115 protein-coding genes and 6 tRNA genes (1 of these 121 only partly in view) are annotated in these 114,550 nt (G+C 61.2%); 19 read left to right on the top strand and 102 right to left on the bottom strand.

The features are described from left to right. Positions 1-1,532, top strand: partial view of a molybdopterin-dependent oxidoreductase gene (locus Q4T40_13480; GenBank protein ID MDT8902260.1) — the 3' portion only. 469 nt of this gene lie to the left of the window's left edge; 1,532 of the gene's 2,001 nt are visible here — the last part of the coding sequence; the start codon falls outside the window, past its left edge; its stop codon occupies positions 1,530-1,532. A 40-nt stretch (positions 1,533-1,572) separates the two neighbouring features. On the opposite strand, the gene mrdA is transcribed toward Q4T40_13480, so the two are convergent. From mrdA to Q4T40_13525, 9 genes are all read right to left on the bottom strand, one after another. After that, a complete protein-coding gene (gene mrdA, locus Q4T40_13485) occupies positions 1,573-3,405 on the bottom strand; it encodes a penicillin-binding protein 2 (GenBank protein MDT8902261.1) in 1,833 nt (610 codons plus the stop codon). Positions 3,406-3,437: 32 nt separating this feature from the next. Continuing rightward, complete coding sequence (gene mreD / locus Q4T40_13490; protein MDT8902262.1) at positions 3,438-3,932, bottom strand: rod shape-determining protein MreD; 495 nt, start codon at positions 3,930-3,932, stop codon at positions 3,438-3,440. Further along, positions 3,929-4,816, bottom strand: a complete 888-nt coding sequence (gene mreC / locus Q4T40_13495; GenBank protein MDT8902263.1) for a rod shape-determining protein MreC — start codon at positions 4,814-4,816, stop codon at positions 3,929-3,931. Before mreC ends, mreD begins: the two co-directional genes overlap by 4 nt. Positions 4,817-4,857: 41 nt before the next feature. After that, a complete protein-coding gene (locus tag Q4T40_13500; protein MDT8902264.1) occupies positions 4,858-5,889 on the bottom strand; it encodes a rod shape-determining protein in 1,032 nt (343 codons plus the stop codon). Positions 5,890-5,930: 41 nt separating this feature from the next. After that, positions 5,931-6,632: a DNA repair protein RadC gene (gene radC, locus Q4T40_13505; protein MDT8902265.1), complete on the bottom strand. Its 702-nt coding sequence runs from the start codon at positions 6,630-6,632 to the stop codon at positions 5,931-5,933. Then, positions 6,629-7,201, bottom strand: a complete 573-nt coding sequence (locus Q4T40_13510; GenBank protein MDT8902266.1) for a Maf family protein — start codon at positions 7,199-7,201, stop codon at positions 6,629-6,631. Before Q4T40_13510 ends, radC begins: the two co-directional genes overlap by 4 nt. 29 nt (positions 7,202-7,230) lie before the next feature. Further along, positions 7,231-7,503 (bottom strand): DUF4321 domain-containing protein, encoded by a 273-nt coding sequence (locus Q4T40_13515; GenBank protein MDT8902267.1) that lies wholly within the window; start codon positions 7,501-7,503, stop codon positions 7,231-7,233. 91 nt (positions 7,504-7,594) lie between these two features. Further along, positions 7,595-8,104 carry a Gx transporter family protein gene (locus Q4T40_13520; GenBank protein ID MDT8902268.1) on the bottom strand — a complete coding sequence of 170 codons (510 nt, stop codon included), beginning with the start codon at positions 8,102-8,104 and terminating at the stop codon, positions 7,595-7,597. A 14-nt stretch (positions 8,105-8,118) separates the two neighbouring features. Continuing rightward, entirely contained in the window at positions 8,119-8,499 is a 381-nt protein-coding gene (locus tag Q4T40_13525; protein ID MDT8902269.1) for a NusG domain II-containing protein, read from the bottom strand. A 188-nt stretch (positions 8,500-8,687) separates the two neighbouring features. On the opposite strand from Q4T40_13525, the gene Q4T40_13530 reads away from it, so the two are divergent. The 3 genes from Q4T40_13530 (at position 8,688) to Q4T40_13540 (ending at position 11,255) form a co-directional block, all read left to right on the top strand. Next, positions 8,688-9,443 (top strand): SGNH/GDSL hydrolase family protein, encoded by a 756-nt coding sequence (locus Q4T40_13530; protein MDT8902270.1) that lies wholly within the window; start codon positions 8,688-8,690, stop codon positions 9,441-9,443. 136 nt (positions 9,444-9,579) lie between these two features. Beyond that, positions 9,580-10,506: an ABC transporter ATP-binding protein gene (locus tag Q4T40_13535; protein ID MDT8902271.1), complete on the top strand. Its 927-nt coding sequence runs from the start codon at positions 9,580-9,582 to the stop codon at positions 10,504-10,506. Then, on the top strand, positions 10,506-11,255 hold the full coding sequence (locus tag Q4T40_13540; GenBank protein MDT8902272.1) for an ABC transporter permease: 750 nt from the start codon (positions 10,506-10,508) through the stop codon (positions 11,253-11,255). Before Q4T40_13535 ends, Q4T40_13540 begins: the two co-directional genes overlap by 1 nt. A gap of 151 nt (positions 11,256-11,406) precedes the next feature. Here the strand turns inward: Q4T40_13540 and Q4T40_13545 are convergent, their stop codons facing one another. The 10 genes from Q4T40_13545 to Q4T40_13590 form a co-directional block, all read right to left on the bottom strand. Continuing rightward, positions 11,407-11,745, bottom strand: a complete 339-nt coding sequence (locus Q4T40_13545; protein ID MDT8902273.1) for a hypothetical protein — start codon at positions 11,743-11,745, stop codon at positions 11,407-11,409. A gap of 146 nt (positions 11,746-11,891) precedes the next feature. Further along, positions 11,892-12,785, bottom strand: coding sequence for a Fe-S cluster domain-containing protein (locus Q4T40_13550; GenBank protein MDT8902274.1), 894 nt, complete (start codon positions 12,783-12,785; stop codon positions 11,892-11,894). A gap of 25 nt (positions 12,786-12,810) precedes the next feature. Then, positions 12,811-13,392, bottom strand: a complete 582-nt coding sequence (locus tag Q4T40_13555; GenBank protein MDT8902275.1) for an Rnf-Nqr domain containing protein — start codon at positions 13,390-13,392, stop codon at positions 12,811-12,813. After that, positions 13,392-14,048, bottom strand: coding sequence for an electron transport complex subunit E (locus Q4T40_13560; GenBank protein ID MDT8902276.1), 657 nt, complete (start codon positions 14,046-14,048; stop codon positions 13,392-13,394). Before Q4T40_13560 ends, Q4T40_13555 begins: the two co-directional genes overlap by 1 nt. A gap of 10 nt (positions 14,049-14,058) precedes the next feature. Then, positions 14,059-14,625 carry an RnfABCDGE type electron transport complex subunit G gene (locus Q4T40_13565; protein MDT8902277.1) on the bottom strand — a complete coding sequence of 189 codons (567 nt, stop codon included), beginning with the start codon at positions 14,623-14,625 and terminating at the stop codon, positions 14,059-14,061. A 5-nt stretch (positions 14,626-14,630) separates the two neighbouring features. Further along, positions 14,631-15,626, bottom strand: a complete 996-nt coding sequence (locus Q4T40_13570) for an RnfABCDGE type electron transport complex subunit D (GenBank protein ID MDT8902278.1) — start codon at positions 15,624-15,626, stop codon at positions 14,631-14,633. 12 nt (positions 15,627-15,638) lie between these two features. Next, entirely contained in the window at positions 15,639-16,958 is a 1,320-nt protein-coding gene (rsxC, locus tag Q4T40_13575) for an electron transport complex subunit RsxC (protein MDT8902279.1), read from the bottom strand. 27 nt (positions 16,959-16,985) lie between these two features. Then, positions 16,986-17,402: a SoxR reducing system RseC family protein gene (locus Q4T40_13580; protein MDT8902280.1), complete on the bottom strand. Its 417-nt coding sequence runs from the start codon at positions 17,400-17,402 to the stop codon at positions 16,986-16,988. A gap of 295 nt (positions 17,403-17,697) precedes the next feature. Next, on the bottom strand, positions 17,698-17,961 hold the full coding sequence (locus Q4T40_13585) for a hypothetical protein (GenBank protein ID MDT8902281.1): 264 nt from the start codon (positions 17,959-17,961) through the stop codon (positions 17,698-17,700). Positions 17,962-17,964: 3 nt separating this feature from the next. After that, a complete protein-coding gene (locus Q4T40_13590; protein MDT8902282.1) occupies positions 17,965-18,462 on the bottom strand; it encodes a hypothetical protein in 498 nt (165 codons plus the stop codon). 165 nt (positions 18,463-18,627) lie between these two features. Between Q4T40_13590 and Q4T40_13595 the strand changes: the two genes are divergently transcribed. The 3 genes from Q4T40_13595 to Q4T40_13605 all read left to right on the top strand — a co-directional run bounded on the left by Q4T40_13595 (position 18,628) and on the right by Q4T40_13605 (position 20,592). Then, positions 18,628-19,089, top strand: coding sequence for a hotdog domain-containing protein (locus Q4T40_13595; GenBank protein ID MDT8902283.1), 462 nt, complete (start codon positions 18,628-18,630; stop codon positions 19,087-19,089). Between the two features lie 117 nt (positions 19,090-19,206). Then, the gene (locus Q4T40_13600) at positions 19,207-20,169 is read left to right on the top strand and encodes a YybS family protein (protein ID MDT8902284.1); all 963 of its coding nucleotides are present in this window, start codon (positions 19,207-19,209) and stop codon (positions 20,167-20,169) included. Between the two features lie 222 nt (positions 20,170-20,391). Then, the gene (locus Q4T40_13605) at positions 20,392-20,592 is read left to right on the top strand and encodes a hypothetical protein (GenBank protein MDT8902285.1); all 201 of its coding nucleotides are present in this window, start codon (positions 20,392-20,394) and stop codon (positions 20,590-20,592) included. A 61-nt stretch (positions 20,593-20,653) separates the two neighbouring features. Here Q4T40_13605 and Q4T40_13610 read toward each other — a convergent pair whose 3' ends face one another. From Q4T40_13610 to Q4T40_13660, 11 genes are all read right to left on the bottom strand, one after another. Then, the gene (locus tag Q4T40_13610) at positions 20,654-21,937 is read right to left on the bottom strand and encodes an SLC13 family permease (protein MDT8902286.1); all 1,284 of its coding nucleotides are present in this window, start codon (positions 21,935-21,937) and stop codon (positions 20,654-20,656) included. Between the two features lie 198 nt (positions 21,938-22,135). Further along, positions 22,136-23,266 carry a sodium ion-translocating decarboxylase subunit beta gene (locus Q4T40_13615; GenBank protein ID MDT8902287.1) on the bottom strand — a complete coding sequence of 377 codons (1,131 nt, stop codon included), beginning with the start codon at positions 23,264-23,266 and terminating at the stop codon, positions 22,136-22,138. Positions 23,267-23,293: 27 nt separating this feature from the next. Further along, entirely contained in the window at positions 23,294-23,686 is a 393-nt protein-coding gene (locus tag Q4T40_13620) for a biotin/lipoyl-containing protein (protein ID MDT8902288.1), read from the bottom strand. Between the two features lie 28 nt (positions 23,687-23,714). Beyond that, complete coding sequence (locus Q4T40_13625; protein ID MDT8902289.1) at positions 23,715-24,068, bottom strand: OadG family protein; 354 nt, start codon at positions 24,066-24,068, stop codon at positions 23,715-23,717. 52 nt (positions 24,069-24,120) lie between these two features. Beyond that, the gene (locus tag Q4T40_13630; protein ID MDT8902290.1) at positions 24,121-25,650 is read right to left on the bottom strand and encodes a carboxyl transferase domain-containing protein; all 1,530 of its coding nucleotides are present in this window, start codon (positions 25,648-25,650) and stop codon (positions 24,121-24,123) included. A 45-nt stretch (positions 25,651-25,695) separates the two neighbouring features. Then, a complete protein-coding gene (mce, locus tag Q4T40_13635) occupies positions 25,696-26,103 on the bottom strand; it encodes a methylmalonyl-CoA epimerase (protein MDT8902291.1) in 408 nt (135 codons plus the stop codon). Positions 26,104-26,196: 93 nt separating this feature from the next. Next, positions 26,197-27,135 carry a methylmalonyl Co-A mutase-associated GTPase MeaB gene (gene meaB / locus Q4T40_13640; GenBank protein MDT8902292.1) on the bottom strand — a complete coding sequence of 313 codons (939 nt, stop codon included), beginning with the start codon at positions 27,133-27,135 and terminating at the stop codon, positions 26,197-26,199. Positions 27,136-27,218: 83 nt separating this feature from the next. Continuing rightward, positions 27,219-27,611, bottom strand: a complete 393-nt coding sequence (locus Q4T40_13645) for a cobalamin B12-binding domain-containing protein (protein ID MDT8902293.1) — start codon at positions 27,609-27,611, stop codon at positions 27,219-27,221. A 25-nt stretch (positions 27,612-27,636) separates the two neighbouring features. Beyond that, positions 27,637-29,283 carry a methylmalonyl-CoA mutase family protein gene (locus tag Q4T40_13650; protein ID MDT8902294.1) on the bottom strand — a complete coding sequence of 549 codons (1,647 nt, stop codon included), beginning with the start codon at positions 29,281-29,283 and terminating at the stop codon, positions 27,637-27,639. Positions 29,284-29,308: 25 nt separating this feature from the next. Beyond that, positions 29,309-30,817 carry an acetyl-CoA hydrolase/transferase family protein gene (locus Q4T40_13655; GenBank protein MDT8902295.1) on the bottom strand — a complete coding sequence of 503 codons (1,509 nt, stop codon included), beginning with the start codon at positions 30,815-30,817 and terminating at the stop codon, positions 29,309-29,311. 491 nt (positions 30,818-31,308) lie between these two features. Beyond that, positions 31,309-31,938 (bottom strand): redox-sensing transcriptional repressor Rex, encoded by a 630-nt coding sequence (locus Q4T40_13660; protein MDT8902296.1) that lies wholly within the window; start codon positions 31,936-31,938, stop codon positions 31,309-31,311. 285 nt (positions 31,939-32,223) lie between these two features. Between Q4T40_13660 and Q4T40_13665 the strand changes: the two genes are divergently transcribed. Beyond that, positions 32,224-33,066: a methyl-accepting chemotaxis protein gene (locus Q4T40_13665; protein MDT8902297.1), complete on the top strand. Its 843-nt coding sequence runs from the start codon at positions 32,224-32,226 to the stop codon at positions 33,064-33,066. Between the two features lie 92 nt (positions 33,067-33,158). Here Q4T40_13665 and Q4T40_13670 read toward each other — a convergent pair whose 3' ends face one another. The 16 genes from Q4T40_13670 to Q4T40_13745 all read right to left on the bottom strand — a co-directional run bounded on the left by Q4T40_13670 (position 33,159) and on the right by Q4T40_13745 (position 50,117). Further along, on the bottom strand, positions 33,159-34,739 hold the full coding sequence (locus tag Q4T40_13670; protein ID MDT8902298.1) for a DHA2 family efflux MFS transporter permease subunit: 1,581 nt from the start codon (positions 34,737-34,739) through the stop codon (positions 33,159-33,161). Between the two features lie 48 nt (positions 34,740-34,787). Continuing rightward, positions 34,788-35,807 carry an HlyD family secretion protein gene (locus Q4T40_13675; GenBank protein MDT8902299.1) on the bottom strand — a complete coding sequence of 340 codons (1,020 nt, stop codon included), beginning with the start codon at positions 35,805-35,807 and terminating at the stop codon, positions 34,788-34,790. Between the two features lie 74 nt (positions 35,808-35,881). Continuing rightward, positions 35,882-36,241 (bottom strand): PadR family transcriptional regulator, encoded by a 360-nt coding sequence (locus tag Q4T40_13680; protein ID MDT8902300.1) that lies wholly within the window; start codon positions 36,239-36,241, stop codon positions 35,882-35,884. Between the two features lie 129 nt (positions 36,242-36,370). After that, on the bottom strand, positions 36,371-38,095 hold the full coding sequence (locus tag Q4T40_13685) for an NADH-dependent [FeFe] hydrogenase, group A6 (protein ID MDT8902301.1): 1,725 nt from the start codon (positions 38,093-38,095) through the stop codon (positions 36,371-36,373). A 21-nt stretch (positions 38,096-38,116) separates the two neighbouring features. Next, positions 38,117-39,907 carry an NADH-quinone oxidoreductase subunit NuoF gene (gene nuoF / locus Q4T40_13690; GenBank protein ID MDT8902302.1) on the bottom strand — a complete coding sequence of 597 codons (1,791 nt, stop codon included), beginning with the start codon at positions 39,905-39,907 and terminating at the stop codon, positions 38,117-38,119. 23 nt (positions 39,908-39,930) lie between these two features. After that, complete coding sequence (locus tag Q4T40_13695) at positions 39,931-40,296, bottom strand: (2Fe-2S) ferredoxin domain-containing protein (GenBank protein ID MDT8902303.1); 366 nt, start codon at positions 40,294-40,296, stop codon at positions 39,931-39,933. Further along, positions 40,283-40,846, bottom strand: coding sequence for an ATP-binding protein (locus Q4T40_13700; protein MDT8902304.1), 564 nt, complete (start codon positions 40,844-40,846; stop codon positions 40,283-40,285). Before Q4T40_13700 ends, Q4T40_13695 begins: the two co-directional genes overlap by 14 nt. Before the next feature lie 7 nt (positions 40,847-40,853). Then, positions 40,854-41,357 (bottom strand): NADH-quinone oxidoreductase subunit NuoE, encoded by a 504-nt coding sequence (nuoE, locus tag Q4T40_13705; GenBank protein ID MDT8902305.1) that lies wholly within the window; start codon positions 41,355-41,357, stop codon positions 40,854-40,856. A gap of 57 nt (positions 41,358-41,414) precedes the next feature. Next, on the bottom strand, positions 41,415-42,155 hold the full coding sequence (locus tag Q4T40_13710) for a PHP domain-containing protein (GenBank protein ID MDT8902306.1): 741 nt from the start codon (positions 42,153-42,155) through the stop codon (positions 41,415-41,417). Beyond that, positions 42,155-42,496: a DRTGG domain-containing protein gene (locus Q4T40_13715; GenBank protein MDT8902307.1), complete on the bottom strand. Its 342-nt coding sequence runs from the start codon at positions 42,494-42,496 to the stop codon at positions 42,155-42,157. Before Q4T40_13715 ends, Q4T40_13710 begins: the two co-directional genes overlap by 1 nt. Positions 42,497-42,509: 13 nt before the next feature. Next, the gene (locus Q4T40_13720; GenBank protein ID MDT8902308.1) at positions 42,510-43,835 is read right to left on the bottom strand and encodes a [Fe-Fe] hydrogenase large subunit C-terminal domain-containing protein; all 1,326 of its coding nucleotides are present in this window, start codon (positions 43,833-43,835) and stop codon (positions 42,510-42,512) included. Between the two features lie 16 nt (positions 43,836-43,851). Continuing rightward, positions 43,852-44,283 (bottom strand): anti-sigma regulatory factor, encoded by a 432-nt coding sequence (locus tag Q4T40_13725; protein ID MDT8902309.1) that lies wholly within the window; start codon positions 44,281-44,283, stop codon positions 43,852-43,854. Further along, positions 44,273-44,641 (bottom strand): DRTGG domain-containing protein, encoded by a 369-nt coding sequence (locus tag Q4T40_13730; protein ID MDT8902310.1) that lies wholly within the window; start codon positions 44,639-44,641, stop codon positions 44,273-44,275. The genes Q4T40_13725 and Q4T40_13730 overlap by 11 nt, the downstream gene beginning before the upstream one ends. 186 nt (positions 44,642-44,827) lie before the next feature. Beyond that, complete coding sequence (locus Q4T40_13735) at positions 44,828-46,075, bottom strand: O-antigen ligase family protein (GenBank protein MDT8902311.1); 1,248 nt, start codon at positions 46,073-46,075, stop codon at positions 44,828-44,830. A gap of 59 nt (positions 46,076-46,134) precedes the next feature. Next, the gene (locus tag Q4T40_13740; GenBank protein ID MDT8902312.1) at positions 46,135-47,418 is read right to left on the bottom strand and encodes a folylpolyglutamate synthase/dihydrofolate synthase family protein; all 1,284 of its coding nucleotides are present in this window, start codon (positions 47,416-47,418) and stop codon (positions 46,135-46,137) included. A gap of 56 nt (positions 47,419-47,474) precedes the next feature. Continuing rightward, complete coding sequence (locus Q4T40_13745; protein ID MDT8902313.1) at positions 47,475-50,117, bottom strand: valine--tRNA ligase; 2,643 nt, start codon at positions 50,115-50,117, stop codon at positions 47,475-47,477. Positions 50,118-50,778: 661 nt separating this feature from the next. Here Q4T40_13745 and fdhF point away from each other — a divergent pair. From fdhF to Q4T40_13760, 3 genes are all read left to right on the top strand, one after another. Further along, positions 50,779-53,457, top strand: a complete 2,679-nt coding sequence (gene fdhF / locus Q4T40_13750; protein MDT8902314.1) for a formate dehydrogenase subunit alpha — start codon at positions 50,779-50,781, stop codon at positions 53,455-53,457. 60 nt (positions 53,458-53,517) lie between these two features. Continuing rightward, a complete protein-coding gene (locus Q4T40_13755) occupies positions 53,518-53,982 on the top strand; it encodes a GNAT family N-acetyltransferase (protein MDT8902315.1) in 465 nt (154 codons plus the stop codon). Positions 53,983-54,101: 119 nt separating this feature from the next. Beyond that, positions 54,102-54,605 (top strand): C40 family peptidase, encoded by a 504-nt coding sequence (locus tag Q4T40_13760; GenBank protein ID MDT8902316.1) that lies wholly within the window; start codon positions 54,102-54,104, stop codon positions 54,603-54,605. Between the two features lie 65 nt (positions 54,606-54,670). Here Q4T40_13760 and Q4T40_13765 read toward each other — a convergent pair whose 3' ends face one another. The 22 genes from Q4T40_13765 to Q4T40_13870 form a co-directional block, all read right to left on the bottom strand. Further along, positions 54,671-55,519, bottom strand: coding sequence for a UbiA-like polyprenyltransferase (locus Q4T40_13765; protein MDT8902317.1), 849 nt, complete (start codon positions 55,517-55,519; stop codon positions 54,671-54,673). Continuing rightward, the gene (locus tag Q4T40_13770) at positions 55,512-56,972 is read right to left on the bottom strand and encodes a menaquinone biosynthesis decarboxylase (protein ID MDT8902318.1); all 1,461 of its coding nucleotides are present in this window, start codon (positions 56,970-56,972) and stop codon (positions 55,512-55,514) included. The genes Q4T40_13765 and Q4T40_13770 overlap by 8 nt, the downstream gene beginning before the upstream one ends. Positions 56,973-57,121: 149 nt before the next feature. Continuing rightward, a complete protein-coding gene (gene tatC / locus Q4T40_13775; GenBank protein MDT8902319.1) occupies positions 57,122-57,862 on the bottom strand; it encodes a twin-arginine translocase subunit TatC in 741 nt (246 codons plus the stop codon). Between the two features lie 9 nt (positions 57,863-57,871). Further along, the gene (locus Q4T40_13780; GenBank protein ID MDT8902320.1) at positions 57,872-58,111 is read right to left on the bottom strand and encodes a twin-arginine translocase TatA/TatE family subunit; all 240 of its coding nucleotides are present in this window, start codon (positions 58,109-58,111) and stop codon (positions 57,872-57,874) included. 145 nt (positions 58,112-58,256) lie between these two features. Then, the gene (locus Q4T40_13785; GenBank protein MDT8902321.1) at positions 58,257-59,636 is read right to left on the bottom strand and encodes an FAD-linked oxidase C-terminal domain-containing protein; all 1,380 of its coding nucleotides are present in this window, start codon (positions 59,634-59,636) and stop codon (positions 58,257-58,259) included. A gap of 93 nt (positions 59,637-59,729) precedes the next feature. Then, a complete protein-coding gene (locus tag Q4T40_13790) occupies positions 59,730-61,385 on the bottom strand; it encodes a lactate permease LctP family transporter (GenBank protein ID MDT8902322.1) in 1,656 nt (551 codons plus the stop codon). A gap of 353 nt (positions 61,386-61,738) precedes the next feature. Next, positions 61,739-62,521 (bottom strand): FadR/GntR family transcriptional regulator, encoded by a 783-nt coding sequence (locus Q4T40_13795; GenBank protein MDT8902323.1) that lies wholly within the window; start codon positions 62,519-62,521, stop codon positions 61,739-61,741. A 14-nt stretch (positions 62,522-62,535) separates the two neighbouring features. After that, positions 62,536-63,504 carry a polyprenyl synthetase family protein gene (locus tag Q4T40_13800; GenBank protein MDT8902324.1) on the bottom strand — a complete coding sequence of 323 codons (969 nt, stop codon included), beginning with the start codon at positions 63,502-63,504 and terminating at the stop codon, positions 62,536-62,538. A gap of 75 nt (positions 63,505-63,579) precedes the next feature. Next, positions 63,580-63,828: a 4Fe-4S binding protein gene (locus tag Q4T40_13805; GenBank protein ID MDT8902325.1), complete on the bottom strand. Its 249-nt coding sequence runs from the start codon at positions 63,826-63,828 to the stop codon at positions 63,580-63,582. Positions 63,829-63,841: 13 nt separating this feature from the next. Then, positions 63,842-64,561 (bottom strand): 2-oxoacid:acceptor oxidoreductase family protein, encoded by a 720-nt coding sequence (locus Q4T40_13810; GenBank protein MDT8902326.1) that lies wholly within the window; start codon positions 64,559-64,561, stop codon positions 63,842-63,844. Between the two features lies 1 nt (position 64,562). Beyond that, positions 64,563-65,336: a thiamine pyrophosphate-dependent enzyme gene (locus tag Q4T40_13815; GenBank protein ID MDT8902327.1), complete on the bottom strand. Its 774-nt coding sequence runs from the start codon at positions 65,334-65,336 to the stop codon at positions 64,563-64,565. An 18-nt stretch (positions 65,337-65,354) separates the two neighbouring features. Then, positions 65,355-66,428, bottom strand: a complete 1,074-nt coding sequence (locus tag Q4T40_13820; protein ID MDT8902328.1) for a transketolase C-terminal domain-containing protein — start codon at positions 66,426-66,428, stop codon at positions 65,355-65,357. Positions 66,429-66,872: 444 nt separating this feature from the next. Further along, positions 66,873-67,772 (bottom strand): phosphate butyryltransferase, encoded by a 900-nt coding sequence (locus Q4T40_13825; GenBank protein MDT8902329.1) that lies wholly within the window; start codon positions 67,770-67,772, stop codon positions 66,873-66,875. Next, positions 67,769-68,248, bottom strand: coding sequence for an AsnC family transcriptional regulator (locus Q4T40_13830; protein ID MDT8902330.1), 480 nt, complete (start codon positions 68,246-68,248; stop codon positions 67,769-67,771). The genes Q4T40_13825 and Q4T40_13830 overlap by 4 nt, the downstream gene beginning before the upstream one ends. Positions 68,249-68,254: 6 nt before the next feature. After that, complete coding sequence (locus Q4T40_13835; protein ID MDT8902331.1) at positions 68,255-68,707, bottom strand: AsnC family transcriptional regulator; 453 nt, start codon at positions 68,705-68,707, stop codon at positions 68,255-68,257. Positions 68,708-68,760: 53 nt separating this feature from the next. Next, the gene (gene yihA / locus Q4T40_13840) at positions 68,761-69,393 is read right to left on the bottom strand and encodes a ribosome biogenesis GTP-binding protein YihA/YsxC (protein ID MDT8902332.1); all 633 of its coding nucleotides are present in this window, start codon (positions 69,391-69,393) and stop codon (positions 68,761-68,763) included. Further along, positions 69,390-71,705 (bottom strand): endopeptidase La, encoded by a 2,316-nt coding sequence (gene lon, locus Q4T40_13845; GenBank protein ID MDT8902333.1) that lies wholly within the window; start codon positions 71,703-71,705, stop codon positions 69,390-69,392. The genes yihA and lon overlap by 4 nt, the downstream gene beginning before the upstream one ends. 170 nt (positions 71,706-71,875) lie before the next feature. Continuing rightward, entirely contained in the window at positions 71,876-73,561 is a 1,686-nt protein-coding gene (gene lonB, locus Q4T40_13850) for an ATP-dependent protease LonB (protein MDT8902334.1), read from the bottom strand. A 275-nt stretch (positions 73,562-73,836) separates the two neighbouring features. After that, complete coding sequence (gene clpX / locus Q4T40_13855) at positions 73,837-75,099, bottom strand: ATP-dependent protease ATP-binding subunit ClpX (protein ID MDT8902335.1); 1,263 nt, start codon at positions 75,097-75,099, stop codon at positions 73,837-73,839. Positions 75,100-75,111: 12 nt separating this feature from the next. Beyond that, positions 75,112-75,711: an ATP-dependent Clp endopeptidase proteolytic subunit ClpP gene (clpP, locus tag Q4T40_13860; GenBank protein ID MDT8902336.1), complete on the bottom strand. Its 600-nt coding sequence runs from the start codon at positions 75,709-75,711 to the stop codon at positions 75,112-75,114. 92 nt (positions 75,712-75,803) lie between these two features. Beyond that, positions 75,804-77,111: a trigger factor gene (gene tig / locus Q4T40_13865; protein ID MDT8902337.1), complete on the bottom strand. Its 1,308-nt coding sequence runs from the start codon at positions 77,109-77,111 to the stop codon at positions 75,804-75,806. A 292-nt stretch (positions 77,112-77,403) separates the two neighbouring features. Then, positions 77,404-77,478: transfer RNA gene (locus tag Q4T40_13870), tRNA-Gly, on the bottom strand. A gap of 210 nt (positions 77,479-77,688) precedes the next feature. On the opposite strand from Q4T40_13870, the gene Q4T40_13875 reads away from it, so the two are divergent. The 3 genes from Q4T40_13875 to Q4T40_13885 all read left to right on the top strand — a co-directional run bounded on the left by Q4T40_13875 (position 77,689) and on the right by Q4T40_13885 (position 80,592). Continuing rightward, positions 77,689-78,924, top strand: a complete 1,236-nt coding sequence (locus Q4T40_13875) for a radical SAM protein (GenBank protein MDT8902338.1) — start codon at positions 77,689-77,691, stop codon at positions 78,922-78,924. A 6-nt stretch (positions 78,925-78,930) separates the two neighbouring features. Continuing rightward, on the top strand, positions 78,931-79,374 hold the full coding sequence (locus Q4T40_13880; GenBank protein MDT8902339.1) for a hypothetical protein: 444 nt from the start codon (positions 78,931-78,933) through the stop codon (positions 79,372-79,374). Positions 79,375-79,734: 360 nt separating this feature from the next. Next, the gene (locus tag Q4T40_13885; protein ID MDT8902340.1) at positions 79,735-80,592 is read left to right on the top strand and encodes a class I SAM-dependent methyltransferase; all 858 of its coding nucleotides are present in this window, start codon (positions 79,735-79,737) and stop codon (positions 80,590-80,592) included. A 78-nt stretch (positions 80,593-80,670) separates the two neighbouring features. Here the strand turns inward: Q4T40_13885 and Q4T40_13890 are convergent, their stop codons facing one another. From Q4T40_13890 to Q4T40_13945, 12 genes are all read right to left on the bottom strand, one after another. Continuing rightward, positions 80,671-81,351: a hypothetical protein gene (locus Q4T40_13890; GenBank protein MDT8902341.1), complete on the bottom strand. Its 681-nt coding sequence runs from the start codon at positions 81,349-81,351 to the stop codon at positions 80,671-80,673. Further along, the gene (locus Q4T40_13895; GenBank protein MDT8902342.1) at positions 81,348-81,875 is read right to left on the bottom strand and encodes a 2-oxoacid:acceptor oxidoreductase family protein; all 528 of its coding nucleotides are present in this window, start codon (positions 81,873-81,875) and stop codon (positions 81,348-81,350) included. The genes Q4T40_13890 and Q4T40_13895 overlap by 4 nt, the downstream gene beginning before the upstream one ends. Next, positions 81,875-82,627, bottom strand: a complete 753-nt coding sequence (locus Q4T40_13900) for a thiamine pyrophosphate-dependent enzyme (GenBank protein MDT8902343.1) — start codon at positions 82,625-82,627, stop codon at positions 81,875-81,877. The genes Q4T40_13895 and Q4T40_13900 overlap by 1 nt, the downstream gene beginning before the upstream one ends. A 4-nt stretch (positions 82,628-82,631) precedes the next feature. Further along, positions 82,632-83,693, bottom strand: a complete 1,062-nt coding sequence (gene vorB, locus Q4T40_13905) for a 3-methyl-2-oxobutanoate dehydrogenase subunit VorB (protein ID MDT8902344.1) — start codon at positions 83,691-83,693, stop codon at positions 82,632-82,634. A 27-nt stretch (positions 83,694-83,720) separates the two neighbouring features. Beyond that, positions 83,721-83,927 carry a 4Fe-4S binding protein gene (locus tag Q4T40_13910; protein ID MDT8902345.1) on the bottom strand — a complete coding sequence of 69 codons (207 nt, stop codon included), beginning with the start codon at positions 83,925-83,927 and terminating at the stop codon, positions 83,721-83,723. Positions 83,928-83,931: 4 nt separating this feature from the next. Continuing rightward, a complete protein-coding gene (locus tag Q4T40_13915; GenBank protein ID MDT8902346.1) occupies positions 83,932-84,843 on the bottom strand; it encodes a bifunctional enoyl-CoA hydratase/phosphate acetyltransferase in 912 nt (303 codons plus the stop codon). 175 nt (positions 84,844-85,018) lie between these two features. Next, on the bottom strand, positions 85,019-86,083 hold the full coding sequence (gene buk / locus Q4T40_13920) for a butyrate kinase (GenBank protein ID MDT8902347.1): 1,065 nt from the start codon (positions 86,081-86,083) through the stop codon (positions 85,019-85,021). Between the two features lie 161 nt (positions 86,084-86,244). Then, positions 86,245-87,666, bottom strand: a complete 1,422-nt coding sequence (locus tag Q4T40_13925) for a sodium:solute symporter family protein (GenBank protein MDT8902348.1) — start codon at positions 87,664-87,666, stop codon at positions 86,245-86,247. A 112-nt stretch (positions 87,667-87,778) separates the two neighbouring features. Beyond that, positions 87,779-89,038 carry a nickel-dependent lactate racemase gene (gene larA, locus Q4T40_13930; GenBank protein MDT8902349.1) on the bottom strand — a complete coding sequence of 420 codons (1,260 nt, stop codon included), beginning with the start codon at positions 89,036-89,038 and terminating at the stop codon, positions 87,779-87,781. A gap of 66 nt (positions 89,039-89,104) precedes the next feature. Then, positions 89,105-90,370, bottom strand: a complete 1,266-nt coding sequence (locus tag Q4T40_13935) for a (Fe-S)-binding protein (GenBank protein MDT8902350.1) — start codon at positions 90,368-90,370, stop codon at positions 89,105-89,107. A gap of 12 nt (positions 90,371-90,382) precedes the next feature. After that, positions 90,383-91,759, bottom strand: coding sequence for an FAD-linked oxidase C-terminal domain-containing protein (locus tag Q4T40_13940; protein ID MDT8902351.1), 1,377 nt, complete (start codon positions 91,757-91,759; stop codon positions 90,383-90,385). Positions 91,760-91,965: 206 nt separating this feature from the next. Further along, positions 91,966-92,739 (bottom strand): IclR family transcriptional regulator, encoded by a 774-nt coding sequence (locus Q4T40_13945; GenBank protein MDT8902352.1) that lies wholly within the window; start codon positions 92,737-92,739, stop codon positions 91,966-91,968. A gap of 196 nt (positions 92,740-92,935) precedes the next feature. Here Q4T40_13945 and Q4T40_13950 point away from each other — a divergent pair, with 196 nt between their 5' ends. Beyond that, positions 92,936-93,397: a DUF1259 domain-containing protein gene (locus Q4T40_13950; GenBank protein MDT8902353.1), complete on the top strand. Its 462-nt coding sequence runs from the start codon at positions 92,936-92,938 to the stop codon at positions 93,395-93,397. A gap of 79 nt (positions 93,398-93,476) precedes the next feature. On the opposite strand, the gene Q4T40_13955 is transcribed toward Q4T40_13950, so the two are convergent. The 7 genes from Q4T40_13955 to Q4T40_13985 all read right to left on the bottom strand — a co-directional run bounded on the left by Q4T40_13955 (position 93,477) and on the right by Q4T40_13985 (position 98,707). Further along, entirely contained in the window at positions 93,477-95,087 is a 1,611-nt protein-coding gene (locus Q4T40_13955) for a gamma-glutamyltransferase family protein (GenBank protein MDT8902354.1), read from the bottom strand. A gap of 252 nt (positions 95,088-95,339) precedes the next feature. Further along, positions 95,340-96,743 carry an AbgT family transporter gene (locus tag Q4T40_13960; protein ID MDT8902355.1) on the bottom strand — a complete coding sequence of 468 codons (1,404 nt, stop codon included), beginning with the start codon at positions 96,741-96,743 and terminating at the stop codon, positions 95,340-95,342. Between the two features lie 25 nt (positions 96,744-96,768). Further along, the gene (locus tag Q4T40_13965) at positions 96,769-97,935 is read right to left on the bottom strand and encodes a M20 family metallopeptidase (protein MDT8902356.1); all 1,167 of its coding nucleotides are present in this window, start codon (positions 97,933-97,935) and stop codon (positions 96,769-96,771) included. A gap of 421 nt (positions 97,936-98,356) precedes the next feature. Continuing rightward, positions 98,357-98,441 (bottom strand) — tRNA-Leu (locus tag Q4T40_13970). Between the two features lie 18 nt (positions 98,442-98,459). Next, positions 98,460-98,535, bottom strand: a tRNA-Lys gene (locus tag Q4T40_13975). A 6-nt stretch (positions 98,536-98,541) separates the two neighbouring features. After that, positions 98,542-98,617: transfer RNA gene (locus Q4T40_13980), tRNA-Gln, on the bottom strand. Between the two features lie 14 nt (positions 98,618-98,631). After that, positions 98,632-98,707 (bottom strand) — tRNA-His (locus Q4T40_13985). A gap of 214 nt (positions 98,708-98,921) precedes the next feature. On the opposite strand from Q4T40_13985, the gene Q4T40_13990 reads away from it, so the two are divergent. After that, positions 98,922-99,791 (top strand): hypothetical protein, encoded by an 870-nt coding sequence (locus tag Q4T40_13990; GenBank protein MDT8902357.1) that lies wholly within the window; start codon positions 98,922-98,924, stop codon positions 99,789-99,791. A 111-nt stretch (positions 99,792-99,902) separates the two neighbouring features. After that, positions 99,903-100,532, top strand: a complete 630-nt coding sequence (ytaF, locus tag Q4T40_13995) for a sporulation membrane protein YtaF (GenBank protein MDT8902358.1) — start codon at positions 99,903-99,905, stop codon at positions 100,530-100,532. Positions 100,533-100,601: 69 nt separating this feature from the next. On the opposite strand, the gene Q4T40_14000 is transcribed toward ytaF, so the two are convergent. From Q4T40_14000 to Q4T40_14035, 8 genes are all read right to left on the bottom strand, one after another. After that, complete coding sequence (locus tag Q4T40_14000) at positions 100,602-100,796, bottom strand: hypothetical protein (protein ID MDT8902359.1); 195 nt, start codon at positions 100,794-100,796, stop codon at positions 100,602-100,604. A gap of 101 nt (positions 100,797-100,897) precedes the next feature. Continuing rightward, complete coding sequence (locus Q4T40_14005) at positions 100,898-101,026, bottom strand: hypothetical protein (GenBank protein MDT8902360.1); 129 nt, start codon at positions 101,024-101,026, stop codon at positions 100,898-100,900. A 35-nt stretch (positions 101,027-101,061) separates the two neighbouring features. Beyond that, the gene (locus Q4T40_14010; GenBank protein MDT8902361.1) at positions 101,062-101,259 is read right to left on the bottom strand and encodes a uracil-DNA glycosylase; all 198 of its coding nucleotides are present in this window, start codon (positions 101,257-101,259) and stop codon (positions 101,062-101,064) included. A gap of 173 nt (positions 101,260-101,432) precedes the next feature. Beyond that, entirely contained in the window at positions 101,433-102,188 is a 756-nt protein-coding gene (locus tag Q4T40_14015; protein ID MDT8902362.1) for a flavin reductase, read from the bottom strand. Between the two features lie 427 nt (positions 102,189-102,615). Then, positions 102,616-102,846: a hypothetical protein gene (locus Q4T40_14020; GenBank protein MDT8902363.1), complete on the bottom strand. Its 231-nt coding sequence runs from the start codon at positions 102,844-102,846 to the stop codon at positions 102,616-102,618. A 9-nt stretch (positions 102,847-102,855) separates the two neighbouring features. After that, the gene (locus Q4T40_14025) at positions 102,856-104,094 is read right to left on the bottom strand and encodes a DNA polymerase IV (protein MDT8902364.1); all 1,239 of its coding nucleotides are present in this window, start codon (positions 104,092-104,094) and stop codon (positions 102,856-102,858) included. A gap of 185 nt (positions 104,095-104,279) precedes the next feature. Next, positions 104,280-104,495 carry a DUF1657 domain-containing protein gene (locus tag Q4T40_14030; protein ID MDT8902365.1) on the bottom strand — a complete coding sequence of 72 codons (216 nt, stop codon included), beginning with the start codon at positions 104,493-104,495 and terminating at the stop codon, positions 104,280-104,282. Positions 104,496-104,620: 125 nt separating this feature from the next. Continuing rightward, positions 104,621-105,337 carry a DUF421 domain-containing protein gene (locus Q4T40_14035; protein MDT8902366.1) on the bottom strand — a complete coding sequence of 239 codons (717 nt, stop codon included), beginning with the start codon at positions 105,335-105,337 and terminating at the stop codon, positions 104,621-104,623. A 115-nt stretch (positions 105,338-105,452) separates the two neighbouring features. Between Q4T40_14035 and Q4T40_14040 the strand changes: the two genes are divergently transcribed. Continuing rightward, positions 105,453-105,644 (top strand): DUF1657 domain-containing protein, encoded by a 192-nt coding sequence (locus tag Q4T40_14040; GenBank protein MDT8902367.1) that lies wholly within the window; start codon positions 105,453-105,455, stop codon positions 105,642-105,644. Positions 105,645-105,679: 35 nt separating this feature from the next. Here Q4T40_14040 and Q4T40_14045 read toward each other — a convergent pair whose 3' ends face one another. The 7 genes from Q4T40_14045 to Q4T40_14075 all read right to left on the bottom strand — a co-directional run bounded on the left by Q4T40_14045 (position 105,680) and on the right by Q4T40_14075 (position 112,992). Beyond that, complete coding sequence (locus Q4T40_14045; protein ID MDT8902368.1) at positions 105,680-107,140, bottom strand: BCCT family transporter; 1,461 nt, start codon at positions 107,138-107,140, stop codon at positions 105,680-105,682. A 122-nt stretch (positions 107,141-107,262) separates the two neighbouring features. After that, positions 107,263-108,333, bottom strand: coding sequence for a mechanosensitive ion channel family protein (locus Q4T40_14050; protein MDT8902369.1), 1,071 nt, complete (start codon positions 108,331-108,333; stop codon positions 107,263-107,265). A gap of 136 nt (positions 108,334-108,469) precedes the next feature. Further along, complete coding sequence (locus Q4T40_14055; protein MDT8902370.1) at positions 108,470-109,168, bottom strand: PIG-L deacetylase family protein; 699 nt, start codon at positions 109,166-109,168, stop codon at positions 108,470-108,472. A 36-nt stretch (positions 109,169-109,204) separates the two neighbouring features. Then, positions 109,205-110,632, bottom strand: coding sequence for a glucosyl-3-phosphoglycerate synthase (locus Q4T40_14060; GenBank protein ID MDT8902371.1), 1,428 nt, complete (start codon positions 110,630-110,632; stop codon positions 109,205-109,207). A 183-nt stretch (positions 110,633-110,815) separates the two neighbouring features. Then, entirely contained in the window at positions 110,816-111,598 is a 783-nt protein-coding gene (locus Q4T40_14065; GenBank protein ID MDT8902372.1) for a polysaccharide deacetylase family protein, read from the bottom strand. Positions 111,599-112,157: 559 nt separating this feature from the next. Then, positions 112,158-112,781: a TrkA C-terminal domain-containing protein gene (locus Q4T40_14070; GenBank protein MDT8902373.1), complete on the bottom strand. Its 624-nt coding sequence runs from the start codon at positions 112,779-112,781 to the stop codon at positions 112,158-112,160. Positions 112,782-112,915: 134 nt separating this feature from the next. Beyond that, a tRNA-Arg gene (locus tag Q4T40_14075) sits at positions 112,916-112,992 on the bottom strand. 230 nt (positions 112,993-113,222) lie between these two features. On the opposite strand from Q4T40_14075, the gene rarD reads away from it, so the two are divergent. Then, the gene (gene rarD / locus Q4T40_14080) at positions 113,223-114,158 is read left to right on the top strand and encodes an EamA family transporter RarD (protein MDT8902374.1); all 936 of its coding nucleotides are present in this window, start codon (positions 113,223-113,225) and stop codon (positions 114,156-114,158) included. Positions 114,159-114,550 lie beyond the last annotated feature (392 nt).

Consider the following 114,550-nt stretch of genomic DNA (forward strand, 5'->3'; position numbering starts at 1 on the left):
TGCACCCTGACGAGGCGAAGGACAGCGATCTCATCATCCTCTGGAGCCTCAACGCCGTCGCCACCAACATCCATTTTCTCCGCAACGTGCGCGAAGCTCAAAAGCGCGGCGCCCGCGTCTGGCTGATCGACACCTACGAAACGCCCACCGCCCGCTTCGCCGACCGCGTCTTCCTCACCCGGCCGGGCGCCGACGCCGCCCTCGCCTTGGGGATAATGCATGTCATGGTCCGCGACGGTTTGGTCGATAAAGCGTTCATCGAAAAATACGTTCACGGCTATGACGAGTTCGCCGGCCGCATCCTCCCCTCCTACCCGCCCGCGGCCGTAAGCGCCCTCACCGGGCTGCCGGCGGAGGTCATCGAAGAGCTGGCCCGCGGCTACGCGGCCGCCAAAGCGCCACTCATCCGCCTCGGCAGCGGCCTGTGCCGCTACGGCAACGGGTCGATGACGGTAAGGGCCGTGGCCTGCCTGCCCGCCCTTGCGGGCGCATGGGCGAAGCGGGGCGGCGGCCTGCTCGCCAGCATTGCCACCGGCGGCGCCTTCGACACGACGGCTGTGACCAGGGAAGACTTCATCACCGCCCCCACCCGCATCGTCAACATGAATAAACTGGGCGACGCACTGACAGAGCTCGCCCCGCCGGTCATGAGCCTGTACGTATACCATTCCAACCCCGCCGCCATCACCCCCGACCAGAACAAAGTGCTGGCCGGCCTGGCCCGCGAGGACCTGTTCACCGTCGTCCACGAACGGTTCATGACCGATACCGCCCGCTACGCCGACATCATCCTGCCGGCCACCACCTCCCTGGAACACAGCGACATCTACCGCGCCTACGGACATTACTGCGTCCAGCGGGCATACCCGGTGATCGCGCCGGTCGGCGAAGCGAAGGCAAACTGGGACGTCTTCCGGCTGCTGGCTTCTGCCATGGGCTTTAACGACGAAGTATTCGCCCGCAGCGCCGACGACCTCATCGACGAACTGCTGGCCCAGCCTACACCGTGGCTGGCGCAGACCGACCTCGCGGCGCTCAGGGACGGCCAGGCGGTCGAGCTGCCGCTGCCGCCGGACGCCAAGCTGACCTTCGGAACGGCCTCGGGCAAGATCGAACTCCTCAACCCGGCCGACCCCGAGCCGCTGCCGCGCTACCTCCCGCCCCACGGCGACGACGCCCCCCTGTGGCTGATGACCGCCCCCACGCCGATAATGCTCAATTCCTCGTTCTGCGAACGTGCCGACCTCCTGGACGGCCAGAGCATGACCCTCAAGCTCAGCCCGGCCGACGCCGCCGCGCGGGGCCTGTCCGACGGCCAGCGTGTCGTGGCCTTCAACAACCGCGGCGAGGTCGCCTTCATCCTCGCCGTGACGCCCGGTGTCCCGACCGGAGTGGCGGTGGCCGAAGGCGTGTGGTGGATCAAGGACGCCCCCGGCGACCGCACCGTCAACGCCCTTACCTCCCAGCGCCTGACCGACCGGGCGGCGGGCAGCACCTTCTATGACACGAAGGTCGATGTAAGAGCGGGGTAATAACAAGAAAAGGACGCCAAATGGCGTCCTTTTCTTGTTATTACAATGCGGTTTTCGGCTTATATATCCGCCCGCTCTCGTCCGGCTTCTGGTTCAGGTTGAACGCCGCCTCGAAGATTTTCCTGGCGATCGGCGCCGCGGCGTCCGAGCCGAAGCCGCCCTGCTCGACGATGACGGCCACGACGACGCGCGGGTCCTCGAACGGCGCGTAGGCCACGAACCAGCCGTGGTCGTCCCCGTGGGAGTTTTCGGCCGTACCCGTCTTGCTGGCCATCGATATGGGGAAGTCGGTAAAAACATAGCCGGCGGTGCCGCCTTCACGGCTTACGTCGTGCAAAGCGTCGCGGATCAATTTCAGGGTGCTGTCGGAAAGCTGGATTCTACCTGTCTCCTCCGGGTCGAACTGCTTGACGACCTTGCCGCCGGGGGCGGCGATCTTGCTTACGAGATAGGGGCGGTAGCGGTGGCCGCCGTTGGCTATCTCGCTCATCACCACAGCCATCTGCAGCGGCGTCGCGAGCTGAAAACCCTGGCCGATGGCGGCGTCGAACGTTTCCGATAAGTACCAGTCCTCGCCGTAGACCTTCTCTTTATAACGGCGGTTGGCGACCAGGCCGTCGGACTCGCCCGGCAGGTTGATGCCGGTGAAGGCGCCGAGGCCGAACATGCGGGCGTATTTCTCAAGATTGTCGATGCCCAGGCGGTTGCCCATCTCATAGAAATATACGTTGTCCGACTTGGTCAACGCTTCCTTGAAGTCTATCCAGCCCAGAGCCTCGCCCATAGCGTTGCCCTTGGGGATGATCCAGTGGGTGCCGGAATCGAAGATCTTTTCCTCGGGCGTCACCTTGCCGAGTTCCAGGGCGGCCGCGCCGGTGACAATCTTGAAGGTCGAACCGGGGGAGTATTCGCCGGAAATGGCCCTGTTGTCCATCGGATGGAAGGGGTTTTCGTTGATTTTTTTCCATTCCTTGGACGAGATGCCGCCGTTGAAGAGGTTGGGGTTGAAGGCCGGCCGGCTGACCATCGCCAGTATCTCGCCCGTCCTGGGATTCATGACGACCGCCGCCGCAGCCTTGGCGTTCGGGTTGCCCAGCTTGGTCTGCAAATAAATAAGATGTTCGTCGATCGCCTTTTCGGCCGCCTTCTGGATACGGTAGTCGATGGTCGTCACCAGGTTGTTGCCGGGAATAGCCTCTTTCTTACCCAGCACCTGAACGGCCCGGCCGTTGACGTCGACCTCAACCTGGCCGCCGCCGGCGGTACCGCGGATCTCTTTGTCGTAAACCTTCTCCAAGCCGAACTTGCCGATAATGTCGCCCGTCTTATAGCCGTCTGGCTTGAGCTTTTTAAGTTCGGCCTCGCTTATCTCGCTCACGTAGCCGAAAATATGCGCGCCCAACTCGTTGTTGATATAATTGCGGACCGGCTGGATCTCGATAACAACGCCGGGCATCTCCCGGCGGCGCTCCTCGATGCGGGTAACGATGTCGGGTCCGATGTCTGATTTGATGCGGATGGGATCGAAGGAATCCTTATGCTTATCGACCTTGGCCTTGATCTCGGCCGGATCCATGCCGAGGATGCCGGCCAGCTTGTTGACGACATCGTCAGGAATAGGGCCGGACAACGGCACGAGGGTCACGGTGAATCCCGGGCGGTTAGAAACAAGCGGCACCCCGTTCCGGTCGTAAAACGTGCCGCGGGGAGCCATTATCGGGATAAGCTTTATTCGGTTGCCGTCGGCCAGCCGACCGTAATAGCTGCCTTGCACCACCTGCAGATAGCCCAGCCGGGTAACCAGCGCGACGAAGACGAGGATGACAATCAGCCCGAGAACATCGAGCCGGTGGGCAAAGCGTTTGGCCAGCAAAGCAGAACCCTCTCCCTCTGGAAAAATCTTTTCTAGCCGTTCGGGTCGGGAAGCTCACTCTTGGCCACCCGGTAAATGATCTGGTGCACCGGGATGGCCAGCACGGCGTTGTAGCCAAGCACAAACAGGGTGTTGTCCACGGCGGTGGGCACGTCCACCTTGAACCCGAGGGAAACCAGCAAAACGATCATGACGGTGTTATTGATAACGGTGGCGATCAAAACGGCCATCAGCGGTAAAAGAATCTTTTCCTTGAAAACCTTGCGCTCCATGTGGCCGGCTATGTAGCCGACAGCCGTCTTCGACAGGATGCTGGCGCCGAAAATGTTGCCTGACGCCAGGTCCTGGAGGAGACCGGCGAAAAACCCCATCCCCACCCCTTGATCGCGGCCGAGCAGCAGCCCGGCGGATACGACGACGAGCAGCAGCAAATCGGGGCGCACGCCGCCCGCGGTGATCAGCGGCAGCAGGGTGGCCTGGATAACAAGCGTGACTACTATGATTAGTCCCCAGACGAGCGGCCTCATTGGCCCGCCCCCTTCGGCGCCGGTCGGACCGGAACGGAGCCGGGCGCTGCCGTGACCGGCTCGCGGGAGCGGACGATTACCGCTACCTCCTCTAGTCTATCAAAATCGGCCGCCGGCTTCAAGACAGCATATTTTAGCAGCCCGCCCTCCTCATTGACGACATCGGTGACCTCGCCGACGAGAATGCCCTTGGGGTAGATGCCGCCGAACCCGGAGGTGATAACCTTGTCGCCCTTGATAATGTCGGCGTCGCGGGCGAGGTTGATCATCTTCGGCGCGAGCGGCTTGGCGGGGTTGCCCTCGACAATCGCCGCCACCCGCGATTCGGGCCGCTGTACGAGGGCGCCCACAGCGCTGCGGGGATCGAGGATGAGCTGCACCTTGGCGGAGTTGTTGTAGGCCTGTACTACGCTGCCCACCAGCCCCTGGGGGGTGACGACCGCCATATCCTTGGCCACGCCCTGGGCGGTGCCGCGATTGATGATGATGACATTGGTCCAGGCCGCCGGGTCGCGGGCGACGACGGCGGCGACGACGGTATCGAACTGGGGCGCGGCCTTGCGGTAATCGAGCAGCACCTTGAGGCGGGCGTTCTCGGCCGCGATCTCGGTATTGGCGACGAGTTCCTGGCGAAGATTCTCGACCTCTTCCCGAAGCGCCCGGTTATCGCGATAGACGCTGAAAAGATCGCCGGCGGACGCGCCGGCGTGGCGAACGGAATAGCCGACCTTGGAAACGACGTACTCCACCGGCGCCAGGACAACGGTGACGATGCGTTCGCTCCAGTAAAAGTTATATTTGCCGCGGGCCGCGGAAAGCGCAAGCAAAAAGACGGTTAGCACAGCAACCGCAAGAATGACCGCCTTCTTGTTCAAAAAACGCACTAGCTTCCTCTCCTAATCAAAAGCAAATCAATGCGTGGCCATCAGCCGAACTTCTTCGGCATCATCAGCACGCGTTTCAAAAGATCGATACTCTCCAGCGCCTTGCCGGTCCCGACGCCCACGCAGGTCAGCGGGTCCTCGGCGATGTTGACGGGCATGCCCGTTTCCTTGCTGAGCAGCCGGTCGAGGCCGCGGAGCAGCGAGCCGCCGCCGGTCATGATGATGCCGCGGTCCATGATGTCGGCCGCAAGCTCGGGCGGTGTCTTTTCCAGCGTCACCTTCACCGCCTCGAGGATGCCGTAGACCGGCTCGCTCAGGGCGCGCTGCACCTCGTGGGCCCTGATGGTCAGGGTCTTCGGCAGCCCGGTGACGAGGTCACGGCCGCGGATCTCGTACGACTCGTCCTCGGCGGGGGGCACGGCCGAGCCGATTTTTATCTTCACCTCTTCGGCGGTCCGCTCGCCGATCATGAGGTTGTAAGTACGCTTGATATACTGGACGATCGCCTCGTCCATCTCATCGCCGCCGATACGGATGGAGCGGCTGGCCACAATTCCGCCGAGGGAAATTACGGCCACCTCGGTGGTACCGCCGCCGATATCCACGACCATGTTGCCGGTCGGCTCGTGGACGGGCAGGCCGGCCCCAATGGCCGCCGCCATCGGCTCCTCGATGAGATAGGCCTCGCGGGCCCCGGCCTGGATGGTGGCGTCGATGACGGCCCGCTTCTCCACCTCGGTGACGCCTGACGGCACGCCGACGATGACCCGCGGCCGGATCATCGACTGGGAGGACATCGCCTTGCGGATAAAATATTTGAGCATCGCCTGGGTGACGTCGAAGTCGGCGATGACGCCGTCTTTGAGCGGCCTGATGGCCACGATGTTGCCGGGCGTCCGCCCGATCATCTGCTTGGCCTCTTCCCCGACGGCCAGAACCTCGCCGGTATCGCGCTGGATCGCCACGACCGACGGCTCGTTGAGCACGATGCCCTTGCCTTTCACATGCACAAGGGTGTTGGCGGTGCCGAGGTCAATCCCCATGTCGCGGGATAGTGATCCGAATATATTCATCTGAATGATAACCCCTTTCGTTGGCGATGAAAACAAAGCTGTTATAGTATTCCCTTTTCTTTTAGGCTTACATACTTGCCATCACCGATAATCAAATGGTCAAGAACGGAAATGTCAAGCAGGCGGCCGGCTTCGGTCATTTTACGGGTCAGGGCGATGTCGTCCGCGCTGGGGGTGGGATCGCCGCTGGGGTGGTTATGGACGAGGATTACGGAGGCGGCGTTATGATTGATCGCCGCGCGGAAAAGCTCCCGCGGGTCGACCACCGAGGCGCTGAGCGTGCCGACCGCCAGGGTCGGAGACGCCAGAACGTGGTTTTTTGTCGATAGCAGAAGGGCGATGAACAGTTCCTTTTTCTCGTACCGCAGCCTGGGCAGCATCAGTTCGGCGGCATCCTGGGGCGACCGGACCACCGGCCGCTCGCCGGCGGCCAAAGCCGCCATCCGCTTGCCCAGCTCGACCGCCGCGACCACCGTCACCGCCTTGGCCGGCCCGATACCTTTAAGACGGCTCATCTCCTGGGGAGAAAGGCCGCCCAGACCGCTCAGGCCGCCGTGCTTCGCCAGCAGTTGCTCGGCCAGGCGGAGCACCGACTCCTTCGTCGTCCCGGTGCGAAGCAGAATCGCCAGCAGCCCGGCATTCGACAGCGCCGCCGGCCCCTTGGCCAGGAGCAGCTCGCGGGGCCGCTCGGCCGCCGGCAGCTCCTTGACCGTCAACGGTCTGGCGGTCTCCTTGACGTTCATAACAACCCAACTCCCACCGCGCGGCTGAGCAGCTTGTCGAGCATCACCAGCGGCAGCCCCACCACGTTGGCGTAGCAGCCGGTGATGCCTTCGACGAGCAGCGCGCCCGCGCCCTGGATGGCATAGGCCCCGGCCTTGCCGAGCGGTTCGCCGCCGGACAGATAGCGCTCGATCGTCTCAGGGCCGTAATCGCGAAAGCGAACGGCGGTGACGGCAAAATCGGTCCAGGCCTTATCGCCCTTCACCACCGCCACGCCGGTTATAACCTGATGCTCCCTGCCGGCCAGCTCATCCAGCATGCGGCGGGCATCGGCAATGTCGCGGGGCTTGCCGTACACCCGGCCGTCAAGAACGACGATCGTATCGGCGCCGACTACGGTCTCGCCCGGCCCCGCCTTGGCCGCCACGTCGCGGGCTTTGGCGAGGGCATGAGCGACAGCCAGTTCGACCGGGGGCAGTCCCCGGTCGTTGTCCTCTTCGACTCCGCTGGTGATAACGGTGAACGCGCAGCCTACCTGCCGCAGGAGTTCTTCCCGCCGCGGCGAGGCGGATGCGAGGATAATCGCCATTAAATCCTCCTTGTAGACGATAAAGACTGTTAGCTAAACCGCCGGACCAGGAAATACGCCCCAACCATCCCCAACAGGCTGATGAGGTTGGGATGGAAGGACAGGCCGACGACGAATTTGACGACATACAGATTGACCGTCGCAGGGGCCAGGTCGAAAACAGGATAGGTCTTCACCAGGAACGGGGTAACGCCGCCGAGAGGAAAACCGGCGATAATCTCGCCGATAATGCCGCCGATAATCGCGCCAAGAGCGAGAAAAAGAGCAACCAACCCAAGGCTTTTCCCGGGTACGTTTCTCATGATACGACCTCCCGCGATCACAAAGCATTCTGGTATCCTGTGTATCTTCTACAGGGAATGCGCTAAATCCTTGCAGACGTAAAGAAGTTTTCTAGCCGCCGGCGCGGGACAGCTTCGCCAGAAAATAGGCGGCGGTGAAGCCTGTGGCCAGGCCGGTCGGCAGCGCGAACAGCAGGAGGTAGGGCAGGTACCAGAAGACGGCGGCGCTCGCCACCAGCAGAGCAGCGGCGGTTATCTGGGCGATGTTGTGGACGGCGGCGCCCAGGACACTCACGCCGACCAGCGACAACGAAGGCCGCCAGCGCGAATGAGCGTAGGCCATCGCCAGGGTGCTGGCCGCCGCGCCGCTGATGCCAAGAGCAAAGGACGGCCCGAGAAAAGCGCCGCCCAGCAGCGAGCCGAGGACGACCCGCGCCGCGGCCACGACAAGCGCTTCCCGCCAGCCGTAAAGGTCGATGACGGCCAGCGAAACGATATTCGCGAGGCCGAGCTTAACTCCGGGAACAGGCACCGGCAGTGGCAGCCACGCCTCGACGGCGTGCAGCACCCCGGCGATCGCGACGAAAAGCCCAAGCGTTACGAGGCGACGCGTATCAGTCATAATCGGCCGCCCCCTCACTTCGTGATATCGTCGACATCGGGCGGCTCAGTCGAGACAATCTTGACAACCACCCGATTCGGCAGGCAGACGATCTGCTGCGGGGCTACACTCACCCAGCCGGTGCGCACGCAGAGCTGATCGGGGCAGTCGGCCGCGGCGATCTTCACCCGGCCGTTGTCGGCCACGACGAGATTATAACGTTCCGCGCCGCCCAGCCTTAGCTCCTCGTGATACCCTGCCCGCAGCCTGATCGACCGGACCAGTTTCCCTTCCCGGTAAACCCGGGCTTCCTGCGCGCCGGTCGTCGAAAGCAATGCCAGGTTGAGGCCGATACCGCCCGCGGCGGCGGCCAGCAGTATGCCGATAAGCCATTTGTCAGCCCTGGTCAGCCTCATCTTCCCCACCCTGTCCCGTCTTTCTTCCCATATTGTATAGTAAATGACCCCGGCCTGCAAATGGTAACGTCCGTTGCGGCACACCGCTAATTTGCTTTGCATATAATCGGGACGGGAGGAATGCCGCCTGCGGCGGCGAAATACGACTTAATCCGCGCTTTTGCTCCCCACCGTAAGGAGGCTGACCGATGAAGAGAATTGTCCTTTCCGCTTTGCTGCTCGCCATCGCGGCGGTGGCCCTTAACCTCTGGATGCCGCTGGGCGTCGTGGCTAAACAGGGCGCGACGGCGATCAACGCCTGGGCCGACAGCCTTGTCCGCCAGCCCGACGACCCTCCATACATGAGCATCCACTACCGCATCCGCGAACTGTACTTCACTGTCGACCCCTCGCCCGCCCGTCCGGTCGTCTTCCTCGGCGACAGCATCACCTACGGCGGCGACTGGGGCAAACTCTTCCCTGACTCGCCGGTGGAAAATCGCGGCATCGGCGGCGACTCCACCCGCGGACTGCTCAGGCGCCTCGACCAGGTCATCGACCTTAAGCCGTCGCAGATCTTTCTGATGATCGGCACCAACGACCTTTGCTATAACCGCAAAATACCCGATATCATCGCCAACTACCGCACTATTCTCGGCCGCTTCCGCCGCGAGCTGCCCAACACCCGGATTTACGTCCAAAGCGTGCTGCCCTTCAACGACAAACTGTTTCCGGCCCGCGCCTTGCGCAACAACGTCAACATCGCCGCCCTCAACGTCGAAATCCGTAAGCTGGCCGCCGAGCAGAAAATGCCCTACATCGATCTCACCCCGGCCTTCACCGGCCCCGACGGCCGCCTGCCGGCTAAATACACCGACGACGGCCTCCACCTCTCCGAAGCCGGCTACTACGTTTGGCGAGACCAGATAAAACACCTTGTCGCCACGCCGGCGAAAAAGATATAAAGCCGCAGCCCGCACCCCGCGTGCGGGCTTTTTTTCGTTTCCCCCGCACAGCCAGATTTTGCATTTCCCCGCCGGCGGTGGTATAATGCTCTCGAACCTGGCCGGCAGCCTGCCGGCCCGACTCGGAGGGCTCCTTATGGCCAACGTCGTCACCGCCGAAAACCTCGGCAAAACCTACGGCGAACTCAGGGCGCTCAAAGGCGTCTCTTTCGCCATCCGCGAAGGCGAATGCTGCGGCTTCCTCGGCCACAACGGCGCCGGCAAATCGACCACCATGAGGATGATCTACGGCCTGTCCACCGTCGACGAAGGCCGACTCACCGTCTTCGGCCGCCCAGTCCGCCTAACGCCGCCCGACATCAAAAGCCTTATCGGCGTAGTCCCCCAGGAGGACAATCTCGACCCCGACCTGAGCGTCGTCGAAAATCTCATGGTCTACGGCGGCCTGTTCGGCCTGCGTCGCCGCGAGGCCGCGGATAGAGCCCGCGAACTGCTGGCCTTCATGGGCCTTGAAGATAAGACGAACGCCCGGGTGGAGGAGCTGTCCGGCGGCCTCAAAAGGCGCCTGGTCATCGCCCGCGCCCTTATAAACCGCCCCCGCCTGGTGGTCCTCGACGAGCCGACCACCGGCCTTGACCCCCAGGCCCGCCATCTGGTCTGGCAAAAGCTCCGTACCCTCAAAACCGAAGGCGTGACCCTCATCCTCACCACCCACTACATGGAGGAGGCAACCCAACTGTGCGACCGTCTCCTCGTCATGCACGAAGGAACCATCCTCGCCGAAGGCAGCCCGCGCCAGCTCATCGAGCGCCACACCCTGCCCTGGGCAATCGAAGTGCTCGTGCCCCTGGAGCAGGTGCCGGCGGGGCTGGCCGATAAAGTAGCCGCCGCCGGCGGGGAAGTTCTCCAGGTCGTCGACGGCCTCTTCCTCTACGCCGCCGACGGCGAAGAACTGTGGGGCCGCCTCGGCGGTTGGGGCCTGCCGCCCCACGCCTGTTTGCTGCGCCCGGCGAACCTCGAGGACGTGTTCCTCAAACTCACCGGCAAAGGAGAAGACGACTGATGGGTGCGCTTAGAGTCCTGAACCGCCACCTGCGGGTCTTCAGCCGCACCTGGCAGCACAGCGCGATGTTCAACGTCATCGAACCGCTTCTTTACCTTGCGGCGTTCGGCTTCGGCATGGGCTCCCTCGTACAGGACATCGGCGGCATGAGCTACCTCGAGTTCCTCGCTCCCGGCATGGTGACCCTGTCGGCCATGTACGCCGCCACCTTCGAATGCTCCTACGGCACCTTCGTCCGCCTCCACTACCAGAAAACCTTCCTGGCGATGCTCGCCGGCCCGGTCACCGCCCGCGACGTGATTCTCGGCGAAATGCTGTACGGCACCCTGAAAAGCGCCGTATTCGGCACCGTAATCCTCGCCGTCGTCGCCACCCTCGGCCTCATCCGCTCTCCGCAGGCCCTGGCTATTCCTCTCGTTCTCGCCGTCCAGGGCATGGTCTTCGCCGCCCTCGCCATGTGGTACACCGCCTTCATCAGCAACATCGACTATCTCAACTACTACATCACCCTGGCCATCTTGCCATTCTTCCTCTTCGGCGGCCTGTTCTTTCCGGTCGGCTCCCTGCCCGCCTGGGTACAAACTGTCAACTACATAAACCCCCTTTACCACAGCGTCGAGGCCTGCCGGGCCCTCGCCCTCGGCCAGGCCGCCGCCGGCCTGTGGGTCCACGTCGGCCTCCTCGCCCTCATCGGCGCCCTCGTTCTACCGGCGCCGCTCAGGCTGATGGAAAAACGCCTGATCCACTAGCCTGGGAGCTTTGCCGGCGAATAACTTACGGCTACCCCGCCCAGGCAACCGAGGTCACATACGGGGCAAGCAAAAGGAGAAGACGGCCGGTCTTCTCCTTTGTTCGTGTTCGCGCGGCTTAAAAGCCTGACATAAGCCTGACATACCTCTGTCAATCGGCCGGTCTGCAGGTCCGCGGGCTGCAGCTGCGCGGGCTGCACTCGCGCGGGTTGCATACCCGCGGGTTGCAGCCGTATGGACGGCAATTCGATCCCCCGGGAGTGCACCCGGTGGCTTGCTCAGGGTAGTAGTAGGCGGCGTTGTATTTGCTGTTGGGGTTGGGACAACAGGTGGCATAGTTGGTGCTCGGCTCACAGTAACGCGGGTAACAGTTCGGGTTGGGGCAGCATGAAGGATAACACGCGCCGACGAAAATCTGCCGCTCGTCGCCGAAGCCGCAGTCGCACCAGTCGTCGATCTCCGGCGGATAGAACCGTTTGCGATATCTCACGGCGAAACCTCCTTTTGATTATAGTCCTCATCAGTAACATAATATGTAAAATCGTCGTGAATGGTTCTGCCGGCAGCGTGGATTCACAAAATCGCCACATAAAAAGGAGGAGACTCTCGTCTCCTCCTTTTTATGTGCCCGCCGCCCTAACCGGCAGCGGTATTCGTCTTAATGCACGACGGGCAGGCGCGCTCGACCGCGGCCTGATCCTCGGCGCCCGGCACGATGCCCAACACCGCCGGCCGGATGGCCTTGGTCGGGCATTTTGCGAGGCATTTGGCGTCGGTACAGTTGTTGGCCACACACACGGAGGGATCGACCACTGCCAGGTTATTCTCCACCTTTACAGCCTGGTAAGGACACTCGCGCACACACAGCGTGCAGGCGATACAGGCCGAACTGCAGGCCTTGCGGGCCACTTGGCCCTTGTCGCGCGAGTTACAGTTGACCCGCACACGGGCGGTGAGCGGCATCATGGCGATCACCTTTTTGGGGCACACCGTCTCGCATTTACCGCAGCCGGTGCATTTCTCGGGGTCGATAACCGGCAGCCCGGCCTCGCTCATCGAAATGGCGTCGAACGGGCAATTGCTGGCGCAAGTGCCGAGACCCAGGCAGCCGTACTTGCAGGTCTTATCGCCGCCGAACATCAGATTGGCGGCCACGCAGTCGCTGACCCCCGCGTATTTGAAGCCGCGGGTCGCCTTTTCGTTCGAACCGGCGCACCTAACCTGAGCGATGCGCGGTTCGACCGCCTCCGCCGCCTTGCCGGTCAGCTCGGCGACCATTTTGGCGACAGGGTCTTTCCCCGGTATACAGAGGTTAGGCGCCACTTCCGGTCTCGTAACCACCGCCTCGGCGTAAGCCATGCAGCCGGCAAAGCCGCAGGCGCCGCACTGACCCTTGGGCAGGACGTCCTCGACCACGTGGATCAGCGGGTTGACCTCCAGCGCCAGTTTCTTGTTAGCGTAAGCCAGGATGAGCCCGAACACCGCTCCCAGACCGGTCAGTATCACAACAATAATTATCGCGTGTTCCATTTTTATTCCGTCCTTTCCCGCTCGCCTACAGCGGAATCATGCCCGAGAAGCCCAGGAAGGAAAGGGCGAGCATCCCGGCCAGTATGAAAGCGATGCCCAGTCCCTGGAGCGACTTGGGGACATCGGCGATCTGGAGCTTTTCCCGCAGGCTGGCCATCAGGATAATCGCGACCGCGAACCCCACGCCCGAGCCGAAGGCATTGACGACACTCTTCATGAAGTCGAAACCTTCGGTAGCGTTGATGAGCGGTACCCCCAGGACGACGCAGTTAGTGGCGATCAGTACGAGGTAGATGCCCCACATATCGTACAGGGTCGGCGAGAAACGCTTGATGACGATCTCCAGAAACTGCACGAAGCCGGCGATGAGGATGACGAAAACGACGATTTTCAGAAAAACGAGGTTATTGGGTACAAGCACGTAATTATAGACCACCCAGGCCAGCGCCGAGGAGACGGTCAGGATGGAGGAAACCGCCATGCCCATGCCGACTGAGGCGCTCAGGCTCTTGGAGACCCCGAAGAAGATACACAGCCCCAGGAAGCGGGTCAGCACGAAGTTGTTGACGATGACCGCTCCCATGAACAGCGTGAAATATTCCGCCATCAGGCTTCACTCCTTTGCACGGCGAGCTCTACCGTTGCCGCTTGGCGTTTGCGCACGGCCTGTTTTTCCTGGTATTCGCCGATAACGTTGAACATGCCGATCATCAGGCCGATGACGAGGAAGGCGCCAGGCGCCAGGATCATTATCATCGGGCCGTTATAGCTGGCGGGCAGCACCGGGTAGCCAAGAAAGGTGCCCGGGCCCAGTATCTCGCGGACAGCGCCTATGGCGACCATCGCCACGGCGAACCCGGCGCCCATCCCTAGACCGTCGAAGAAGGCCGGCACGACATTGTTCTTCGCGGCGAACACTTCCGCCCGCGCAAGAATAATGGCAAAAACCACAACCAGTTCGAGATACAGGCCGAGCTCCTTGTTGACCGCCGGGAAATAAGCTTCGAGGATCAACTGGGTCAGGGTGACGATCGTGGCGATAATGGTGATGAATACCGGCACGCGCACTTTGGGGTTAACGAAATTTCGCACCAGGGAAACGACCACATTGTTTGTGGTAATAACGAACATTACCACAAATCCCATGCCGAGAGCGTTGAAAACGTTGGAGGTGACCGCCAGGGCCGGGCAAAGGCTCAGCGCGAGGCGGAAGATGGGGTTCATCTCAAAGATGCCTTTTTTGAATATCTCCCAATAATTCATTCCGCTCACCTCACTTCTTCTGGCCGGCCGCGTAAGCGGCGACCGCTTCAGCCGCTGCCCGGATGCCGCCGGTGACGGCCCGGGAAGTAATGGTCGCGCCGGTCAGGGCCTGAATGTTCTTGTCGGTGGGAACCTTGACCACTTCCATGTCCTTGGCGGTTTTGCCGGTGAACTGGTTTCGGAACTTCGGCTCGGTCATCTTGTCGCCGAGGCCGGGGGTCTCGGCGTGTTTGAGCACCTTAAAGCCGAGGGTCTTGCCGTCGGGCTCCACCGCGGCCAGCATCTGGATGACGCCGCCGTATCCTTTGCCCTGAGCGGGCACCACATAAGCGACCACCTTGCCGCCCTTCATGCCGGCGTACCAGCCTGTCTTGCCGTCCACAGGCTTGAAGCTTTCGGCGTCCCTCACCAGCTCCTTCATGGCGTCGTTTTTCGCCTTGTCGCGCTGGGCTTCGGCGGCCGGTTCCGTTATGATGAAGGTCCCGGCGATGATAACGCCCGAGATGAAGCAGGTGATGGCCAGGTTCAAGGCGATACTGACAATGCTGTTGTTTTTGTCGTCATGTCCGTGCGCCATGCTGTCTACCTCCTTGCGCCGAATTTGGCGGGTTTTAGCCAGCGGTCGATGAGCGGCGTCACGGAGTTCATCAGCAGGATGGCGTAGCAGACGCCTTCGGGATAGCCGCCCAGCAGCCGGATGAGCACGGTAAGGCAGCCGGCGCCCACGGCGAACGCGACCTGCCCGTTGCTCGTTATGGGAATAGTGACCATGTCGGTGGCCATGTAAAAAGCGCCGAGAATCAGGCCGCCCGACATCATGTTGAGGACGGGGTCGCCGCTGAACAGGCCGGCATGGCCGCCGAAGGCCCAGGTAAGGACGCCGACGGTGCCGATCATGAACACGGGGACGCGCCAGTTGATATAACCGCGGTAGATAAGGTAAGCGCCGCCGATAATGAGCAATAAGGCCGAGGTTTCACCCATGCTGCCGCTGCGGGTGCCGATGAAAAGCGACTTGTACATCTCCATCTTGTCGCCGAACACCGCCACCAGCTTTTCATAGCCCTGGAGCTTGAGGATGCCGAGCGGGGTCGCCGAGGTCACGCCGTCCACCTTGCTGGCCATCTCCGGCCAGGTGGTCATGGCCACCGGCCAGGACGCGAGCAGGACGGCCCTGCCGACCAGCGCCGGGTTGAAGATGTTGTAGCCGAGGCCGCCCATCGTATGCTTGGCCACGGCGATCGCCACGACCGAGCCGAACAGCGGCATATACCAGGGAACGGTCGACGGGATGTTCATCGCCAGCAGCAGGCCGGTCAGGAAGGCGCTGCCGTCGTTGACGGTCACCGGTTTGTTCTGCCACTTCTGAATGAGATACTCTGTGACCACCGCGGCCGCGATACAGATGAGCATCGTGACGAGAGCCTTGACGCCGAACCGGTAGACGGAGAAGAGGGCGGCCGGAGCCAGCGTGGCGTTGACCGTCCACATGATCTTGCTGATCGATTCGTCGCAGCGGATATGCGGCGACGCGGAAACGGTCAGTTGGCCGATTTCCATTTTAGCTTCAGCGCTCATACCGCATACCTCCTATTTCTTCGCGGCTGCCGCCGCGTTCTGGGCTTTAAGGTATTTGACGTAATGGACGATGTTGCGCTTGGCCGGGCAGACATAAACGCACGAGCCGCACTCCACGCAATCGAGCAGGTCGTACTCTTCCTTGGCCATCTGGAAATTGCCGCGCTGACCGAGGATGCTGAGCATGCTGGGCACCAGCCCCATCGGGCAGGCGTCCACGCACCGGCCGCACCGGATGCACGACCGTTCCTCGCCGGCGTTCACATCGGCGGCGGACAAAGCCAAAATGCCCGACGTGCCTTTGATCACCGGGACGTCGAGGCGGCACTGGGCCATACCCATCATCGGTCCGCCCATGATCAGCTTCGCCGGCGGCGCGGCGAAGCCGCCGCACAGCTCGACCGCCTGCGCGAAGGTCGTCCCGACGCGCAGCAGCAGATTCTTAGGCTCGGCGATCGCGCCGCCGGTCACGGTCGCCACCCGCTCGACGAGCGGCAGGCCGCTGACAACCGCGTCGGCCACAGCCACCATCGTGCCCACGTTCTGGACGACCGCCCCCACGTCCATCGGCAGGCCGCCGGACGGGACCTCGCGGTCCAGAATCACCTTGATCAGCGTTTTCTCCGCTCCCTGGGGATACTTCGTCTTGAGCGGCACCACCGTGATGCCCGTCCCTTTGGTGGCGGCCACCATCGCGGCGATCGCGTCGGGTTTGTTCTCTTCGATGCCGATGAACCCTTTGGCCACTCCCAGCAGCTTCATGACGATGCGCATGCCGGTAACGACCTTCTCGGTCGCTTCCAGCATCACCCGGTGGTCGGCGGTGAGATACGGTTCACATTCGGCGCCGTTGAGGATGAAAGCGTCGATCGGTTTCTCGGGCGGGGGCGCCAGTTTGACATGGGTAGGGAACGTCGCGCCGCCCATGCCGACAATGCCTGCCTGGCGGACGATATCCTTGAGGGCGTCGGCTTCGAGCGCCCGCCAGTCGCGGCTCAGCGGCAACCCCTCCACCCATTCGTCCGCCCCGTCGCTCTCGATGACCACCGACGGACAGAACCCGAAGACCGGGTGCGGATAATCGGCTATCTCCACCACCTTGCCGGAGAGGGAAGCGTGCACCGGGCTGGATACGAACGCCTGGGCCTCCGCGATAACCTGGCCCTTCTTCACCAGATCCCCCACCTTGACGACTGGCGTGCAGGGAGCCCCAATATGCTGCCTGGTGGGAATTACGACCTTTTCGGGCAGCGGCGCCACTTCGATGGCCTTGGCCGCCGTCAACCGCTTGCGGTCGTCGGGATGGACGCCACCCCGAAAGCTTTTTGCCATACTATCACCCCTTCGTTGCCGGCATCGCTACGACAAGATCTGGATAATCACCGGCTGCATGTTTTTGTTTGCGCTGGCACTCTTATCGAAAAATCTTATATAACCCACCGATGCGACAAAGGCCGCCGCGGCGCCGCCAATCTGAAACCACAGCGGCTCCTGCGCCAGCCTGTCGGCGGCATAACCGCCGGCCATCGCCCCCAGGGCCATGGCGATCAGCGGCAGGATATACACGATGAAGGCCGACTTGAGGAAGCCGACTTCCTGCACCTCGATCATAACCAGTTGCCCAGGCTTCGCCCCGAGCGGATTGCGGACGTCGAGAACAAGAGCGTCATTGCCGGGGCAAGCGCCGCAATTCTCACAGTCGTTGTGACGGCTGGTTCTCACCCTGGCCATCTCGCCGTCGGAGCTGATGACGATACCTTCCTGCTTCATACTCATGGTTGTCACCCAATTCCCTTCCGGTCTAATGGTCATACCGGGTAGCATCGCTATTGTTCTCTATTAATTACTCTTCCGGGCTAATATATTCTCCATATTCCGGGAAAGACCCGCCATATCCATGATGCCTTCCGCCTCTTTTCTTTGCCCGGCTATAATGTCATCATCTTTTTAAATAATAGCAAATTATCGCTCTCCTTGCCACCCATTTGTGGCGAAAAGAGAAATTCCCGGCCTGAATAGCCGGGAATACGCTGCGGCGGTGCGGCTTGCCGCGGCCGAATGCCTTATTTTCCTAAATCACGAATATTATTATATAACCGACGACAATTATCAGGGCGTACATGGCGACCATGACAGCAACTCCCTGCCAGGTGCGCGGGTGCCCGAAGTGCCATTTATCCCCCAGGAAGCCCCGCCGGTTGAAAATCCCTTTCTGCTCGCGCTTCTTAAACCATCTCGCCTTGTTTTCTTCGCCGATAGCGCAGGCGAACGCATATATTATCACCAGACCGGCGAAAAATGCGGCGATTACCATCTCGGCTTGCGGTTCGTGCATCTCTTATCTCCCGTCTTCAGCAAGATTGATATTTTTCCCCGGCATAAGCTCCTGCAGGCTGCGGAAGAACTCTTCGCTGCCCTTGAAGAGCACCCCCTGGAGCTTGCCGTCGCGTCTGAAAAGCAATATGCGGACAGGGTTAGGATCCAGCGCGGAGTACCGGTAAATAAACTTGTTAATTCCCCGCCCCTTGAGCGCTTTCTTATTGTACTTGACGGCGAAGCCTTCGACTTCGCTGGCGTTTACGGCAAACCTTCGTTCCAGCCCAAGACCTTCCGTGACAACGGCAACCTCGTCCGCGCTTGCAATATAAGTATAGCGGAATGCGTATCGCCAAACAAATAGTCCGAGGAAGCCCAGGATATAAATGATCGCCCCCGGACCTGCCCCAGTGGAAAGGTACATCTTTATTTCGTACGCCATCCAGGCCAGCAGGGCGGCCAGGGCCGCGGCCCCGATAACCGCTTGCTCCCTGCCCCATGACGATTTCTCGCGAACCATTTCAGAGCGTTCCTCCTGTCGAGTGGTATTATTCTTGCGACGCCCCCGCATAACCGGTCAAGTTGCCCGCCGCCTGGAAGGTGAGTCAACCGGACATAGCGAATAATGTCCCTATATAGATATAAAATATACCAGGCTACTATTTTTGTTGTGGGGGGAATTTCAGTGTCTAAAACAGTAAATTACTCAGATCACCGTTTTTCCAAGGTCATGGTCTCGTCGCGGACAAAGCCGGCCGGACGCGTCCGGGCCGGGGAAATAATGCAGATGCTCTACAACGCGGCCCATAAAGTCGCCCAGAAGCATGCCGGCGCGGACGTAACCGCGATCAGGGTCGAAGAAATACTTTTCCTGCAGCCGCTTCATTACGGCTCACTGGTTACCGGCCATGCCTATTTGACCTTCGTCGGCGAAACTTCCATGGAAGTAAAGGTTGACCTGTATCTCGACAACGGGATAGACTCCACGCCGTTACTGACCTGTTACTTCGTCATGGTCGCGCTGGACGAGCATCAGCATCCGAAAAAGGTGCCGTCGCTGGAAGTAAACACCGAACAGGAGAAAGAACTGTTCGCAGAAGGAAAACGGCGCTATCTGCAACGTAAGAGCGAACTGCAGCCCAAGTAACCGGTTCGCATTTTAAGATGCCTTTACCGTCCGGCATGCGTTCTTCGGAACGCATGCCGGACGCCATCTGGCGGACATCCGCACAATCGGCAAATAAAGACAGACTAGGGTGAAAATATGAGCGCCACCGTCAGCGTCAAACCTCTCGTCGAAAGCGGGCTCCTTACCGCGATCACCGTCGTATTAGGGTCAATCAGCTTCTATATGCCCGTCGCCGGACTTGTACTGGTGTTTATCCTGCCTCTGCCGATAGCCCTTTTGGGCGTGCGCCACGGGATAAGGTGGAGCATTTTGTCGACACTGGCCACCGCCCTCTTCTCCGCCGTTTTGCTGAATCCCCTTCATGCGATAATCATGATCGTCAGCTTCGGTATAAGCGGCATAACAATGGGACACTGCCTGCGCTCCGGCTATTCCCCGCTGAAAACACTCCTCCTCGGCGCGGTCGCCGCGATGCTTTCGATCGCCGCCGGCTTTCTCATCGGCCTCCATTTAATGGGCGTTAATATTATCGACATGCAGGCGTCCGCGGTCAGGAAAGGCATGGAGTGGGCTCTCGCCCATTCCCGGCCCGGCGGCCCGGTGTCGGCGCAGTACGCGGACAAAATCGACGCCATCACCAGGCTTTATCTCATCGTCTATCCGGCCGGATTCGCCGTCAGCGCCCTGATCTTCTCCTACATCAATCTCGCCGTGGCCAGAGTGGTACTGGCCCGGCTGGAGCACCCCATCGCCTCGTTTCCGCCGCTGAGGCGGTGGACGATGCCGGGATGGCTGGTGATCGCTTACGGCGCGGCCTTGCTCGCTTCCTACTACGGTCAGGCCAAGAACATCGCCCTGGTTTACAACCTCGGCCTCAACCTGCAACTGGCCACCAATTCCCTGCTCCTTATCCAGGGCCTGGCCGGCTTCGCCCATCTCGCCCGGAAGTACTCACTTCCACGTTGGGCGTCGATAGTCCTTGTCACGTTGCTGTTCAGCCATGAACTGCTCACCCAGCTGCTGCTGCTCGCCGGTCTCTTCGACCTGGCCTTTGATCTGCGGAAACTCAGGCCCCCGCGCACCGGCTCCGCCGGCTGAATACAACCTGGCGGAAAATCGGCGGGAGTGAGGGAGCGTTAACTGCAATTCTTTGGGAAACATTATCGCAGCGGTATTGACTAATGTTTCCACCAAGCACTATAATATAAATAAATACAGTATATTTTTTTAATCTTTAACGTTTCCATGGGAAACACGATCGGAGTGTTGTTTCTGCGGAAGCGCGCGCGACAGACAAAACCGGAAAGGAGGACAGCGACAATGGCCGTTTACAGATTCAATCTCGAAAACACCGCCCCCGGGCATCGTCCCCTCATCGCCCGTCTGAACAAGATTTTCTCGCCCATCCCGATAACCGTCACCGACAACGAGATGATAATCGGCATCTGCGAGGAAGCCGAGGAGCAGCAGGTGTGGCGGAAATTGTACGACAAGCTGGGCCACGGCGCTCATTGCGTGTGAATAACCGTACGGACGACAAGAAACCGCCGGAGGAATCCTGCCGGCGGTTTCTCGCATGCTGTTATTTCGGGAAGAACGGCCACACCAGGGGAATAACGATCAGCGACACAATGAAACAAACTACCATGAGACCGGTGCCGGCTTTGACATAGTCCATGAACTTGTAGCCGCCGGGGCCGAGTACGATGGTGTTAGGCGGCGTGCCGACCGGCGTCGCGAAGGCGCAGGAGGCGGCGACCGCGATGGCCATCAACACGGCGTGCGGGCTGGCGCCGAGGCCCTTGGCGATCGAAATGCCAATCGGTGCCAGCAGCGCGGTGCAGGCGGTGTTGGACATGAACTGGGTCAGACCCGCGGAAAGAATGAAGAGCACGGCGGTAATGAGCAGGGGGCTCGGAGCGCCGCCCATGGCGCCCACCACGGCGTCGGCGATCATCTTGCCGGCGCCGCTCTTGTCGATGGCGGAGGCGATCGGCATCATGCCGGCGAACAGGAAGATGGTCACCCAGTCGATGCCCTGATAGGCTTGCTTTTCTTTGAGGCAGCCCGTCAGCACGGCCAGGATGGCGCCGATGATGGCGGCGACTTCCAGCGGCAGCCACTTGAGACCGAGAGCCATGGCGACGACCACGCCCAGAAGGATCAGGCCGGCGATCCACATCTTCTTCGGATCTGCCGAGCTGGCGGTGGCTTCCTTGGCGGCCTCGGCATCAACGGCGGCGTCAGCGGACAGTTCAGCCTTGGGCAGCAGGTATTTGCCGATAAACATCATGTAGATGATGCCAACGACGGTGAGGGGAATGCCGATCCAGGCGAACTCGAAAAAGCCGAACGGCTGGAAGCCGGCGTTCTTGAGGGCGCCGGCGACGATGATGTTCGGCGGCGTGCCGACGAGGGTGATGATGCCGCCGAGACCGGCGCCGAACGCCAGCGGCATAAGTTGGCGCGAGGCAGGAATCTTGGCGACCTGGCAGATGCCGAGCACGACGGGCAGCAGGGCCGCGGTGGTGCCGGTGTTGGAGGTCACCGACGACAGCACCGCGGCGATCAGCATGGTGCCGAACAGCAGCCCGTTCTCGCTGGTGCCGGTGAAGCGGACGACGGTCGTGCCGATTTTTTGCGCAAGACCGGTGTGGAACATAGCGGCGCCGATGACGAACATGCCGGCGAACAGTACAACCGTGGAGTTGGACAGGCCGGAAAATACGGTTTTGACCGGGATAATCCCCAGGAGACCCATGGCAATGGCCCCGGACATAGCCGTCACGGCCAGCGGGATCGCCTCGGTGACGAATAACAGCGCGACGACCCCAAGGACAATAAGCGCTTTCACTGCAGGTGTCATTCTGTTTTTACCTCCCCACATTTCTCTCTCTAATAGCCGATGATGCCAAAGCAACCGGAAACGACGCCTCGCCTCACCTCCTTAACGCATAGCCGTCAGGGGGAACTTGGGACGACAACTGTTGCGCAATTCCAAAAATTGACGGCCGGATACGCAGGCGACTACGCCTGCGTATCGACCCGGAAACCCGGAGGGATGTTACTTCAGCATCGCCAGCATGGTGCCGGCGGCGACCGCGGTGCCGATAACGCCGGCCACGTTTGGCCCCATGGCGTGCATCAGCAGGAAATTGGCAGGGTTGGCCTTCTGGCCGACCACCTGGGTAACGCGGGCCGCCATCGGTACGGCCGACACGCCGGCGGAGCCGATCAGCGGGTTGACTTTGCCGCCGGAAACGATGTAGAACACTTTGCCCAGCAGAACGCCGGCCGCCGTGCCGCCGGCGAAGGCCAACAGGCCGAGGCAAATGATCAGGATGGTCTTGTAGTTTCGGAAGTTCTCCGCCGACATGGTCAGACCGGTGCCGGTGGCCAGGAAGATGGTGACGATGTTGATGAGAGCGTTCTGCGCCGTGTCCGACAGCCGGTCGGTGACTCCCGACTCGCGGAAGAGGTTGCCGAGCATCAGCATGCCCATCAACGCGGCGATCGGCGGCAGCAACAGGCTGATGACAGCAGTAGCGACGACCGGGAAGGCCAGCTTTTCGAACTTCGAGACCGGGCGCAGCTGATCCATGACGACCGCGCGCTCTTTCTTAGTCGTCAGCAGCTTCATGATCGGCGGCTGGATGAGCGGCACGAGCGACATGTAGGAGTACGCTGCGACCGCGATGGCTCCCAGCAGATGCGGGGCCAGCTTGACGGACAGGTAAATGGCGGTCGGGCCGTCCGCGCCGCCGATGATGCCGATGGCGGCCGCTTCCTGAACGTTGAAGCCCAGCGCCATAGCGCCGCCGAGCGCCACGAACACGCCGAACTGGGCGGCGGCGCCAAGCAGCAGCGTCGACGGGTTGGCCAGCATCGGGCCGAAGTCGGTCATCGCCCCGACCCCCAGGAAGATCAGGGGCGGAAAGATTTCGTACTGGATGCCGTAGCTGATGAGCTGCATGACGCCATGCTCCTCAAGGAACCCCGTTTTCGGCAGGTTGGCGAGGATGCAGCCGAAGGCGATCGGCGACAGCAGCAGCGGCTCGAACCCCTTGGCGAACGCCAGGTAGAGCAGGACGAGACCCACGATCATCATGATGGCGTTGCCGCCGGTGAAGCCCGTGAAGCCGCTGTCCGCCCAGACGGCATGCAGCGCGACCGCGAACGCGTTAAAAAGTTCCATATCTAAGTCCTCCTAAAAAGTAGCGCTTCAGCCGAGAACGATCAGCACATCACCGGTGGCTACCGTTTGGCCGGGGGCCACGCGTACATCGGTGACCTTCGCGTCGGCGGGAGCCATGATTTCGTTCTGCATTTTCATGGCTTCGAGAATGAGGAGAACGTCGCCGCTTTTGACGGAATCGCCGGCTTTGACATTGACGGACATGATTTTGCCAGGCATGGGGGCGTTGACGGTCTTCGCGCCGGCGGCAACGGGAGCGGCCGCCTTCGGAGCCGGGGCCGCGGCAGGAGCGGCGGCGGGAGCAGCGGCGGGAGCGGCCTTGGGGGCCGCGGCGGGGGCGGCGGCAGCGGCGGCGCCGCCGACTTTCTCAACATCTACTTCGTACGTTTGGCCGTTTACGGTTATAAGGAATTTTTCCATTGTTACATCCTCCTTAATCTACCCTGTCTTAATACATCCTATTGCGGCTCTGAACGGTTTCGAGGCGTGCGGCCTGGGCCCAGCCCTTGCCGATCACCGGGCGTACGGCCATGATCCGCGCGGCGCCGTAGCCGGTCGCGGCGATCGCGGCGGCAAGCACGGCGATAAGCTGGCCCTGGTCGGCCTCCGCCGGGGCGGCGGGAGCCGCCGCGACCGGAGCCGCAGTCGGAGCCGGCTCGGTTTTAGCTATACTTTTTTTTTGGGTCGGGTCAATCACCTTTATCAGGCGGATAATCAGGCTCAAACCATACAATACGGCAAACACTACCGTCATGTTGATAACCATGATCAGTATCGGGTTTGTCGTTACCGGTTGTCCCATCTAGTTCACCTCTTTTTCTCCTGGTTGTTGTCACGCACTCCGCGCCAGCGGCCTACAGCGGAATATTGCCGTGCTTCTTGGCGGGACGGGTTTCGCGCTTGGAGGCGAGCATGTTGAGAGCGGTGATGATGCGCGGCCTGGTTTCGGCAGGCTCGATGACGATATCGACGAAACCGCGCTCGGCCGCTTTGTACGGGGTGGCGAATTCCTCGACGTACTTATCGGTCTTTTCCTTGGCGGCGGGGTCGCCCTTGAAGATGATGTTGGCCGCGCCGGCCGGGCCCATGACGGCGATCTCCGCGCTCGGCCAGGCGAGCACCTGGTCAGCGCCGAGGTCCTGGGAGCACATCGCCAGATAGGAGCCGCCGTACGCCTTGCGGGTGATGACGGTGACCTTGGGCACGGTGGCTTCCGAGTAAGCGTACAGCATCTTGGCGCCGTGGCGGATGATGCCGCCGTACTCCTGGCTGGTGCCGGGCAGGAAGCCGGGAACGTCGACGAGGTTGACGAGCGGGATGTTGAAAGCGTCGCAGAAACGGATGAAACGGGCGGACTTGTCGGACGCGTTGACGTCGAGGCAGCCGGCCATAACCGACGGCTGGTTGGCGATGATGCCGACCGTCTGGCCGTCGAAACGGGCGAAGCAGGTGATAATATTCTGGGCGTAGTGCTCATGCACCTCATAGAACTCGCCGTTGTCAACGATCTTGGCGATGACGTCCTTCATGTTGTACGGCATGTTGGGGTTATCGGGCAGCATGGTGTTGAGGCTGGCGTCCATGCGGTTGGGGTCGTCGCCCGTCTCCTGCACCGGGGCGTCCTCGAGATTGTTCGACGGCAGGAAGCTTAGCAGATAGCGAACCTGCTCCATGCAGTTATCGTCGTTCTCGGCCGCGAAGTGAGCCACGCCGGACACGGTGTTGTGGGTCATAGCGCCGCCGAGGGCCTCGGCGGTCACTTCTTCGGCGGTAACCGATTTGATGACCTGCGGGCCGGTGATGAACATCTGGCTGGTGTTTTTCACCATGAAGATAAAGTCGGTCAGGGCCGGGGAATACACGGCGCCGCCGGCGCACGGTCCCATGATGACCGAAATCTGGGGAATGACGCCCGAGGCGAGAGTGTTGCGATAGAAGATTTTACCGTAGCCGGACAGCGCGTCAACCGCTTCCTGGATGCGGGCGCCGCCGGAATCGTTGAGGCCGACGAGGGGCGCACCCATCTTGACAGCCAGATCCTGCACCTTGCAGATTTTGGCGGCGTGCATTTCGCCCAAGGAACCGCCGACGACGGTGAAATCCTGCGCGAACACGTACACCAGACGGCCATCCACCGTGCCGTAGCCGGTTACGACGCCTTCGCCGGGAGCCTCTTCCTTCTCCATGCCGAAGTTGGTGCAGCGGTGATGGACAAACTGGTCGAGCTCCACGAAAGTACCGGGGTCGAGGAGCTTTTCGACCCGCTCGCGGGCGGTCAGCTTGCCGCTGGCATGCTGTTTTTCGATCCGTTTGGCGCCGCCGCCCTGCTTGACTTTCTCCTGGCGGGCCTTAAGATCCTGGATCTTTTCTTGGATAGTGGCCATGATACACCTCCAGACAAAATGGTTACAGTTCGGGAAGACGACCCGCTATTTCCGCTCGGAAAGCTCGAGCAGGATGCCGCCGGTGGCCTTCGGGTGAACGAAGGCGATGCTGGCGCCGCCGGCGCCGTAACGCGGCTGCTCGTCGATAAGGCGTACGCCTTTGCCCTTGAGGTCGGCAAGAGCGTTCTCGATGTTGTCTACCCTGAGAGCGACGTGCTGGATGCCCTCGCCGTTCTTCTCGATGAACTTGGCGATCGGGCCGTCCGGGGAAGTGGACTCGAGGAGTTCCACCTCGCTGTCGCCGCAGGGGATAAAGCAAACTTTAACCTTCTGCTGCTCGACGACCTCTTCGCCGAGAGCGGTCATACCAAGGGTTTCGGTGTAGAATTTCTTGGCTTCCGCCAGGTCTTTCACCGCGATGCCGATATGGTCGACCTTTAGTACCTTGAACATAAAGCTACCTCCTTGTGTTATGATTTGATTATATTACCTGATAACAATTTTAACCCAACTTATCTTCCCTGGCAAATAGATCCACACAGGCAATTACTTCAGAAAAGCGTTTAACAGTTCGGAAACGACGCTGTAGGGATCCCTGTCCCGTTTTTCTATCTTCGCGACCAGTTGGTCAAGCTGGCCGGACTCGGTAACTCTGCCGAGAACCCGGCGGTGAATGTATTCCTCCAGCAAGGCGATAAGCTCGCTCCGCGTTCTTGCCGTCCGACGCCGGGCGAGTTCGCCCGATGTGCCAAGATAGTCGATATGGCTGTCGATGGTAGCGATAAGTTCCTCGATCCCTGTTCCCTGGCTGGCCACCGTCTGCTTGATGGGCGGCCGCCAGTCGGTCTTGACCTGATCCAGGTCAAGCATCATGTCAAGCTCGGCCTTCAGGCGCTCGGCCCCCTCGCGGTCGGCCTTATTAATGGCGAACACGTCCCCGATCTCGAGAATGCCCGCCTTGATGGCCTGAATATCGTCTCCCAGACCGGGGACGAGCACGACCACGGTAGTATCGGCGGCTTTGATGATGTCGACCTCGGACTGGCCGACGCCGACCGTCTCGATAAAAATGATATCCTTGCCGAAGGCGTCCAGGATCTTGACCGCATCGGCCGTCTTGCGCGACAGTCCTCCCAAACTCCCCCGCGTTCCCATGCTGCGGATGAACACGCCCTCGTCGAGGGTAAGCTCGTTCATCCGGATGCGGTCGCCGAGGATGGCGCCCCCCGAAAAAGGGCTGGTGGGGTCGACGGCCACAATGCCGATCGTCTTGCCCTGGCGGCGATAAACCTTGGCCAGCTTATCGGTCAAGGTGCTCTTGCCCGCGCCGGGCGGCCCGGTGATGCCGATTACGTGGGCCCGGCCGGTATGCGGGTATAGCTTCTGCATAATCGCCGTCGCTTCGTCGTATTCGTTTTCGACCGCGGTGATGGCCCGCGACAGGGCCAGCCGCGAGCCGGCCAAAAGCTCTGCCACAATATCCACGACTGATGCACCACCTCAAGCCTGCAGCAAGCCGGCCGGGCGGGAGGGCGCTCCTCCCGCCTGACCGACGCTAGTCGCAGGCTCTATTTAACGTTGGACTTGATGAATTCGATGATGCTGGCGGTCGGGGTGCCGGGGGTGAATACGGCGGACACGCCGGCCTCTTTCAGACCGGGGATGTCGGCGTCGGGGATGACGCCGCCGCCGATAATGAGAACATCCTTCATCCCCTTGTCGCGGACCATGTTTACGACTTTGGGGAAGAGCGTGTTGTGCGCGCCCGACAGAAGGCTCATCGCCACGACGTTTACGTCTTCCTGCAGAGCGGCTTCGGTGATCTGCTCGGGAGTTTGGCGAAGGCCGGTGTAGATTACCTCGAAGCCTGCGTCGCGAAGAGCGCGGGCTACGACTTTGGCGCCGCGGTCATGACCGTCGAGACCGGGCTTTGCTACCAGTACGCGAATACGTTTTTCCATCGTTCGTCCCTCCTATCTCTTCTCGTTACAGGCTGACATGCGCTTCGTATTCGCCGAACACTTTGCGCATCACGCCGCAGATTTCGCCGAGGCTGGCATAAACCTTGACCGCGTCGAGGATTAACGGCATGAGGTTTTTGTTCTCGTCCTTGCAGGCTTCCTCGAGAGCGGCCAGCTTGGCCTTGACGGCTGCGTTGTCGCGCTCGGCCTTAACCTTGGCAAGTTTGTTCTTCTGGAACTCGCCGACGGCGGCGTCAACACGCAGCAGGCCTTCGGGAGCTTTCTCCTTGATCTGGAACTGGTTGACGCCCACGATGATGCGCTGTTTGGACTCGACATCCATCTGCCATTTGTAGGCGCTCTCCTGGATCTCCTTCTGGATATAGCCCTTCTCGATGGCTGCCACGGCGCCGCCGAGGTCGTCGATCTTCTTGATGTAATCCCAGCATTCTTTCTCGATCTTGTCGGTGAGGGCTTCCACGTAGTAAGAGCCGCCCAGCGGGTCGACCACATCGGCCAGGCCGCTTTCATAAGCGACGATCTGCTGCGTGCGGAGGGCGATGCGGACCGAATCTTCGGTCGGCAGAGCCAGCGCCTCGTCCTTGGAATTGGTGTGCAGCGACTGGGTGCCGCCCATGACGGCCGCCGCGGTCTGAAGCGCCACGCGGACGATGTTGTTGTCAGGCTGCTGGGCGGTGAGCATCGAGCCGGCGGTCTGGGTGTGGACGCGCAGCATCCAGCTCTTGGGGTTCTTCGCGCCGAAACGCTCCTTCATAACCTTGGCCCATACGCGGCGCGAGGCGCGGAACTTGGCGACTTCCTCGAGCACGTTGTTGTGGGCGTTCCAGAAGAAGGACAGGCGGCCGGCGAAATCGTCGACATTGAGGCCCGCCTTGATCGCGGCGTCGACGTAAGCGATGCCATCGGCGATCGTGAAAGCGATCTCCTGGGAAGCGGTCGAACCGGCCTCGCGGATGTGGTAGCCGGAGATCGAGATAGTGTTCCACGAAGGCACATTCTTGGAGCAATACTCGAAAATGTTGGTGATCAGCCGCATCGAGGGCTTGGGCGGGAAAATGTAGGTGCCGCGGGCGGCGTATTCTTTCAGGATATCGTTCTGGATGGTGCCGTTGAGCTTGTCGGCAGGCACGCCCTGCTTCTCGGCGACCGCGATATACATCGCCAGTAGGACGGCGGCCGGAGCGTTGATCGTCATTGAAGTCGATACTTTGCCGAGATCGATCTGATCGAAGAGAATCTCCATATCCTTAAGGGTGTCGATGGCCACGCCCACTTTGCCGATTTCACCTTCGGCGATGGGGTCGTCGGAGTCGTAACCGATCTGGGTCGGCAGGTCGAAGGCGCAGGACAGGCCCGTGCCGCCCGACTCTAGCAGATAACGGTAACGCTTGTTGGACTCCTCGGCGGTCGAAAAACCGGCGTACATGCGCATCGTCCAGAAACGCCCGCGATACATGGTCGGCTGCACGCCGCGGGTGAAGGGATAATCGCCCGGGAAACCGAGGTCGCGCTCATAGTCGAACCCCTCGAGATCGAGCGGGGTGTAAAGACGGTTATGCGCGAGATTCTGGCGCTCGGGGTTCTTGGCCGCTACTTTTTCTACCTTGGCGGTATACTCGGCCATCTTGGCTTTCAATGTTTCATTTGCCATTCTTTTGTCCTCCTTTACTTGATCGCTATTTAACTTTCATTGTCCCGGTCTTTATGAACCGGGTATGCCAGGAAAGCGCCTCGTCGAGAAGATGCGGGGTGTGGGCGAACCCGGTCGTTTTCTCGGCTCTTTCCAGGTAATCGAGGAGCATCGGCTTGTAGTCGGGATGGGCGCATTTATCGATAATGACCCGGGCCCTCTCCCGCGGGCTGAGGCCGCGGACGTCGGCCACACCGCGCTCGGTGATGATGACGTCGATGTCGTGCTCGGTGTGATCGATATGCGAGCACATCGGCACGATCGAGGAAATATCGCCGTTCTTGGCCACCGAGTTAGTGAAGAAGATGGTCAGGTAGCCGTTGCGGGCAAAATCGCCGCTGCCGCCGATCCCGTTCATCATCTTGGTGCCCATGATATGGGTCGAGTTGACGTGAGCGAAGATGTCCACCTCGATGGCGGTATTCATGGCGATTACGCCGAGGCGGCGGGCCAGTTCCGGACTGTTGGATATTTCCTGCGGCCGGAGAACGATCTTCTTGCGGTACTCCTTAAGGTTGGCATACATCCTCTTGAGACCGTCCGGCGACGGGGTCAGCGACGTGCCGGAAGCGAAATCGAGCTTGCCGGCGTCGATCAGGTCGAACATGCCGTCCTGAATGACTTCGGTAAAGCACTGCAAACCGCTGTAAGGCGACTCGACCATGCCGGCCATTACCGCGTTGGCCACCGAACCCACGCCCGACTGCAGCGGCAACAACTTCTTCGGCATACGGCCGTTCTTGATCTCGTTGTTGAGGAAATCGGTAAGGTGGGCGCTCATCGCTTTGGCGTCGTCGTCGATCGCCGCCAGCGGACGGGTGACGTCGGGCAGGTCGCAAGCAACGATATAGGTTATCTTGCCGGGGCCGGCCTCAATATAAGGCGTGCCGATGCGGTCGTCGGCCTTCACGATCGGGATGGGGCCGCGATTAGGGGGATCCAGGGGAACATATACGTCGTGCATGCCTTCCAGCTCGAGCGGCTGGGAAGTGTTGACCTCGACGATCACGATATCGGCGCTCTGCACGAACGACGCCGAATTGCCCAGCGAGGTCGTCGGCACGATATGGCCCTCCTCGGTGATGGCGCAGGCCTCGATGATAGCTACGTCGACCTTGCCGCCCAAGAAACCGTAACGCGTCATCTGGGCCACATGCGACAGGTGCAGGTCGAAATACTCGATCTTCCCGCTGTTGAGCGCCTTGCGGATGGCGTCGTTAGTCTGGTAAGGCATGCGCTTGTGGATGCCGTCCGCCTGCGCCAGCGCGCCGTCGAGCTCGCCGCCCACCGAGGCTCCCGTCCAGAGATTGATCTTGAACGGCTCATTCTTCATGCGCTCGGCAAGCGCCAGGGGAACCGCCTTGGGATACCCGGCCGGCGTGAAACCGCTGGTGCCGATATTCATGCCCGGCTTGATGATGGCGGCCGCTTCCTCGGCGGAGACAATCTTGGCGTGCAGCTCCTTGCAGCGCACCCTGTCCCTAATGTCAATCATTACACAAACTCCTCCCCTAATCCTTTATATTATTATTGATTGAATACCCCTCCGATAATTCTTCGTCCGCGTATATCGCACGAAAAAAGCACCCGGCCCGTTACGCTTATGCGAAACAAACCCTGGTGCAAGTCCACTACCCATCTATTATCTGAAAGATAATAGACCGTAAACCTGGACAGGTTGACACCGCGCACTTCTAGTCAGGCCGCGCCGCCTGACTGTCCATGAGCAGTTAAAAAATTCACTTAGCAAGCCGGGGAACCGGCTCGAAATATGGCGTCGAGCCATATACATTTGCTTATGTTGGTATATATTCTCTTTATTTGCTCAAAATCCTTTTTCTTTCGCGAAGAATCTTTAAACAAATTTCCGGGCGTCGCCGCATCGCTTAAAAACCGCGCCGCCGGCGGCCGGAACCGCCTCCCCGCGAGCCCGTGCGGTGAAACGAAAAGACAACCGGCTCAGGCTGAGCCCGGTCGTCGCCACCGTCACTGCCGTGACAGATAATACGATATGCTCGACAGACCCACCGACAGATCCTCGCTTACGAGCCGCACATTGTCGGCCACGTTAAGCTTGATGGGCGCGAAATTCCATATCCCCCGCACCCCGGCGGCCACCAGCTTGTCGGCCACCTCCTGGGCGCTCTCGGCCGGCACAGTGATAACGCCGATGTGGATGTTCCGCTCGCGGGCCACCTCTTCGAGCCGGTCGATACTGTAAATCTCTACCCCGCCGATCAGTTGGCCGACCTTTGCCGGGTCAACATCGAACACCGCCGCCAGGTTGAATCCCAGCGAAGCGAAATTTTTATAATTGGCCAGCGCCCACCCCAGGTGACCCACGCCGACGATAGCGATATTCCAGTTGCGGTGGAGCCCCAAAATCTCGCCGATATTCCTGATAAGCTCGCGGACGAAGTAGCCTACGCCTTTTTTGCCGAACTCGCCGAAAGAAGCCAGATCCTTGCGGATCTGCTCGGGCGTCACACCGATCCGGCGGCCGAGCTCTTCCGAGGAGATGATCTCCGTTCCCTCCTGCTGAACAAGGCGCAGGGTCCTGAAATATAGGGGCAAACGATCGATAGTCGCCTTAGAAATCACGATATGCTCCTTCAAGCCTTAGCCCTCCCCACCAAGTTCTCCCCGCACGACTAATCAATTCCGTCTCTGACGGATGAACTCCTGCTTGCAAAGCCGCCGTACGGCAACACTTTTTATAATTTTTCACAATGTTGTTATACCGTATACGTTATGTTTTACACATTATAACGAAAATAACAGCATTTGTCTACCACGGCGCCCGCACGGCCGCCCCTTCGGGTAACTAGGAAAAGGAGAGTGTCATTTATTGTCGAATATATTATAGTCAGAATAATTGCTCAGAAAGGCAGGGACCGACCGATGGAAAACGGACAGGAAATCCTGCAGCATTACGTTCACGCCATGGCCACGCTCAACGACAGGCAAGTGACCGACGTCGGCGTGTGCATCTGCGACCTTGACAAAGTGCTATTCTACCGACCAGCCCGCACTCTCGACCTCAAGGTGTCTGCCGGGGACGCCATCAAGCCCGGTAGCGCCCTCTACCGCGCCATCCAGGAAAAGGGCCGCGTCGTCGTCGTGCAGTCCGACGCCTCCCTTTACGGCGTGCCCTACGTCGGGGTCGGCAGCCCCATCCTCGACGACAGGAACGAAGTGATCGGCGCCATAACCATCTCCGAATCCACCCACCGCTACGACGTCCTGAAACAGGCCTCGACCCATCTAGGCCAAAACATCGAAGCCATCGCCGGCACGGCCGAGGAGATCTCCGCCCAGACCGAAGAAATAGCCGCCGCAAGCCGGACATTGACGCAAACGCTCATCAACTCCCAGAACCGGGCCAAGGACACCGACAAGGTGCTCGGCCTCATCAAAGCGGTTGCCGGGCAAACCAACCTGCTAGGCCTGAACGCCGCCATCGAAGCGGCCCGGGTCGGCGATCAGGGCCGCGGCTTTGGCGTAGTTGCCGAGGAGATCCGCAAACTGGCCACCTCGACCGCCGAATCGGTCAAAAACATCGAAGAAATCATCAGGTCAATCCAGGAAGACAGCGCCGACACCCGCCGGCAGATGGGCCAGATCGACGACATGATCTCCCAGATCACCGCCGCCGTAACCCAGGTGGCCGAAGCCGCCCAGCACCTCAGCGGCATGGCCGGCAATCTGAACGACCTCGCGGACGGGTTGGTTGAAACAAAATAATTCGGAGGGGGCACGCCGTACCCAACGGCGGAAAGAAGTCAATTACCGCGAAGCCGGGAGCATAAGCTCCCGGCTTCGCTCCGCTCAGCGGCCTATTCCACGGCTTTCGACCCGCCGGCTGTTCTTCTCTGCTGCTTGATGAGCAGCGCCAACAATCCGCCGCCAAAGCACATAAACGCGATCGTATGGAAAACGTCCTGAAACGACAAAATCGCCGCCTGCCTTGCTACCATCGCGCCGAGAAGCGCCTTGAACGCCACATACTGCTGCGGCAGGAAGCCGTGTCCCGTGTCCCAGCCATGCGTTGCCGCCGCTATCATCGCGCCGTCCATACCGTCTTTCCCCCACAACGCCTGCAACAAGGCGAATATGTACTGCGGAGCGTTGGCAGCCGAATTCAGATACTCTTTAAGGACGGCGGCATGATAAATTTCGCGGCGGACCAGCAAGGTCTCCGCAAAAACCACGCCAATGCTGCCGCCGATAATCTTGCCGAAATTAAAAATCCCCGAACCCACGCCCACCTTATCTCTCGGCAGCGAGGAAATAGCGCAGTTGGTGAGCGGCGACATGGTGAGGCCAAGCCCTACCCCGAACACGCTCAGCCGTACGAAGAAATCGTGGGGGGAATAGCTGGCGTTGATGGTATCGAGCCAGTATAACGCGCCGGCGATCAGCGTGAGTCCCGTGAACGCGGGCAGCCGCGACCCGAAACGGTCGGCCAGCCGACCGCCTACCGGGGAAGAGACAACCATGCTGGCGGTCAGCGGCAACATCGCCATTCCCGCGGTCGTCGAGCTATAATCCAGCACCGACTTGAGGAAAAAGGGCAGCAGGAACATTCCGCCGTAAAAGGCGACAAACGACACGAAGCCGACAACGTTGGCCACCGCGAAATTGAGATCGCGGAACAGCTGGATTTCGACCATCGGCTGCTCCACCCACTGTTCCACGGCGATAAACATCACGAACGCCGCGAAAGCTATATAAAGCAGCGAGAGAATAAACAGCGAATCCCAGCCTTCCCGCTGTCCCTGGTTAAGGGCGACGAGCAGCGAACTGATGCTGGCGATCAGCAGCGCCGCCCCGAGGTAATCGATACTCGCCGCGGGGTTGCGCCTCGACGCCGGTATTACGGCGACCGCCAAGGCGATGCTCACGGCGCAGACCGGCCCCACCGAAAAGAAAATCGCCCGCCAGTCAAAGCGTTCGATCAGATATCCCCCTATGATCGGCCCCATCGCGCTGCCGCCCGCCGCCATCGCGCTCCAGACCCCCAAGGCCTGTCCCCGCTCGTGGGCATCGAACGTCTGGGCGACGATGGTCATCGCGTTGGGCAGCAACATCCCGCCGCCGATCCCTTGGGCGATGCGGAAGACGATCATCGCCGCCGAGCTTGTGGCCAAGCCGCATAACATGGAGGCTGCCGTAAAGATGACCAAGCCCGCGACATAAAGAGTTTTCGCGCCGTACTGATCGCCAAGCCTGCCGGTGACCGGCAGCGAAGAACCGTAGGGAAGCATATACCCGAGCGAAACCCAGACGATCGAGTCCATATTATAGTTCAACGCCGCCATGATATTAGGGAGGGCGATGTTTACGCAGCTGCTTACATAAGCGCTCAGTACCGTTCCGAGACATACGGTGCATAAAATAGCGTATTTTTTAAACATTCTCCGCTGCCTTTCGCTAGTAAATCTGACTGCCCGCGCCCATTTCGCTCACCTGGTAAAAATGTCTATCACCGCCGACATGCCCGGTTTAAGGACGTATTCGGACTGGTCGGCCTTGATCCTGATCGGCAGGCGCTGAGTGATTTTAGTAAAGTTCGCGGAGGAGTTCTCGGTCGGCAACAGGGCGAACTGCGATCCCGAGGCCGGTCCGACCGCCGATACCCGGCCGGTGAATTTTTTGTCAGGATAGGCATCGATGGTAAACGTGACGCTCTGGCCGACTTTCACCCGGCCGATGTACGTCTCTTCGATATTGGCGCCGATCCAGACGTCGGCAAGGTTGGTTATGCTGAACAGCGGCTGACCGAACACAACAATCTGGCCCTTTTCCACCGATTTCAGGCCGACTACCCCGGCGACCGGCGCTTTGATAACCGTATCGGCCAACTGGATTTCAGCATTCTTCAGCACCGCCCGGGCCTGTTGGACCTGGGCCTGCGCCATCTGAACGTCTTCGCGGCGGGACCCTTCGACGCTCAGGCTGTATTGTTCGCGGGCAGCCATATACTGGGCCTTGGCAACCTCGTATGCCGTCCTGGCTGTGTCCCGCTGCTGGCTGGAGATGGCCCCCTGCCGGTAAAGCTGTTCGTCCCGGTCGTTATTGCGGCGGGAGTTCTCCAGGTTCGCCTCCGCCTGGAGGACGGCGGCGTTGGCCTGTGCGACCTCCTGGGGCCTGTTGCCCGCCAGTATCGCCGCCAGCTTCGCTTCAGCCACGGCCAGGTTCGCTTTGGCCTGCTCCACCTGAACTTGGAATTCCTGCTGCTCGATCACGGCAATCGTCTGACCGGCTGCTACACTGTCGCCCTCGCCGGCCAGCACCTTTTCCACCCTGCCGTTCACTTTCGCGCTTACGGCAATGATCGTTCCCTTTACCCTGGCATCGTCGGTTGACACGATCCGGCTGGCGCGCAACCACCACCACAGCCCGCCGACGATGAAAACGGCGACCAGCAGACCGGCGATAGTGACCATTGTCCGGTTACTCAATTTAGCTCTGTTGTTTTCCACAAATTTTCCTCGTTTCGTTCGTCATGTGCTAAAGCGTGCGCTTACCGGGCCACCCTTGCGGTCGCTGCCGGAGATTACTTGTCCAGCAGGTCGGAACGCAAGATGGCTATTTTCTTTTCCACCAGCCTCAGCCGTTCTTCCAGCATCGCCTCAAGGGCCGGTATGCGGGCGACGCCGTCAGCGGTTACATTATAGATTCGCCGGCCGCGGGTAACAGGACTGGTCCATTCCCCGACAATGTAATTCTTCCCCTCCATAATCCTCAGCAAGGGATAGAGGGCGTTGGTATTCGGGGTATACGCATTTTGCGTGCGCCGCTTTATTTCCTCGGCGATCCTGTTGCCGTGGGCGGGGCCCTGACGGAGAATTTTCAGGATGTACAGCCCGAGAACCAGTCGCATGTAACTCAAATAGTCGTCTTTGCGCGTAGCCAACATATCCCTCCGTCTATATATTAATTATACTATTATTAATAGTATCAAGAATTATGTGGCAAGGTCAATCCCCTAATCCGCCGAAATAGACAAGAAAACCGGGAGCTTTCGCTCCCGGTTTTTTCACGTTTAGCCTCTATGCTGCGCATGGTAGTGGGTGTGGAGAAGCTTGTGCGACTTCTCGCCCAGCGGCTTGCCGAGCCAGGTATCGTACAGCTCCTTCACCGCCGGATTCTCGTGCGACTTGCGAAGCGACATGCAGGAATCGCAGTCGTAGATGGCGTCGACACGCGCCTGACGGATCTCCTGGCACACCGGCAGAGGCTGTCCGCCGCCGCCAATGCAGCCGCCGGGGCAGGCCATGACCTCGATGAAGTGGTAATCGGCCTCGCCGGCGCGGATTTTGTCAAGAAGGGTGCGGGCGTTGGCCAGTGTATGGGCCACGGCCACCTTCACCTGCAGGTCGCCCACCGGCACGACCGCCTCCTTGATGCCCGTCAGGCCGCGAACTTCCTTAAAGTCGAGGCAGCCGAGCTCCTTGCCGGTAACCACTTCCGCCACCGTCCTAAGCGCTGCCTCCATAACACCGCCGGTGGCGCCGAAGATGACGGCCGCACCGGTCGAGATGCCAAGCGGAGCGTCGAATTCTTCTTCCGGCAGCTTGTCGAAGTCGAGGCCGGCCTCGCGGATCATGCGGCCAAGCTCGCGGGTCGTCAGAACATAGTCGACATCCTGGTAGCCGCTGGACCTCATCTCCGGCCTAACGGCCTCAGCCTTCTTGGCCGTGCAGGGCATGATCGAAACGCTGACGATATCCTTGGGATCGATCCCCTGCTTCTCCGGGTAGTACGTCTTGGCCAGCGCGCCGAACATCTGCTGCGGCGACTTGGCGGTGGAGAGATGGTCGAGGAGATCGGGGTACATAAGCTCGATGAAGTTGATCCAGCCGGGAGAGCACGAGGTGATCATCGGCAGCTTGCCGCCCGTGGTCAAGCGCTGGATGAACTCGTTGCCTTCCTCCAGAATGGTGAGGTCAGCGCTGAAGTCGGTGTCGAACACCCGGTCGAAACCGAGGCGGCGCAGAGCCGCGACCATCTTTCCGGTAACGACGCTGCCGGGACCCATGCCGAGGGCTTCGCCCAGGGCCACGCGCACCGCCGGGGCGGTCTGCACGACAACATGCTTCTTGGGATCGCTCAGCGCCTGCCAGACCGGAGCGGTATCGTCCTTTTCGACGATCGCCGCCGTCGGGCAGACGGTGGCGCACTGGCCGCAATACGTGCAGGGCGCCTCGTCGAGACCCGACATGAAGGCGGGGGCGACGGTGGTACCGAAGCCGCGGTTGACGAAGCTGTACACGTGCACGCCCTGCCGCTCGCTGCAAGCGCGGATGCACCGGCCGCACAGGATGCACTTGTTCTGGTCGCGGATGAGCGACGGGTTGTTGGCGTCGAGGGGCAGGTTCTTGCGCTCGCCCTCGAAGCGGATCTCGCGGATGCCGAGGTCGGCGGCGATCGACTGCAGCTCGCAATTCAGATTGCGCTGGCAGGAGAAGCAGTCGGGCGGATGATTGGCGAGCAGCAGCTCCACAACCGTCTGGCGGGCTTCCCGGACCGCGGCGGAGTTGGTGCGGACGACCATGCCCTCGTTCACCGGGTAAACGCAGGAGGCGACCAGGCTGCGAGCCCCCTCAACCTCCACCAGACATACGCGGCAGGCCCCTTCCGGCCTGAGCTCGGGGTGGTAACACAGGCTCGGCACCTTGATGCCCACCGACTTAGCGGCTTCGAGGACGGTGGCCGTTTTCGGCACCTGAACCTTCTGACCGTCAATAGTTATATTGACCATATCCATGGTATCACACTCCTTCTCCCTTTAGCCCTTGATGATGGCCTTGAACGGGCACTTGGTCATGCAGGCGCCGCACTTGATGCAGACGGACTGATCGATGGCGTGGCGGGACTTGATCTCGCCGCTGATCGCCGCCACCGGGCAGGTCTTGGTGCACAGGCCGCAGCCCTTGCAGGCGTCCGTGATCTGGTAGCCGGCCAGCTTGGCGCACGCCCCGGCCGGGCAGCGCTTCTCCTTGATATGGGCCTCGTATTCGTCGCGGAAATACCTGAGCGTGCTCAGCACGGGGTTGGGAGCCGTCTGGCCCAGGCCGCACAGCGCCGAAGTCTTGATATTCTTGGCCATGCTCTCGAGCAGGGCGATATCCGTTTCCTTGCCTTCGCCCTCGGTGATGCGGGTGAGAATCTCCAGCATCCGCTTGGTGCCCTCGCGGCAGGGGGTGCATTTGCCGCACGACTCGGCCTGGGTGAAGGTGAGGAAGAACTTGGCCAGATCGACCATACAGGTCGTCTCGTCCATGACCACCAGACCGCCGGAGCCCATCATCGCGCCGGCCTGGATGAGGGAATCGTAGTCGATCGGCAGGTCGAGAAGCTCGGTCGGCAGACAGCCGCCCGAAGGGCCGCCGATCTGGACAGCCTTGAACTTCTTGCCGCCGGGGATGCCGCCGCCGATATCGAAGATGATCTCGCGCATCGTGATGCCCATCGGCACCTCGGCGAGACCGGTGTGGTTGATGCGGCCGGTGAGGGCGAAAACCTTCGTGCCCTTGCTCTTCTCGGTGCCGATGCCGGCGTACCAGTCGGCGCCCTTGGTGATGATCTGCGGCACGTTGGCGAACGTTTCGACGTTGTTGATGTTGGTCGGCTTGCCCCACAGGCCGGAGATGGCCGGGAAAGGCGGACGGGGCCGCGGCATGCCGCGCTTGCCTTCGATCGAAGCCAGCAGAGCGGTTTCCTCGCCGCACACGAAAGCGCCGGCGCCTTCCTTGATCTTCAGGCGGAAGTTGAAGCCCGAGCCGAAAATATTTTCGCCAAGCAAGCCGAGGTCTTCGGCCTGCTTAATGGCGATTCTCAGGCGCTTTATCGCCAGGGGGTATTCGGCCCGCACATAGATATAGCCTTCGTCGGCGCCGATGGCGTAGCCGCAGACAGCCATGCCCTCGATCACGCGGTGGGGGTCGCCCTCCAGGACGCTGCGGTCCATGAACGCGCCCGGGTCGCCCTCGTCGGCGTTGCACACCACATATTTCTTATCGCCGGCAGCCTTGCGGGTGAAGTCCCACTTCATGCCCGTCGGGAAACCGCCGCCGCCGCGGCCGCGCAGACCCGACTTCTTCATCTCGTCCACGACCTGCTCGGGGGTCATCGTGGTCAGCGCTTTGCCCAGGGCCTCGTAGCCGCCGACGGCGATATACTCTTCGATGATCTCGGGGTTGATGTGGCCGCAGTTGGCCAGCACCATGCGCATCTGCTTCTTGTAAAAGCTCAGCTCGTTGTAGTTGGGGATGCTCTCGTGGGTGACCGGCTCCTTGTACAGCAGCCGCTGCACTATCCGGCCCTTGTAGAGGTGGCTTTCCACCAGCTCGGGGACGTCCTCGGGCTGGACGCGGACATAGAAAGTGCCTTCAGGATAAACGATCACCAGCGGCCCCATCTCGCAGAAACCGTGGCAGCCGGTCTCCACGACCATGATCTCCTTATCGAGGCCCTTCTTCGCCAATTCCTCGCGCAGCGCCGCTTCGACCTTCGCCGCGCCCGAAGCGGTGCAGCCGGTGCCGGCGCAAATGAGTACGTGAGCTCTCACGTGTTGCATATTCTTCCCTCCCGTTTACCGTGCTATTGAGAAATCTTGCCTACGACCAGCTCTTCCACGATCCGGCCGTTGACCACATGTTCGCCGATTATCTTGGACACCGCGGCCGGCGTAACCTTGCCATAGGTTATGCGCGGTTCGTCGGGACGGACGACGTCGACCAGGACTTCCTTCTCGCACATGCCGATACAGCCGGTCTGGCGGACGGTCACGTCCTGCAGCTTACGCTTGGCAATCTCGTCAAGGATCGCGGACATCACTTCCCGCGCCCCGGCGGCGATACCGCACGTACCCATGCCCACTATGATCTGTATGCCGCCTGCGTGACGCAGCTTGGTCTGCGACTGGAACTGCTCGCGCATGCGCTTCAGGTCCTCAACTGTTTTCATGCTGTACACCTCCGTACAAATTGGCCTCGTTGGCCGCTATATACTCATCGAGCCATACAATGACATCCGGGTGCGTCAGGGGCATATCGCCCAATATCTCCGTCAACTCGCGGGTAGTCAGGGTAAACACGGCGTCATCCACCGAGTGGCGGTAGATCAGATCGGTATCCGGATTGGCGATCACCAGCGTTTTCACCGTCGCGGCAATATTGCCGAGCGGCGGTCGGTCCAAGTGGCTGTGGCGATAAACCGCCTCCACCGTAGTCCCCCGGCCAACCGTCGAATCGATCTTCAGATACCCGCCGCACTGCTTGGTGGACATATCGATCAGCGGCAGACCCAGCCCCACCCGGCGAGTCGTGCGGGTAGTGACGAAGGGATCGATAACGCGCCGCCTGGTTTCGGCGTCCATGCCCCGCCCGTCGTCGCTTACGCGGATGGTCAGAGTATCCGCGCCGCTGTCCTCGATAATCTCCAGCAAAACCCGGCTTGCCCCCGCTTCGAGGGAGTTCTGGACAAGGTCCAGAATATGGAGCGCCAGTTCGCGCATGTGGAGCTTAAGAGTAGCGGGCGAGAATTTCCGGCACGATCTCCGGCGTCAGCCGCCCGTGGGTATCGTCGTTGACCATCATGACCGGCGCCAGACCGCAAGCGCCGATACAGGCCACCGTCTCCAGGGTGAACTTCAGATCAGGGGTAGTCTTACCGGCGGTAACCTTCAGGGTGTCCTCCAGCGCCTTAAGGATGGCCTTGGCGCCACGAACGTGGCAGGCCGTACCCTGGCAGACGCGGACGATATTCCTGCCGCGCGGGTTGAGGTGGAACTGCGAGTAAAAAGTGGCCACACCGTAAATCTGGCTGGTGGGGATGCTCATCTTCTCCCCTATCTTCACGATGACGTCCTTCGACAGATAGCCGTAAGCCTCCTGGGCCTCCTGCAGGACAGGGATAAGCGCCCCTTTTACGCCCTGGTACTTGGCCAGGATGTCGTCAAGCTTCGCCAGGTCGCTGGCGCCGCCCTTGCCGCCGCAGCAGCACTTCTGTTCATGATTGCTGTTCATGTTTCTCCTCCTTTTATGAAAGCTTTGACATAGCGACACGAATCTTTTTACCGGCTATCAAAGCACCACCCCTCGGGAATTCTCGTTATATAATGCCTGGCGGATTTCCGCCAGAGTAGGCTCTTCAAGGTTAAAGGCCACCTTCGGGCCGGCCAGGAAATCTTCGATCATATGGGCATCCGACGCCGTGACCACCGGCAACCCGCCGATAGCAGGGAACCTCCGGGCGGCATCCGCGCGGGCGACCCGCCGCGACACCTCCACCGCCGTCAGCGCGAGCCCCGGAGGAATGAAACCCAACTGGGACAACACGCTGTAAGCCGGCCGATCCACATGGCTGGCGATCACCAGCCCGCCCAGGGCGTTGACCTTATCGCAGGTCTCCTTCAGGCTCAGGGTAAGAGACGCCAGCAGCATCTCCTCCTTGACGGCCACCAGGTTATCCTCCGCGTCGACGACGAACTGGGCGCCGAACTTGTCGGGATCGTTCATCCGCCCCGAACGGTGCGCGGCGACGATCTCCTCCCAGGCGAAAAGCTGCCGCAGCTTCTCGAACAGCACGACCAGGTGGACTTCCTCCTTCGTCTCCACCTCCATACCCGGCAGCACGGTAACGTCGGTGCCCTTGGCGGCTGCGAGCGCGGCGGGCACATTGTCGCCAGCGTTGTGGTCGGTGATCGCCACGATGTCGATGCCGTGCCGGGCCGCGTGCCACACGATGTTGCGCGGCGTCATTTCCACCGCGGCGCAGGGCGACAGCACCGTGTGCACGTGCAGATCGGCCACAAAACGGCGCATCACTGGCCCTTTACGCCACTACGGTATAGTTGTCCGACCAGCTCGAAGCTTGTCAGCGGGGAAGTCAGCAACACTACCCCTTCCGCCTCGGCCTTGGCGACCGTCTCCGGCTCCGGAGCGGCCCCGCCAGCGACGACCACCGCCGCCAGACCGGCCAGGGAAGCAACCGCCACGATGTTCTGGTGCCCCTGCATGGTGACCCACACGTTGCCGGGGGCGGCAAAGCCCATCACATTGCTGAGCAGATCGGATACATACCCGCCCGTCACCGGGGCCGTCAGCCGGTCGTGGCCGGCGACGACGGTAAGCGGCAGGGAACTGACGAGATCGTTGACTGTCACTGGGCAATACCTCCTAACTCTCTTCCCGTTCCTCCAAGGACGGCGGCAGTTTGGCCGCCAGCCCCACCATCTCCTGGGCCAGATCGCGGACCCGCTCGCGCAGCTTGAAAATGCAATCGGTCTCGACAGCCTCTCCCTGCACGATATCCTCAGCCAGCGCCTTGCAGTTCGGCGAACCGCACGAGCCGCAGTCCAGCCCCGGAAGCTTTTTGAGCGTCTTTTCCATCTGCTCGACCTTGTACATCGCCCGGAAAATATCCTCGTCCAGACGCATGATCGGCCGCGGCTCGATCGTGCGGTCATACTCGGTAAGCGACGAATCGGAATGATACTTGGCCGGCGCCGCGCCGTGCGCCTCGTCCTCGGCGCGCATCCTGGCCAGCCGCTGCTGCATGCGGTGCTCGGCCACGAAGCGGTTTTCCACCATCAGCGGGCCGCCGATGCAGCCGCCCGAGCAGGCCAGCGCCTCGATGAAATCCACCTTTATCTTGCCGAGAGCCACCTGCTCCAGCACCTCGCTGACATTGTGGATCTCGTCGACCACCAGGCTGTTCGCCGCCGTCGCGGCCGCCGTCTCGCCGCCGCTCAAAGCCCAACCCACGCCGCGGGCCGTGGCCCGCTGGCAGTTGGCGTCGCGGGGCACGGCCGCCACCGCCTTCAAAAGATCGCCGTAAATCTGCGAAATGCCGATGGCGCCGGTAACGCTCGACTTCTCCGCCCCCAGCGGCTGCTTCACCGCCGTCATCTTCGCCGGGCAGGGAGTGATGAACCACACCCCGATAGCCTCCGGCGCGATGCCCAGCTCCCGGCAGCGGATGCCGCGGACCAGCCGGGCCGCCACCTCCACCGGCGCTTCCAGGGGGATGAGATTGTCGATCAGCTCGGGAAACTTTACCTGGACCAGCCGCACCACCGCCGGGCAGGCGGAGGAAATCGCCGGTTTTTTCGCCTCGGGACGCTTCAGATACTCCACGGTCGCGTCGGAAACGATCTCGGCGCCCAGGGCCACCTCGAACACCTCGTCGAAGCCGAGCTGCATCAGGCCGCACAGCACCACGTTCGCCGGCACGTCGGCGGAAAACTGGGAATAAAGCGAGGGCGCCGGCAGCGCCACATTATATTCGTAATTCTTGAGATCGCCGAGACTGTCGGTCACGGCCGTCTTGGCCCGGTTGACGCAGCGGCGGATGCACTCGCCGCAGTCTATGCAGCGCGCCTCGGTTATCCTCGCCTTGCCGCCGCGGATGCGGATAGCCTCGGTGGGGCAGCGCTTGATACAGTTGACGCAACCTTTACATCGCTCAGGCGTAAGCCTGACCGAGTGAAAATACTCCGACATCTGTTACACCACCCAATCAACTATGGCGGATCAGAATTTTGATCTTCGTTCCTTCTCCCGCCACCGAATTGATGGAAAACTCGTCCGAACAACGCGCCATGTTGGGCAGACCCATACCGGCGCCGAACCCCATCTCGCGGATATGGTCCGGGGCGGTGGAATACCCCTCCTGCATCGCCAGATCGATATCGGCGATGCCCGGCCCCTCGTCCTCGACCACCAGCTCGGTGCGGTCCGGGTAAATCGACGCTTTGAGGACGCCGCTGTAAGCATGGATGATAACGTTCATCTCGGCTTCGTAGGAGCTAATGGCGATGCGCCTGATAACATCCGAGCGCACGCCGATCTGCTGCAAAATCCGTTTGATTTTGCTCGAAGCCTCGCCGGCGGTGTCAAAATCGCCGCCTTTGAGAGCGTAATCGAGCACGATTCCTTGTTCAGGATTCACAGGCGGTCACCAGCTCTGAGCACCCTTTGATGCCATTTTTATACAGGATGCCGCACGACTCAAACATCGGAAGGCTGGTAACCATCACCGGGATACCCTTGCTCTCGGCCATCTGAATCACCTCGGGACCTGGCCGCTTCCCGCGCACCAGCACGATCCCCACCAGATCGCCCATCTCGGCGGTGCGGATAATCTGTACATTGGTAAGTCCCGTAAGCAGCAGCGTCTTTTCCTTGCTATGGACAAGCACGTCGCTCATCAGATCGGCGCCGCACGCCGACCTCACCTCGCCGTCGAGGCCCTCCAGGCAGCAAATTACCTCTGCTCGCAGCAGTTTCTGGACATCGGCCAGTTTCACGACAAACCCCCTTCTCGGGCTGAATTGTTCCAAATTTCACATTCTTCGCGACAAAAAATTAAGGCCGTGCAGGCCTTCATAACCAAAACCAATATCCATATTTGAAAACAATATGCTCCGTACTATATATTCAGCGCATCCGCCGCCGACTCCTGCCTGGGCGGATATTTTTTTTTCGATTGCCCGTTATTTGATGCTGTTTTTTGTCGGATGGCTATTCAGATAGACAACCACCGTGAGGGCGTTAAGGAGCCAGAACAGCATCGCCATCTGGGGACTGTACAGAACATAATCGGTGAAACCGCTCACGGCGATGCCGATTATGGCCGCCAGCACCCCCAGCATCAGCCCGCCCACCCAGCGGTTGGTCGCACTGCCGGCCATCGCCAGCGCCAGGCGCGCGTGCCCGAACATCAGGGCCAGAAAGGCCAGCACCCCGGGGACGCCGATCTCGGCGGCGATATGGAGATACATATTGTGGGCGTGAAAGATGGTTATGCCGGGATTGTTGATAAAGAAGTCGTAGTCGGGATAAACCAGCGGGTAAGCGGCCCAGCCGATGCCGAACAGCGGCCTGTCGGCAATCATGGCGAGCGTGCTCTCCCACAAGGCGATCCTGAGCGTCGCCGAAGTATCGGTGGGATTGAAAATCGACATCAACCGCTCCATTATCACGTCCTGCCCGGCCAGAACCGCCACAGGCACCAGCAACAGCAACCAGAAAGTCTTGCGGCTGTAAAGCACGCCGTAGGCGGCCACGACCGCGATGAAACTGAGCCACGCCCCCCGCGAATAAGTCAGCACCAGACAGACGCCAAGGGCGACCACAAGCACGGCAAACGCCGCCTTGCACCGCCGGTCCTCGGCATTGAGTCCCAGGCCCGCGGCCAGGGCCGCCATGACCACCAGGAAACCAGCCAGCAGGTTGGGGTTCTCCAGGGTGGAAAAAATCCTCACCTTGAGGAGCGGAAACTGTTCGCCGTCCACCCATTCGAATGCGGAGATATCGACCCCCTGAACGTACTGATACAGCCCGTAGACGACGACCATGCCCGCGGAGACGAGAACAGCCTGCACCAGCCGCTTCAACTGGTCGATGGTGTGAAAATTGTTCACCACCAGATAATAGAGGAGAATATATCTGCCCATAAGGTGATAGTAATTGTAAAAACTCACCCAACGGTCGGGGGAAGCAAGGATCGAGGCCGCCGCCAGCGTCACGAACAGGGCGACCGCCCCGTCGAAAGGCGTCGGCTTCAGGTCGAGATGCCCGTCAGTCGCCATCCGCGCCACCCATAGCAAGGCGCCGAGCGCGAGAAACAAGCTTGCGGCGTTGAAGGACAACGGCAAAAAAAAGGCCACCGCCATTATGCAGTGCTCGGTTAAGTAATTAAGTTGGTAATGCGTCGCGGCGCAGGAGTAACTGGTTCGCATCGTTTCACCTGGTGGCACAAAGTAACCTCAATTATTATAGACCACGTAACGCGTTTTGTCTAGACAATCACGCAATCTCTCGCCGCCCCCACGAGATAGAGCGACCCGGCGATACACACCAGGCCGTCCGGGCCGGCCATTTCCCTTGCCCGGTCGATTCCCTCCGCCACCGTCCCCGCCGCCACGGCCGAGCCGGCCGCCAGGCCGCGCAGCACCGCCGCCGGCTCGGCCGCCCGGTCGGACAGGGGCTTGACGGCCACGACGCTGTCGGCGGCGCGGACAAGCGCCGCGGTAACGCCGGCGACATCCTTGTCAGCGAGAATGCCGAGCACGAACACCACCGGCCGGCCGGGGAACACCTCGTCCAACGTCGCCCGCAGGACGGCGGCGCCCGCCGGGTTGTGAGCCCCGTCGATCACCACCGTTGGCCGGCCGGGCACGACTTCGAACCGTCCCGGCCAGCGGGCCCCGGCCAGGCCGTCCCGTATCGCGGCGCGGGAGACTCGCTTGTCGCCGTCCGCCAGAACCAGCGCCGCCATGATCGCCACGGCGGCGTTCTCGGCCTGATGGCGGCCGAGGAGGGAGACCGGGAAGCGCCCCAGATCGCCGTGGCGGCGGCTGACGAACGCCACCTGCTGCCGCCAGCCGTCCAGGCCGGCAGGCTCGGCGTAAAAGTCGCGGCCCAGCACCGCCAACTGCGCCCCCTTGGCGTCGGCCTCGCGCCTGATGACGTCGAGCGCCGCGCCGCGGGCGGCGGTCACCGCCGGCGTCCCGGGCTTGATTATCCCCGCCTTGTGGGCGGCGATTGCGGCGACCGTGCCGCCGCAGCGGTCGGTGTGCTCCAGAGATACGTTGGTTATGACCGACACGGCCGGAATAACCACGTTGGTCGAATCGAGCAGGCCGCCCAGGCCGACCTCGATCACGGCGTATTCCACCCCGGCGGCGGCGAACCAATGGAAAGCGGCCGCCGTCAGCACCTCGAACTCGGTCGGATGCTCCCAGCCGTCGGCCACCATCGCGTCCACAAAACCGCGCGTATGGGCGATCGCCGCCGCAAATTCCGCCCGGCTTATCTGCTCGCCGTCCACGACGAACCGCTCGGTATAATCGCTCAGGTGAGGGGAAGTGTACATGCCGGTGCGGATGCCGGCGGCGCAAAGGATGGCGGCCAGCATCGCCGTCGTCGAGCCCTTGCCGTTGGTGCCGGTTACGTGGACGGTCCTGTAGCGCCGCTCCGGATTGCCCATCAGCGCGAGCAGCTTCTCGATCCGCGCCAGGCCGAGATTTATGCCGAACTTGCCGAGCGTGTCCAGATAAGCCAGCGCCTGTTCGTAGGTCATGCGGGTCACATCCTAACAATAGTGTAGCCGGTTATGGAATAATAATGTATTTGATCCTATATCTTCGCCAGATACGCCAGCCGCTCGCTGATCGCCGCCAGCTTCTCGCGGTACTCGCGCTCCTTGGCCCGTTCCTTCTCGATAACCTCGGCCGGCGCCTTGGCTACGAAGCTCTCGTTGGCCAGTTTCCCGGCCACGCGGGCGATCTCCTTCTCCAGGCTCTCCCGCTCCTTGCCGAGGCGGGCCGTTTCCTTCTCCACATCGATCAGACCCCGGAGCGGCAGATACACCTCCACCCCGCTCACCACCGCCGTCATCGCGTTCTCCGGCTTGGCGGCCGTCAGCGGCTGCACCGTCACCGGCTCGGCGGCAGCCAGCGTCCGCACGTACTGGGCGTTGGCGGTCAGCACCTCCCGCTGTCCGTCGGCGGCCAGCAGGATGACCTCGCTCTTCCTGCCCGGCGGCACGTTGACCTCGGCCCGCATGTTGCGGATCGCCTTGATCGTCTCCATCACCGTGCCCATCGCCGCCTCGGCCGCGTCGTCCTGAAGCTCGGCCGGCGGCGCCGGCCAGGCAGCCCGGACGATGCTTTCGCCCTCGTGGGGCAGGTGCTGCCAGATCGCCTCGCTGATGAACGGCATGAAGGGGTGGAGCAGCTTGAGGGTGTTCCCCAGCACGTACCACAGTACATACTGGGCGGTGGCCCTGGCGGCGGCGTTTTCCTTATCGTACAGGCGGGCCTTAGCGGTCTCGATATACCAGTCGCAGTACTCGTTCCAGATGAACTCGTACAGGCTGCGGGCCGCCTCGCCCAGCTCGAACCTCTCCAGGTTGGCGGTCACCTCGGCGGCCGTGCGGGCGTAGCGGCTCAATATCCAGCGGTCGGCCAGGGTGTATTCGCCGGGTGCCTTGGCCGGGTCGAAGCCCTCCAGGTTCATCATCACGAACCGCGAAGCGTTCCAGATCTTGTTGGCGAAATTGCGGCTCGACTCCACCCGCTCCCAATAGAAGCGCATGTCGTTGCCGGGCGTGTTGCCGGTCATCAGCGTGAACCGCAGCGTGTCGGCGCCGTACTTCTCGATCACATCCAGCGGGTCGATGCCGTTGCCGAGCGACTTCGACATCTTGCGGCCCTCGCCGTCGCGCACCAAGCCGTGGATGAAAACATGCCCGAACGGGATGTCGTCCATGAACTCAAGGCCCATGAAGATCATCCGCGCCACCCAGAAAAAGATGATGTCATAGCCGGTTACCAGCACGCTGGTCGGGTAGAAATAGTCCAGCTCGGGCGTCTTCTTCGGCCAGCCCATCGTCGAGAACGGCCACAACGCCGAACTGAACCAGGTGTCGAGAACGTCGGGGTCCTGCTCCACCTTGCCGCCGCACTTTGGGCAGGCGGTTATATCCTCGCGGGAGACGACCGTCTCGCCGCACCCTTCGCAATACCAGGCCGGGATGCGGTGGCCCCACCAGATTTGGCGGGAGATGCACCAGTCGCGGATATTCTCCAGCCAGTTGGTGTAAACGCGGGTGAACCTTTCCGGCACGAACTTGATCCGCCCGTCCGCCACCGCCGCGATCGCCGGCTCGGCCAGCGGCTGCATGCGCACGAACCACTGCTTCGAAACCAGCGGCTCCACCACCGTCGCGCAGCGCTGGCACTGGCCCACGGCGTGCAAGTGCTCGTCGATCTTGACGAGGTTGCCCAGTTCCTTGAGGTCGCGGACCAGCGCCTTGCGGCACTCGTAGCGGTCCATGCCCGCGTACTTGCCCGCCTCGGCCGTCATCGTGCCGTCGGGGGCGATCACCACCACCTGCGGCAGCTGGTGGCGGAGGCCCATGTCGAAGTCGTTCGGGTCGTGGGCCGGCGTAACCTTCACCGCCCCGGTGCCGAACGACGGGTCGACATACTCGTCGGCCACGATCGGCAGGCGGCGGCCGACCACCGGCAGAATGAGATACCGGCCGACGAGGCCTTTATAGCGCTCGTCCTCGGGATGAACGGCCACCGCGGTATCGCCGAGGATGGTCTCCGGCCGGGTGGTCGCCACGGTCACGTACTCTTCCGGCCTGCCCTCCAGCGGGTAGCGGACATGGTACAGATTGCCCGGCTTCTCCTCGTGCTCCACCTCGATATCGCTCAGGGCGGTGTTGCAGCGCGGACACCAGTTGGTGATGCGGTTGCCCTGGTATATCAGCCCCTTCTCGTACAGCGACACGAACACTTCCCGAACCGCCGCCGAGCAACCCTCGTCCATCGTAAACCGCTCCCGCTGCCAGTCGCACGAGGCTCCCAGGCGCTTCAGCTGGTTGATGATGCGGCCGCCGTACTCGTGCTTCCAATCCCACACCCGGTCGATGAACTTCTCGCGCCCCAGGTCGTAGCGGCTGACGCCCTCCTTGGCCAGCACCTCCTCCACCTTGATCTGGGTGGCGATGCCGGCGTGATCGGAGCCCGGCATCCACAGCGCCTCGTACCCCTGCATCCGCCGGAAACGGATCAACACGTCCTGAAGAGTGTTGTCGAGCGCGTGGCCCATATGGAGCTGGCCGGTGACATTGGGGGGCGGGATGACAATGCTGAACGGCGTCCGGCCGGTGTCCGGCTCGGCGTGGAACAGGCCATTGTCCTCCCAATGCTTATACCATTTCTCTTCCACTTCTTTGGGGTCGTAAACGGTGGGGATATTCTTCTCCATCTTTTTGTTTCCTCCTTCAGGGGAATCGTTTAAAAAGTCCGTCTGCGGTGTTGCCCCTCCGGGCGCTTGCCAGCGTACGCGTGAAGTACGCGTCGCGGCGCGTCTTCGGGATGCCTTGCAACTGGAGCTTTTTAAAGCGATTCGCACACTTCTTTTAGAATAACCTTTTGAGCAAATAAAAAAGCCTCCGTCCGTAAGGACGAAAGCCTCAGCCTCCGTGGTACCACCTTTCTTCCCGGCGCAAAACAGCGCCGGCTCGCGCGGCCGGTAACGGGGCCTCCCGGCAGCGCCTATTATTATTCGGCGCCGCGGCTCGGGGACGACTTCCACCGCCCGCGCCGCGGGGCCTCGCAGCCGATGGGCCCCTTCTCTGCGCCGGCCGGTCCGGTGTACTCCTTCCCGTCCATGCCTTTGTCGTGTTGATTGTCATGTTGATTATATAGATAAAATATACCTTGCCGGCATACCGTTGTCAAGGCCGCCGGCCGCGATGGCGACTACCGCCGCCGCGCAGCGAAACGGCAGCCCAATCCGCTACTCAGGAGGAACAGGCGCATATTTCCAGGGCAAAGCGCCCCCTATCCCCGCGCAGGTTTTTTCCCGAAAACGGCGAATACTAGCAGGATACGTTGCCCCTAAATATCTGCAAGGAGCTTAGCCGATGAACAACATCACCCTCACCATCGACGGCCGCCAGGTCAGCGTCCCCCCCGGCACCACCGTGCTTGAGGCCGCTCGCCGGCTCGGCATCAATATCCCCACCCTCTGCCACCTCGCCGACCTCACCCCGGAAGGAGCCTGCCGAGTCTGCCTTGTCGAGGTTGCCGGCCTGCGCAGCCTTACCACCGCCTGCACCCATCCGGCGGCCGAAGGCATGGTCGTCAGCACCGACACCCCCGACATCCGTGAGGCCCGCCAGATGGTCGTCGAACTGCTGCTCGCCAACCACCCCGCCGACTGCCTCACCTGCCAGAGCAACCTGAATTGCGAGCTGCAGCGCCTTGCCCTCGACCTGGGCGTGCGCGACATCCGCTTTCCGGGGGAAAAGCGCCGTTACGAGCTTGACGACAGCAACCCCTTCATCATCCGCGACAACGAAAAATGCGTCCTCTGCGGCCGCTGCGTGCGGGTCTGCAAAGAAATCCAGGCCTGCAACGTCCTCGAATGGACGGAGCGCGGCTTCACCAGCAAAGTAACCCCCGCCTTCGACAACGACATGGATAAATCCAACTGCGTCTTCTGCGGCACGTGCGTTTCCGCCTGCCCCACCGGCGCGCTCACCGAAAAACCGATGTACGGCACCGGGCTGCCGGACAGGAAGGTCAAGACCACCTGCCCCTTCTGCGGCGTTGGCTGCAACTTCGACCTCAACGTCAAGAACGACAGGATCATCGGCGTCACCTCCAACGAAACCAGCGTCGTCAACGGCCGCCTGCTGTGCGTCAAGGGCCGCTTCGGCATCGACTACGTCCACAGCCCCGACCGCCTCACCAGTCCGCTGATCAAAAAAGACGGCGAATTCGTCGCAGCCACCTGGGATGAGGCCCTAGGCCTCGTCGCCGAAAAGCTGGCCGGCATCAAGGCCGCCCACGGCCCCGACGCCATCGCCGCCCTCAGCTCGGCCCGCTGCACCAACGAAGAAAACTACCTGCTGCAAAAATTCATGCGCGCGGCGGTCGGCACCAACAATGTCGACCACTGCGCCCGTACCTGACACAGCCCCACCGTGGCCGGTCTGGCCACATCCTTCGGCTCCGGCGCCATGACCAACTCCATCGGCGAAATCGCCGACAACAAGGTACTGTTCGTCATCGGCGCCAATCCTCCCGAGGCCCATCCCGTCATCGGCGCCAAAATGCGCCAGGCCCTGGCCAAAGGCGCCAGCCTCATCGTCGCCGACCCGCGCAAAACCGAGCTGGCCGCCGCCGCCCGCGTCTGGTTGCGCCTCAGGCCTGGCACCGACGTCGCCCTCATCAACGGCCTCATCCACATCATAATCAAAAACGGCTGGCATGACCGCGACTTCATCGGCAAATGCACCACCGGCTTCGACGCCGTCGCCGCCGTCGCCGAGCGCTACACCCCCAACCTTGTGGAAAAGACCACCGGCGTCCCGGCCCACCTCCTATACGAAGCCGCCAAACTTTACGCCACCGCCGAACGGGCCGGCATCTTCTACACCCTCGGCATCACCGAGCACACCACCGGCACCGACAACGTCATGAGCCTCGCCAACCTCGCCATGCTCACCGGCAACGTCGGCAAACCGGCCGCCGGCGTCAACCCCCTCCGCGGCCAGAACAACGTCCAGGGCGCCTGCGACATGGGCGCGCTGCCCAACGTCCTCCCCGGCTACCAGCAGGTTAAATGGCCCGACGTCCGCAAGAAATTCGCCGCCGCCTGGGGCGCCGCCGTGCCGGAAAATCCCGGCCATACCCTGCCCGACATGTTCGACGCCGCCGTCCGCGGCGACCTCAAGGCGATGTATATCATGGGCGAGGACCCCGTCCTCTCCGACGCCAACGCCAACCACGTCCGCAAGGGCCTCGAAAGCCTCGACTTCCTCGTCGTTCAGAACCTCTTCCTCACCGAGACCGCCAAACTGGCCGACGTCATCCTGCCGGCCGCCAGCTTCGCTGAAAAGGAAGGCACCTTCACCAATACCGAGCGCCGCGTCCAGCGCGTCCGCCAGGCGATCGCGCCGATCGGCGGCAGCCGCCCCGACTGGCAAATCATCTGCGACCTTGCCGCCCGCTTCGGCTACCCCATGAACTACGCCGCGCCGGAGGAAATCATGGCCGAAATCGCCGCCCTCACCCCCTCCTACGCCGGCGTCACCTACCCCCGCCTCGAAGACGGCGGCCTGCAGTGGCCGGTGCCCGCCGCCGACCACCCCGGCACCAAGTACCTCCACCAGGACGGCCAGTTCACCTGCGGCCTCGGCTACTTCCAGCCCATCGACTACGAGCCGCCCGCCGAGGTGCCTGACGACGAATACCCCTTCCTGCTCACCACCGGCCGCATCCTCTACCACTACAACGTCTCCACCCACCGTCACTCGAAGCACCTCACCGCTCACCGCCCCGAAGAGCGGGTCATGGTCCACCCCGCCGACGCCGCCCGCCTCGGCCTGGCCGACGGCGACGCCGCCAGGGTCTCTTCCCGCCGGGGCGGCGTGACCGCTAAAACCTGGGTCACCGACGCCGTGCCGCCGGGGGTTGTGTGGATGTCCTTCCACTTCCCCGCCACCCCCACCAACGAAGTCACCAGCGGCGCGTACGATAAGGTGACGAAAACTTACGAATACAAGGTCTGCGCGGTAAAAGTCGAGGTTGAGTGATGTTCGCAAAAGCAGGGCGTCAACCATTATCAACTGCCCAAAGTTAAAGGAGTCATATCCATGCCCCGCATAATACCCGCCCACACAGACGAATACCTGGAAATAATCCGCCGCCTGTTCGACGAATACGCCGCCTCCCTCCCCTTCGACCTCGACTTCCAGGGCTTCGCGGACGAACTCGCCGCCCTGCCAGGCAAATACGCCCCGCCGGACGGCGCCCTGCTCCTCTTGCTTGACGGCGAGGAGCCGGCCGGCTGCGTCGCGCTCAGGCCGTTGGCGGACGGCGTTTGCGAGATGAAACGCCTCTATGTCCGCCCCGCCTGCCGCGGCCAAGGCTACGGCCAACTGCTCGCCGAGGCGATAATCGCCGCAGCCCGCCGCCTCGGCTACCGCGCCATGCGCCTCGACACCGTTCCCGGCATGGACGCCGCCATCGCCATGTACGAGTCTCTGGGCTTCGCGCCGATCGAACCCTACTGCTATAACCCCGTTCCGGGGACAAAGTTTCTGGAGAAGACACTATAGAACAACCCGCACCACAAGGTGCGGGTTGTATTGCATTTACCCGGCAGGAAAAAACAGGCAATTAAACGAAATATGTCAATATGAAACGATTCTTGTCGCCAAGAGCCGGGAGGGATAAGGTGAAAAAGGCGCTCGCCGCGATTACCGTCGCCGCTTTCATGCTGGCAGCCTGCCCGCCCGCCGCCGGTGCGGCGGAGCTTGCGCCCGTTTCCCGCTCCGCGCCCGCCGCCGCCAAACCGCCCCCGCCGTCCAAGACGCCCACAGGCAGGGACATCGTCGCCACCGCCCAAAAATACAAAGGCGTGCCCTACAGATACGGCGGCGCCACCCCCAAGGGGTTCGACTGCTCCGGCTTCGTCATGTTCGTCTACAACCAGCACGGCAAAAAACTGCCCCGGTCTGCCGACCAGCAGTACAAAGCCGGCAAACCCGGCAAACCCAAAGACCTCGCCCTTGGCGACCTCGTCTTCTTCACCACCACCGAGAAAGGCCCCTCCCATGTCGGCATCTTCGTCGGCGGCGGTAAATTCATTCACGCCTCCTCCAGCCGCGGCGTAGTGGTGACAGCCCTGGGGGACGCCTACTGGAAGCCGCGCTACCTGGGCGCACGCACAGTTTTGTAACAACTCAGGCCCGCACGACTGTGCGGGCCTTTGCTCGCCCCTTATTACCCCTCACGACGCCTGCGCTAATACAACAGACTGATCACCGTGAACAGGAAAATCGCCGCCCCCACCAACCCGTTGCGCAGGAAATACGCCTGGGTGACGCGGCTCAGGTCGGCGGCGGACACGATGCTGTGCTGATAGACGAGCACACCGGCCGCCAGCGCCACCCCGGCATAATACCACGGGCCGAGACCGGCCAGCCACCCGGCGGCGGCGAACGCGGCCACGCTGGCGACATGCATCAGCCGGGCCAGCCGCAGAGCCCCGGGCACACCGAACCGCACCGGCATGGAATGTAGCCCGTGCGCCTTGTCAAAAGCCACATCCTGGCAGCCGTAGATGACGTCGAACGCCGCGATCCACACCCCCACCGCCGCCGCCAGCAGCGCCACCGGCGCCGCCAGGTCGCCGCGAATGGCGATCCACGCCCCCACCGGCGCGCCGGCGAGCGCCAACCCCAGCACCATGTGGCAGGCCCACGAAAACCGTTTCATATACGGGTAGACGACGAAGGGTAAGACAGCCACCGGCCACAGCTTGCGGGCCAGAGGATGCAGCTGATGGGCGGCGTAAATGAACACCGCCAGGCTGGCGGCGATCAGCAGCGCCGCCTCCCAGCGCTTCACCGCGCCGGTCACCATCGGCCGGGCGGTAAAGCGGGGATGCAGCTTATCGAACTTCAGGTCGATGAGATTATTCAGCGCCAGGGCGGCGCTGCGGGCTCCCACCATCGCCACCGTTATCCAGAAAAGATCGCCGCCGCCGGGCAGGCCGCCGGCGGCGAGAAAAGCGCCCATATACGCGAACGGCAGCGCGAACACCGAGTGGGAAAAAGCGATATTGTCGAGATGCGACTTCAGCTTACCCAAGGCCAAGATCCTTCCAAATCCCGTCAATCCGGCTCTTAACTTCCGGCGACATGACGATCTCGTCCGGCCACTCCCGCGTATAACCCTCCTCCGGCCACGTCTTGGTAGCGTCGATCCCCACCTTCGTCCCCCAGTGGGGCATGGGCGAGGAGTGATCCAGGGCGTCCAGCGGCCCGTCGGCCAGCACGATGTCGCGGCGGGCGTCGATATTGTTGAAAACCCGCCACCAAACCTCGTTCATATCCTGCACGTCGACATGGGCATCCACCACGATGATCATCTTCGTAAACATCATCTGGCCAAGCCCCCACACGGCGTGCATCACCTTCTTGGCGTGCTGCGGATAACTTTTCTTGATGGCCAGCACGGCGCAGTTGTGGAAAACGCCCTCCAGCGGCAGATTCATATCCACCACCTCCGGCAGCACCTGCTGCAGTAGCGGCAGGAAAATCCGCTCGGTCGCCTTGGCCATGAAGCAATCCTCCATCGGCGGCTTGCCGACGATGGTGGCCGGATAAATCGGGTTCTTGCGGTGGGTTATGCAGGTAATGTGGAAAACGGGGTAATCGTCGGCAAGCGAATAATAGCCGGTATGGTCGCCGAACGGCCCCTCCCGCCTCAGCTCGTCCATGCTCACAAAACCCTCGAGCACGATCTCGGACGTCGCCGGCACCTCGATATCCACCGTCTCGCACTTCACCAGCTCCACCGGCTTGCGGCGCAGGAAGCCGGCGAAAATCATCTCGTCGATATTGGGCGGCAGCGGCGCGGTCGCGGCGTAAGTCACCGCCGGGTCGCCGCCGATGGCCACCGCGACCTCGATGCGGTCCTTTCCCAGCTCGCGGTGGGCGCGGTAGTTGTCGGCCCCGCCCTTGTGCACATGCCAGTGCATCCCGGTGGTCGTCCCGTCGTAAACCTGCATGCGGTACATGCCCACGTTGCGCTTGCCGGTGCGCGGGTTCTTCGTGAACACCAACGGCAGCGTGATAAAGCGGCCGGCGTCCCCGGGCCAGCACTTCAGCACCGGAAACTTGGCCAATGACGGCTTGTCCCTGATGATGACCTCCTTGCACGGTCCCGACTTGACGTACTTCGGGAAATTAATCGCCCGCCGGGCGGCGGGGATGAGGCGCACGAGATCAAGTTTGCTCTGCAGGGAAACGTACGGCAGCTTCAGGAGGTCGCGGATCTCGTCGGCGATATCGTCCACCTTATCCACGCCGAGGGCCAGCGCCATCCGCTCCATGCTGCCGAAAGCATTCATCAGCACCGGGACGTCGTAGCCCTTCACATTCTCGAACAGCAGGGCGACATTCTTTTCGCCGCGCAGCTTCGACACCCGGTCGGTTATCTCGGTGATCTCCAGCTCGCAGTCCACCGGCTGACGGATGCGCTTCAGCCAGCCGCGCGACTCGAGAGCGGCGATGAACTCGCGCAGATCATTAAAAGCCAAAGGTAATACTCCTTTCACTTTGGCGGCCGTTGATAAACCCCATCTGCGTTGCCCCCGCAAGGGGGGGAGGCCATCCGGAGCCGGCGTCGCTGCGCGTCCTCGGAGCCGCCTAGCATCCGGGGGCCTCTGAACCACCGCGGACAAAGTTTTTACCTTCTCAGAACATGGCGAACGATAAAAACGCTAATCTCATACAAAACCATCAACGGCACCGCGATCATCGTCTGCGAAAACACGTCCGGGGTCGGCGACACCACCGCGCCCACGACGAACGCCAGCACAATGACAATCTTCCGCTTGGCCGCCAGGAAACCCGAACTGATGACCCCCAGCTTGGCGGCCACGATGATGAACAGCGGCAACTCGAACACGAAGCCGAAAGGCAGCATGAAGGAAATCACGAATGACAGGTACTGGCCGATGGAAAACATCGGCTGCAGGTCTTCGGTGGCGAAACCGATGAAAAAGCTGATGGCCGCCGGCAACACGAGGAAGTAAGAAAACGCCAGGCCGACGAAAAACAGCACCAGCGACGCCGGGACGAGGAACAGCGAGGCCTGGCGCTCCTGGTTCGTCAAAGCCGGCACCACGAAAGCCCACAACTGATAGAACACCACCGGCAGGGAAAGCAGAAAACCCGCGAAAAAGGAGACTTTCAGGTAGGTAAAAAAGGCCTCCGCCGGATTCATATAATATAGCTTGCCGGCCGGGGCGGTGATTATATGCACCAAATCGGTAGCGAAATAATAACAGGCGAAACTGGCCGCCAGCACGACGACGACGCACACGATCAGCCGCTTTCTCAGTTCCTGCAGATGATCGACCAGCGACATCTCGCCGGAGCCCCGCTCCTCCTGTTCGGTGTCAACTTCCCGGGGAGTATCAGACATTGGTTAACCTCACTTCGTCTCTTCCTGTTTCTTGACCTCGGCGGGTTTCTCCTCAGGCTTCCTCTCCACCGGCTTGGCCTCGACGGTGATCGGCTCATCCTTCGCGGCCCCCTCGCCAGACATCGCCCGGCGGAACTCGCCCAGACCCTTGCCAAGCGCCTTGCCCACTTCAGGTAGCTTTCCCGGTCCGAAAACGATAAGAGCGATAACAAGAATCAGGGCCAGTTCCGGCATGCCCAGGTTGAACACAGTACCACATCCCCTTAAGCTACTTTACCTATAATTATACTTAACAGTGCGGCAAAAGTACAGGCCGTCATTTCACCCCAGGCACCCCCTGCAAACGACGGGCGGCGCGCATCCGGCAAAAACCGCGCGCACCGCCCGTAATTCCCTAATGCACCTCGCCGACCAGCTTCCCCGGATTGAGGATATTGTTGGGGTCGAGCGCCAGCTTGATGCTCCGCATCACCGCCATACCCTCGGCGCCGAACTGGTCGGGCATATACTTCAATTTCCCCAGCCCGATGCCGTGTTCGCCCGACAAAGTGCCGCCGAGCCTCAGCGCGGTCTTGAAAATCTCGTCCATCGCGGCGTACACCCGCTCCATCTCCGCCGCATCGCGCAGATCGGTCACAATGGTGGGGTGAAGATTGCCGTCGCCGGCATGGCCGAACGTCCCGATCTCCACCTTGTTGCGGGCCGCGATCTCGGTCACGATCCGCACCATATCGGGCACCTTGTCGCGGGGCACCGTCGCATCCTCGCAGAAAGTCGAAGGCCGCAGCTTGGCCAGCGACGGCAACGCCGCCCGCCTGGCCGCCCAGATCTGGTCGCGCTCCTGGGCGCTGTTCGCCACGCGAACCTCGCCGCCGTTTTCGCGCAGGATCTTCTCCATCTTGACCGCATCCGCCTCCACCGTGTCGGCGTCGCCGTCGACCTCGGCCAGGATGATCGCCTCGGCCTCCACCGGCAGCCCCAGCTTCGCGAAGCTCTCCACCGTGCGGATGGTGTAATTGTCCATTATTTCCAGCGTTGCCGGGATGATCTTATTGCTGATGATCTCGGCGATCGACCTGCCGGCGCCGGCAAGGTCGGCGAAAGTCGCGATCATGCTGCGGCGGGTGACGGGCGCGGGCACGAGCCGCACCGTTATCTTGGTCAGCACCCCCAGCGTCCCCTCCGACCCGGTGAACAGCATCACCATATCGTAGCCGGGCGCCTTCACATTACCGCCGCCGTACTCGACGACCGAGCCGTCGGCCAACGCCACCTCGACGCCGGTCACATAATGCTTGGTAACGCCGTACTTCAGGCCCCGCAGGCCGCCGGAATTCTCGGCCACCGTGCCGCCGATGCTGGCCGTGGTAACCGTTCCCGGATCGGGCGGATAGATAAGGCCGTATTTTTCTACGGCGGCGTTCAGCTCGGAGACGATCACTCCGGGCTCCACCACCGCCGTCCAGTTTTCTGGGTCGATGGCAAAGATCTTGTTCATACGGGCAGTCGACAGCACCACGCCCCCCTGGGCGGGCACCGACCCGGCGCTCAGGTTTGTCCCCGAACCGCGGGTATACACCGGGAACTTCTCCCGGTTGGCCAGCTTCAGGATTGCGGCCACTTCCTCCTTGCTCCCCGGCTGCACCACCGCCTCCGGCAGGTTGAAAAAGCCGGGAGTCGCGTCATAACCGTAGCATATCAGGTCTTCCTTCTCCGTCGCCACCCACTGGGAGCCGACGATCGCCTTCAATTCCTGGATATTGTTTGCGTTCATTGTAAATTCTCTCCTCCGCGCATTATCCGACGGGAGTTAATCGGGCGGAAAGAAGTGGCGGGCGCGACACCCGCCACTCATCCTCCCCTTGCGCTACGGCAGCATGAAGCGCAGCGCGTAAGCCTGGAGATACGTGAGAACGCCCATGAAGAGAACCATAGCGATACTGTGCATCAGCGTGAAGCGGAAGATCGTGCCCTCCTCGCCGACCAGACCGGTGGCGGCGGTCGCTACCGAGATCGACTGCGGGGAGATCATCTTGCCGCATACGCCGCCGGACGAGTTGGCCGCGACGGTGAGCGAAGGATCGACGCCGATCTGCTCGGCGGCCGTCTTCTGCATCGAGCCGAACAGAGCGTTCGAGGAGGTGTCCGAACCGGTCAGGAACACGCCCAGCCAGCCGAGGATCGGGGCGAAGAACGGGAACGCCTTGCCGGTGGCCGTGAAGGCCAGGCCGAGGGTCGAGCTCATGCCCGAGTAGTTCATGATATAAGCGAGGCCGAGAATCATCGCAATTGTGATGATCGGGTATATGAGCTGCTTGATCGTGCGGAAGAACGCGTTTATAGCCCGACCGAACCCGTAGTTGGGGATGATGAAGATCGACAGAATGCCGGACAGCAGAATGGCCGTGCCGGCCGCCGACAGGAAGTTGATGCCGTACTTGGCGGCGTAGGGGGCTACCTTCGGCACAACCGGCACCGCCCGCTGGACAAGGCCGTCAAGGCCGGGCCAGGCCACCGACGTCAGGCCGAGAGCTTTTTCCCAGCCGACAAGAACATTCTTGAAGCCGAGGAACTTATTGTCGGCCCACAGGAACACGGCGACCGCCAGGATGATGTAAGGACCCCAGGCGCGGATGACTTCGCCGGCCGAGTACTTGAGCTGCACCTTGCCGGTGGCGGCAGGCTTCTCATCCGGGAAGTGCCAGACATTGTCAGGCTTCCAAACCTTGAGGAAAGCGCCGAGGCCGATGATCGTAACAAACGCCGAGGTGATATCGGGCAGGAACGGGTTGACGTAGTTGGCGGTGAAAAACTGGGTTACGGCGAAGCAGACGCCGGCGACCAGCACGGCGGGCAGCACTTCCATGGCCCGCTTCCAGCCGGCCATCGTCACCACCAGCCACAGCGGCACGATGATCGACAGGAACGGCAACTGACGGCCGACAATCTTGCTGATATGCATCGCGTCGATACCCGTTACCTGGCCGGCGACCACGATCGGGATACCGATCGCGCCGAAGGCCACCGGGGCGGTGTTGGCGATCAGGCAGATGCCGGCGGCGTAAACAGGGTTGAAGCCCAGGCCCACCAGCATGGCGGCGGTAATCGCCACCGGGGTGCCGAAGCCGGCCGTGCCCTCGATGAACGAACCGAACGCGAAGGCGATGAACAGCGCCTGCAGACGGCGATCATCGGTGAGGGACGCGAGCGAATTCTTGATGATCTCGAACTCGCCCGACTCGACCGTCATGTTGTATACCCAGATGGCGGTGACGACGATCCAGACTATCGGGAAGATACCTACGAGCATGCCGTTGAGAGTCGCGCTGATCGCCAATCCGGCGGGCATTCCCCACACGGCGATGGCCAGAATCACTGCCGACCCCACGCCCAGCAGGGCGGCATGGTGGCCCTTCGAGCGCCTTACCCCCAGCATGTACAGAAGGATAAAGAGCGGAATGGCGGCAATAAGCGCCGAAAGACCGATAGATTGCAACGGATCATAGATTTGGGTCCATTTCATCGCATACACCCCTTACTTTTTTTAATCTTCTTAACCCGACAAAGTCCCCTCCCACTTATGCTCGGCATCACCCCCCCCTCTAACGGTCTATTGGTCAGGCCAATTATGGGTAATCGACCGGTACCACCTGTCAGGACAACCGACATTATTGACAATTCAGACAGCTAACTACGAAATGTAGATAGAGTATTCGACAGCCTTACGTCATTCACCTTATAACTCATTTATATATTGTTATAATCCGGCATTATGACTCTTGGAGACAGGCTATAGACATGTGAATCCTGTAACATTCCCATTATTCTGAAAAGTCAGCCCCAAGAAAAAGGCTTCTTTCTTCACCAAATTGCAGGTTACGAAGGGAAGCCGAAGTCCTTTCGGATCTTGTGTTCGGGTGGAATATCGCGGAAATTTTTCAGCGAAGTTATGCCGCCGTCGCGGAGTTCGCGCATCGCGTCCTCCACCATTGTCAGGTGTTCTCTCATCCGCAGGCGGGCCAGGCTTGGATTGTGGTCGGAAATCGCCTCGTAGATCTCGAAGTGGGCGTTGTACAGAACCGCCGGCATGTTCTCCACCAAGAAAAGCTTCTGCCGCGATGAGCGGAAGGAAGAATTCATAAGATCGGAAATAGTGTGCATAACCTTGATCAGGATGGGGTTGTTGGCGGCCTTGGCAACCGCGAAGTGGAAACTCGCATCGGCCGTATCGCCGACCTCTCCCCGCCGGAGTTCTTCCTTCATGCTGATAATCGACCGGTGGATATCGTCCAGATCCTCGTTCGTGCCCCTTAGGGCCGCGAGGGCGGCCGTCTCCACCTCAAGGATCTTGCGCACCTCCAAAAGCTGCATGATATCGTCGATCTCCATCTGCAGGATAAAGGAAAGCGGCTCCAGCATCCCCTCGAACGACACCTGGCGGACAAAACTGCCTTCACCCGGGCGGATGGATATGATCCCCATCATCTCAAGGGCGCTGAACGCCTCGCGCACCGACGCCCGGCTGACGTTTAGCTTTTCGGAAAGTTCGCGCTCCGACAGCAGCTTGTCGCCCGGCTGAAGCTTGCCGTCGATAATAAGCTTTTTGATCTGACCGATGATTTCCTCGTAGACCTTCTTCGTCTTTACCGGCCTAAACATGCTTCCTCCGTGCCCTAGTATTTGCGAAGTCCGACGAAATCCGCTATGTCCCACAACGACTTGTACACCTCGGCCGGCAGTGAAGCAGGCAGCGCTCGGCGCGCAGTCGTCAGGTAATCGCTCACCCGGCCATAGCAGTATTCCACGGCATCGGTCGTATGCACAACGGCGATGCCCTTTTGCACATTCGCGTCCGTCATATCGCGAGCCTCGATTATCCGGCGCAATTCCCCAGCCTGGGGGCTATGCTGCAGGGCGTATAGGACAGGCAGGGTCAAGACTCCCTGGCGGAGATCGTTCCCCGCCGGTTTACCGATCTGTTCCGACGAAGCGGTCACATCGAGAAGGTCGTCGGTAATCTGAAAAGCCATCCCGATAGCGTAGCCATACAGCCGCAGGGCTTCGGCATCGGCTGTAGTCAGGCCGGCGGTCATCGCGCCCAGCTCGCAGCTGGCGGCGATAAAACAGGCCGTCTTATTATCGATCCGGGTTAGGTAATCCTCCATGGATTGCCGGGGGTTGAACAAATCCCTGGCCTGGCTGATCTCCCCTTCGCAGATGGAGCAGATCGTCTCAGTCAGAATCTGCAGGGCGCGAGCGCCGCCATGTACGGCAATGAGGGAGAAAGCCTTGGCAAACAGATAATCCCCCGCCAGCACGGTCACGTGGTTTCCCCAACGGGCGTTGGCGGTAGCCAGCCCCCTTCTCGTCGCCGCGCTATCGATAACGTCGTCATGCACCAGCGTCGCCATATGGATGAGCTCGATGGCGGCCGCCACCGGCACCAGTCCCGCAGGGACCTGCGAACCGCACTTGGCGCAAAGTATATACAGGGCGGGCCGCAGACGTTTGCCGCCCGCCCTGAGCAAATGACCGCCGATATCGGATACAAGATCTACCCGGGAACGGATTATAGAAGCCAGTTCCTGTTCAACAGATGCTAGTTCGGTCTTTGCCAGTTCAAAAATGGCGTGTTGTTTCACCGTCAAATCTCCTGACCAACCTCAAAATCTGCTTCTATAATACACTATCCTTCCTGGTCAGTCCATAGGCGGCAATTATTTCTTCTTTTCGACCCGGATCGCGCAGTCGGGGCAAACCATCTGGCAAATGCCGCAGACGATGCACTTTTCCATATCCGCTTCCACGCGGGGCGTGCCGTACACGCCGAGTCCCTCAGACCAACTGATGCACTTCACCGGGCACTTCTCGATGCACAGGCCGCAGCCCTTGCACATCCCGGGGAACACCGCCCACATGCCTTTGTTGCTTTCGTAAACAGCCGATTCCCAGTTAACTTTAGCCACTTTGTACCCCTCCTTACATCGCGCTCTTGATGAGTTCGTAGCCGCGGTCGAGCGCCTTGAAGTTCATGTCGCGCAGCTTGGGATCGGCCTTAAACTTATCGCCGAGCTTGGTTTCCAGCGCCTTTTTGATGCTGTCCATCGGCAACACATCCGTGGCGGCGATGATCGCGCCAAGGATAATAACGTTGAAAACCCGCGGATGCAGTTCGTTTTTGGCCAGGTCGTTGGCGGGGCAGGCGATGACCTTCTTGACGTTGGTCGGGAGATCGGCCGGATCGACGCCGGGCCCGGGCTTGGTAAACGAACAGGTCTTGGGCTCGCCGGCGATCAGGTCCTGCTGCATGTCGGCGTTGGCCGCGTCCGCCGTCGGGCAGGGCGGGGTCACGTCAAAATACTGCATACCCACGATATTGTCATTCACCTCGGCCTCCTGGACGAGGGAATTATCGTAAATATACACCGTATCCTTGCCGGCGTGCATCTTGGTCCGCTTCACGGCGCGCGGGCTCAGCGGGATGAGGATATCAGCCTCGACGAACTTGGGGGCGCCGATCGCGCCGTCGGAAATCTGCACGAAAGCGATCGAAACGCCGCCCCGCTGCTCCACGCCGAAGTTGGGGATATACAGGGCGTTTTTGCCTTCCTCGTTGGCCGCCTCGGCCAAAATCTCGGCAATCGACTGAACGCCTTGCCCGCCTTCACCGGCCAGGGCTATTTTCACGACTTTTGCCATCTTATTTGCCCTCCTTCGCCTGCGGGGTCCTGAGTTCTCCGACCTTGAAATACTGAGCCATGTCTTTTTCCACGAACTCCCACGTCTGCTTGGCGTTAGTGCGCCAGTTCGTCGGGCAGGAAGACAGGCACTCCACGAACGAAATGCCGTTGCCGGCGATCTGGTTCTCCAGCGCCTTCTTGATGAAGCCTTTCAGCTGACGGACGTTGGCGATCGTGCCGCGGGCCACGTACGCGCCCTCGGGAGCCACGGCGGCCACCATTTCCGGGCCCTTGGTCGGGTAGCCGGTCTGCTCCACGTCGCGGCCGTAGGGCGAAGTCTCGGTCTTCATACCGGGCAGGGTGGTCGGCGCCATCTGGCCGCCCGTCATGCCGTAGTTACAGTTGTTGCACAGGATGATGGTGATCTTCTCGCCCCGCACCGCGGCGTTGAAAAGATGCTGGGAGCCGATGGCGTAGCCGCCGCCGTCGCCCATGTAAGCGATCCCGACAATATCGGTGTTGGCGCGCTTCATGCCGGTGATAACCGGCGTCGTGCGGCCGTGGTGGGTCTGTACGCTGTCGCAGGCGAAGAAATCCCACGACAAGAGCGAACAGCCGATATCGCAGCCAAACACGATCTTATCCTTGATATCCAGCTCGTCGATAACCTCGCCCAGCGCCTTGAGAATGATCCCGTGGCCGCAGCCGGGACAGAATTTATGCGGCTTGGTCTCTTCATTCCAGCACTCGGGCATAGCCGGCTGAAGAACATTGTTCTCTTTCAACTCTTGCATGCTATCTTCCCCCTGCCATTACAGTTTGTTGTATTCTTCCACGAGTTCTTCGGTGGTGATGCCGATCCCCGGACGGAGCATCGGGACGATCTCGGCCTTGCCGCCGCAAACGGCGACCTGCACCATTTTCAAAAGCTGGCCGTAGGCGGACTCGGCCACAACCACCTTCTTGGCGTTCTTGACCGCGTCGGCGAGCTGCTTCTCCGGGAAGGGGCGAACGGTAATGGGGCGGAAGAGACCGACCTTTTTGCCCTGGGCCCTGAGCTCGTCGATGGCGCCCATGGCGGCGCGGGAAACAACGCCGTGGCAGACGAACACCACGTCGGCGTCCTGGCAATCCTTCTCAAACCACTCGACAACCTTGGGAGCCATGGCGTCCCAGTCGCGCTGGTTGGCCATTACGACCTCGTAAAGTTCCTCCTCGGTGTTGTAGGTGTTGCGCAGATGCCTGAACTGTTTGCCGGGCTTGAACTCGCCGACCATCGGCTCGGTCGGGACAAGCTTGACGCCCTTGGACTCGGCGTCGTAAATCGTCAGCGGCTCGCGCATCTTGGCCTGATAACCGTCGCCGAGCACGAAAGTGGGGAAACGGTAAGTCCAGGCGGCATTGAAAGCCTTGAGCGTATAATCGAACAACTCCTGGTGAGTCGCCGTCGAATAAACGATGCGGTGGCCTTCGCCATTGCCGCCGAAACAGGTCAGCGTCAGCTCCTGCTGCGCATAGATAACGGTAGCCGTCGACGGGCCGCCCCGCTGCTGGATCACGTACACCGCCGGCAGGCGCATCATCTCGGCCATCACCGCGGACTCCTGCATCAGCACGTTGCCCGGGCCGGCGGTCGCGGTAAACGACTTGCGGCCGGTCATGACGCCGCCAAGCATCGTAAAGCCGGCGGAAATCTCGTCCTCAGTCTGGAGAAAACGCTTGCCGTATTTGGGCGCCAGCCTTGTCCAGTAATGCATGATCTCGTTCTGGGGCGTAATAGGATACCCGTACATGATGTCGACCTTCGCTGCCACGGCAGCCCAGGCAACAACCTCGTTGCCCGTCATAAACACTCTCTGTTCACCTTGCAGTGAAACTTCGGCCATAAAACAGCCACCTCCTGAAAATAATATGACCTCCGGAGCCGCAAACCTGCCTGTCCCGCCGCGTACCGGCCAAGCCTGCCTTGCGCCTCTCTCGGGCAGGCGCCGCGCCGCGGGCAGCCTCGCCCCCGGCCCGCCGACCCTGCGGTCTTGCAGGCGTAAGAGCGCAGTCCGTCGCGCGGCTGCGCTCAGAACTGCGACCTGTCTCGGGGTAAAAGCTCGGTTGTTTCAGCCGCTCCGTATACAAAGGCGGGAATCCCTAACCTTCATAACCATACGTTAGTTTTTACCAACAACGCTTCTTAAATACACCGCTTGCGGCGTCACACCCGCCGCGCGGGAAATTTCTCGCGGACAGGTGGTCTGACCAGTATTTTTACATACACGTATTCTAGCACCGCAAGAAAATTCCTCCTGTTATGGATAAAATCAGCAAAGTTCAATTTTTCACTTCGCCGACACAACCCCCAGAGCGATCGACAGCATCTTCGATTCGGCGCTGTCGGCCCGTGAAGTTACGACCACCGGTTTGGCCGCCCCCATAAGCAGCCCGGCGATACGGGCGCGGGCAAAATAAACCATCGACTTGCCGAGCATGTTGCCGGCTTCGATATCGGGCACCACCAGGACATCGGCTCTGCCGGCCACCGGGCTCACGATCCCCTTGTGGCGGGCCGCCTCCTCGCTGATCGCGTTGTCGAGCGCCAGCGGGCCGTCGACGATCGCTCCCTTGATCTGGCCCCGTTCGGCCATCTTCGCCAGCGCAGCCGCCTCCAGCGTCGCCGGCATGCCGTCCTCCACCGTCTCCACCGCCGCCAGCACGGCCACCCTCACCGGGTCAACCCCCAGAGAACCCGCCAAAGCGACGGCGTTGCCGATGATGACCGCCTTGTCGGCCAACGAAGGGCTGACATTCATCGCCGCGTCGGTCAAGAACAGCAGCCGGTCCCAGCCGGCCAGCTCAAGGACGAACACATGGCTGAGAAGCGAACCGGTGCGCAAACCCGCCTCCTTGTCCAGCAGCGCGCGCAGAAAGTCGCCTGTGCCGATCAGCCCCTTCATCAGCATATCCGCCTGGCCGCTGCCCACCATCGCCGCCGCCCGCCGCGCCGCCTGGCGGACGTCGGGCTCGTGGATCACCTCCACATCGGCGAGGTTAACCCCGACCGTGCCTGCCAGCGAACTCAGCCTGGCCTGGTCGCCGACCAGCACGAACTCGGCGATGCCCTGCTCCCGTGCGTCCCGCACCGCCGCCAGCACCGCGTCGTCATGCGCCGCCGCCACCGCCACCCGGCGGGGCGGCAGGCTGCGGGCCGCAGCCAACAACTCGTCGAACTTCCTGATCATCTCTCACCCTCCCCGAAATAACGCATGCTCGTCTTCTTCCATTCCTTGGTCGAAAACAGCATGACGAACTCCCCCAAACCGAGCTCGGCCGCCAGCTCGGCCGCCAGCCGGGAACATTCCGCGCGGGTGTGGCCGTGAAGCATGATATAGAAATTATAGGGCCAGCCGTCCCGCGGCACGCGGGCGTAGCAATGCGTCACCGCCGCGCTGGCGGTCATCTTCGCCGCCACCTCGTCGAGCCTGTCCGCGGGCACCTGCCAGGCGCACAGCGCGTTGGCGGCGTACCCGATCTCGCGGTGCCGCAGCACCGCCCCCATCCGCCGCATCTCGCCCCTTTCCCGGTAGCCCGCCAGCCTCGCCAGCAGCTCCGCCTCGCCGATACCCAGGCGCTCGGCCACCGCCTTGTACGGCTCAGGCACCAGCGGCAGATCGTCCTGCAACGCGGCGATTATCTTCCTGTCAAGATCGTCCAGCATCCTCACCTACTCCAGCGTAAAACGCACGTTAACCTTGAACTTCTTCGTCGCCGGCAAATTAAGCAACCGCTTTATGCCCGGCAGCCCGGCCACCTCGGCCAGCACCCGCTCCTGGGCAGCCATGTGCGGGCTGAGGAGCGCGAACCACAGATTGTACTTCCCCTCGCGCTCATAATTATGAGTCACGCCTGGATAAGCGTTCACCGCCGCGGCCACCGCCGGCAGCGCGTCCGGCTCGACCGCCAGCGCCACCAGCGTACTCACATACCCCAGGCGCCCCGAATCGAAAAACGGGCCGATGCGGCGGATAAATCCGTTGTCGCGCAAAAACCGCAGCCGGTCGATGACCGTCCCCTCGTCGGCGCCGAGGCGCTCGGCCAGCGCCGCGAATGGCCGGGAAACCAGCGGAATGTCGCTCTGGATGATATTCAGCAACCGCTTGTCAAAATCGTTAAGCATGACGACCCCCGAAATTAACAAGGGGCAGACTGGTCAGACTGCCCCGCATGTATTCATTCTAGCAAAATATGGCTAATTACGTCAAGCAGCTCGCTCCGCCCCGTCCCGTCCGCCGCCGAATAACCGATCACGGCCGCGTCCCCCGGCAGCGCCAGCTCGTCGCGGATGACCGCCACACTCTTCCTCGCCGCCTGGCGGGAGAGCTTATCCGTCTTCGTGGCCACCACCTGCACCGGCCGGCCGAGCTCGGCCAGCCGCCTAAACGCCTCCTTGTCGCTGTCCATCGGCGGGTGGCGGCTGTCGATCAGCTGGCATATCAGCTTCAGGCGCGGCGACGCGGCCAGATACTCATCGATGAACTTCGTCCACTGGCGGCGCACCGCCCGGCCGGTGCGGGCATAACCGTAGCCCGGCAGATCGACCAGCAGGAACTGACGCCGTTCCTCCTCGCTGTATTTCAGCGCCACCGAATAGAAATTGATCGTCTGCGTCTTGCCGGGAGTGGCGCTGGTGCGGGCCAGGCCGCCGTGGCGACAAAGCGAATTGATCAGCGACGACTTGCCCACGTTCGAGCGGCCGATGAAAGCCACCTCCGCGAAATCGCCCTCCGGGTACTGGTCGGCCCGGACGGCGGACGCCAGATAACGGGCGCCCACCACGTTCGGCGCCGGCGTCGCGGCGCTCATTGGTCGGCCAGTGCGGCCCCGAGCACCTCGTCCATATGCTCCACCAGAACGAACTCCAGGCTGCGTTTCACATTCACCGGTATCTCATCCATATCGCGCTTGTTTTCCTTAGGCATGACGATCTTCTTGATACCCACCCGGTGGGCCGCCAGCACCTTCTCCTTGATGCCGCCGACCGGCAAAACGCGGCCGCGCAGCGTGATCTCGCCCGTCATGGCGATATCGTTCCTCACCGGCCGGCCAGTCAGGGCCGAGGCGATCGCTGTCGCCATCGTGATACCGGCCGACGGGCCGTCCTTGGGGATAGCCCCCTCCGGCAGGTGGATATGGATATCCGTCTTCTCGTAGAAACCGGGTTCGATACCCAACTCCTCGGCGCGGCTGCGGATATAGCTGAAGCCCGCCTGAGCCGACTCCTGCATCACCCCGCCAAGCTGACCGGTCAAAGTCAGCTTGCCCTTGCCCTTCATCGTCGAAACCTCCACCGCCAGCACATCGCCGCCCACCTCGGTCCACGCCAGGCCGGTGGCCACCCCCACCTGGAGGTTGCGTTCCGCCTTGTTGTGGCGGTGCTTGGGCGCCCCCAGGAAAGTGTGCAGATTCTGGGCGGTGATCTTCACTGTCGTCCGCTTCTCCTGCACGATCTGGCGGGCCGCCTTGCGGCAGAGATTGGCGATATTGCGTTCGAGATTGCGCACCCCGGCCTCGCGGGTATAATCGCGGATGACCTTCTGGATGGTTCCCTCGGAAAAAACGATCTGCTTCTCGGTCAGGCCGTGGTCGCGCACCTGCTTGGGAATGAGATAGCGCAGGGCGATCTGGACCTTCTCCTCCTCCGTATAGCCGGCGATGGTGATCGTCTCCATCCGGTCGAGGAGCGGCTTGGGAATATTATGCATCACGTTGGCCGTCACCACCCACAGCACCCGCGAAAGGTCGAACGGCACCTCCACGTAATGGTCGCTGAAAGTGTTGTTCTGCTCCGGGTCGAGAACCTCCAGCAGCGCGGCCGACGGGTCGCCCCGGAAATCAGAACTCATCTTGTCGATCTCGTCAAGCAGGAAAACAGGATTCTTCGAGCCCGCGGTGCGCATCCCCTGGATGACCCGCCCCGGCAGCGCCCCCACATACGTGCGCCGGTGGCCGCGGACCTCGGCCTCGTCGCGCACCCCGCCCAGCGACACGCGCACAAACTTGCGCTCCATCGCCCGGGCGATCGAACGGGCCAGCGACGTCTTGCCCACGCCGGGCGGCCCTACCAGGCAAAGGATCGGGCCCTTCATCTTCTCGGTCAGCTTGCGGATCGACAAATACTCCAGAATCCGCTCCTTCACCTTCTCCAGACCGTAGTGATCCTCATCGAGAATCTTCTCGGCGATAGAGATATCCAGGCGGTCGGTCGTCTCCTTTGTCCACGGCAGCGCCAGCAGCCAGTCGAGATAAGTGCGGATAACGGCGCTCTCGGCCACCATCGGCGGCATCTTCTCCAGCCGCTCGATCTCCTTGGTAACCTTCTCGGCCACCTCCTTGGGCAGCTCCTGCTCCTTCATCCGCTGGCGGTACTCGTCCGCCTCCGCCATCCGGTCGTCCTTATCGCCCAGTTCCTTCTGGATGGCCTTAAGCTGCTCGCGCAGATAATACTCCTTCTGGGTCTTCTCCATCTGCTTACGGACGCGGACATTGATCTTCTTCTCCAGTTCGAGGATCTCCATCTCGCGGCCGAGGATATCGCACAGCCTCTCCAGGCGCTCCTTCACATCCACCGCGTCCAGCAGCACCTGCTTATCCTCAATCTTCAGCGCCAGGTGGCTGGCGATCAGATCGGTCAGCCGCCCCGGCTCCTCGACCATCACCACCGACACCAGCGTCTCCGGCGGAATCTTCTTGCTCAGCTTCACCCACTGCTCGAACTGGCTGACCGCCGTGCGCGTGAGCGCCTCCACCTCCGGCGTCTTGGGCTCCGCCCCGTCGTACTCGCGAATCTCGGCCATATAAAACGGATCAAGCTCTGCGTAACGCACGATCTCCGCCCGGTGGAGCCCTTCCACCAGCACGCGGATTGTGCCGCCCGGCAGCTTTAGGAGCTGCTTGATCTCCGCCACCGTGCCGATGCTGAAAATATCCTCCGGCAGCGGCTTATCGGTCTGCGCGTCGCGCTGGCTGGCCAGAATAATCTGCCGGTCGTGCACCATCGCCTCCTCCAGCGCGCCGATTGACTTCTCGCGGCCGACATCGAGATGAATGATCATATATGGAAAAACGAGAATGCCCCTGAGCGGCAGTAACGGCATCTTTCTGAGCTGTTTGGACAAATTGTTTCGCCCCCTTCGGATTCGCATGGCAGTGTTAGTTTCAACGCCGCTATTTATAAATATTCTCAGGCCCTGGGGAAAAATCCTCCAACGCGAAAACATGCATCGGAGACCCCCCTATCCAATCGTACCAAAAAAGAGCCGATGTTGCCATCGGCTCCCTGCCAAACTTACATCTTCAGCCCCGCAGCGGTGAGATAATCGTGCTTCGGCGTCAGCACCTCCAGCCGGCAGAGATCGCCCACCTTCACCAGCGCGTTCTTGAGCACCTCGTCGATCGTCTCCGCCGCCACCACCTCGACCCCGATCGTCTTATACAGCTCCTGCCAGTTCTCCTTCGGGATAATGACCCGCCGCGCCCCCGCCTGCTTGGCGGCGGCGATCTTCGCGCTCACCCCGCCCACCGGCTTGACCAGGCCACGGATCGAAATCTCGCCCGTCATCGCCACCGTGTTGTCGATAGGGATATTGTTCACCGCCGAATAGATGGCCGTAGCCGCCGTCACCCCGGCCGAAGGGCCGTCCACCGGACCGCCGCCGGGGAAATTGACGTGGATGTCGTACTTGTGGTAGTCGATCCCGAACCGGCTCCACAACACGGTAAGTACATTATCCAGCGACCCCTTGGCCATACTCTTGCGGCGCATCGTCCGGCCGGGCACGCCGATCTCCTCCTCGTCCACCACCCCCGTCACCGTCAACTTGCCGTTCCCGAGCGGGTTCGGCACCACCGACACCTCGATCTCCATCAGCGTGCCGACGTTCGCGCCGTATACCGCCAGGCCGTTGGCGAACCCCACCTGGGGCTTGGGGCCGATCTTCCGATCCGGCTGGGGGCTGTACTGGCCGAAATTCACCACCCACTCCACATCGGCGGCGGCAATGTTCCGCTTGCCGTCGTTCAAGGCCACGCCGGCCACGATCTGCACGATGTTGACCGCCTCGCGGCCGTTGTTGGCATACCGTTTGATGACCTCCACCGCTTCGTCCTCGATCGTCAGATCCACCTTCCGGACGGCGTTGCGGGCGATCAGGGAGACCTCGTCCGCCAGCAGCGGTCGGAAGAAAATCTCCACACACCGCGACCGGATGGCGGGCGGAATATCCTGAGGCATGCGGGTAGTCGCGCCGATGAGGCGGAAGTCGGCCGGCAGGCCGTTCTGGAAGATATCGTGGATATGGGACGGAATATTGGTATCCTCGGTGCTGTAATAAGAACTCTCCAGAAAAACCTTGCGATCTTCCAGCACCTTCAGCAGCTTGTTCATCTGAATGTGGTGCAACTCGCCGATCTCATCGATGAACAGCAGACCGCCGTGAGCCTTGGTAACCGCCCCGGGCTTGGGCTGGGGAATGCCGGCGATGCCGAGCGGCCCCGCCCCCTGATAAATGGGATCGTGCACCGTGCCGATCAGCGGATCGGCGATACCACGCTCGTCGAAGCGGGCTGTCGTCGCGTCCATCTCGATGAACTTGGCGGCTGCGCCGAACGGCGACAGCGAATTTCGTTTGGCCTCCTCCAGCACCAGCCTGGCCGCCGCCGTCTTGCCCACGCCAGGCGGACCGTACATGATCACATGCTGGGGATTTGGCCCGCATAAAGCCGCGCGGAGCGCCTTCAGCCCCTCCGCCTGGCCGACGATCTCGCCGAAGCTGGCCGGCCTGGTCTTCTCCGCCAGCGGCTCGGTCAGCGAAATCTCCCTGAGACGCTGCAGCTTCTCCATCTCCTTCTTAGATTCCCGCTCCACGGCTACCCTGTTACCCTGCTGGGAGCGGAGGAGATTCCAGAAGTACATGCCAATCACGACGGCGAAGAAAAACTGGATCACGGTGATAATATTGACGGCGTAGTCCACACTCCGAACCTCCTTCCCGTCTGTTTCCCGGCCGTTGATAAGCCCCCATCTGCGGCGTTGCACCTGCGGGCGCTTGCTAGCGTACGGCCGAGTACGCGTCGCGGCGCGTCCTCTGTGCGCCTTGCATCTGGAGGCTTCTGAACGGCCTTTTGCTTTGTATGTTTTCGTACTCTTAGTATAGGCAGCGGCCGTGTTTTTATCCCGGCAAAAGCGACTATGGCCGGCGGGTAAAAAAACAAAAAACCGGGGGATTTCTCCCCCGGCAGCCTTTGCGGTTAAGCCGATTCCTCTTTCTTCTTCGCCTTGCGGTCTATCGTCACCAGGATGGGCTCCTCCTTGCTGAGCACCACCTCGCGGGTCACGATGCACTTGGCCACATCGCCGCGCGACGGCACCTCGTACATCACGTTGCGCATGATGCCCTCGATGATCGACCGCAGGCCGCGCGCCCCCGTCTTGCGTTTGAGCGCCTCCTGGGCGATCGAGCGCAGCGCCTCCTCCTTGAACTCAAGCTGCACGTTGTCGAGGTCTAGGAACTTCTGGTACTGCTTCACCAGCGCGTTCTTCGGCTCGACCAGGATGCGCACCAGCGCCTCCTCGTCCAGCGCGTCCAGGGTCACGATCACCGGCAGGCGGCCGACGAACTCGGGAATAAGCCCGAACTTCAGCAGATCCTCGGGCAGAATCTGCCGCAGAATCTCGCCCACCTTCTTCTCCTCGCGCGTCTTGATATCGGCCCCGAAGCCCAGCTGCTTCTTGCCGGTACGCGAGCTGATAATCTTATCAACCCCGTCGAACGCCCCGCCGCAAATAAACAGGATATTCGTCGTGTCGATCTGGATGAACTCCTGGTGGGGATGCTTGCGCCCGCCCTGCGGCGGCACGCTCGCCACCGTGCCCTCGAGAATCTTCAGCAGCGCCTGCTGCACGCCCTCGCCCGACACATCGCGGGTGATCGACGGATTCTCCGACTTGCGGGCGATCTTGTCGATCTCGTCGATATAGACGATCCCCTTCTCCGCCTTCTCCACATCGTAATCGGCGGCCTGAATGAGCTTTAAGAGGATATTTTCCACATCCTCGCCCACGTAGCCGGCCTCGGTCAGCGAAGTGGCATCGGCGATCGCGAACGGCACATTCAAAATCTTGGCCAGCGTCTGAGCAAGCAGCGTCTTGCCGCTGCCCGTCGGGCCGAGCATCACGATGTTCGACTTCTGCAGCTCGACATCTTCCAGCTTCGTGCCTAGATTGATCCGCTTGTAGTGGTTGTAAACAGCCACCGCCAGCGTCTTCTTGGCCTCATCCTGGCCGATGACGTACTGGTCGAGAATTTCCTTGATATCCTTGGGTTTAGGGATATCGCGAAGCTCAAGTTCGACATCCTCGCTCAGTTCTTCCTCAATGATCTCGTTGCACAGCTCGATACACTCGTCGCAAATATACACCCCTGGCCCGGCGACGAGCTTCTTGACCTGCTCCTGCAGCTTGCCGCAGAACGAGCACTTTAATTGACCCCTGTCATCTCCGAACTTAAGCATCTCTTCACCTCATTACTTGGGAGTTTCCTTGCGGCGCTGGATCATGACGGCATCGACGATGCCGTACTCCTTGGCCTCCTCGCTCGACATGAAGAAATCCCTTTCCATATCGCGCTGGATCTTCTCCATCGGCTGCCCGGTATGGCGAACGAGAATCTCGTTGCCGATTTCCCGCAGCCGGAGGATCTCCTTGGCGTGAATCTCGATATCGGTGGCCTGCCCCTGGGCGCCGCCGTGGGGCTGGTGAATCATCACCCGGGAATAAGGGAGCGCATAGCGCTTGCCCTTGGCGCCGGCCGACAGCAGCAGGGCCGCCGCGCTCGCCGCCATCCCGATGCAGATCGTCGACACATCCGGCTTGACATGCTGCATCGTGTCATAAATCGCCAGGCCGGAAGTCACCACGCCGCCGGGGCTGTTAATGTAAAGATGGATATCCTTGTCAGGATCTTCCGACTCCAGGAACAGCAATTGAGCGATAATCACATTCGCAACCGCGTCGTCGATCGGCCCGCCGAGAAAAACGATCCGGTCCTTGAGAAGACGGGAGTAAATATCGTAGGCGCGCTCGCCGCGGTTGTTCTGCTCGACTACTATCGGAACGAAGTTCATTAATTATACACCTCGGTACTGATATTTTCAACCTGCAAAATTTATCGTCAGATACCTTCAGTATCTATAATATTATCTTGGCGGAACGTTTGCTATACCGCCTCCGCGGCTTCGGTCGCCTCCGCGGCGTCGATGATCACCTGGGCGGCCTTCTTCCGGATCACCGTTCTGGTCAGAGCCTCAAGACGGCCCTCACTGAGAATAATCCTCCGCACTTCCTCCACCGGCGCCCGGTAACTGGCCGCCATCCCTGCGATCTCCTTCTCCAGGTCCTCGGAGTTGGCCTCGATATTCTCGGCCTTGGCGATCGCCTCCAGCATCAGGTCGGTCTTGACGCTTTCCACCGCCGACTCGCGGTAATTGGCGCGCAGCATGGCGAAATCCGTCTTCGTAGCCTCCATATACTTCGCCAGGCTCATGCCGCGGTTCTGCAGATTGACATCCATCTCCCGCAACATGCTGTCGATCTCGTTCTGGACTACCTCCTCAGGCAGATCAACGGTGCAATTGTCGACCGCCGCCTTGATGGCGTTGGTGCGGAACTCGCGGTCGGCCTTGTTCTCAGCCGTCTTTTTTAAATTATTCTCTATATCGGCCTTTAATTCCTCCACGCTGTCAAAGTCGCTGACCTCTTTGACGAACTCGGCGTCCACCTCGGGAACCTCACGGCGCTTGACATCAATTACCTTAACCTTGAACTCGGCCGCCTTACCGGCCAATTCGGGAGCCATATACTCCTCCGGGAACTGCACCTTCACCTCGCGCTCATCGCCCGCCTTGGCGCCCATGAGCTGATCCTCGAATCCGGGGATGAAGCTGCCGGAGCCGATCTCCAGCGGGTAGCCCTTGCCTTCGCCCCCTTTAAACGGCACTCCGTCGATGAACCCCTCGAAATCGATAATCGCGAAATCGCCCTTATCCAGGGCGGCTCCCTCGGCAACCACCATCTTCGCATGGCGGTTACGGAGACTCTCGATCTGTTTGTCTACTTCTTCCTCGCTCACCGTAGCCGCAGGCTTGGCGACCTTGAGACCCTTGTACTCGCCTAGCTCGATAACCGGCTTAACGACAAACCTCACCTTGAACACCAGCGGCTTATCTTCCTCGAACGTGACCACCTCGATCTCCGGGCGGGTCACCGGCTCGACATCCTGCTCCTCAAGAGCCTGCATATAGGCGGGCGATGCCAGCAGCTCGAACGCCTCGTCCAACAGAGCCTGCTTGCCCAGGCGCATCTCCATGATCTTGCGGGGCACCTTTCCCTTGCGGAACCCGGGGATATTCACCTTAGCGGCCAATTTATGATAAGCCTTATCAACCGCCTTCGCCACCTCGGGCTGCGGCACCTCAATCTCCAGGAGCATTTTATGGGCGTCGATCTTTTCTGCCGTAAACTTCATAGATTCGTATTGCCTCCTTATTTAATTATGATTCAGGCTTAGTATTACCAGCGGGGCGAAAATTCCCGCCAAATATGCCATGAATTATATGATAACATAATAATTACCTAAAAATCAAGTAATTCGGCCATTGATAAGCCCCGGCTACGTTGCACCCGTAATGGCCAGGCCGCGGTCCGGCCCACCTTGCAATGGGCACTTCTGAACGGCCTAAACCTGATACCCAACTTTCATGCGCCTGTAAATCATATAGCCGAAAACCCCCGGATGTAAAATCCGGGGGTTTTCCTCGTGGAGCGGAAAACGAGATTCGAACTCGCGACCCTCGCCTTGGCAAGGCGATGCTCTACCACTGAGCTACTTCCGCATGTCTTGGGAACAAGGGTTATTATAGCGGATTTTTCCCCGCCTGTCAACATAACCGCCGCGAGAAAATTCTCCCTAAAACAGCAATACCCCAGGTTGCCCAGGAAGCCCGGCGCACCGGAAAACACTCCGCACCGGCAACCTGGCCGCAAATGCACACCGAGAAAACCGGTAGCATATTATGTACCAAACGCGCAAAGGGGGAATTCTGTTGTACTACCGGCTACAGGAATACTGCCGGCTGGTCGCTGGCGCCCGCCGCGGCGCAATCTACAACCTGCAAACAGGCAAAGTCCTGTCCATCAACCAGGGCGCCCTCCAGCTCCTCCTCGCCTGCCAGCAAAGCCCCCTGGAGGATGTCCTGGACATACGCGCCCCCGAAGACAAAACCTTCGTCGACTTCCTCCACCGCCTGACCGAAATGGGTCTGGGCTCCTTCTACCTCGACAAGCCGGCCGCCGGCCGCGCCCCAGCCCCGGCCGCGGAACCCTCCAAACTCAACTTCCTGTGGCTTGAGCTCACCTCATCGTGCAACAACAAATGCCTCCACTGCTACGCCACCAGCGGACCCTGCGCCGACAGCGACGCCGTGCCCCACGACAGGTGGCTTTCCCTCATCTCCGAAGCTCGCGCCGCCGGCGCCGGCGCCATCCAGCTCATCGGCGGCGAGCCCCTCCTCTACCCCCGCTGGCGGGAACTGGTCGAAAAAGCCCGCGCCGAAAACTTCGAATTCATCGAAATCTTCACCAACGCCACCCTCATCGACGACGACTGCGTAGCTTTCTGCAAGCGGCACGGCGTCAACATCGCCACAACCATCTACGCCGACAACGCCGCCGTCCACGACCGCGTCACCCTCAACCCCGGCAGCTTCGCGAAAACCATGGCCGCCGTCGACAAAATCCTCGCCGCCAAAATACCCCTGCGCATCGCCTCCATAATCATGAAAGCCAACGAGCACGAAGTCAAAAACATCATGGACCTGTGCGCCAGACTCGGTGTCGAGGTCACCCCTCCCGACGTCGTCCGTCCCACCGGCCGCGGCGACGACAAGGACCTTCTCCCGGCAGCCTATGTCAAACCGCCCATCCGGCCGCCCTTCTACACCGATCCCGAAACCTTCGACAAAGCGCAGCGCTGCCACACCTGCCTCGACGGAAAAATCGCCGTCACCGCCGGCGGCGACGTCATCCCCTGCATCTTCGCCCGCAGCGAGATATGCGGCAACATACTCGCCTCGTCCCTCGCCGACGTACTTAACGGGCAGCGCCTTCAGCAGTGCTGGCGCACCACCAAGGACCAGGTCGAAAAATGCAAAGACTGCGAATACCGTTACGCCTGCACCGACTGCCGGCCGCTGGCCCAGGGTTCGGACTCCGCCAAGCGCTGGCTGGCCTGCTCGGTGGACTGTCCGTACAACCCCTATACTGGAAAATGGGAGGAATGAACCTACATGACCGAAGAAAAACTCAATCGTCCCAAATGGGAAAGTCCGGAGATGACCGAGTGGGATGACGACTGGAACGAAGAAGACGACCGGCAGCAAATTATCGGCTGTCCGCCCACCGGCACCCCCTGCTATCCCAACTGCCGGCCGCGCTGCAACCCAGTCTGCGCGCCCCCCGGCCCGCCGACCTGCAACCCGCGCCCCTGCAACCCGCGTCCTTGCTATCCACGGCCCTGCAATCCGCGCTTCTGCTATCCCCGTTCCTGCTATCCCCGTTCCTGCTACCCCCGCCAGTGCTACCCCCGCCAGTGCTATCCTCGCCAATGCTATCCGTCCTGCAACCCGCGCTTCTGCTACCCCGGCAGCGGCGGCTACACCGGCGGCAACCAAGGGAGCTGCTCCCCGATCTGTTCGCCCCCCTGCGGGCCGATGTGCTTCCCCCCCGGCTAAACCCATAACCCCCCTTATAAAAGAAAGGCGCACATTCACCTGTATGTGCGCCTTTCCTCTTCCCGGCGGCGGCAAAAGCTTTACCCCATTTACAAAATATGCTATCTTAAAAACAGGCAAAGCCGGAAGGAGCTGATCTTCTCCGATTCATAGCGACAACCCATGAACTCGGAACAGATATTTAAAACAACTTTCACAGCCCGATAAACCTGTTGCGGCCGTTACACCCCGACGGTTTATTTGTGGCGAGTTGTTTTAAGTATTCTGGGTCCTGCCCGCCGGCGCCTCAGAATTCTGAGGCGCTTTTTTCATGCGGGAAAATCGCCGGCTTTGCCAAAATAATCAAAGGAGAGTCCAAAAATGAAAATCATCGAAAACAATAAAATCGCCCTCAAAACCCTGGAGAAATGCCTCGCCAGGCCGGAAATCTTCACCAAAGGAACGGCCAAGTTCTGGGACGACGACCACATATCCGGGCAAATGCTGCGGCTTCACCTTAACCCCGACATCGAAGCCGCCAGCAAAACCGCCGCCACGATCACCGCCGAAACCGCCTTCATAATCGACACCACCGCGATGAACGGCGGCAAAACGGTGCTCGACCTCGGCTGCGGTCCCGGCCTTTATGTCAAAGAATTCGCCAGGACAGGCGCGAAGGTTACGGGCATCGACCTTTCCGCGCGGTCGGTCCGCCACGCCGCCGAAACCGTCGGACCGGAATATCCCGATACGACCTTCGTAAACATGAATTATCTCGACCTTGCATACCGGGAAACCTTCGACATCGCCACCCTCATCTTCTATGACTTCGGCGCCCTCGACCCCGGCGAGCAGCGCAGACTGCTCGCCCGCGTCCACGCCGCCCTCAAAGATAACGGCGTGTTCGTCTTCGACGTGATGTCCCGCAACTGGAAAAACCCCCTGGGTAGCGGCGTCGCAATCCACCAAAGCGGCTTCTGGCGCCCCGACCCGTACATCGAAATCCTCACCGCCTTTTCCTACGACGACCCGCGGACCGAGGCGCGGCAGTACGCCATCATCGGCGAACGCGGCGACACCGAAGTCATCCGCATCTACATCCGGCTGTTCGGGCTGGAAGAAATAATCCGCCTGCTCGCCGACCACAACTTTACGGTCGAGAAAATTTTTAAAAACCTCAAAGGCGACCCCCTGGACGAACGCGCGGAAACGTACGCGATCTTCGCGCGCAAAGCCTAACCCTCGGCCGCTTTGCCGTAACCTTCACCCATGGTAAAAAAAGCAACCCCGACCGATCTCCGGACGGGGTTGCTCTTACTATTTTACACGACGTAAATTCTGGGGCTTGCGCTTCGCGAACGCCAGTATCCCCCCCAGCGCGATCGACAGAAACGCCGCCATCAGCACCCGGTACTCGGGCGGCAGCAGGAAAGTGACGGTATGCGCGGGGATCCAGAACAGCGGCAGCGTCCTGAGGACCACGAAACTCACGAACCCGTGCCAGTCAATGCGCCCGACCACCGTCTTGAGGTCGATCCGCGCCAGATTGGCCAGCTTGCCGTCCGCCAGATCGATATACGTGTCGGTGACGCGGTGGAAGGCCATGAAAGTCGGCGCGAACGTCAGATTCATCACCGCGCTGATCAGGAAAGCGGTCACGACCGCCGCCGTCGAAGCGTAGCCGCCCGGCAGCATTCCCTTGGCGATCGTAGCGATAACCCCGGCGCTGAACACCTGGAACATCAGCGTGATCGCCATCCCCAGCACGCCCCACACGAACGCCTTGAGCGCCAGCCCGACCGGCCGCCGCCACTGTCCGCCCGCGATCCTCGCCGCCAGCAGCTCGCCCATCGTGGCGAGCACGGCGAACTTCGCGAATCCCATCGCGTAAGGGTAGGCGATGCTAAGGGCGACGAACGACTGACGGGTGCCGGGCAGCGCCAGAAACAGGACAATCGCGCCCAGGCCCGCCAGCCACAGGAGATCACCAGACCTCATTGACCGAGGCCCTTCCTCACCGCCGCCAGATTAAGCTCGTACAGCTCGGGCTTCTTCTTGCCGACCACGGCGCTCACAGCCTTCTCGACGCTGGCCATATCCACCATCGTCAGCTTGGGCAGCAGCGCCCCCAGGCACACCATATTGGCCAGGCTGACGTTTCCCAGCTCGTTGGCCATATCCCCGGCCGGCACGGCGATAACCTCGATATCGTCGCGCTTCTCGGCCGTGGAAATGATCGAGCTGTTCGCCACCAGCACCCCGCCCGGCTTGACCCGCGGCAGAAACTTGTCGTACGACGGCTGATTCAGCACGATCGCGAAATCGGCGTATTCAATGACCGGGGAATGGATTTCCTCGTCGGCGACCAGCACCGAGCAGTTGGCTGTGCCGCCCCGCATCTCCGGGCCGTAGGAAGGGATCCAGCACACCTCGCGCCCGTCGAGCATGCCGGCGTAGGTGAGGATCTTGCCGACGAACATCACGCCCTGGCCGCCGAAGCCGGCCAGCAGAATCTTATCCATCACAGCGCCTTCACCTCCTCGGCCACCTTAAGCTCGCCCATCTCGTAGACAGGCATCATATTCTCCCGCAGCCACTTCAGGCTGTCGGCCGGCGACAGGCCCCAGTTGGTCGGACAGGTCGACAGGATGCTGACCAGCGCGTATCCAAGCCCCGCCTGCTGCACCTGAAAAGCCTTCTTCAGGCACTTCTTGGTCTCCATGATATTCTTCGGCGTATCGACCGAGCAGGCGGCGACATACACCGCGCCGTTCAAAGTCGCCACCGTCTTCGGCATATCGATCGGCGCTCCCACCAGGGAGCAGTCGCGGCCATAGGGGCTGGTCGTCGTGATCTGGCCGCCGATCGTCGTCGGCGCCATCTGGCCGCCGGTCATGCCGAACACCGCATTGTTAACCATGATCGAAGTTATCTTCTCGCCGCGGGCCGCCACATGAATGGCGTGGGCGGTGCCGATCGCGGCGATGTCGCCGTCGCCCTGGTAAGTGAAAACCAGCTTGTCGGGCAGGGCCCGCTTGATGCCCGTGGCCACCGCCTGGGCGCGACCGTGGGCGGCGCCCACGAAATCGCAGGCGAAGAAATCGAGGGAAAAACCGGCGCAGCCCACCGGCGCCACGCCGATGGTATCGCCGATGATATCGAGCTCCTCCAGCACCTCGCCAATCAGGCGGTGGATAACGCCGTGGGTACAGCCGGGGCAGTAATGGAAAGGCAGCTCGGTAAGGCCCTTGGGTCGGCCGAATACTCTTTGCACGCTGTTACACCTCCACCGCCAGGTCGAACACCTGGCCAAGCTTGCGCAGAATTTCATTCTCGCTGGGCAGCATGCCGCCCAGACGGTTATGGAGATACACCGGCGCGCGGCACTCCACCGCCAGCTTCACGTCTTCCACCATCTGGCCGAAATTGAGCTCGACGGTCAGGATGCCCTTCACGCCGTCCAGATTGGCGAACGCCTCCTCCGGGAACGGCCAGAGGGTTATCGGCCGGATCAGTCCCACCTTGAGACCCTGCTTGCGGGCCTTCAGCACCGCGCTCTTGGCGATGCGCCCGCAGGTGCCGTAGCCGACGATCAGATACTCGGCGTCCTCGGCCTGGAACGCCTCCCAGCGTTGCAGGCTATCCTTCATCTCGGCGTACTTGGCCTCCAAATGGAGATTGTTGGCCTCGCCGATCTCATTCGTGAGCGCGTAGTTGGCCACCTTGCGCTTGGCCCGGCCCTTGCAGCCGCCCACCGCCCAGTCCTTGGCCGGCAGCTCGGCCTTGGGCCGCTTCTTGAGCTCCACGGGTTCCATCATCTGGCCGAGAAATCCGTCGCTCAGGATGACCACCGGCGTGCGGTACTTATCGGCGAGATCGAAAGCCTCCATCGTGAAATCATAAAGCTCCTGGCCCTTCGACGGCGCCAGCACGATCTGGCGATAGCCGCCATGGCCGCCGCCCTTGGTGCACTGGAAATAATCCGCCTGGGTCGGTCCCAGCCCGCCGAGGCCGGGGCCGGTGCGGGTCACATTCACCACCACCACCGGCAGCTCGGTCGCCGCCAGGTACGACATCCCCTCCTGCTTGAGGCTGAACCCCGGACTGGACGAGGCTGTCATAACCCTGGCGCCGGTCGACGCGGCGCCGTAACACATATTGATCGAAGCCACCTCATCCTCCCCCTGCAGGAGGGTACCGCCCGCCTTGGGAAGATGCTTAGACAAATATTCGACAATCTCGGTCGAAGGGGTTATCGGGTAGCCGAAAAACAGCTTGCAGCCGGCGCGGATAGCCGCTTCGCCAATAGCCTCGTTCCCCTTCATAAGCTCCTTGGACACGCGCTTCATCTCCTTTCCCGCTGCTCGCTAATCCTTGTAAATCTCCAGGGCCAGATCGGGGCACACCGTGCCGCACAGCCCGCAGCCGATACATTTGTCCGGGTCGACCGGCACCACCACGTAATAGCCCTTCGAATTGGGCTTGTCGCCGATGGCCAGCACCTTGCGGGGGCACACCCCGATACACAGGCCGCAGCTCTTGCAGTACTCGCCCAGCACAACGACTTTCGCCATTTGCTCACCGCCTTTCCGCCCCGCCCGCCGCCAGGCAGGCCAGAGCGATCGAATATAATTTGCCTTCCGGCGTCTCGGAACGGGAAGTCAGCACCACCGGATTCCTGGCGCCGAGCACGATCCCGGCCATCTTGGCCTTGGCGTAATAGAGAAGCGACTTGCCCATCGCGTTCCCTGTCTCGATATTCGGCATCAGGAAAAGATCCACCTGCCCGGAAATCCGGCTGGTCAGCCCCTTATGCCTGGCCGCCTCCGGGCTGAGCGCCACATCCAGGGCGATCGGCCCCTCCACGATCCCCGGCGGCAGCTCGCCGGCCGCCGCCATATCGGCGAGCGCCTTGGCGTCCATCGTCGCCGGCATCTTCGGATTGACCTGCTCGTTGGCCGTCAGCACGGCCACATTCGGCCGCTCGATCCCCAAGGCGCGCAGCACCAGCATGGCGTTCACCAGAATATCCTTCTTCTCCGCCAGGGTCGGGGCGATATTCATCCCCCCGTCGGTCTGAAAAACCAGCTTCGGCTCCCCCGGCACCTCGAACGCCGCCAGATGGCTAAGCAGCCTCCCTGTGCGCAGGCCCACCTCCGGGTGGAGCACCGCCTTGAGAAAATCGCTGGTGTTTATCAGGCCCTTCATCACCACCTGGGCCTCACCCTTGCTCACCAGCGACACCGCCGTCAGCGCCGCCTTGGTCATATCCTTCTCGTCCACCACCGGCGTATCGGCCGGCAGGCCGACCTCCGCCATCAGCGGCCGGATAACCGCCGCGTCGCCCACCAGCAGGGGACTGGCCAGACCGTTGTCCTGAGCCAGCTTGACAGCCTGCAGCACATCCTTGTCCTGGGCCGCGGCCACGCTGATCGTCATCTGCCCCGGGCGTTTGGCCCAGGCCAGGACCTCCTGAAAATTACGCAGCACTAAAACTTACCTCCCAGCTAAAGCACTCCTGGAATGTGCCGGCCAGTCTAAAAAGCTCCAGATGCAAGGCGCACCGCAAGATGCGCCGCGACGCGTACTCGGAACGTACGCTAGCAAGCATCTGAGGAGCAACGCAGCAGATGAACTTTTTAGACGGCCGCTTAGTATCTGTTATCTAATTATAAATCTTGGCCTTTTCCTCGCCGCGTAAAACGCGCAACGCCCCCAGCATCAGCGACTCCATCTCCTCCTCGCCGGGGAAGACGACCACCGGGGCGATATGCCTGACGCGGGCGGCCACATCGTCCGTGATCCGCCGCGAATGCGCGATGCCGCCGGTCAGCACGACATAATCCACCTCGCCGGCCATCACCGTCGCCAGCGCGCCGATCTCCTTCGCCACCTGATAGGCCATCGCGTCCAGCACCAGGCCGGCCTGGGCATTGCCCTCGGCGGCCATCTTCTCCGCCTCGCGGACATCCCGCGTACCCAGATACGCGTACATGCCGCCAGAGCCCATCATCCTGGCCGCCAGTTCCCGGGCGGTAACCTTGCCCGAGAAGCACAGCTTCATCAGCGGCGACGCCGGCAGCCCGCCGCTGCGGTCGGGGGAAAACGCCCCCTCGTCCTTGCCGTTGCTGACATCGATCATCCGGCCCTTGCGGTGGGCGGCGACGGAAATCCCCGAGCCGAGATGAGCCACCACCATGTTCAGCTCCTCGTAGCGCCGGCCCTTCTCGGCGGCCACCTTGCGGGCCACCGCCTTGTGGTTGAGGGCGTGGACGAGGCTTAAGCGCGGCAGTTCCGGCAACCCGGAAATGCGGGCCACCTCCTCCATCTCGTCCACCGAAACCGGATCGACGATAAACGCCGGTACGCCCGTTTTCTTCGCTATGTCCAGAGCCAGCGCCGCGCCGAGGTTGGAGGCGTGCTCGCCGGCCGGGCGGTGCTCCAGATCGTCGACCATCTGGGCGTTGACCCCGTACGTACCGCTGGTCAAAGGCTTCATCAGCCCGCCGCGGCCGACAGCCGCGCTCAGGCTCTCCGGCGCGATGCCCGCCTCCGCCAGCGTCTTGAGGATCAGATTCAGGCGATACTCCTTCTGGTCGAAAACGCGGCCGAACCCCTTCAATTCCTCGCCGTGATGCTCGATCGTCTTCTTGAACAGCGGCTTTTCACCGTCGAACACGGCCACCTTGGTCGAAGTGTTCCCGGGGTTGATGGCAAGAATCCTTTCCACAGCAAACCTCCCCTAAATCGTTCCGGCTGTCGGAACAATGTTCCACAAATACGCAAGTAGATAAATGGGGCCCAGCCCCACTTATCTACTTTTTTCTATTATGATTCTACCTTATATTTTCCTCGCCTGCAACAATAATATCCCGGTTGCGGCGGCAAAGCTCAGCCGGCGGACGCCCTTGTCGCCCCGCCGGGCACCTTGGCCGGACGCGGGTCGAGGAAGGAGACGAGCAGGAAGGTGACGACCGCCACCGGCCAGGCGAGATAGATGGGGTGGGAAACGACGCGGATGGCCGGCACGAACTGCCACAGGGCCAGGAAAAGGATGCCGGTCAGCAGCGTCCAGAAGGCCGAGCCCTTCCTGCACAGGCCCGGGAAGAACAGCAGTCCGAGCAGCACGACGGTGTACGAGGTCGTCAGCGTCAGGCCGATAAGCAGCGTCTTGATGATCCCCACCGCGTACGTCGCCATCCAGAAAGTCAGCGCGCTGATGATGAGCACGGTCAACCGGGATATCAGTATCTGCCGTTGCTCGGGCAGGTCGGGGTTGACGAACCGCTTATAGATGTCGTTGACCACCAGCGTGGAGCTGCCGAGCAGCAGGCCGACGGCGGTCGACACGTCGGCCGCCCACAGGCCGGACAGAGCCAGGCCGGCCACCCACGGGTTGAGCTCCAGCAGCGTCTTGGGCAGGGCCATGGCCGGGGTGATGCCGGGGAACTTGGCGGCGGCCACGATGCCGAACACCGCGCAGATAAAGCCGGCCGGGAAGATGATCAGGCCGCCGAGGATGAAGCCCAGCTTGGCGCGCTTGCCGTCCTTGGCGGCGAAAGCGATCTGGGCCACCGCCTGGATGGACTGGGTCTGGGTCAGCATGACCACGAACCAGGCAACGATCATCGCCAGCGGCAGGCCGGCGAGCAAATCGAAGCCCGGATGGCCGGCGGGCAGCGATGCGACCACCTTGGCGACCCCGCCGGCGTTACTCACAACAATTAATGCGCCGGCGACAATCCCGACGTAAATGACCATCACATTGATAAGGTTGCTGAGGCCGGCGGCCCAGTAGCCGCCCACCAGCGTGATGCCGATGAACACGACGGCGCTGACCAGCATGCCGGCTTTAAAGGTGAATATCCCGGGCATGAGCGCCGCCAGGATGGCTCCGCCGGCCACGTACTGCAGCGAGGTGATGACCATCTGGATGACGATCTGCCCGAAGACGCCGATTACCCGGCCCGAGGTATCGAAATGGCGCTCAAGGATCTCAGGCACCGACGTCGTCTCGAACTGGCGGAATTTTTCCGCCACCAGAAAACCGGCGGCGACGGCTCCCGCCGCCCAGGCGGCGTTGTACCAGCCGGCGGCCAGACCCTGTTTATAGGCCCCCTCGGCCACGCCGATCGTCGACGCGCCGCCCACAGCCAAACCGGCGATCATCGTCGCCACGATGCCGGGGCCGAAGCCGCGGCCGGCGAGCAGGTACCCGAGATAACCGCCGCCCTTGCTCAACTTGGTCGAATACCAGGACACCGCGTACAGGACCACTATATAAGCAATAACAATAACGAGAGCGATGTTCACCTGCACAAACCTCCCTTTTCATTCCGGCCGCCGCTGCCGCGGACATCCGCATCCCGGCGGCCTCTTCCGATTACCCCGCTGCAAAAAACTCCGTCTCCTCCTCTTTAGTCTTCTATTCCAGTTGCGGAAAGGTGAGCGTCCCGTGCGGCATGACATGGACCAAGCCGCCGCCTGCGGGCAGAGCCTCCGCCAGCGCCGCGGCCACCGACGCCGCCGGCTTCATCCCCACCCGCGCCGCCGTTTCGGCGGCAAGGCCGCTCACCAGATAAACAGTCTTGCTCTCCAGAATCTGCCTCGTCCTTAGCGCCACGAAGCCGGGCATGGTGAAATTCTCGTGCAAGGCCGCGCTCATCGCGGCGTACGTCCCGTGCCGGAACCAGCTCAGGAAAGCCTCCGGGCCGGGCCCGTCGAAGCACTCGCTCACCAGAATGATAGCGCCGCCGTCCTTCGCCGCATAGTCGGCGTTGTCGAGCGCCTTGATCGACTGATAAAGCTGGATATCCTTCGGATAGCCGCCGCAGCTGGCGACGACGACATCCGCCCTTTCCCGGATGGGAACGGCGAACGCCTCCTCCACTACCTTCGTACCGGCGGCGTGGGCCTCGCGCCAATGGCCGGCGACGATGCCGATGAAATCCTTGTTCTCGTTCACCACCACATTCAAAAGAAAGTCCGGCGCCGCCAGGGCGCAGATCTCGTCCATATCCTCGGCCACCGGGTTGCCGGCCGTCACGCCGGCGCCGATCTCGCCCGGCCCCGCCTTGAGCGCCAGACCGTGGTTCTCCTGAATGGTCGCGTACCCCGCCACCCCCGGGGCGACGCTCTTGCGGCCGCCGCCGAAGCCGGCCAGCAGATGATAGGATATGCCGCCCGTCAGGATGAGCTTCGGCGCCTCGTACACCATCCGGTTCAGGAGGATCGCCGTCCCCCGGCGGCTCCTGCCCAGGTCGACCAGATCGGCCGCCTGGCAGTCGTGATCGTAAACCCTCACCCGCCGCAGCACCTCGTCGCCGACGATCAGGCGGTGCTCCTCCACCGTCTGGCTGCGGTGGTCGCCGGTAGCGAACACCACCGCCACATCGGCGTCAGGCACGCCCGCCGCGTTCAGCTCGTCGAGCAGGATGGGCACCAGCACGTCGCTCCGCACCCACAGGCGGGTAACGTCGCTCACGACGATCACCACCTTGTCGCCGGGCCCGAACACCTGCCGGAAAGGCGGCGAACCGACCGGCGCCGCCAGCGCGGCCAGCACTCCCGCCTTCATATCGGCCACCGGCCGGGTGGGGTTTGACCCGATGATATTCACCCGGTAATCAGCCGGTATCTCGAAAACTTCCTCGCGTTTGCCGTAGTGAACGCTATACATGGTCATTCTGTTACCACACTCCGAAAGTTTATAGTATCGGCTCGGTTTCGCGACAGCCAACCGCAGCCGTCTCTACTTTTCTACCCCGTACGCGCGGGCCAGCAGCTCAGCCGTGTGCAGCACCTCGCCCGCCACGCCCCGCTGATTCATCCCGTCGCGGATATGCATCATGCACATCGGGCAGCCCGTCACCACCAACTCTGCGCCACTCGCCGCGATATCGTCCACCTTGTGGTCGTTGATCCTGCGCGACAGCTCGTAATGGGCGAGGCTGAAGCTGCCGGCCGCCCCGCAGCAGCGCGCGGGCGCCTTCAGCTCCTTGAAGGTCAGCCCCGGCACGCCGGCGATCAGCTCGCGCGGCTGCCGCCTCACCCCCTGCGAGCGGGCCAGGTGGCAGGAATCGTGATAAGTCGCCGTCGCCGCCAGCCCTTGCATCTCGGCCGTCAGACCCTCCTCGGCCAGGAACTCGGCGAAATCCTTCGTCTTCGCCGCCAGAGCGGCGGCCTTCGCCGCGTACCCCGGCTCGCCGGCCAGCAGCGCCGCGTACTCCTTGCGGAGCGCCGCCCCGCACGACCCGCAGGCCGTAATCACCGCATCCGCCTCCAGGCCGGCGAACGTATCCACCGTCGCCCGTGCCAGCTCCACCGCCGTCGGCACGTCGCCGTTCACGTACACCGGCGTGCCGCAGCAGTGCTGGCCGGCGGGAATGATCACCGCGATGCCGTTGCGCTTCAGCACCTCCACCACCGCCTCGCCGATCTGCGGATAAATATAATTGATCATGCAGCCGGTGAAAAACGCCACCGTCTTGCGGGGTTCAGCCACATCCACCCGCGCCGGCACCCGGCTGCGGAACGGCCGCGCGTCCACCGGCGACACCAGCCGCCGCATATCCAGCCCCATCGGCAGCCTGGGCAGCATCCCCTTGCCCCCCGGAGCCGGCCGCAGCAGCAGCCCCTGGAACATCGGCCCCATGCGCATCCCAAAATCGAACAGGCGGCGGTTCCTCAGCCCCAGGCGGAAAATCAGCTTCTTCAGAAGCGGCAGCCCTTTATCCTCGGCCAGCTTCCGCCGGGCCGCCAAAATCAGCTGATCGAGCTTAACACCGCTCGGGCAGTTCTCCTGGCACGCCTTGCACATCAGGCACCACGACATCCGTTCCTCGAAACCCGCGCCGGCCGCGTCCACGTCGCCGCGGATAACCGCCCGGATAAGGTTCACCTTGCCGCGGGCCACCGTCGACTCGGCCCCCAGCTCCCGAAAAACCGGGCATACCGACTGGCACGCCCCGCACTTGATGCACCGTATAACTTCCCTCTCCAGGTCGCTCCACTGCACAGCCCCCACCCCCTAAACCAACTCGGGGTTGAGGATATTGTTCGGGTCGAGCGCCCGTTTGATGGCCCGCATCGCCATCATGCCGCCCTCGCCAACCTCCAGCGGCAGATACTTCTTCTTCACCAGGCCGATACCGTGCTCGCCGGTCAGCGTCCCGTCCATCGCCAGCGTCGCCCGGAAAATCTCCTCGGCCGCCTTCTCCACCCGCGCCATCTCGTCCCTGTCCCGCTCGTCCGTCAGGATGGTGGCGTGCAGGTTGCCGTCGCCCGCGTGGCCGAGCACCGCGATAATGATATCGAACTTATCCGCGATCGCGCGGATAATCCGCACCATTTCCGGGATCTTGTCGCGCGGCACCGTGCAATCCTCGCCGATGATCGTCGGCCGCACCCGGGAAACGGCCGCGAACGCCGCCCGGCGGGCTACCCACAGCTCGTCCGCCTCCTTAGCGTCCCTGGCCACCTTCACCGTCGCCCCCTGCTCGCGGCAGATGCCCTCGATGATGCCGACCTGCTTGTCCAGCACTTCTTTGTCGCCGTCCACCTCGATCAGCAGCACCGCCTCCGCCTCCACCGGCAGGCCGACATTCACCGCCGCCTCGATGTTGCGGATATAGATATTATCGAGCAGCTCCAGCGTCGTCGGTATGACCCCGGCCATGAACACCCGGGCCACCGTCTCCGCCGCCTTCTCCATATCGTCAAAAATCGCCAGCATCGTCTTCTTCGCCTCGGGCAGCGGCAGCAGCTTCACGATCACCTTCGTCACCACCCCCAGCGTCCCCTCCGAGCCCGTCATCAGCCGGGTAAGGTCGTAACCGGCCACGCACTTCATCGTCCGCGCCCCCGTCTTGATGATCTCACCCGTCGGCAACACCACCTCGAGACCGAGGACATAATCCCGCGTCACGCCGTACTTTGCGCCGCGCGGCCCGCCGGCGCACTCCGCCACGTTGCCGCCCATCGTCGAAAACGCCTTGCTCGCCGGATCGGGGGGATAAAAAAGGCCGAGCTTCTCCACCTCGGTCTGGAATTCGGCGGTAATCACCCCCGCCTCCACCTCGGCGACCATATTCTTGCGATCGATCCCCACGATCTTATTCAGCCGCGTCAGCACCATCACCAGCGCCCCGGCGCAGGGGATGCTGCCGCCGCTCACATTCGACCCCGCCCCGCGCGGGATGACGGGGAACTTATACTCGTTCGCCAGCTTCAGCAGGGCGGAAACCTCGGCCGCGCTGCCCGGATAAGCCACCAGAGCCGGCATCCCCTCCTTGCCCGCCGTCACCGCCGACGCGTCGTACGTATAACAATACCGGTCCTCGAACCTGTCAAACACGTGCTCAGCCCCGACGATGCCCTTAACCGCCGCAACAACCGTCTGCTCCATCCTTTGCTACCTCCGTTTTTCCGTTCCGCCAGTCAGAACGCCGTGCCGAATTTGTCCACTCCCGGCGAGCATATTTCCTTCCTAGTTCAATACATAATGTAATTTTCCTTCCCGCAAGGACAAAGCAATTTTTTTCTGCCCCCATAACAAAAACCAGCCCTCCATGCGAAAGGCTGGTAAGTAAGCGTACCGAAAAACGACCGAGGTTACCCGAGACTGGACGAAATCGCCCGCGTCGTCCTCATCACCTCGGCTGCGATCTCCTCGAACCTCGCCCGCACCCTCGTCGTCGGGCCCGACAGGCTGAGGGCGGCGATGATGCCGGCGTGGCGGTCCAAAATCGGTCCGGCGACGCACGTCAGGCCGAGTTCCAACTCCTCGTCGTCCACAGCGTAGCCCTGGCGCCTGATCGTCTCCAACTCCGCCAGCAGTGCGTCCCACGAGCAGATCGTCTTATCGGTGAACGCCGGCAGCGGATTGCCGACAAACCTCTCCAGATAACTGCGCGGGCTGAAAGCGATCAGGCACTTGCCCACCGCCGCGCTGTGGCAGGCGGCGCTCGACCCCACCGGCGGCGTCAGGCTGAGCACCTGCTGCCGGCCCTGAATCTTGTCGATGATGATATGCTTCGGATATGTCAGCGCGCTCTTGTCCAGGATGGAAATATGCACCACCTCGTCGAACCGCTCCGACAGCTCCTTCGCGAAAGGATAGGCGATATTCTTCAACGGCAGACGCTCGCGGATCAGCATCCCCAGCGAATACAGGCGGATGCCCAGCCAGTACTTGCCGTTATCGGGGTTCTGCTGCACGAAGCCCTTGGCCTCCAGCGTCGCCAGCGTCCGGTGGACGGTGCTCTTATAAATGCCGAGCACAGAGCCGATCTGCGTCACACCCATCTCCTTGCCCTCCTGCTGGAGCAGCAGCAGGATATCCAGCGCCCGGTCGATGGAATTGATAAGTTCGTTGTCGCCGGCCATGTCATCCCTCCCAGGTTTAGCCTCCGCCGCTCGGCCGGGCCTTTTCCTAAAGAGTAGCATAAACATTCCTCATCATGCAACCTCTCGGTACCGGTAGCACGAAGTATCGCCTGCGTTCTTCCCCGCTCACCCGCGTTCACATAACCTCTTCATCGCCCATAATATATACTGAAAACCTATACGGGAGATGATCAGCTTGCCCAAAAACAATAAAAACAACGCCGTCGCCGCCTACGTCGCTGGCGAAATCGCCAACAACGCCAGCGTCTGCCGTCAATTCGCCCGCATCCTCGGCGGCACCATCGTCGACTCCTCGGCGACCGCCTGCGTCGTCGCGCGTCCGCGCCCCGAGCTTTCCCCCGTCATCCTCGGCCGGCCTTACCAAGCGGCCGCCATGTTCTCATACCAGTCGCCCGATGTCAACGGCAACACCCTGAACACCGGCGAAGTAATGGTCCTCCAGCGCGAGGTCAACCCCTTCATCGATGCCCTACGGGAGAATGACATCCTCGTCGCCACCGTCCAGACCCACTGGCTGTTCGACCGGCCGCGCCTGATATCCGTCCACTTCGAAAACGTCGGCGACCCGCTCGGCTTCGCCGAAGCCGTCGCGGACGCCTTCACCGCGCTCACCGGCCGCGCCGGCGACGACGAATAGCCCCGCCACAGACACTAACGTCAAAAAGCCCTTCGGCCTTCGTCGAAGGGCTTTTCCTGTTATCCGGACAATTCCGGTCCTACCAGGCCGCCACCGTTCCGTCCGTCCGCGGCTCCGAGCCGCCGGCCAGCACGCCGGCGGCGTCGCGCCAGATAATCTGCCCCCGGCCCATCGCCAGATTGCCCACCGAGCGGCGGATATCGTGGCCGCGCCTGGCCAGCGCCTCCGCGACCGCCTCCGGGAACTGATGCTCGACCTCGAAGGTTTTGCCCCGCGTCCACTGCCAGCGGGGCGCGTCGAGGGCCGCCTGGGGGTTGAGCCCGAAATCCACGGTGTTCATGACCATCTGGAGGTGCCCCTGGGGCTGCACGAACGCCCCCATCACCCCGAAGGGGCCGACCGCCCGGCCGTCCTTGGTGAGAAAACCGGGGATGATGGTGTGATACGGCTTTTTCCCCGGCTCAAGGCAATTGGCGTGGTCCGGGTCGAGCGAGAAATTGCACCCCCGGTTGTGCAGGGCGATGCCGGTGCCGGGCACAACGAGCCCGGACCCGAACCCCATGTAATTGCTCTGGATATACGACACCATGTTGCCGGCGGCGTCGGCGGTCGCCAGATATACCGTGCCTCCCCGGGGCGGCGATCCCGGCGCCGCGGCGAGAGCCTCGCGGCCGATGAGCCGGCGCCGCTCGTCGGCGTAGGCGTCCGACAGCAGCTCCGCCACCGTAACCCTCATCTTTCGCGGGTCGGCGATGAAGGCCAAACCGTCGGCGAACGCCAGCTTGACGGCCTCGAACTGTTTGTGATAAGTCTCGACCGCGTCCTTCGCGCCCGGATCGAAATCGAACCCCTTGAGGATATTCAGCGCCAGCAGCGTCACCAGGCCGTGTCCGTTGGGGGGGATCTCCCAGACCCCGTAGCCGCGGTAATTCACGCCGATGGGCTCCACCCACTCGGGGCTGTAGCCGGCCAGATCGTCCGCCCCCAGGTACCCGCCCGAGCTTTTCGCGAACGCGACCGTCCGCTCCGCCAGCTCCCCCCGGTAAAAATCCTTCGCCCCGGACTCGGCGATGCGGCGCAGCGTCCGCCCGTGGTCAGGCGACCGCCATACCTCCCCGGCGCGCGGCGCCCGGCCGCCCGGCGCGAAGGTATCGAACCACGGCCGGAACTCCTCCCCACCGGCCGCGGCGAACCGCCGGCGCCCCTGTTCCCACAGCCGGCTGCACACCGGCGACACGGGATACCCCGCCTCGGCATACTCCACCGCCGGCTGCAGCGCCTCGGACAACGTAAGGCTGCCGAACCGTTCCGCCAGTGCCGCCCAGGCCGCCGGCGCACCCGGAACGGTGACGCCCAGCCAGCCGTCGGGAGGTATCTCCCGGCAGCCCCGCTTCGTCACCGCGTCGATGGTAAGGGCCGCGGGCGCCGGGCCGCTTGCGTTCAGGCCGTAGAGCCTGCCCTGGCTCCATACCAGCGCGAACGCGTCGCCGCCGATGCCGTTCGAAGTCGGCTCGACAACGGTCAGGCAGGCCGCCGCGGCAACCGCCGCATCGATCGCGTTGCCGCCCCGGCGCAAGACCGCCAGCCCGGCCGCGGCCGCCAGCGGCTGCGACGTGGCCACCATGCCGTTCCGCGCGTAGACCACGCTCCGCCGCGACGGATAAGGATAATACAACGCGTCAAAATCCATACAATCTCCCTCTCTTCGGGTCAGCCGTCCACGGTCGCGCTCACCGCGCCGGACGCCTGTCTGTACTCTCTCCGGTGCTATTCCACGGCCCCTTCGCCTTTCCCTCCCGGCGCGCGCCACACTGCCCGCAGATTTCCCCGCGCCCCGCAAACCGGCGCTTCTTTCGGCAGGGCCAACACGGAAAAAAGTCACCCTTGCGGATGACCTCTTCCGAAATCAATAATTGACACCCTCGGGGAATAGCGCATGTCTCTATGCCGGTCCCCACTTCATCAACTGCAGGACGGTAATCGCCACGAACGCCAGCACGAGCTGCACCACCAGGAACGGCCAGAACCATTTCACATACCGTTCATACGAAATACCGGCTATCCCCAGGCAGCCCATAACCACGCCGGCCGTCGGCATAATGCAATTGGTGAAGCCGTCGCCGAACTGGAAAGCCTGGGTGGCCACCTGGCGTGTAATCCCGGTCAGATCGGCCAGCGGGACCATGATCGGCATAACGGTGACCGCCTGCCCCGACCCGGACGGGATGAAAAAGTTGATGATAATATTCGCCGCCAGCATCATGTTCGCTCCCAGCACCGGCCCCATCTGCGCGATCGGCATCGACAGATAATGGATGATCGAATCGATGATCCTGCCGTCCGACATGACCACAGAGATCGCCCGCGCCATGCCGATGACAAACGCCGCGTAAACCATCGTGCCGCAGCCTCTTACGAAGGCGGTTGCCGTCCCGGTCACTCCCAGGCCGCCGACGATGCCGCTCAAAACCGCCATCATGAAGAAGATGACCGAATAATCGCGGATACCCCACTTCAGCTTCAGCGAGCCGTAAATGATCGCCGCAAAGCCGATGAAAGCGATCGCCGCGCAGAGCATGTGCCGCCAGGTCAGTTGCTCCTCTTTCTCGTTCCCCGCCGCCTGAGCGTCGGCCGCCGCCATTTTCCCGGGCTCGTACGTCAGGCTCTGCGTGGGATCGGCCTTGATTTTCCGGCAGTACATATACACGAACCCGAAAGTCAGCGCCAGGTTCACCACATGGAACAGCACGCGCACACCCATGCCGGAAAACATCGGCAACTGAGCAACCGAATGGGCGATGCCCACCGTGAACACATTGCCCCAACCCACGTTGAAACCGGCGTACGCCCCGAGATAAATCATGCCGAAGCCGACCACCTCGTCATAGCCGAGCGCCTTGGACAGCATCAGGCCGATCGGCATCAGCGCGACGACCGGATTGGCGAAAACGCCCGTAGCCCCGCCGATCGACATGATCGTCATCACCAACCCGACGGCGAACATCTCGCGCCCTTTCAGCCCGCGGACGATGCGTCCCAGGCCGATGCGGATCGTGCCGGTCTGCTCCAGAATATGGATAGCGCCGCCGACGAAAAAGACCATGAAGATCATGACGGCGGCCTGTTCCCAGCCCTTGACCACAGCCAGGAAAACTTCCCAGAATCCCTGCGGATGAGCCGGCACAACATGGTACGACCCGGCCACGACCTTAGTGATAGTGCCCTCCTTCACGCGGGTGAACTGGCCCGCGGGCACAATCCAGGTCAGGATAGCCATAAAAACGGTAATCATGAACATGAGAGCAAACACATGCGGAAACTTAAACCCAAGCTTTTTCTCCGCCACAAAAAAACCTCCCCTTCTATCTACATTATTTACATTGCATCAAGGCGAACTGCGTCATCGCCGCCACGCCGACCGGGATCGCCGCGTCAGGAAAATCGAACTTGGGATGATGCAGCGAACCCTGGCCGCTTCCTATGCCCAGGCGGAAAATACCGCCAGGTACCTTTTCAAGGAAATACGCAAAATCCTCCGAGCCCATCAGCGGGCGGTCCAGGCCGACCACATTCCCGCCGCCTAGCGCCTCGCCGGTGGCGGCGGCGAAAGCCTCCATCACCGCCGGTGTATTGGCCACCGCCGGGATGCCGAACACATAATCGAACTTATAGCTGCAATCGTAAGCGGCCGCAACCCCGGCGATAATCCGTTCCATCCTGCGGGGGATTTCCTCGCGGATCTTGGCGTCGTGGCAGCGGACCGAGCCGTTGATCACCGCCTCGCCGGGAATCACATTGAAAGCCGACCCGGCATGGAACTGACAAATCGAAAGAACAACCTTATCGACCGCGTCCGTTTCCCGGCTCACCACCGCCTGCAGCGCCACAACCGCCTGCGCCGCCGTCAGCAGCGGATCTTTGCCCCGGTGAGGGTAGCCGCCGTGGGCGCCGACCCCGATGACCGTCGCGGTGAACTGATCCGCCGACGCCATAAACGGACCGGACCAGACTCCCACCTTGCCCAGCGGCGTCTCCGTACCGCCGTGCAGACCCAGGATCATTTCCGGCGCCGGGTCCTCCAGAACGCCGGCTTCGATCATGCGGCGCGCGCCGTACAACTGTTCCTCCGCCGGCTGAAAAATCAGCTTGACCGTGCCGGAAAACTTGTCCCGCATACCGTTCAGCAGCTTAGCGACCCCCAGCAGCACGGCCGTATGGCCGTCGTGGCCGCAGGCGTGCATCAGACCGGGCCGGGCCGACGCGTAAGGCAGGCCGGTCTGCTCCTGAATAGGCAGGGCGTCGATATCGGCCCGCAGAGCGATGACTTTCCCCTGACCGGGCTTTTCCCCCCGGATAAGCGCGACAGCCCCGGTATCCATAGCCAGCGGCTGAAGCTCGACCCCCATAGCCGCCAACTCCCGGCGGATGAGCGCGGTCGTTTCCGTCTCCTCGAAGCCTATTTCCGGGTTCTGATGCAGATGGCGACGGATCTTCGTCAGATACGCCGCTTGCTCCTGCGCTTGCTGCAAAATCGTCATAGTACCTCCGCTTTGTCGCAGGCTTCAATAAAAAGCCTTGCTCGAACTTGTACCGGCAAAATCGTCTTTCAGGACAAACTTTCGCCAAGTACAACATCAGTTAATTTTGCCGGCTATTATAGGGGTATTTTACCATTTAGCCCCTCTAATTTCTATCAATTATATTTTTTTCAGGCTATAGCAACTACCGATACCCCCCCCCCGGGGAAAAACAACTCACCGCTTACGGCCTAATGCCAGCTTCCTGGAAAATACGAATAAGATCTAGCTGCTGACCCTTGGCAATAAAGCAAAAAAACGCAGGCTAGAATAACCTGCGCTTTTCCTTGGTTGCGTACTGGTGTCACCAGTACCGTCTATTAAAATAAAAACAAGGGTTTGCCCAACTTGAAGCAAGTCGGCGAACCCTTGAATTAGTAACTGGTGCGGGCGAAGGGACTTGAACCCCCACGGTTTTACCCAACGGATCCTAAGTCCGTCGCGTCTGCCAGTTCCGCCACGCCCGCATGTCCAAACATAGAAAATGGTGACCCACGATGGACTCGAACCATCGACACCCTGATTAAAAGTCAGGTGCTCTACCGACTGAGCTAGTGGGTCACATTTTGGCAGGGGCGGCTGGACTCGAACCAACGCATGACGGAGTCAAAGTCCGTTGCCTTACCGACTTGGCTACGCCCCTGTGTATTGATTTAGTGGGGTGACTGGAGGGGATCGAACCCTCGAATACCGGAGCCACAATCCGGCGTGTTAACCACTTCACCACAGCCACCATAAAAGCAGGCAGCGCCTGCGACAAAATATATTCTACCATGGGGGTACCCTTATGTCAATAAGGCTGAAAGCTAAAAATAAATGTAATTAATGGGTTTTTTTGTAATAAAACTACCCGTTTTCCGACGAAATATTTTCACGACCGGCAGGATTTGTAATTTTTTACTAGAATGTAAATATATACCAATAAGACCATGGGAGGATTATCACCGATGAAAACCTTGTTCCGCACCCGCATCCTGGCGCTCCTGCTGGCGGTCTTCTTCGTCGCCGCCCTGCCCTGCGCCGCCCTTGCCGCCGAACGTCTCCCCCAGCGCATCCCCGCCGGCCTCTTCAACCTCTTTCTCAGCGACGAACTCCAAGGCCCCCTTTACGGCCCGGTCAAAAAAGTCACCGTCAAAAGCGGCGAATCCTACTGGGCGGCCTCCTTCGACCGAGGAGGCAAACCCCTGAGCCGCGAACAATTCATCCCCGGCTTCACCAACGAACAGATCGCCTACGAAGCCGGCCGCCCCGCCAAACGGGTCGAAAACGCCGGCACCGACAAGCAAACCGTCTACTTCGTCCACTACGACCCGGCCGGCCGCGGCTTCAAACTCCTCGCCCCGGCCCTCGGCGGCAAAATGGCCGAACTGGGCTCCGGTACGACCGACGGTCGCGGCCTCGTCACCGCCAAAACCATCCGCTACGCCGAAGGCGTCCTCTACGACGCCGCCTACGAATACAACCCCGCCGGCCTCGTCACCCGCGAGACCTCGCGGCTCACCAAACGCGGCACGGTAAACATCGAACGGGTCTACGACAAAAGCGGCCGCATCCTCAGCCGGCTGTTCGTAAGCTCTCCCCAGCCCGACGGCCCCGCCACCGCGGAAAGCACGAACAAGCTCGAATATCGCTACGACCTGAGCGGCCGGCTCACCGACGCCTTCTACCAGTCCGACAAGCCCGCCGCCACCGTCACCCTCTCCGTCAAGGGCGAATACGACAAACACGGCAACTGGACCAGGCTCGTAATGACCCGTCGCGACGCCAACGGTCAGGCGTCATCCCAGACGTTCACCCAGGAAATCGAATACTACTAACGGCTTCGCCCACCACTCCGCCCCGCGAAAGCGGGGCTTTTTTTGCCGCCGTTTCACCTCCCGCCGGCCCGCGGCATAAAATACCCCGAAGTGCTTCCGGGAGGGATAACATTGGACCTTGCCTATATCATCCTACTCGCCTTGGCCGTAAGCCTCGACTCCTTCTTCACCGGAGTCACCTACGAAGCCGGCGCCATCCGCATCCCGCCCGCCTCACTCGCAGTCGTGGGCCTCGTCACCGCCGTATTCTCGGCGATCCCCATGCTGGCCGGCGACTTCGCAAGCGCCGCCGTCGACCCCGCCGTCGCCGTCTGGGCCGGCTCGGCTCTCCTCTTCACCCTCGGCGCCTGGAACATCTTCCAGGACTACCTCCTCAAAAAACTCGCCTTTCCGCCGGCCGGCGCAGCCGACCGGCTCACCATCCGCCTCGGGAGAATAATCGTCTCCATCATGTCCGACCCCGAATACGCCGACTTCGACCGGTCGAAAACCATCAGCCCCCCCGAAGCCGTCTACCTGGGCGTCGCCCTCGGACTCGACAACATGGCGGCCATCTTCGGCGCCTGCCTCATCGGCCTCCTTCCCCTCTACACCCCGCTCGTCATGGCCCTCATCCAGATGGCCCTTCTGCGCCTCGGCGTCCTGTTCGCCGCCGTCTTCGCCCCGGGGCCGGAAAAACGCCTATTCTACCTGCCTGGCGCGATACTCGTCCTCCTCGCCGTATTCCGCCTCATCAAATAACCTCAGTCATTGCCAGCGCCCCAACAAAAAAGCTTCGCACACACGCGAAGCTTTTTTCGCCGTACCGGTCTAATCCGCCGGAGCGTCGCCGCGGTACCTTATCACCTGGCCGATCGTCATGCGGGCCAGCGCCAGATTAGGCACCCGCTCCGCGATCCAGCGGCGCCAGAGCTCCAGCAGCTCAGCCTCCTCCGCCTGACGGGCCCCGGGATTGGCCGCAAAAAAACACGCCAACTCGCCCTCGACAAAATTATCGGTCAACATCCACACCCCGCTTAGCAAAATTCACCTACGCGGGGTTATTATACCATATATTTCCAATAACTACCACTTATTCCCAATTTACCCGATCGTTTTTTCGCGCCCTAGACGCCCTGTTTGGCGGCCCAGTCGAGCATCGCCTGGGTTATCCAGCGGTAATACGCCTCGCCGCAGCGGTTGCAGCAGTAAAGATTCCAGCCCCGCACCGGCTGCTTGCCAACCAGGTGCGCCATTCCCCCGCACTCATGCCTCACTCTGAACATCTTCCCTACCTCGCCCCGTCGTTTTCCCGCCGCCCCGCCTTCGCGACGAAGGACAAACACTCCAGCCCCGACGCATCCTTCGTCACCAGGCACGGAGCCGACCTGCTCTTAAACCCCATCGCCCTGCAGCCATGGGGGAAATCCCTGTCCCAAGTCACGTAATAATGCCGGCACATAAGGCACAGCGGCTTCGCTGGCATCATCGCATCCTCCGGCGGTTCGCCCGCTCAATAGCATCATATTATATTATACCAGTATTACTATCCGATAGGAACAATTTTTCCCGTTCCGCACAGGCGCACACAAAAGCAGGCCCTGCGGGCCTGCCTCCCAAGCCGTACCGCCCCGTCCGCGCAAACGCCCCGCGGCGGGCATACTATTTCACCTTGCGATAAAGAGCATAAGTAAGCGCGTCGCTTTTGCCCGCCAGTTTCCCGGAAGTCACCTTGGCCACAAACAAGATATGGGTGCCGACATCGGTGGTTTTGTCCGGAAGAACCTCCGCCTCCAGATAGCCCAGGCAATTTTTCAAGATCGGGCACCCGTTTTTGCCGGTAACGTACTCGACCGCGGCAAACTTATCGGCCGTGCGGCCTGATTGGTAGCCGAACACTCTTACCATATCGCGTTGCTCCTGGGCGAGAATCGATACCGCCACCTTACCGCTGGCCTCAATAAACTCGGTCGTCAGGTTAAGCTTATTAAGGCACAGGGCAATTTGCGGCGGCCTGGCGGTGACCTGAAAAACGGCATTTGCCGTCTGTCCGTTTATTTTTCCGTCCTTCGTCGACGAAACAACGTACAACCCGTATGATACCGCGTCCAAAGCGGCATTGATAGTCCCTTCGTCGGCCGTTAAAACCGCTTCTGGCGTAAGCTCGACGACTTCATCGACCAGCAGGATGAACTTGTCCTTGCCCACGCCGCAGACGGGGCAGACATCGGGCGGTTCATCCCCGACATGAATATAATCGCACACCGTGCATTTCCAGCGTTTAGGCGGAGCCGCCTCCTTCACCGCCTCGCCCTGCAGGCTGAACTCCTCCGGGCCGACGCCGCATACCGGACACACGTCAGGGGGATTATCCCCCTCATGTACATAGCCGCAAACATTGCAAACCCACTTTTTCATTGTCTGCCTCCACTTCGCTCCTTATTCTGCAACTCTTCAAGCATGATCGACAAAAATCCTGCCATCGGCCCATAGCGGCCCGTTTTGCGGATACACCCCGCCTGTCTGCGGAAAAAGCGCCCCTTGTAACAAATTTGTAATAATTCGCTGCTAGAATAACAAATAAATAAAGAGGAGGAGGAACCATGCAAAAGGCTTTTCACCTGATCGAACACAACAACCTTTTGTTCTATTCCCTATCGGTCGCGATATTCGTCGTCGTAATGCTAATATCCCTCGGCATGTACCTGGACATGCTCCGCGCCGCCGGCAGCAGCCGGGTAAAAGTCCGCGATACCGTTTCAATACCGTCCCCAAAGCGAAAACCGCAAAGGCTCGGAACCCTTGCGATCATCGTCAGCCGTCTCCCACTCAACCCATTTTCCCCTTACCTTTCCACGAACCACTTCCCCTCGTCGCAGAACAGGTAAACCTCCTTCCCCCGTATCCGGCAGGTATACCTCACCCCCAGGCCGCCGCCCTTCAGGGAAGGCGCCTGCCGCACATCCGTCACCCTGTCCACCTCATACCGCCGGCCGTCGGTCCAGGTCACCGCCAGCGGCCTTACCCGGCCGCCCTCGTCGTGCTCCGCCGTCACCTTCACGAACGTCTTCCCCATCGTCCTCACCTACCGAAAAAATGATATCGGATGAATGACATGATCATCCTTGGGATTGAACCCCGTCAGCGCGCGGTCCTGCAGCAGGGCGCAGCGCCGGACGCTGTAAGGCCCGAACCGCCGCCTCAGATCGTCCACCGTCCGTTCCAGCGCCTCCCTGCCCGCCGCGTCCGCCGCGAACATATCGAGCTGCGTCAGGCTGCCTGCCGTCACCAGCTCTGCGCCGCGAACGCCGACACTGCGGATCGGCTTATCCCAGCCGTAATGCTCGCGAAAAAGCTCCATCGCCCGCGCCGCGATATCCGCCGAAACGCACGACGGCGCCGCCAGCTTCCCCTGCCGCTCGAACGAAAACAACTCCGCATCCCGCACGCTCACCGCCACCGTCCGGCACTTCAACCCGTGCCGCCTGAGCCGCGCGGCCACGCTCTCCGCCAGCACAAACACGATCAACTTCACATCCTCCTCCGAGAGGAGATCGCGCGGCGTCGTCGTGCTGTTGCCCACCGACCTTATGAAGCCCTCCTCCCCGCTGCGGCGCACCGGCGAATCGTCCAGCCCATTGGCGAAATGCCATAGCGTCTCCCCCCACACCCCCAGCAGCAGACGGAGCGCCTTCACCTCGCGCCCCGCCAGATCGCCGATCGTATAAACCGCCCTGTTCGCCAGCTTGCTCCGCGTCGAACGCCCCACATACAAAAGCTCCCCCGCCGGCAGCGGCCACACCAGCTCGCGAAAATTATCAGCCGTAATCACCGTCGTCGCGTCCGGCTTCCTCATATCGCTGCCCAACTTGGCGAAAACCTTGTTGAACGACACCCCCACCGACGCGGTGATCCCCACCTCCTCGCGCAGCCGGCGGCGGATGGCGTCGGCGATCGCCGTCCCGTCGCCGAACAGCCGCGCCGAGCCGGTCACATCCAGCCACGCCTCGTCGATCCCGAAAGCTTCCACCTGGTCGGTATAATCCTCGTAAACCGCCCTCGCCAGCCGCGAAAAACGCAGGTACCTGCGGAAATCGGCCGGCAGGCACACCAGCCCGGGGCACTTCTGGCGAGCCTGCCAGATAGCCTCGCCCGTCTTCACCCCGCACCCCTTGGCCAGATTGTTCTTCGCCAGAATGATGCCGTGGCGCGCCGCCGCGTCCCCGGTCACCGCCACCGGCAGCTCCCGCAGCTCCGGCCGGTAAAGGCACTCCACCGACGCATAAAAATTATTAAGATCGACATGCAGAATCGTCCGCGCCAACCCCTCCACCGCCTTAACCAAACATGTGTTCGTGTTTTCAGTATAACGGCGGACAGGCCGGTGTGTAAAGAGGGGTAATTACTGGAAAGCCTCCTCCAGCCGACAAGTGATGCGGGGTGCGTGCAATCAGCATTGCACGCACCCCGCATCACGCCCTAACAAGCGGAATCGCCGCCCCTCAGCCGCTACTGTCCGCTCTGCTGCTGGTTGAGCTGGTTCTCCTCCTGCACCAGGTTGAGCCGGCTGTTGAGGACCTGTATATGCCGCGTCATATCCTGCTCCATCTGCTGGAACATCTGCTTGGCATTCTGATCCTGGGTCGAACTGGCGAACTGGGCGTAAGTTCCCTGGGCCGACTCGGCGGTGGACAAAGCTTTCTGCAAATCTTGTTTGACAGTCACGAAAGGCACCTCCTAATATATACTGGCGATAGCATGCCCCGTTCGTCACCCGCTATTCCCCCGCTGCGGCGGACCCCTTTGCCTCCAGACAAGCGCCCCGCCCGTCCATCCGCCTTACCGGTCCTTCATCGCCCCTTCCCGGCGGCGCCGTCCTTCTTCAGATCGAGATAATACTGCCCCTGGGGGTTGACTAGCAGCAGCTCCACGGCGGCGGCGTCCTCAATGCCGTTAGCCCGCAGATAATCGGCCAGCATGGCGCGGGTGAGCCCGGCCGCGGCCAGATTGTCATCTAGGATCTCGCCGTTGATGATTATCTCTTTGCCGACCAGGCCCCCGCTGGCAGCAGGCGGACCCGCCGCGCCCAAATCGCCGGCGGTTACCGTCTGGAACTGGCTTTTCTTAAGAACGCTCAGCTTGCCGTCGGTCTCGATTATCCCCACCTCGACCTGCCCGGGGTCGAAGATACTCTTCTCCCGGAGCTGCTTGAGAAGATCGTTCACGTTATAGTGCCGGTCAGTCAGTTTCTCCTCGAGAATCCTGCCCTTATGGATGACCATGAGCGGTTCGGCCTCGACAAGCTTGCGGGCCGGCAGACTGACCAGCGTCAGCTTGGCGGTCGCCAGCACCCACCCTGTCCAGACCACGAGCGCGGCAACGCCCAGATACGTCGGCATGGCGGGATTGAAGAACGTGGACGCCGCGATCGAACCGATGGCGATCCCGCTGACGAAATCGAAGAAGGTGAGCTGGGATATCTGCTTCCTCCCCATTACCCGCGTAAGAAGCAGTAACAGCATATAGGCCACCGTGGCCCTGATGACAATGTCCAACAGTTCGTTCATACTACCTCCGCCCGGACGTTTTTGTACTATCCTTCCCGCGGCCGTCCGCCCCTATTCGACCGGGATAAAACCCCCGTTCCCGTCGAACAATAAGCTTGAAAGGTGGGATACGGACATGACCGTCAAACAAGACCTGCAAAAAGCGATCGCGGCCGCCAAGGCCGCCCAGGGAACCTATGCCCAGTTCGCCGAGGCCACTACAGACCCGGCGATGAAGCAGGCTTTCCAGTCCATGGAAAAAGACATGGTAAAACACCTCATGCAGCTCAATCACCGGCTCGGCATCGTCCAGGAAAGCCTGCAATAATTCTTTGTCCCGCCGCCCCGGGCCGCGGCCGCTGTCTAAACCTTCTCCTTTTTTAACGCCTTCAGTAACGAAACGCACATAAACACCATAATCACCGCGAAAGGAAGCGAAGCTACGATCGAAGCCTGCTGAAGCCCCTTCAGACCTCCGCTCAGCAGCAGAACGGTCGCGATCGAGGACTGCAGGATCCCCCAGATAAACTTCACCCTGTTGGAGGGGTCCGGATTTCCGTCCGTGGAAAACATGCCCAGCACGAAGGTCGCGGAATCCGCCGAAGTGATGAAAAAAGTGATTATCAGTACCAGCGCCAACAGCGAGGCGATCCTGCCGAACGGCAGATACTCCAGCGTCGTAAACAACGCGGCCGCTATGTCCTGCTGCACGCCCGCCCCGATGGGGTACCCCTGGAACATCTCGAGATTCAGCGCCGTTCCCCCGAATACCGAAAACCACAGGAAACTGAAAATACTCGGGACAAGCAGCACCCCGAGAACAAACTCCTTAATGGTCCTGCCCCGCGAAACGCGGGCGATGAAAGAACCGACGAACGGCGCCCACGCAATCCACCACGCCCAATAAAACAGCGTCCACTCCCCGACCCAGCTCGCCTGCGAAAAAGGCGTCAGACGCAGGCTCATGAAAGCGACCTCCTGGATATAACCGCCGAAAGTCACCGTGAAAACCTCGAACAAAAATGCCGTGGGCCCGGCGGCCACGACGAAGATCAGCAGCAGGGCCGCCGCCGCGATATTCGCGTTGCTCAGCCAGGCGATACCTTTGTTGAGCCCGGTCGACGCGGACAGAATATACACCACAGTCACAATCCCGATGATGCTAAGCTGCGCGGTCACGTTGCCCGGCACCCCGAACAGCTTGGTCAGGCCGCTGTTGATCTGCAGAGCGCCGAGCCCCAGCGAGGTCGCCACGCCGAAAACCGTCGCGATTATCGCCAGAACGTCGATGGCTTTCCCTATCAAACCGTCCGGGCTGCTCCCCAGAGGCGTGAAAGTCTCGCTTATCAGGTTTTTGCCTTCCTTTCGGAAGGAAAAGTACGCGATCGCGAGCGCCATAACGGTGTATATGCCCCAAGGATGCAGCCCCCAGTGGAAAAAAGCGTACCGCAGCGCGGCCCGCGCCGCCTCCGGCGTCTTTGCCTCAAGCCCCAGCGGCGGGTTCATGTAATGGAACATCGGTTCCGCCACGCCCCAGAAGACAAGCCCGATCCCCATCCCGGCGCTGAACAGCATCGAAAACCAGGTCAGATTTGAGAACACCGGCTTGTCGTTGTCGCGGCCAAGCCGTACTTTTCCGAACCGGCTGAAGGCGAGATATACGCAGAAAACCAGAAATCCCAGGGTCGCCCAAAGATAAAACCAGCCAAAACCGTCTATTATCGCCGCAAACAGATACCCGGCGTAAGCCGCCAGGGCGGACGGAAACAGCACCCCTCCTATGACAAAGACTGCCGCCATGGCGACCGAAATATAGAAAACCATCGGGGACACCTCCGCTATCGATATTGTATTGTTTACACCGGCAAAGACTGCTATGCAAAAGGGGCATGACCGTCGTAACAACGGTCATGCCCCTGCAGCATATTATACTGTCCGCCGTCTCCTCAGCCCGCCTTGCTCCCATCGGGCTTCGCATTATCGGCGTCTTGCCTCAGATGCACGGTGCGCACCGGGAAAGGTATCTCGATCCCCTCCTGCCGGTACCGGCTATGCAGCCGCTTGATGAAATCGTGCTTGATCAGATACTGGTCGGTATACTCCTTCACCCTGAGCACGACATTAAAATCCACGCTGAAATCGCCGAAATTATAATACCTCACCACCGGCTCGTAATTATCCACCCCGCCGGCGATATCGCGCAGCACCTCTTTGGCCACTTCGACGGTCACTGTCTCCACATGCTCCAGGTCGCTGTCGTAGCCGACCCCGACAGGCACCAGGATGCTCATCTCCTTGTCCGGCAGAAAATAGTTGGTGATCGTCGCGGAGGCGATTTTCTGGTTCGGCAGAACGATGACATTGTTGGCCAGCGCCTTGATCACCGTGCTCCGCCAGGTGATGTCCATGACAACGCCTTCCTCGCCGGTGCTCAGCTTGATATAATCGCCCACCCGGAATTGCCTCGACAGCAAAATATATATCCCGGAAAACAAATTCGCCAGCGTCTCCTGAAGGGCGAGCGCTATCGCCAGGCCGCCGACGCCCAGGGCGGTCAGTATCGGTGTGATCGAAACCCCGTGGGACTGCAATATGATCAAACCGCCGAGCATATAAACGACAATCTGGACAACATTCACCAGAATAGACGTCGACGGCAGGACCTCCTCCGCCGTTCTGGTGTAAAGAACGACCGCGCTGGAAAGCACGCGGGCGATTATAACCGTGCCGCAGAACAAAACCGCCGTCAGCAGGATGCCTTCCATGACCCGCAGCCAATACTCATCGAGACGGACAAAATGAATAACCGCGTAAACGCCGCTGATCGCGCCCACAAAAACGGGTATGTCCTTCAAAGCCCTGGTCACGATCTCGCCGTAAGCGCCCGACAACCTGGCGACCACCCGGTCGAACCTGGCGAAAACCAGCTTGCTCACGGCGAAACCGATTATCATCGCCGCCAGAAACACGCCGGCGGGAATAATGGCGAAATGCAGTTCGGCTATCTTCTCAAGCATGCTGCCCCTCCTGTAATGCTTCGGATCGCGGAATAAGCGGCGGCAAAACAAAAAAATGGAACCCGCGATAAGATCCCATCTACTTGTCCGAGTGTTGTCCAATAACAATTATAATCCATTGCCGGCGTTATGGCAATTAATCCCCCCGCCTGAAGGAATCCCTGGCACTGAAAAGATTCGTCGCCCTGACGACCTGGAAGCATTCGCAGTACGTGCCGCCGCCCGTCGTTATGCCGCGAAACCGGTTCAGGCTCCGTACCGCCTCGTTATAATCCAGGTTGCTCAACTGCGACGAATGAAACGCCAACGCCCTGCTCTTGGCGTCGATGTAATCGGTGATATCCTCGACATAACTGCAGTCCCGCACCGGCGTGCCGACCTCGTAACAAAGTATCGTGCCGACCCTCCACAGATTCTGGCCGCAAACCGGCGCCCGCGGGCTGCCCGACCACCCGCAGGCCTCGACCACCAGCTCGTGAGTCTTGCGGTGATCCCGGTGCCGGTCGTCCTCGTGAGGAATATAGACGATATGAGGCCGAAACTCCCGCAGCAGCGACGTGACCCGCACAAGATTTTTCCACGTGCAGTCGAGATACCCGTCGTGATTCTTGAAAAAGTGGACCTCGGAGACGCCCAGGCACCCGGCGGCCTGCCGCGCCTCCCTCTCCCTGATCGACGCGATCTCCGCCGGAGAATGCGCCAGACTGCCAATATCGCCCGAAGTCATATAAACCACGCCAACCTTGTTGCCCTTGGCCACATGCTTCGCGATACTGCCGCCGCAGCCGATCACATCGTCGTCGGGGTGGGGCGAAAAAACCAACACCTTGGTCATACAATCCTCCGTACCTTCCGGTGCCGGCCCCGGCGACTAAAAGCGCCGCCACGCCAGGGGAAACTTCTTGGTCGCGATCTCGAACCTGCCGTGGGCCGAGTAAACCCTGCGCAATTCATTAAAAGGCCGGCCGTACTTATCGGGCTCCATCTCCGCCAGGACCTGGACGATCTGAAACGCCATATCGCTAAGCCCGATCACATTCTTCGACTTGTGGATCACCTCGCCCAGATTCACCTGGCACGTAGCCCAAAGCCCCTCCATCTCGACCGCCTGTATCAGCATCGCCATCTCCACGCCGTAATTGACCGGGAGCCGCATCTTCATAAACGTATCGCGGTAAATCGCCGCCGTCCCCGCCAGCGGCTGAATATAACCGGACAACTGGGGCAAAAAGGCGTTTATCCACGGCCGGGCGAGAATCTCCGTCACCCTGCCGCCGCCCAGCTCGACCCCGGACGCCTCCACCATGACCGGCCGTGCGAAATACCCCTTGGAAAACCTGACCGCCGGATTGGTCAGCATCGGCCCCAGCAAGCCGTAGAAGAACCGGGGGGCGATACTCTCGATATCGGTATCCACCCAGGCGATAATATCCGCGTCGGTCACAAACGCGCTCTTAAACATCGCCTCGCCCTTGCCGCGGTGGCTCCCCAGCTCCGGCCTGATCTCGCGATGGAGATAAACGGGGATTCCGTACGACCTGGCGACCTCGACCGTCCCGTCGCTCGAATCGGAATCGATCAGGACAACCTCGTCGATTATGCCGACTTCCTTTACCTCCAGCGCGGTTTTGATCACATTCCCCACCGTCCGCTCCTCGTTCAGGCTCGGCAGCAAAACGGCGACCTTCTTGCCGCGCTTGCGCTTGTAATTCCTCAGCACGGCCGCCAGGGCGAAATCGGCCGCGTCGAACGTCCGCTCCCGCACCCAGGCGAATATCTCGCCCCCCTCGTCCGCCTCGATATCGATAAGCGGCCCCCTAACCACCGTCACGCTGCCGCCGTACCGCTTCCTTATCCGTCCGTAAAACGGCATCACCTCCGAAGGCGTGAGGGGCGCGCCGAACAACAGCATCTCGTAATCCGCGCCGATACTGCTTATCAGATCCTCCAGCGTCGGGTCCCGCCGCCACACGACCGTGACGCTCTCGAACATCGCGTTCGCCGGCATGACAACCGTCGATAAAAAAAGCTCCCCCAACTGCGGAATCCGCTCCTCCAGGTGGATGATGGTCAGATCGCGCACCCCGGACTGAGCCAGCAGCTCCAGGACAGCCCTGGCGTTTATCCCGCCCCGCAGCACGGCCGCCACCGGGCCGCCGCGCCAACCGTCCGTAATCGCGACAAACCCCTCCAGCCCGGCATCTTCCTCTTTCCATTCCTCGAACGTCTTTATCGCGAAGACAGGATAATCTTCCTTGTCCTGACCTGCAAGCGGCCATTTTTCACAGCTCAGAATCATCACCTCCACTTATCGCCTACCGGCGCCCTCCTTCGCGAAAGCACCCTTGGGCCCCGGCGCCCGAAAACAAAAAGCGCAGCCATAGACAGACTCCGCCTTGAGTGCCGCACCTCTTAAAAATGCTTGCTTATTTGTCGCCGAAAGATCGAATCACATAATCTGAATAGCTGCGTCTGTCTGCGGTCACGAAAGCAGTTCCTCAAGCCGCGGACTCTGGCGAAACACAGCGATACGGTTCATAACCAGCCTGTCGGCCAGGCGCGTATAGCCGTCGTTCACCGTCAGTCCGCCCCAATAACCCGCCTCCATGGCGGCATCAAGCGTATCCCCGTTATAACTTCCGTACGGGTAAGCCACGAAATCGACAGCCTTGCCGAGGATATCCTCCAGCTCGGCCTTCGACCGCATCAACTCGGCGCAATTCTCCCACTTCTCCAGCCTGGCGAGCGGCCGGTGGCTCACGGTATGGGAGCCGACATACATCCCCGCCCGCGCCATCTCAATCGCGTGGCAGCCGGTCATCCGGTCGGTCCGGCCCAGAAAGCCGCTGATAACGAAAAAATTGCCCGTCATGCCGCTGGCCTGGAGAAGCGGAAAAGCGTTGCTGTAATTATCGAGATACCCGTCGTCGAAAGTCAGGAACACCGCCTTGTCCGGCAGCGGCCTGCCCCCCGTCGCATGCTCCTTCAGCCTATCCATGCCGAGCGTCTGGTACCCATTTTCATTAAGGTACCGCAGATCACTCGCGAAGCGGCTCGCCGGAACCGAAAGAGCGCCGTCCCCCGCGCCCACCCGGTGGTAAACGAGCACCGGAAACGACCCTGCCGCGGCTTCCGCAGGCCGCATCCCGAAAGAAAGCGGATCGCAAAACGCCAAAGCGGCTGTCAAGGCGCACGCCTTCAAAAACCGCCGCCTGCTAAACGTACTGCCGTCTCTGATCCCTTGTCCGTAACATTTGCGCGTCATAGCGACTAAAAACCCCGTTGTTATTCAGCGATTGTATGCAGTATAATTTTACCTTGTGCAAAGCTTTATAATCAAGCCCCTTTCCAGCATTCCCCTGTAGATTTTATGCTTGTTCGCGCCCGATATTCCAAAAATTCCCTCAGGCGCACACTTCCATAAACCGCACGGATATCCAAAACACTTCCGCCGCATGCAAAGAGCCGTATCGCCAAACGCGATACGGCTCAAAAATACCTATGCGAAAATACCTGCGGCAGCGCCCGTACGCTGACAAAACCCCGTCAGGACGAACCGTCCAGCGACTTGGCGGACAACAGCTTCACAAGCCACGGAAAGAGAAGGCCCAGGATATTTCCGGCTACACTGACCATCATAGCGGTAAAAATCATCCCCGCCCCCTTTCGACGCAAAGTGGCGTATCCATTATTAGTATATTAGCCGCCGCAACTTAAAATCCTTCATTTTCGATTAAGTTGTTAGTCGTTTTTTCCCGACAGCATCCCCCAAAAATCCCCAAAAAAGAACGGCCGGCGGAACAAAATCCGCCAGCCGCGTCAGCCTATTGTTTCGGTCTCTGGAGATACGCAGCCGTATACCGCAGGGAATCCGGGCTGCCGACCACGACCATCCGGTCCCGCGGCTCGATTACGGCGCTCGGCCCGGGGGAAACGATGATTTCCGTCCCGCGCCGTATCGCCACGATCGTCGCGCCGGTATGCTGCCAAAACTTCACCTTGCCCACCGTCTTGCCCACCACGTGGCTGTTCACGGCCACCTCGATCTCCACCGGATTATACGGCGTAAGATTGCGCAACCGGTCGGAATACGCTATGATATCGTGCAAAATCCCCTCCAGCCGTTCATCAAGCTCCTGCTTCTGCTGAAGAAGTATCTCCAGATCCTGGCGCAGCGAATACACCGACTCCACGCTCTGATAATGCTCGATAAAATTATACGCCTTATCCTTGGAAAGAACGACAACCTCTTTCCCCTGCGAGACATCGACCACCTCTTCATCCTTCAGAAGCGAGATCGCCTTCCTTATCGTCTCGGGAGAAGTATTATAATGGCTTGCCAGAAGGGTTCGGCCGGAGATCTTCGCCCCTTCCCCGAAATGGTCATTAACAATCCTGCGCGCTACATCTACCGCGATCGACCGGTAAATAGGCGTTTCCGACCTCATACTCGCCTCCGCCAACTTTGTCGTTTTTTTTACTATTCCCTCACGAAGCGGATTAATCCTCCCCGAACCTTCCGCCAATCGCGCCAGCATAAACAAAAACCGCAAGCACCAAGCCCTTGCGGTTAAATGTCAAATGGCGACCCCGGCAGGATTCGAACCTGCGACCTTTTGATTCGTAGTCAAACGCTCTATCCAGCTGAGCTACGGAGTCATTACCCGGACAACTCACTGCCGTCCACTCGTATATTATAGCTGGACGAGCCGGCAATGTCAACAAGTTAAATACTGGGATTGACGACGCCGCATATCTCCCGCCGCCGACATGCCGGCCCGCGGCCGGAGCAAAGCGCCGTACCCGCAAAAACTGCTGCAAAACCGGCCAATAAGTAGTAAAATATAATACATCACCCAAACCCATAACACACTAACGAGGTACCACCCATGACAAACCGTCCGAAAATCGACGCAGGCCTCGCCTCAGCCGTCGGCTGCTATATCCTGTGGGGCTTCCTGCCCATCTACTGGAAATTCCTCAGCCACGTCCCCGCCCTGGAAATCCTCGCCCACCGCATCGTCTGGTCCTTCGTCTTCCTCATCGGCCTGCTCGCCGTCACCGGCAAAATCAGCCCCGCCCGCCGGGAAATCGCCGCCATCCTCGCCGACCGGAAAAAACTTGCCGGCGTCCTGGCCGCCACCGTCCTCATAAGCATAAACTGGCTGGTCTACATCTGGGCGGTCAACGACAGCCGCATCCTCGAAACCAGCCTCGGCTACTACATTAACCCCCTCGTCAGCGTCCTCCTCGGCATCGTCGTCCTCAAAGAGCGCCTCTCCCTCCGCCAGACCGTCGCCGTCGCCCTCGCCGGCCTCGGCGTGCTCAACCAGGCCGTCAACGTCGGCGGCCTCCCCTGGGTATCCCTCGCCTTAGCCTTCAGCTTCGGCCTCTACGGCCTCTGCAAAAAAATGCTCCACATCGGCGCCGTCACCGGCATCACCCTCGAAACCCTCCTCCTCTCCCCCATCTCCTTCCTCTACCTCGCCTGGCTGCAAAACCAGGGCGTCGGCGCCCTCACCCCCGGCCAGCCCGCCACCGCCGTCCTCCTCATCCTCACCGGAGCGGTCACCGCCATCCCCCTGCTGCTGTTCGCCAACGCCGCCAACCGCATCCCCCTCACCATCCTCGGCTTCATCCAATACCTCTCGCCCACCATCGCCCTCTTCGTCGGCGTCTTCATCTACCACGAGCCCTTCTCCGCCGGCCGCTTCCTCTCCTTCGCCTTCATCTGGGCGGCGCTCGCCGTCTTCTCCCTCCCCCCCGCCAAGCGGCCCGCCCGACGCGAACCGCCCCTCACCGAAGCCCGGGAAACCGCCAAATAACTGGCCACAGCCGTTCCCTCCGCAATATAAAACCCTCTGAAGCCATTCCGCTTCAGAGGGTTTTTCCGTTTTCACGGCGACCCTTTTATCCTTCCGCTTCCGGGAGGCTTTGCGCCTCGCTAGCCTGTCCGGGAGCCGCTACACCTTCCACCGCATCAGGACGCCTTTCGCCGCCGGACACTTGCTGGCGCAACTGCTCCAGCGCCTCGTAGTTGAACAAATTGTCGTCGTCCGTATAACTCACCTCCCGCACCTAGTTCTTCCCGGAAAAAGCCCTCAATATTTGCGCAATAAATACCGGCGGCAGTGCGACCCGCACAAATTCCGCCTCCTCAGCCCCGCACAGCCGATTGCATATGGAAACGCGGCCGGCAGTAATGGTACAATATCCC

This window comes from Selenomonadales bacterium 4137-cl (genome assembly GCA_032334055.1).
GTDB classification, from domain to species: Bacteria; Bacillota; Negativicutes; order Sporomusales; family UBA7701; genus Anaeroselena; species Anaeroselena agilis.

Excerpts from the sequence above, each read along its gene's own strand:
- mreD (MDT8902262.1), bottom strand. The coding sequence starts at position 3,932 with ATGAGGCCGCTCGTCTGGGGACTAATCATAGTAGTCACGCTTGTTATC.
- Q4T40_13500 (MDT8902264.1), bottom strand. The coding sequence starts at position 5,889 with ATGAATATATTCGGATCACTATCCCGCGACATGGGGATTGACCTCGGC.
- radC (MDT8902265.1), bottom strand. The coding sequence starts at position 6,632 with ATGAACGTCAAGGAGACCGCCAGACCGTTGACGGTCAAGGAGCTGCCG.
- Q4T40_13510 (MDT8902266.1), bottom strand. The coding sequence starts at position 7,201 with ATGGCGATTATCCTCGCATCCGCCTCGCCGCGGCGGGAAGAACTCCTG.
- Q4T40_13515 (MDT8902267.1), bottom strand. The coding sequence starts at position 7,503 with ATGAGAAACGTACCCGGGAAAAGCCTTGGGTTGGTTGCTCTTTTTCTC.
- Q4T40_13520 (MDT8902268.1), bottom strand. The coding sequence starts at position 8,104 with ATGACTGATACGCGTCGCCTCGTAACGCTTGGGCTTTTCGTCGCGATC.
- Q4T40_13525 (MDT8902269.1), bottom strand. The coding sequence starts at position 8,499 with ATGAGGCTGACCAGGGCTGACAAATGGCTTATCGGCATACTGCTGGCC.
- Q4T40_13530 (MDT8902270.1), top strand. The coding sequence starts at position 8,688 with ATGAAGAGAATTGTCCTTTCCGCTTTGCTGCTCGCCATCGCGGCGGTG.
- Q4T40_13535 (MDT8902271.1), top strand. The coding sequence starts at position 9,580 with ATGGCCAACGTCGTCACCGCCGAAAACCTCGGCAAAACCTACGGCGAA.
- Q4T40_13540 (MDT8902272.1), top strand. The coding sequence starts at position 10,506 with ATGGGTGCGCTTAGAGTCCTGAACCGCCACCTGCGGGTCTTCAGCCGC.
- Q4T40_13550 (MDT8902274.1), bottom strand. The coding sequence starts at position 12,785 with ATGGAACACGCGATAATTATTGTTGTGATACTGACCGGTCTGGGAGCG.
- Q4T40_13555 (MDT8902275.1), bottom strand. The coding sequence starts at position 13,392 with ATGGCGGAATATTTCACGCTGTTCATGGGAGCGGTCATCGTCAACAAC.
- Q4T40_13560 (MDT8902276.1), bottom strand. The coding sequence starts at position 14,048 with ATGAATTATTGGGAGATATTCAAAAAAGGCATCTTTGAGATGAACCCC.
- Q4T40_13565 (MDT8902277.1), bottom strand. The coding sequence starts at position 14,625 with ATGGCGCACGGACATGACGACAAAAACAACAGCATTGTCAGTATCGCC.
- Q4T40_13570 (MDT8902278.1), bottom strand. The coding sequence starts at position 15,626 with ATGAGCGCTGAAGCTAAAATGGAAATCGGCCAACTGACCGTTTCCGCG.
- rsxC (MDT8902279.1), bottom strand. The coding sequence starts at position 16,958 with ATGGCAAAAAGCTTTCGGGGTGGCGTCCATCCCGACGACCGCAAGCGG.
- Q4T40_13580 (MDT8902280.1), bottom strand. The coding sequence starts at position 17,402 with ATGAGTATGAAGCAGGAAGGTATCGTCATCAGCTCCGACGGCGAGATG.
- Q4T40_13585 (MDT8902281.1), bottom strand. The coding sequence starts at position 17,961 with ATGCACGAACCGCAAGCCGAGATGGTAATCGCCGCATTTTTCGCCGGT.
- Q4T40_13590 (MDT8902282.1), bottom strand. The coding sequence starts at position 18,462 with ATGGTTCGCGAGAAATCGTCATGGGGCAGGGAGCAAGCGGTTATCGGG.
- Q4T40_13600 (MDT8902284.1), top strand. The coding sequence starts at position 19,207 with ATGAGCGCCACCGTCAGCGTCAAACCTCTCGTCGAAAGCGGGCTCCTT.
- Q4T40_13605 (MDT8902285.1), top strand. The coding sequence starts at position 20,392 with ATGGCCGTTTACAGATTCAATCTCGAAAACACCGCCCCCGGGCATCGT.
- Q4T40_13610 (MDT8902286.1), bottom strand. The coding sequence starts at position 21,937 with ATGACACCTGCAGTGAAAGCGCTTATTGTCCTTGGGGTCGTCGCGCTG.
- Q4T40_13615 (MDT8902287.1), bottom strand. The coding sequence starts at position 23,266 with ATGGAACTTTTTAACGCGTTCGCGGTCGCGCTGCATGCCGTCTGGGCG.
- Q4T40_13620 (MDT8902288.1), bottom strand. The coding sequence starts at position 23,686 with ATGGAAAAATTCCTTATAACCGTAAACGGCCAAACGTACGAAGTAGAT.
- Q4T40_13625 (MDT8902289.1), bottom strand. The coding sequence starts at position 24,068 with ATGGGACAACCGGTAACGACAAACCCGATACTGATCATGGTTATCAAC.
- Q4T40_13630 (MDT8902290.1), bottom strand. The coding sequence starts at position 25,650 with ATGGCCACTATCCAAGAAAAGATCCAGGATCTTAAGGCCCGCCAGGAG.
- mce (MDT8902291.1), bottom strand. The coding sequence starts at position 26,103 with ATGTTCAAGGTACTAAAGGTCGACCATATCGGCATCGCGGTGAAAGAC.
- Q4T40_13645 (MDT8902293.1), bottom strand. The coding sequence starts at position 27,611 with ATGGAAAAACGTATTCGCGTACTGGTAGCAAAGCCCGGTCTCGACGGT.
- Q4T40_13650 (MDT8902294.1), bottom strand. The coding sequence starts at position 29,283 with ATGGCAAATGAAACATTGAAAGCCAAGATGGCCGAGTATACCGCCAAG.
- Q4T40_13655 (MDT8902295.1), bottom strand. The coding sequence starts at position 30,817 with ATGATTGACATTAGGGACAGGGTGCGCTGCAAGGAGCTGCACGCCAAG.
- Q4T40_13665 (MDT8902297.1), top strand. The coding sequence starts at position 32,224 with ATGGAAAACGGACAGGAAATCCTGCAGCATTACGTTCACGCCATGGCC.
- Q4T40_13670 (MDT8902298.1), bottom strand. The coding sequence starts at position 34,739 with ATGTTTAAAAAATACGCTATTTTATGCACCGTATGTCTCGGAACGGTA.
- Q4T40_13685 (MDT8902301.1), bottom strand. The coding sequence starts at position 38,095 with ATGGATATGGTCAATATAACTATTGACGGTCAGAAGGTTCAGGTGCCG.
- nuoF (MDT8902302.1), bottom strand. The coding sequence starts at position 39,907 with ATGCAACACGTGAGAGCTCACGTACTCATTTGCGCCGGCACCGGCTGC.
- Q4T40_13695 (MDT8902303.1), bottom strand. The coding sequence starts at position 40,296 with ATGAAAACAGTTGAGGACCTGAAGCGCATGCGCGAGCAGTTCCAGTCG.
- Q4T40_13700 (MDT8902304.1), bottom strand. The coding sequence starts at position 40,846 with ATGCGCGAACTGGCGCTCCATATTCTGGACCTTGTCCAGAACTCCCTC.
- nuoE (MDT8902305.1), bottom strand. The coding sequence starts at position 41,357 with ATGAACAGCAATCATGAACAGAAGTGCTGCTGCGGCGGCAAGGGCGGC.
- Q4T40_13710 (MDT8902306.1), bottom strand. The coding sequence starts at position 42,155 with ATGCGCCGTTTTGTGGCCGATCTGCACGTGCACACGGTGCTGTCGCCC.
- Q4T40_13720 (MDT8902308.1), bottom strand. The coding sequence starts at position 43,835 with ATGTCGGAGTATTTTCACTCGGTCAGGCTTACGCCTGAGCGATGTAAA.
- Q4T40_13735 (MDT8902311.1), bottom strand. The coding sequence starts at position 46,075 with ATGCGAACCAGTTACTCCTGCGCCGCGACGCATTACCAACTTAATTAC.
- Q4T40_13740 (MDT8902312.1), bottom strand. The coding sequence starts at position 47,418 with ATGACCTACGAACAGGCGCTGGCTTATCTGGACACGCTCGGCAAGTTC.
- Q4T40_13745 (MDT8902313.1), bottom strand. The coding sequence starts at position 50,117 with ATGGAGAAGAATATCCCCACCGTTTACGACCCCAAAGAAGTGGAAGAG.
- Q4T40_13755 (MDT8902315.1), top strand. The coding sequence starts at position 53,518 with ATGCCCCGCATAATACCCGCCCACACAGACGAATACCTGGAAATAATC.
- tatC (MDT8902319.1), bottom strand. The coding sequence starts at position 57,862 with ATGTCTGATACTCCCCGGGAAGTTGACACCGAACAGGAGGAGCGGGGC.
- Q4T40_13785 (MDT8902321.1), bottom strand. The coding sequence starts at position 59,636 with ATGAACGCAAACAATATCCAGGAATTGAAGGCGATCGTCGGCTCCCAG.
- Q4T40_13790 (MDT8902322.1), bottom strand. The coding sequence starts at position 61,385 with ATGAAATGGACCCAAATCTATGATCCGTTGCAATCTATCGGTCTTTCG.
- Q4T40_13795 (MDT8902323.1), bottom strand. The coding sequence starts at position 62,521 with ATGTTTAGGCCGGTAAAGACGAAGAAGGTCTACGAGGAAATCATCGGT.
- Q4T40_13810 (MDT8902326.1), bottom strand. The coding sequence starts at position 64,561 with ATGGCAAAAGTCGTGAAAATAGCCCTGGCCGGTGAAGGCGGGCAAGGC.
- Q4T40_13815 (MDT8902327.1), bottom strand. The coding sequence starts at position 65,336 with ATGCAAGAGTTGAAAGAGAACAATGTTCTTCAGCCGGCTATGCCCGAG.
- Q4T40_13820 (MDT8902328.1), bottom strand. The coding sequence starts at position 66,428 with ATGGCCGAAGTTTCACTGCAAGGTGAACAGAGAGTGTTTATGACGGGC.
- Q4T40_13825 (MDT8902329.1), bottom strand. The coding sequence starts at position 67,772 with ATGATCAGGAAGTTCGACGAGTTGTTGGCTGCGGCCCGCAGCCTGCCG.
- Q4T40_13830 (MDT8902330.1), bottom strand. The coding sequence starts at position 68,248 with ATGCTGGACGATCTTGACAGGAAGATAATCGCCGCGTTGCAGGACGAT.
- Q4T40_13835 (MDT8902331.1), bottom strand. The coding sequence starts at position 68,707 with ATGCTTAACGATTTTGACAAGCGGTTGCTGAATATCATCCAGAGCGAC.
- yihA (MDT8902332.1), bottom strand. The coding sequence starts at position 69,393 with ATGAGCGCCGCGACGCCGGCGCCGAACGTGGTGGGCGCCCGTTATCTG.
- clpX (MDT8902335.1), bottom strand. The coding sequence starts at position 75,099 with ATGCTTAAGTTCGGAGATGACAGGGGTCAATTAAAGTGCTCGTTCTGC.
- clpP (MDT8902336.1), bottom strand. The coding sequence starts at position 75,711 with ATGAACTTCGTTCCGATAGTAGTCGAGCAGAACAACCGCGGCGAGCGC.
- tig (MDT8902337.1), bottom strand. The coding sequence starts at position 77,111 with ATGAAGTTTACGGCAGAAAAGATCGACGCCCATAAAATGCTCCTGGAG.
- Q4T40_13880 (MDT8902339.1), top strand. The coding sequence starts at position 78,931 with ATGACCGAAGAAAAACTCAATCGTCCCAAATGGGAAAGTCCGGAGATG.
- Q4T40_13885 (MDT8902340.1), top strand. The coding sequence starts at position 79,735 with ATGAAAATCATCGAAAACAATAAAATCGCCCTCAAAACCCTGGAGAAA.
- Q4T40_13890 (MDT8902341.1), bottom strand. The coding sequence starts at position 81,351 with ATGAGGTCTGGTGATCTCCTGTGGCTGGCGGGCCTGGGCGCGATTGTC.
- Q4T40_13895 (MDT8902342.1), bottom strand. The coding sequence starts at position 81,875 with ATGGATAAGATTCTGCTGGCCGGCTTCGGCGGCCAGGGCGTGATGTTC.
- Q4T40_13910 (MDT8902345.1), bottom strand. The coding sequence starts at position 83,927 with ATGGCGAAAGTCGTTGTGCTGGGCGAGTACTGCAAGAGCTGCGGCCTG.
- larA (MDT8902349.1), bottom strand. The coding sequence starts at position 89,038 with ATGACCATGTATAGCGTTCACTACGGCAAACGCGAGGAAGTTTTCGAG.
- Q4T40_13940 (MDT8902351.1), bottom strand. The coding sequence starts at position 91,759 with ATGGAGCAGACGGTTGTTGCGGCGGTTAAGGGCATCGTCGGGGCTGAG.
- Q4T40_13945 (MDT8902352.1), bottom strand. The coding sequence starts at position 92,739 with ATGGCCGGCGACAACGAACTTATCAATTCCATCGACCGGGCGCTGGAT.
- Q4T40_13955 (MDT8902354.1), bottom strand. The coding sequence starts at position 95,087 with ATGGATTTTGACGCGTTGTATTATCCTTATCCGTCGCGGCGGAGCGTG.
- Q4T40_13965 (MDT8902356.1), bottom strand. The coding sequence starts at position 97,935 with ATGACGATTTTGCAGCAAGCGCAGGAGCAAGCGGCGTATCTGACGAAG.
- Q4T40_13990 (MDT8902357.1), top strand. The coding sequence starts at position 98,922 with ATGAAAACCTTGTTCCGCACCCGCATCCTGGCGCTCCTGCTGGCGGTC.
- Q4T40_14000 (MDT8902359.1), bottom strand. The coding sequence starts at position 100,796 with ATGTTGACCGATAATTTTGTCGAGGGCGAGTTGGCGTGTTTTTTTGCG.
- Q4T40_14005 (MDT8902360.1), bottom strand. The coding sequence starts at position 101,026 with ATGGCGCACCTGGTTGGCAAGCAGCCGGTGCGGGGCTGGAATCTTTAC.
- Q4T40_14010 (MDT8902361.1), bottom strand. The coding sequence starts at position 101,259 with ATGATGCCAGCGAAGCCGCTGTGCCTTATGTGCCGGCATTATTACGTG.
- Q4T40_14015 (MDT8902362.1), bottom strand. The coding sequence starts at position 102,188 with ATGAAAAAGTGGGTTTGCAATGTTTGCGGCTATGTACATGAGGGGGAT.
- Q4T40_14020 (MDT8902363.1), bottom strand. The coding sequence starts at position 102,846 with ATGGGGAAGACGTTCGTGAAGGTGACGGCGGAGCACGACGAGGGCGGC.
- Q4T40_14035 (MDT8902366.1), bottom strand. The coding sequence starts at position 105,337 with ATGAACGAACTGTTGGACATTGTCATCAGGGCCACGGTGGCCTATATG.
- Q4T40_14040 (MDT8902367.1), top strand. The coding sequence starts at position 105,453 with ATGACCGTCAAACAAGACCTGCAAAAAGCGATCGCGGCCGCCAAGGCC.
- Q4T40_14045 (MDT8902368.1), bottom strand. The coding sequence starts at position 107,140 with ATGGTTTTCTATATTTCGGTCGCCATGGCGGCAGTCTTTGTCATAGGA.
- Q4T40_14050 (MDT8902369.1), bottom strand. The coding sequence starts at position 108,333 with ATGCTTGAGAAGATAGCCGAACTGCATTTCGCCATTATTCCCGCCGGC.
- Q4T40_14055 (MDT8902370.1), bottom strand. The coding sequence starts at position 109,168 with ATGACCAAGGTGTTGGTTTTTTCGCCCCACCCCGACGACGATGTGATC.
- Q4T40_14060 (MDT8902371.1), bottom strand. The coding sequence starts at position 110,632 with ATGATTCTGAGCTGTGAAAAATGGCCGCTTGCAGGTCAGGACAAGGAA.
- Q4T40_14065 (MDT8902372.1), bottom strand. The coding sequence starts at position 111,598 with ATGACGCGCAAATGTTACGGACAAGGGATCAGAGACGGCAGTACGTTT.
- Q4T40_14070 (MDT8902373.1), bottom strand. The coding sequence starts at position 112,781 with ATGAGGTCGGAAACGCCTATTTACCGGTCGATCGCGGTAGATGTAGCG.
- rarD (MDT8902374.1), top strand. The coding sequence starts at position 113,223 with ATGACAAACCGTCCGAAAATCGACGCAGGCCTCGCCTCAGCCGTCGGC.